Origin of the sequence: Streptomyces sp. NPDC052396, from assembly GCF_044593195.1 — a bacterium.
Lineage (GTDB): Bacteria > Actinomycetota > Actinomycetes > Streptomycetales > Streptomycetaceae > Streptomyces.
In genome coordinates, this window is the sequence record NZ_JBIUAW010000002.1 from 349,947 (window position 1) to 462,347 (window position 112,401).

General features: G+C 71.1%; 105 protein-coding genes (1 of these 105 cut by a window edge). 50 read left to right on the forward strand and 55 right to left on the reverse strand.

Going from position 1 to position 112,401, the window contains the following annotated elements:
* Positions 1–29: 29 nt before the first annotated feature.
* Entirely contained in the window at positions 30–602 is a 573-nt protein-coding gene (locus ACIHFE_RS06660) for a cob(I)yrinic acid a,c-diamide adenosyltransferase (RefSeq protein ID WP_400104705.1), read from the reverse strand.
* Positions 603–810: 208 nt separating this feature from the next.
* On the opposite strand from ACIHFE_RS06660, the gene ACIHFE_RS06665 reads away from it, so the two are divergent.
* From ACIHFE_RS06665 to ACIHFE_RS06675, 3 genes are all read left to right on the forward strand, one after another.
* A complete protein-coding gene (locus ACIHFE_RS06665; RefSeq protein ID WP_400104706.1) occupies positions 811–1,659 on the forward strand; it encodes a 3-hydroxyacyl-CoA dehydrogenase family protein in 849 nt (282 codons plus the stop codon).
* 144 nt (positions 1,660–1,803) lie between these two features.
* Positions 1,804–2,148: an STAS domain-containing protein gene (locus tag ACIHFE_RS06670; protein WP_400104707.1), complete on the forward strand. Its 345-nt coding sequence runs from the start codon at positions 1,804–1,806 to the stop codon at positions 2,146–2,148.
* A gap of 208 nt (positions 2,149–2,356) precedes the next feature.
* Positions 2,357–4,714 carry an ATP-binding protein gene (locus ACIHFE_RS06675; protein WP_400104708.1) on the forward strand — a complete coding sequence of 786 codons (2,358 nt, stop codon included), beginning with the start codon at positions 2,357–2,359 and terminating at the stop codon, positions 4,712–4,714.
* 70 nt (positions 4,715–4,784) lie between these two features.
* Here ACIHFE_RS06675 and nucS read toward each other — a convergent pair whose 3' ends face one another.
* On the reverse strand, positions 4,785–5,447 hold the full coding sequence (gene nucS / locus ACIHFE_RS06680; protein ID WP_400104709.1) for an endonuclease NucS: 663 nt from the start codon (positions 5,445–5,447) through the stop codon (positions 4,785–4,787).
* A 209-nt stretch (positions 5,448–5,656) separates the two neighbouring features.
* Here nucS and ACIHFE_RS06685 point away from each other — a divergent pair, with 209 nt between their 5' ends.
* Positions 5,657–6,049, forward strand: coding sequence for an SCO5389 family protein (locus ACIHFE_RS06685; RefSeq protein WP_400104710.1), 393 nt, complete (start codon positions 5,657–5,659; stop codon positions 6,047–6,049).
* A gap of 92 nt (positions 6,050–6,141) precedes the next feature.
* On the opposite strand, the gene ACIHFE_RS06690 is transcribed toward ACIHFE_RS06685, so the two are convergent.
* The gene (locus ACIHFE_RS06690) at positions 6,142–7,176 is read right to left on the reverse strand and encodes an LLM class flavin-dependent oxidoreductase (RefSeq protein ID WP_400104711.1); all 1,035 of its coding nucleotides are present in this window, start codon (positions 7,174–7,176) and stop codon (positions 6,142–6,144) included.
* A gap of 197 nt (positions 7,177–7,373) precedes the next feature.
* Here ACIHFE_RS06690 and ACIHFE_RS06695 point away from each other — a divergent pair, with 197 nt between their 5' ends.
* Entirely contained in the window at positions 7,374–7,709 is a 336-nt protein-coding gene (locus tag ACIHFE_RS06695; RefSeq protein ID WP_400104712.1) for an ATP/GTP-binding protein, read from the forward strand.
* A 22-nt stretch (positions 7,710–7,731) separates the two neighbouring features.
* Here the strand turns inward: ACIHFE_RS06695 and ACIHFE_RS06700 are convergent, their stop codons facing one another.
* From ACIHFE_RS06700 to mce, 8 genes are all read right to left on the reverse strand, one after another.
* A complete protein-coding gene (locus ACIHFE_RS06700; protein ID WP_400104713.1) occupies positions 7,732–8,589 on the reverse strand; it encodes an ABC transporter permease in 858 nt (285 codons plus the stop codon).
* On the reverse strand, positions 8,586–9,932 hold the full coding sequence (locus tag ACIHFE_RS06705) for an ATP-binding cassette domain-containing protein (RefSeq protein WP_400104714.1): 1,347 nt from the start codon (positions 9,930–9,932) through the stop codon (positions 8,586–8,588). Before ACIHFE_RS06705 ends, ACIHFE_RS06700 begins: the two co-directional genes overlap by 4 nt.
* Positions 9,933–10,025: 93 nt before the next feature.
* Positions 10,026–10,913 carry a hypothetical protein gene (locus tag ACIHFE_RS06710; protein WP_400104715.1) on the reverse strand — a complete coding sequence of 296 codons (888 nt, stop codon included), beginning with the start codon at positions 10,911–10,913 and terminating at the stop codon, positions 10,026–10,028.
* Positions 10,914–10,916: 3 nt separating this feature from the next.
* A complete protein-coding gene (locus ACIHFE_RS06715; protein WP_400104716.1) occupies positions 10,917–11,687 on the reverse strand; it encodes an ABC transporter permease in 771 nt (256 codons plus the stop codon).
* Between the two features lie 3 nt (positions 11,688–11,690).
* Positions 11,691–12,668 (reverse strand): ABC transporter ATP-binding protein, encoded by a 978-nt coding sequence (locus ACIHFE_RS06720; protein WP_400104717.1) that lies wholly within the window; start codon positions 12,666–12,668, stop codon positions 11,691–11,693.
* A 185-nt stretch (positions 12,669–12,853) separates the two neighbouring features.
* Positions 12,854–13,792, reverse strand: coding sequence for a cellulose-binding protein (locus tag ACIHFE_RS06725; RefSeq protein ID WP_400104718.1), 939 nt, complete (start codon positions 13,790–13,792; stop codon positions 12,854–12,856).
* Between the two features lie 124 nt (positions 13,793–13,916).
* Positions 13,917–18,455, reverse strand: a complete 4,539-nt coding sequence (gene scy, locus ACIHFE_RS06730; RefSeq protein ID WP_400104719.1) for a polarized growth protein Scy — start codon at positions 18,453–18,455, stop codon at positions 13,917–13,919.
* 160 nt (positions 18,456–18,615) lie between these two features.
* The gene (mce, locus tag ACIHFE_RS06735) at positions 18,616–19,056 is read right to left on the reverse strand and encodes a methylmalonyl-CoA epimerase (RefSeq protein ID WP_400104720.1); all 441 of its coding nucleotides are present in this window, start codon (positions 19,054–19,056) and stop codon (positions 18,616–18,618) included.
* 138 nt (positions 19,057–19,194) lie between these two features.
* Here mce and ACIHFE_RS06740 point away from each other — a divergent pair, with 138 nt between their 5' ends.
* On the forward strand, positions 19,195–20,406 hold the full coding sequence (locus ACIHFE_RS06740) for an acetyl-CoA C-acetyltransferase (protein WP_400104721.1): 1,212 nt from the start codon (positions 19,195–19,197) through the stop codon (positions 20,404–20,406).
* A 43-nt stretch (positions 20,407–20,449) separates the two neighbouring features.
* Positions 20,450–21,409 (forward strand): methylmalonyl Co-A mutase-associated GTPase MeaB, encoded by a 960-nt coding sequence (gene meaB, locus ACIHFE_RS06745; RefSeq protein WP_400104722.1) that lies wholly within the window; start codon positions 20,450–20,452, stop codon positions 21,407–21,409.
* A 109-nt stretch (positions 21,410–21,518) separates the two neighbouring features.
* Here meaB and ACIHFE_RS06750 read toward each other — a convergent pair whose 3' ends face one another.
* From ACIHFE_RS06750 to ACIHFE_RS06765, 4 genes are all read right to left on the reverse strand, one after another.
* Positions 21,519–21,995 carry a MarR family winged helix-turn-helix transcriptional regulator gene (locus tag ACIHFE_RS06750; RefSeq protein WP_400104723.1) on the reverse strand — a complete coding sequence of 159 codons (477 nt, stop codon included), beginning with the start codon at positions 21,993–21,995 and terminating at the stop codon, positions 21,519–21,521.
* Between the two features lie 104 nt (positions 21,996–22,099).
* Entirely contained in the window at positions 22,100–22,864 is a 765-nt protein-coding gene (locus ACIHFE_RS06755; RefSeq protein ID WP_400104724.1) for an AIM24 family protein, read from the reverse strand.
* Positions 22,861–23,511 carry an AIM24 family protein gene (locus ACIHFE_RS06760; protein ID WP_400104725.1) on the reverse strand — a complete coding sequence of 217 codons (651 nt, stop codon included), beginning with the start codon at positions 23,509–23,511 and terminating at the stop codon, positions 22,861–22,863. The genes ACIHFE_RS06755 and ACIHFE_RS06760 overlap by 4 nt, the downstream gene beginning before the upstream one ends.
* Complete coding sequence (locus ACIHFE_RS06765) at positions 23,511–24,149, reverse strand: AIM24 family protein (RefSeq protein WP_400104726.1); 639 nt, start codon at positions 24,147–24,149, stop codon at positions 23,511–23,513. The genes ACIHFE_RS06760 and ACIHFE_RS06765 overlap by 1 nt, the downstream gene beginning before the upstream one ends.
* 200 nt (positions 24,150–24,349) lie before the next feature.
* Between ACIHFE_RS06765 and ACIHFE_RS06770 the strand changes: the two genes are divergently transcribed.
* Both ACIHFE_RS06770 and ACIHFE_RS06775 read left to right on the forward strand, forming a co-directional pair.
* Positions 24,350–24,694 (forward strand): DUF3817 domain-containing protein, encoded by a 345-nt coding sequence (locus tag ACIHFE_RS06770; RefSeq protein ID WP_400104727.1) that lies wholly within the window; start codon positions 24,350–24,352, stop codon positions 24,692–24,694.
* Positions 24,691–24,987, forward strand: a complete 297-nt coding sequence (locus ACIHFE_RS06775; protein WP_400104728.1) for an MTH1187 family thiamine-binding protein — start codon at positions 24,691–24,693, stop codon at positions 24,985–24,987. Before ACIHFE_RS06770 ends, ACIHFE_RS06775 begins: the two co-directional genes overlap by 4 nt.
* A gap of 70 nt (positions 24,988–25,057) precedes the next feature.
* On the opposite strand, the gene ACIHFE_RS06780 is transcribed toward ACIHFE_RS06775, so the two are convergent.
* On the reverse strand, positions 25,058–25,243 hold the full coding sequence (locus tag ACIHFE_RS06780; protein WP_400104729.1) for a type II toxin-antitoxin system prevent-host-death family antitoxin: 186 nt from the start codon (positions 25,241–25,243) through the stop codon (positions 25,058–25,060).
* Positions 25,244–25,338: 95 nt separating this feature from the next.
* Between ACIHFE_RS06780 and ACIHFE_RS06785 the strand changes: the two genes are divergently transcribed.
* The 4 genes from ACIHFE_RS06785 to ACIHFE_RS06800 all read left to right on the forward strand — a co-directional run bounded on the left by ACIHFE_RS06785 (position 25,339) and on the right by ACIHFE_RS06800 (position 28,520).
* Positions 25,339–25,689, forward strand: coding sequence for a hypothetical protein (locus tag ACIHFE_RS06785; protein ID WP_400104730.1), 351 nt, complete (start codon positions 25,339–25,341; stop codon positions 25,687–25,689).
* 81 nt (positions 25,690–25,770) lie between these two features.
* Positions 25,771–26,283: a MarR family winged helix-turn-helix transcriptional regulator gene (locus ACIHFE_RS06790; RefSeq protein WP_400104731.1), complete on the forward strand. Its 513-nt coding sequence runs from the start codon at positions 25,771–25,773 to the stop codon at positions 26,281–26,283.
* Between the two features lie 78 nt (positions 26,284–26,361).
* On the forward strand, positions 26,362–26,700 hold the full coding sequence (locus ACIHFE_RS06795) for a DUF3817 domain-containing protein (RefSeq protein WP_400104732.1): 339 nt from the start codon (positions 26,362–26,364) through the stop codon (positions 26,698–26,700).
* Between the two features lie 119 nt (positions 26,701–26,819).
* Positions 26,820–28,520 (forward strand): methylmalonyl-CoA mutase, encoded by a 1,701-nt coding sequence (locus ACIHFE_RS06800; RefSeq protein WP_400104733.1) that lies wholly within the window; start codon positions 26,820–26,822, stop codon positions 28,518–28,520.
* A gap of 12 nt (positions 28,521–28,532) precedes the next feature.
* On the opposite strand, the gene ACIHFE_RS06805 is transcribed toward ACIHFE_RS06800, so the two are convergent.
* Positions 28,533–28,811 carry a type II toxin-antitoxin system RelE/ParE family toxin gene (locus ACIHFE_RS06805; RefSeq protein WP_400104734.1) on the reverse strand — a complete coding sequence of 93 codons (279 nt, stop codon included), beginning with the start codon at positions 28,809–28,811 and terminating at the stop codon, positions 28,533–28,535.
* Between the two features lie 3 nt (positions 28,812–28,814).
* Entirely contained in the window at positions 28,815–29,096 is a 282-nt protein-coding gene (locus ACIHFE_RS06810) for a type II toxin-antitoxin system Phd/YefM family antitoxin (protein ID WP_400104735.1), read from the reverse strand.
* A 155-nt stretch (positions 29,097–29,251) separates the two neighbouring features.
* Here ACIHFE_RS06810 and ACIHFE_RS06815 point away from each other — a divergent pair, with 155 nt between their 5' ends.
* From ACIHFE_RS06815 to ACIHFE_RS06830, 4 genes are all read left to right on the forward strand, one after another.
* Positions 29,252–30,874 carry a hypothetical protein gene (locus ACIHFE_RS06815; protein WP_400104736.1) on the forward strand — a complete coding sequence of 541 codons (1,623 nt, stop codon included), beginning with the start codon at positions 29,252–29,254 and terminating at the stop codon, positions 30,872–30,874.
* Positions 30,875–30,945: 71 nt separating this feature from the next.
* Positions 30,946–31,857: an ADP-ribosylglycohydrolase family protein gene (locus ACIHFE_RS06820; RefSeq protein WP_400104737.1), complete on the forward strand. Its 912-nt coding sequence runs from the start codon at positions 30,946–30,948 to the stop codon at positions 31,855–31,857.
* A 102-nt stretch (positions 31,858–31,959) separates the two neighbouring features.
* Positions 31,960–32,772 carry a helix-turn-helix domain-containing protein gene (locus ACIHFE_RS06825; RefSeq protein ID WP_400104738.1) on the forward strand — a complete coding sequence of 271 codons (813 nt, stop codon included), beginning with the start codon at positions 31,960–31,962 and terminating at the stop codon, positions 32,770–32,772.
* Positions 32,769–32,957: a DUF397 domain-containing protein gene (locus ACIHFE_RS06830; protein WP_400104739.1), complete on the forward strand. Its 189-nt coding sequence runs from the start codon at positions 32,769–32,771 to the stop codon at positions 32,955–32,957. The genes ACIHFE_RS06825 and ACIHFE_RS06830 overlap by 4 nt, the downstream gene beginning before the upstream one ends.
* A gap of 12 nt (positions 32,958–32,969) precedes the next feature.
* On the opposite strand, the gene ACIHFE_RS06835 is transcribed toward ACIHFE_RS06830, so the two are convergent.
* Positions 32,970–33,596, reverse strand: coding sequence for a TetR/AcrR family transcriptional regulator (locus tag ACIHFE_RS06835; RefSeq protein ID WP_400104740.1), 627 nt, complete (start codon positions 33,594–33,596; stop codon positions 32,970–32,972).
* A gap of 255 nt (positions 33,597–33,851) precedes the next feature.
* Between ACIHFE_RS06835 and ACIHFE_RS06840 the strand changes: the two genes are divergently transcribed.
* From ACIHFE_RS06840 to ACIHFE_RS06855, 4 genes are all read left to right on the forward strand, one after another.
* Positions 33,852–34,820: a tetratricopeptide repeat protein gene (locus ACIHFE_RS06840; RefSeq protein ID WP_400104741.1), complete on the forward strand. Its 969-nt coding sequence runs from the start codon at positions 33,852–33,854 to the stop codon at positions 34,818–34,820.
* 544 nt (positions 34,821–35,364) lie between these two features.
* Positions 35,365–36,027: a DUF6230 family protein gene (locus tag ACIHFE_RS06845; RefSeq protein WP_400104742.1), complete on the forward strand. Its 663-nt coding sequence runs from the start codon at positions 35,365–35,367 to the stop codon at positions 36,025–36,027.
* 121 nt (positions 36,028–36,148) lie between these two features.
* Positions 36,149–36,652, forward strand: a complete 504-nt coding sequence (locus tag ACIHFE_RS06850) for a DUF6114 domain-containing protein (protein ID WP_400104743.1) — start codon at positions 36,149–36,151, stop codon at positions 36,650–36,652.
* On the forward strand, positions 36,642–37,859 hold the full coding sequence (locus tag ACIHFE_RS06855; RefSeq protein ID WP_400104744.1) for a hydrogenase expression protein HypF: 1,218 nt from the start codon (positions 36,642–36,644) through the stop codon (positions 37,857–37,859). Before ACIHFE_RS06850 ends, ACIHFE_RS06855 begins: the two co-directional genes overlap by 11 nt.
* Positions 37,860–37,946: 87 nt before the next feature.
* Here the strand turns inward: ACIHFE_RS06855 and pyk are convergent, their stop codons facing one another.
* The 3 genes from pyk to pta form a co-directional block, all read right to left on the reverse strand.
* Positions 37,947–39,371 carry a pyruvate kinase gene (gene pyk, locus ACIHFE_RS06860; protein WP_400104745.1) on the reverse strand — a complete coding sequence of 475 codons (1,425 nt, stop codon included), beginning with the start codon at positions 39,369–39,371 and terminating at the stop codon, positions 37,947–37,949.
* Positions 39,372–39,455: 84 nt separating this feature from the next.
* Positions 39,456–40,667, reverse strand: coding sequence for an acetate kinase (locus ACIHFE_RS06865; protein ID WP_400104746.1), 1,212 nt, complete (start codon positions 40,665–40,667; stop codon positions 39,456–39,458).
* Positions 40,668–40,748: 81 nt separating this feature from the next.
* The gene (pta, locus tag ACIHFE_RS06870) at positions 40,749–42,845 is read right to left on the reverse strand and encodes a phosphate acetyltransferase (protein ID WP_400104747.1); all 2,097 of its coding nucleotides are present in this window, start codon (positions 42,843–42,845) and stop codon (positions 40,749–40,751) included.
* A 240-nt stretch (positions 42,846–43,085) separates the two neighbouring features.
* Here pta and ACIHFE_RS06875 point away from each other — a divergent pair, with 240 nt between their 5' ends.
* Entirely contained in the window at positions 43,086–44,111 is a 1,026-nt protein-coding gene (locus tag ACIHFE_RS06875) for an ATP-dependent 6-phosphofructokinase (RefSeq protein ID WP_400104748.1), read from the forward strand.
* A 34-nt stretch (positions 44,112–44,145) separates the two neighbouring features.
* Here ACIHFE_RS06875 and ACIHFE_RS06880 read toward each other — a convergent pair whose 3' ends face one another.
* Positions 44,146–45,039: a LysR family transcriptional regulator gene (locus ACIHFE_RS06880; protein WP_400104749.1), complete on the reverse strand. Its 894-nt coding sequence runs from the start codon at positions 45,037–45,039 to the stop codon at positions 44,146–44,148.
* Between the two features lie 96 nt (positions 45,040–45,135).
* On the opposite strand from ACIHFE_RS06880, the gene ACIHFE_RS06885 reads away from it, so the two are divergent.
* From ACIHFE_RS06885 to ACIHFE_RS06895, 3 genes are all read left to right on the forward strand, one after another.
* Positions 45,136–46,065, forward strand: coding sequence for a reductase (locus tag ACIHFE_RS06885; RefSeq protein WP_400104750.1), 930 nt, complete (start codon positions 45,136–45,138; stop codon positions 46,063–46,065).
* 1 nt (position 46,066) lies between these two features.
* Entirely contained in the window at positions 46,067–46,936 is an 870-nt protein-coding gene (locus ACIHFE_RS06890) for an aldo/keto reductase (protein ID WP_400104751.1), read from the forward strand.
* Between the two features lie 115 nt (positions 46,937–47,051).
* Positions 47,052–47,579: an RICIN domain-containing protein gene (locus tag ACIHFE_RS06895; protein WP_400104752.1), complete on the forward strand. Its 528-nt coding sequence runs from the start codon at positions 47,052–47,054 to the stop codon at positions 47,577–47,579.
* A gap of 12 nt (positions 47,580–47,591) precedes the next feature.
* Here the strand turns inward: ACIHFE_RS06895 and ACIHFE_RS06900 are convergent, their stop codons facing one another.
* The 3 genes from ACIHFE_RS06900 to ACIHFE_RS06910 form a co-directional block, all read right to left on the reverse strand.
* Positions 47,592–48,461, reverse strand: coding sequence for an NAD(P)-dependent oxidoreductase (locus ACIHFE_RS06900; RefSeq protein ID WP_400104753.1), 870 nt, complete (start codon positions 48,459–48,461; stop codon positions 47,592–47,594).
* Positions 48,462–48,602: 141 nt separating this feature from the next.
* Complete coding sequence (locus tag ACIHFE_RS06905; RefSeq protein ID WP_400104754.1) at positions 48,603–48,899, reverse strand: DUF6255 family natural product biosynthesis protein; 297 nt, start codon at positions 48,897–48,899, stop codon at positions 48,603–48,605.
* On the reverse strand, positions 48,896–49,072 hold the full coding sequence (locus ACIHFE_RS06910) for a hypothetical protein (RefSeq protein WP_400104755.1): 177 nt from the start codon (positions 49,070–49,072) through the stop codon (positions 48,896–48,898). The genes ACIHFE_RS06905 and ACIHFE_RS06910 overlap by 4 nt, the downstream gene beginning before the upstream one ends.
* 267 nt (positions 49,073–49,339) lie before the next feature.
* On the opposite strand from ACIHFE_RS06910, the gene ACIHFE_RS06915 reads away from it, so the two are divergent.
* Positions 49,340–49,648, forward strand: a complete 309-nt coding sequence (locus ACIHFE_RS06915) for a putative quinol monooxygenase (protein ID WP_400104756.1) — start codon at positions 49,340–49,342, stop codon at positions 49,646–49,648.
* On the forward strand, positions 49,645–50,895 hold the full coding sequence (locus tag ACIHFE_RS06920) for a helix-turn-helix domain-containing protein (protein WP_400104757.1): 1,251 nt from the start codon (positions 49,645–49,647) through the stop codon (positions 50,893–50,895). The genes ACIHFE_RS06915 and ACIHFE_RS06920 overlap by 4 nt, the downstream gene beginning before the upstream one ends.
* Before the next feature lie 113 nt (positions 50,896–51,008).
* Here the strand turns inward: ACIHFE_RS06920 and ACIHFE_RS06925 are convergent, their stop codons facing one another.
* From ACIHFE_RS06925 to ACIHFE_RS06940, 4 genes are all read right to left on the reverse strand, one after another.
* Entirely contained in the window at positions 51,009–53,537 is a 2,529-nt protein-coding gene (locus tag ACIHFE_RS06925) for an ABC transporter permease (RefSeq protein WP_400104758.1), read from the reverse strand.
* 129 nt (positions 53,538–53,666) lie between these two features.
* Positions 53,667–54,467 (reverse strand): ABC transporter ATP-binding protein, encoded by an 801-nt coding sequence (locus ACIHFE_RS06930; RefSeq protein WP_400104759.1) that lies wholly within the window; start codon positions 54,465–54,467, stop codon positions 53,667–53,669.
* Positions 54,468–54,594: 127 nt separating this feature from the next.
* Positions 54,595–55,431: a carbohydrate ABC transporter permease gene (locus ACIHFE_RS06935; protein ID WP_400104760.1), complete on the reverse strand. Its 837-nt coding sequence runs from the start codon at positions 55,429–55,431 to the stop codon at positions 54,595–54,597.
* A 230-nt stretch (positions 55,432–55,661) separates the two neighbouring features.
* The gene (locus ACIHFE_RS06940) at positions 55,662–56,246 is read right to left on the reverse strand and encodes a TetR/AcrR family transcriptional regulator (protein ID WP_400104761.1); all 585 of its coding nucleotides are present in this window, start codon (positions 56,244–56,246) and stop codon (positions 55,662–55,664) included.
* Positions 56,247–56,346: 100 nt separating this feature from the next.
* On the opposite strand from ACIHFE_RS06940, the gene ACIHFE_RS06945 reads away from it, so the two are divergent.
* Positions 56,347–57,096 (forward strand): SDR family NAD(P)-dependent oxidoreductase, encoded by a 750-nt coding sequence (locus ACIHFE_RS06945; protein ID WP_400104762.1) that lies wholly within the window; start codon positions 56,347–56,349, stop codon positions 57,094–57,096.
* Positions 57,097–57,114: 18 nt separating this feature from the next.
* Here ACIHFE_RS06945 and ACIHFE_RS06950 read toward each other — a convergent pair whose 3' ends face one another.
* Positions 57,115–57,531 carry a CBS domain-containing protein gene (locus ACIHFE_RS06950; protein ID WP_400104763.1) on the reverse strand — a complete coding sequence of 139 codons (417 nt, stop codon included), beginning with the start codon at positions 57,529–57,531 and terminating at the stop codon, positions 57,115–57,117.
* 174 nt (positions 57,532–57,705) lie between these two features.
* Between ACIHFE_RS06950 and ACIHFE_RS06955 the strand changes: the two genes are divergently transcribed.
* Positions 57,706–58,482, forward strand: coding sequence for a VOC family protein (locus tag ACIHFE_RS06955; RefSeq protein ID WP_400104764.1), 777 nt, complete (start codon positions 57,706–57,708; stop codon positions 58,480–58,482).
* An 866-nt stretch (positions 58,483–59,348) separates the two neighbouring features.
* Positions 59,349–60,182 (forward strand): helix-turn-helix domain-containing protein, encoded by an 834-nt coding sequence (locus tag ACIHFE_RS06960; protein ID WP_400104765.1) that lies wholly within the window; start codon positions 59,349–59,351, stop codon positions 60,180–60,182.
* Between the two features lie 31 nt (positions 60,183–60,213).
* Here the strand turns inward: ACIHFE_RS06960 and ACIHFE_RS06965 are convergent, their stop codons facing one another.
* The 4 genes from ACIHFE_RS06965 to ACIHFE_RS06980 all read right to left on the reverse strand — a co-directional run bounded on the left by ACIHFE_RS06965 (position 60,214) and on the right by ACIHFE_RS06980 (position 64,766).
* A complete protein-coding gene (locus ACIHFE_RS06965; RefSeq protein WP_400105027.1) occupies positions 60,214–61,020 on the reverse strand; it encodes a carbohydrate ABC transporter permease in 807 nt (268 codons plus the stop codon).
* Positions 61,021–61,070: 50 nt separating this feature from the next.
* Positions 61,071–62,411 carry an extracellular solute-binding protein gene (locus ACIHFE_RS06970; protein WP_400104766.1) on the reverse strand — a complete coding sequence of 447 codons (1,341 nt, stop codon included), beginning with the start codon at positions 62,409–62,411 and terminating at the stop codon, positions 61,071–61,073.
* Between the two features lie 67 nt (positions 62,412–62,478).
* Positions 62,479–63,174: a response regulator gene (locus ACIHFE_RS06975; RefSeq protein ID WP_400104767.1), complete on the reverse strand. Its 696-nt coding sequence runs from the start codon at positions 63,172–63,174 to the stop codon at positions 62,479–62,481.
* The gene (locus ACIHFE_RS06980; RefSeq protein ID WP_400104768.1) at positions 63,171–64,766 is read right to left on the reverse strand and encodes an ATP-binding protein; all 1,596 of its coding nucleotides are present in this window, start codon (positions 64,764–64,766) and stop codon (positions 63,171–63,173) included. Before ACIHFE_RS06980 ends, ACIHFE_RS06975 begins: the two co-directional genes overlap by 4 nt.
* A 112-nt stretch (positions 64,767–64,878) precedes the next feature.
* Here ACIHFE_RS06980 and ACIHFE_RS06985 point away from each other — a divergent pair, with 112 nt between their 5' ends.
* A complete protein-coding gene (locus tag ACIHFE_RS06985) occupies positions 64,879–66,207 on the forward strand; it encodes a cation:dicarboxylate symporter family transporter (RefSeq protein WP_400104769.1) in 1,329 nt (442 codons plus the stop codon).
* 99 nt (positions 66,208–66,306) lie between these two features.
* Here the strand turns inward: ACIHFE_RS06985 and ACIHFE_RS06990 are convergent, their stop codons facing one another.
* Positions 66,307–66,828 carry a hypothetical protein gene (locus ACIHFE_RS06990; RefSeq protein ID WP_400104770.1) on the reverse strand — a complete coding sequence of 174 codons (522 nt, stop codon included), beginning with the start codon at positions 66,826–66,828 and terminating at the stop codon, positions 66,307–66,309.
* Positions 66,829–66,855: 27 nt separating this feature from the next.
* Complete coding sequence (locus ACIHFE_RS06995; RefSeq protein ID WP_400104771.1) at positions 66,856–67,491, reverse strand: TetR/AcrR family transcriptional regulator; 636 nt, start codon at positions 67,489–67,491, stop codon at positions 66,856–66,858.
* A 112-nt stretch (positions 67,492–67,603) separates the two neighbouring features.
* On the opposite strand from ACIHFE_RS06995, the gene ACIHFE_RS07000 reads away from it, so the two are divergent.
* The gene (locus tag ACIHFE_RS07000; protein ID WP_400104772.1) at positions 67,604–69,265 is read left to right on the forward strand and encodes an MFS transporter; all 1,662 of its coding nucleotides are present in this window, start codon (positions 67,604–67,606) and stop codon (positions 69,263–69,265) included.
* Positions 69,266–69,274: 9 nt separating this feature from the next.
* On the opposite strand, the gene ACIHFE_RS07005 is transcribed toward ACIHFE_RS07000, so the two are convergent.
* A complete protein-coding gene (locus ACIHFE_RS07005; protein WP_400104773.1) occupies positions 69,275–70,798 on the reverse strand; it encodes a hypothetical protein in 1,524 nt (507 codons plus the stop codon).
* A gap of 507 nt (positions 70,799–71,305) precedes the next feature.
* Here ACIHFE_RS07005 and ACIHFE_RS07010 point away from each other — a divergent pair.
* The 3 genes from ACIHFE_RS07010 to ACIHFE_RS07020 are packed head-to-tail and all read left to right on the forward strand — an operon-like array spanning position 71,306 to position 72,781.
* The gene (locus ACIHFE_RS07010) at positions 71,306–71,464 is read left to right on the forward strand and encodes a hypothetical protein (protein WP_400104774.1); all 159 of its coding nucleotides are present in this window, start codon (positions 71,306–71,308) and stop codon (positions 71,462–71,464) included.
* Positions 71,457–72,071: an RNA polymerase sigma factor gene (locus ACIHFE_RS07015; RefSeq protein WP_400104775.1), complete on the forward strand. Its 615-nt coding sequence runs from the start codon at positions 71,457–71,459 to the stop codon at positions 72,069–72,071. Before ACIHFE_RS07010 ends, ACIHFE_RS07015 begins: the two co-directional genes overlap by 8 nt.
* Entirely contained in the window at positions 72,068–72,781 is a 714-nt protein-coding gene (locus tag ACIHFE_RS07020) for a hypothetical protein (RefSeq protein ID WP_400104776.1), read from the forward strand. The genes ACIHFE_RS07015 and ACIHFE_RS07020 overlap by 4 nt, the downstream gene beginning before the upstream one ends.
* Here the strand turns inward: ACIHFE_RS07020 and glgB are convergent.
* The 5 genes from glgB to ACIHFE_RS07045 all read right to left on the reverse strand — a co-directional run bounded on the left by glgB (position 72,778) and on the right by ACIHFE_RS07045 (position 81,887).
* Entirely contained in the window at positions 72,778–74,979 is a 2,202-nt protein-coding gene (glgB, locus tag ACIHFE_RS07025) for a 1,4-alpha-glucan branching enzyme (protein WP_400105028.1), read from the reverse strand. The two genes, ACIHFE_RS07020 and glgB, sit on opposite strands and share 4 nt — an antisense overlap.
* A gap of 188 nt (positions 74,980–75,167) precedes the next feature.
* Positions 75,168–76,574, reverse strand: a complete 1,407-nt coding sequence (locus ACIHFE_RS07030; protein ID WP_400104777.1) for a phosphotransferase — start codon at positions 76,572–76,574, stop codon at positions 75,168–75,170.
* A 236-nt stretch (positions 76,575–76,810) separates the two neighbouring features.
* On the reverse strand, positions 76,811–78,508 hold the full coding sequence (gene treS / locus ACIHFE_RS07035) for a maltose alpha-D-glucosyltransferase (protein ID WP_400104778.1): 1,698 nt from the start codon (positions 78,506–78,508) through the stop codon (positions 76,811–76,813).
* Complete coding sequence (locus ACIHFE_RS07040; protein WP_400104779.1) at positions 78,505–80,502, reverse strand: alpha-1,4-glucan--maltose-1-phosphate maltosyltransferase; 1,998 nt, start codon at positions 80,500–80,502, stop codon at positions 78,505–78,507. The genes treS and ACIHFE_RS07040 overlap by 4 nt, the downstream gene beginning before the upstream one ends.
* 482 nt (positions 80,503–80,984) lie before the next feature.
* Positions 80,985–81,887, reverse strand: coding sequence for a helix-turn-helix domain-containing protein (locus tag ACIHFE_RS07045; RefSeq protein ID WP_400104780.1), 903 nt, complete (start codon positions 81,885–81,887; stop codon positions 80,985–80,987).
* Positions 81,888–82,029: 142 nt separating this feature from the next.
* Between ACIHFE_RS07045 and glgP the strand changes: the two genes are divergently transcribed.
* The 7 genes from glgP (at position 82,030) to ACIHFE_RS07080 (ending at position 88,658) form a co-directional block, all read left to right on the forward strand.
* On the forward strand, positions 82,030–84,657 hold the full coding sequence (gene glgP / locus ACIHFE_RS07050; RefSeq protein WP_400104781.1) for an alpha-glucan family phosphorylase: 2,628 nt from the start codon (positions 82,030–82,032) through the stop codon (positions 84,655–84,657).
* 157 nt (positions 84,658–84,814) lie between these two features.
* Complete coding sequence (locus ACIHFE_RS07055) at positions 84,815–85,204, forward strand: SAV_915 family protein (RefSeq protein WP_400104782.1); 390 nt, start codon at positions 84,815–84,817, stop codon at positions 85,202–85,204.
* On the forward strand, positions 85,204–85,512 hold the full coding sequence (locus ACIHFE_RS07060; RefSeq protein ID WP_400104783.1) for a DUF6317 family protein: 309 nt from the start codon (positions 85,204–85,206) through the stop codon (positions 85,510–85,512). The genes ACIHFE_RS07055 and ACIHFE_RS07060 overlap by 1 nt, the downstream gene beginning before the upstream one ends.
* A 44-nt stretch (positions 85,513–85,556) precedes the next feature.
* Positions 85,557–86,834, forward strand: a complete 1,278-nt coding sequence (locus tag ACIHFE_RS07065; RefSeq protein WP_400104784.1) for a hypothetical protein — start codon at positions 85,557–85,559, stop codon at positions 86,832–86,834.
* Positions 86,812–87,321 (forward strand): hypothetical protein, encoded by a 510-nt coding sequence (locus ACIHFE_RS07070; protein WP_400104785.1) that lies wholly within the window; start codon positions 86,812–86,814, stop codon positions 87,319–87,321. The genes ACIHFE_RS07065 and ACIHFE_RS07070 overlap by 23 nt, the downstream gene beginning before the upstream one ends.
* 35 nt (positions 87,322–87,356) lie before the next feature.
* Positions 87,357–87,887 carry a hypothetical protein gene (locus ACIHFE_RS07075; protein ID WP_400104786.1) on the forward strand — a complete coding sequence of 177 codons (531 nt, stop codon included), beginning with the start codon at positions 87,357–87,359 and terminating at the stop codon, positions 87,885–87,887.
* Positions 87,888–87,890: 3 nt separating this feature from the next.
* Entirely contained in the window at positions 87,891–88,658 is a 768-nt protein-coding gene (locus tag ACIHFE_RS07080) for a hypothetical protein (protein WP_400104787.1), read from the forward strand.
* A gap of 15 nt (positions 88,659–88,673) precedes the next feature.
* On the opposite strand, the gene ACIHFE_RS07085 is transcribed toward ACIHFE_RS07080, so the two are convergent.
* The 5 genes from ACIHFE_RS07085 to ACIHFE_RS07105 form a co-directional block, all read right to left on the reverse strand.
* Positions 88,674–89,513 carry a helix-turn-helix domain-containing protein gene (locus tag ACIHFE_RS07085; protein ID WP_400104788.1) on the reverse strand — a complete coding sequence of 280 codons (840 nt, stop codon included), beginning with the start codon at positions 89,511–89,513 and terminating at the stop codon, positions 88,674–88,676.
* The gene (locus ACIHFE_RS07090; RefSeq protein WP_400104789.1) at positions 89,510–90,046 is read right to left on the reverse strand and encodes a DUF6879 family protein; all 537 of its coding nucleotides are present in this window, start codon (positions 90,044–90,046) and stop codon (positions 89,510–89,512) included. The genes ACIHFE_RS07085 and ACIHFE_RS07090 overlap by 4 nt, the downstream gene beginning before the upstream one ends.
* 3 nt (positions 90,047–90,049) lie before the next feature.
* Entirely contained in the window at positions 90,050–90,250 is a 201-nt protein-coding gene (locus ACIHFE_RS07095) for a hypothetical protein (protein WP_400104790.1), read from the reverse strand.
* Positions 90,251–90,657: 407 nt separating this feature from the next.
* Positions 90,658–92,265 carry a M4 family metallopeptidase gene (locus ACIHFE_RS07100; RefSeq protein ID WP_400104791.1) on the reverse strand — a complete coding sequence of 536 codons (1,608 nt, stop codon included), beginning with the start codon at positions 92,263–92,265 and terminating at the stop codon, positions 90,658–90,660.
* A 256-nt stretch (positions 92,266–92,521) separates the two neighbouring features.
* Positions 92,522–94,822 carry a M4 family metallopeptidase gene (locus ACIHFE_RS07105; protein ID WP_400104792.1) on the reverse strand — a complete coding sequence of 767 codons (2,301 nt, stop codon included), beginning with the start codon at positions 94,820–94,822 and terminating at the stop codon, positions 92,522–92,524.
* 260 nt (positions 94,823–95,082) lie between these two features.
* On the opposite strand from ACIHFE_RS07105, the gene ACIHFE_RS07110 reads away from it, so the two are divergent.
* Positions 95,083–95,589 (forward strand): DinB family protein, encoded by a 507-nt coding sequence (locus tag ACIHFE_RS07110; protein ID WP_400104793.1) that lies wholly within the window; start codon positions 95,083–95,085, stop codon positions 95,587–95,589.
* Between the two features lie 173 nt (positions 95,590–95,762).
* On the opposite strand, the gene ACIHFE_RS07115 is transcribed toward ACIHFE_RS07110, so the two are convergent.
* The 6 genes from ACIHFE_RS07115 to glgX form a co-directional block, all read right to left on the reverse strand.
* Positions 95,763–96,788 (reverse strand): alcohol dehydrogenase catalytic domain-containing protein, encoded by a 1,026-nt coding sequence (locus ACIHFE_RS07115; RefSeq protein ID WP_400104794.1) that lies wholly within the window; start codon positions 96,786–96,788, stop codon positions 95,763–95,765.
* A gap of 91 nt (positions 96,789–96,879) precedes the next feature.
* Positions 96,880–97,830 (reverse strand): SMP-30/gluconolactonase/LRE family protein, encoded by a 951-nt coding sequence (locus tag ACIHFE_RS07120; RefSeq protein ID WP_400104795.1) that lies wholly within the window; start codon positions 97,828–97,830, stop codon positions 96,880–96,882.
* Positions 97,831–98,307: 477 nt separating this feature from the next.
* The gene (rox, locus tag ACIHFE_RS07125; RefSeq protein WP_400104796.1) at positions 98,308–99,735 is read right to left on the reverse strand and encodes a rifampin monooxygenase; all 1,428 of its coding nucleotides are present in this window, start codon (positions 99,733–99,735) and stop codon (positions 98,308–98,310) included.
* Between the two features lie 168 nt (positions 99,736–99,903).
* On the reverse strand, positions 99,904–101,766 hold the full coding sequence (locus tag ACIHFE_RS07130) for an ABC transporter ATP-binding protein (RefSeq protein ID WP_400104797.1): 1,863 nt from the start codon (positions 101,764–101,766) through the stop codon (positions 99,904–99,906).
* A 2-nt stretch (positions 101,767–101,768) separates the two neighbouring features.
* On the reverse strand, positions 101,769–103,583 hold the full coding sequence (locus ACIHFE_RS07135) for an ABC transporter ATP-binding protein (protein ID WP_400104798.1): 1,815 nt from the start codon (positions 103,581–103,583) through the stop codon (positions 101,769–101,771).
* A gap of 34 nt (positions 103,584–103,617) precedes the next feature.
* A complete protein-coding gene (glgX, locus tag ACIHFE_RS07140) occupies positions 103,618–105,897 on the reverse strand; it encodes a glycogen debranching protein GlgX (RefSeq protein ID WP_400105029.1) in 2,280 nt (759 codons plus the stop codon).
* Positions 105,898–106,083: 186 nt separating this feature from the next.
* Here glgX and ACIHFE_RS07145 point away from each other — a divergent pair, with 186 nt between their 5' ends.
* The 5 genes from ACIHFE_RS07145 (at position 106,084) to ACIHFE_RS07165 (ending at position 111,289) form a co-directional block, all read left to right on the forward strand.
* Complete coding sequence (locus tag ACIHFE_RS07145) at positions 106,084–107,298, forward strand: Ig-like domain-containing protein (protein WP_400104799.1); 1,215 nt, start codon at positions 106,084–106,086, stop codon at positions 107,296–107,298.
* A 209-nt stretch (positions 107,299–107,507) separates the two neighbouring features.
* Entirely contained in the window at positions 107,508–108,713 is a 1,206-nt protein-coding gene (locus ACIHFE_RS07150) for an Ig-like domain-containing protein (RefSeq protein WP_400104800.1), read from the forward strand.
* 80 nt (positions 108,714–108,793) lie between these two features.
* On the forward strand, positions 108,794–109,561 hold the full coding sequence (locus ACIHFE_RS07155; RefSeq protein ID WP_400104801.1) for an enoyl-CoA hydratase/isomerase family protein: 768 nt from the start codon (positions 108,794–108,796) through the stop codon (positions 109,559–109,561).
* 267 nt (positions 109,562–109,828) lie between these two features.
* Positions 109,829–110,344, forward strand: coding sequence for an ATP-binding protein (locus ACIHFE_RS07160; protein WP_400104802.1), 516 nt, complete (start codon positions 109,829–109,831; stop codon positions 110,342–110,344).
* 423 nt (positions 110,345–110,767) lie between these two features.
* Positions 110,768–111,289 (forward strand): N-acetylmuramoyl-L-alanine amidase, encoded by a 522-nt coding sequence (locus ACIHFE_RS07165; RefSeq protein ID WP_400104803.1) that lies wholly within the window; start codon positions 110,768–110,770, stop codon positions 111,287–111,289.
* A 10-nt stretch (positions 111,290–111,299) separates the two neighbouring features.
* On the opposite strand, the gene ACIHFE_RS07170 is transcribed toward ACIHFE_RS07165, so the two are convergent.
* Positions 111,300–111,611: a hypothetical protein gene (locus ACIHFE_RS07170; RefSeq protein WP_400104804.1), complete on the reverse strand. Its 312-nt coding sequence runs from the start codon at positions 111,609–111,611 to the stop codon at positions 111,300–111,302.
* A 62-nt stretch (positions 111,612–111,673) separates the two neighbouring features.
* Here ACIHFE_RS07170 and cutA point away from each other — a divergent pair, with 62 nt between their 5' ends.
* On the forward strand, positions 111,674–112,003 hold the full coding sequence (gene cutA, locus ACIHFE_RS07175; RefSeq protein ID WP_400104805.1) for a divalent-cation tolerance protein CutA: 330 nt from the start codon (positions 111,674–111,676) through the stop codon (positions 112,001–112,003).
* 271 nt (positions 112,004–112,274) lie between these two features.
* On the forward strand, positions 112,275–112,401 hold the 5' portion of the coding sequence (locus tag ACIHFE_RS07180) for an iron ABC transporter substrate-binding protein (protein WP_400104806.1). Its footprint extends 944 nt past the window's final position; 127 of the gene's 1,071 nt are visible here — the first part of the coding sequence; its start codon is at positions 112,275–112,277; its stop codon lies off the right edge, out of view.

A 112,401-nucleotide genomic window follows, 5' to 3' on the forward strand; every position in this document is an offset into this window, starting at 1 on the left:
GCCCCAGCCGGGCCGGGGCGCGCCGTAGGTCAGCGGTTCTCGCCGGGCACCCAGAGGACGTCCCCGAGCTCCTTGTTCGCCGTCCGCGCAAGGATGAACAGCAGGTCCGAGAGCCGGTTCAGATAGGTCGCCGTCAGGGCGTTCATGGCGTCCCCGTGTTCGGCCAGCGCCGCCCAGGTGGAGCGCTCCGCGCGCCGTACCACCGTGCATGCCTGGTGCAGCAGCGCGGCGCCGGGGGTGCCGCCGGGCAGGATGAAGCTGCGCAGCTTCTCCAGGTCCGCCAGGAAGCGGTCGCAGTCCGCCTCCAGCTTGTCCACATAGGACTGCTCCACCCGCAGCGGGGGGTACTCGGGGTTCTCCACCACCGGGGTGGCCAGGTCGGCGCCCACGTCGAAGAGGTCGTTCTGGATGCGGACCAGCACCCGGACGATGTCCTCCGGCAGTTGCCCCAGCGCGATGGCCACCCCGATCGCCGCGTTGGCCTCGTTGGCGTCGGCGTAGGCGGCGATACGGGTGTCGGTCTTGGCGGTGCGGCTCATGTCGCCCAGGGCGGTGGTGCCGTCGTCTCCGGTGCGGGTGTAGATGCGCGTCAGGTGGACCATGCCCGAAAGCCTAGTGCGCAAGCGCGTGACAAGCGGGACGCAAGGGGCCCAACTGCTGTATGTGGCGGGCTCGGTGGGGCGCGGAGTGTGACGTCCGTCAAACAGGACGTGACGCGCATCTCTAACTTCCCAACAGCGCCCCGCCGGACGCTAAGGTCCGCCCGAGAGAGCCAAGAACAGGGAAGTACCAGGAAGTAAGGGGACAGCTGTGGCCAGGAAGCTCGCCGTCATCGGTGCCGGACTGATGGGTTCGGGGATCGCGCAGGTCTCCGCGCAGGCCGGTTGGGACGTCGTGCTGCGGGATGTCACCGACGAGGCCCTCAAGCGCGGTACGGACGGAATCGCGGCCTCGTACGAGAAGTTCGTCTCCAAGGGCAAGCTGGAGGCCGCCGCGGCCGAGCAGGCGCTGGGCCGGATCACCACCACCACCGACCTGGACGCGGTCGCCGACGTGGACATCGTGGTGGAGGCGGTCTTCGAGGACATCGACACCAAGCGGGAGATCTTCCGCACCCTGGACGGCCTGGTGCGCGAGGAGACGGTGCTGGCCTCCAACACCTCCGCCATCCCGATCACCAAGATCGCGGCGGCTACCCGGCACCCGGAGCGGGTGGTGGGCACCCACTTCTTCTCTCCGGTGCCCATGATGCAGCTGTGCGAGCTGGTGCGCGGCTACAAGACCAGCGATGAAACCCTGGCCAAGGCCCGGGAGTTCGCCGAGGGTGTGGGCAAGACCTGCATTGTGGTCAACCGCGATGTGGCCGGCTTTGTGACCACGCGTCTGATCTCGGCCCTGGTGGTCGAGGCGGCCAAGCTCTACGAGTCCGGGGTGGCCAGCGCCGAGGACATCGACATCGCCTGCAAGCTGGGCTTCGGCCATGCCATGGGCCCGCTGGCGACCACCGACCTCACCGGGGTGGACATCCTGCTGCACGCCACCGGCAACATCTACACCGAGTGCCAGGACGAGAAGTTCGCGCCGCCGGAGATCATGCGCCGAATGGTGGACGCGGGCGACCTGGGCCGCAAGAGCGGTCAAGGCTTTTACCAGTACTGACCGGGAAGCGCCAAAAACCGTTCACCCCACCGTGTGAACTCGGTATTGATTCGCTTACAGGCGGCAACTTTGTCGTGTGAGAGGCAGTCAGTTCTTTAGATCCCTTTCCACCTCATCCACCTCGCAGCACTCCGGGGAGCGCATATGCATATCAGGGGCGATCACGCCGAGCTGGTCGTCGGGGGGCGCCTCGACGTCCGCAACGCGGCGGACGCCCGTACGGTCCTGCACTCCGCCCTGGACGCCGGCCGCGGTGACCTGGTCCTTGACCTGACCGAGCTGGACTCCTGGGACGCCACCGGACTCGGCGTCATCATGGGCGCCCACCGCAGGGCCGGGCGCACCGGCCGCCGGCTGGTGCTGCGCGGGGTGCCGGACCGGATGCAACGGGTGCTGGTGGCCGCCCGGCTGCACCGCATCCTCGCCATCGAGGACGGCTCTCCCCAGAGCTCCCAGGTCACCCGGCCCGCGTGCAAGCGGGCCGGATGAGCCGGTTGTGAGACCGGTGCCCCGATTGCTGACCGGATCGTGACGTCCGGGGCGGCACGACACCCGTCGCGTCGGCGATACTGTCCCACGGTCTGTTCGGTTTCCCGTCGCAACGTAAGCCCACGACGGGCGCCGGACCGGAGGTCGTAAAGAGCGCGGACAGGCCGTGAGGGCATGACGGCACGCCACGCGACTGGGGGCTTTGACCATGGACCCGACCCATCACGACCGGGTACCCGGGCAATCCGGCGACATCCACGAGGACGCGGCAGTTGACGGGCCGGCCCCGGCCCGCGGACCGGCACAGGCCCGGGTGGTACAGCTGGTCGCCGGGAACTATCTGCTCACCGTCAACCCGGTGGACGGCAGCGAGATAGAGCCCTGCCCGCCGGGTGAGCTGCCCGCCCGTCCGGAGCGTCACGACCCCGCCGAACGCGCCGAGTTGCTGCGGGCGTCCGTACCGCCGCCGCCCGCCCGCCCGGCCGGACCCCAACTGCCGCTGGTGGGGCGGTCGGAGGAGCGGGAGCGGCTGGGCAGGCTGCTCTCCCGGGGCCGTTCGGTGCGGCTGACCGGCCCGGCCGGCTCCGGTCGCACCGCGCTGCTGGACGCCCTCGCCGAGGACTGCGCCACCCTGGCCCCGGACGGCGTGGTGCGTCTGTGCGGCCATCAGCGCTCCTCCTCGGACCTGCTCCATGAACTGTTCGCGGCCGTCCATCACGCCCCGCTGCACCGCCCGGACCGGGCCGAACTCCTCGGCCGGGTAAGGGAGATCGGCGCGGTGGTGGTGCTGGACGACCTGGAGTTCGGCGGCGTCCAGCTGGACGAGCTGCTGGACGCCACCCCCGAGTGCGCCTGGCTGCTGGCGGCCACCCCCGAGGTCGCCGCTCCCTCGGCCGACTCCCACCTGGAGGAGGTCTTCCTCTCCGGGCTGGACCGCACCGACTGCCTGGAACTGCTGGAGGCGGCGGTCGGCCGGGCGCTCACCGACCAGGAGGCGGACTGGGCGGCGGATGTCTGGTTCGACTCCGAGGGGCTGCCGCTGCGCGTGGTCCAGGCCGGTGCGCTGCTGCGGCTGGGGGCCACGGTGGACCAGGAGCAGCGGCCGCCGGTGCGGGAGCTGGCGGTGGAACTGGCCGGCCGGCTGTCCGAGCAGGCCCGGGACGCGCTGCGGTTCGCCCTGGCGCTGGGCGGCGAGCTGCCGCACCAGGCGCAGCTGCCCGCGCTGGCGGGCGACACCCATGCGGACGCCGCGGCGGGCGAGCTGGTGGCCGCCGGGCTGGTCACCGCGGCGGGCGCCCGCCACCGGCTGGCGGCCGGCGTCGCCGACCAGCTCACCGGCGACGCCCAGGCGGGCTATGGCACGGACCTGGCGGAGCGGGCGCTGAGCGCCGCCCAGCACTACTCCTGGTGGGCCGGGCACCCCTCGGTCACCCCCGAGCGCATCGCCGCCGAGGCGGACGCCCTGCTGGCCGTGCTGGCGGCGCTGGTGGCCGGCGGGCGGCCGGGGCAGCCGGCGGCCGCGGTGCTGCTGGCCCGTACCGCGGCACCGGCGTTCGCCGCCGCCCTGCACTGGGGCGCCTGGGAGCGCAGCCTGCGCCATGGCCAGCAGGCCGCGCGGCTGGCCGGCGAGGTGGGCGAAGAAGCCTATTTCCACCATGAGTTGGGTGTGCTGGCGCTCTGCACCGGCCAGGTGGAACGGGCCCGCGCCGAGCTGGAGACCTCGGTGGGGATGCGCGGCGCGATGGCGGACAAGCGGGGCGCGGTGGCCGGGCGCCGGGCGCTGGCCCTGGTCGCGGACCGCTCCCGGCAGGCGTCGCCGCGGCCGGCGGCGCCGGCCGTGCCGCCGCAGGTGCCGCCGGCGGTGTCCGCGGTGTCCGCCGTGCCCGCGGCGCCTGGGCCGCGTCCGGTGGTGCCCCGGCAGGTGCCGCCGGCCCAGCGTCCGGATGACGCCACCACCGCGATCATCAGCCGGGTGCCGGCGGCCCCGGCCCGTCCGGTGGCGGCCGCGGCGGTGCCGCCGCAGTCCTGGGCCAAGAAGCTGATGGCCGGCGGCAACCGGCGCAACCTGGCGGCGGCCGGGGCCGGAGTGCTGTTCGCGGCGGTGCTGGGCACCGTGGTGACCATCGGGGCGACCTCCGGCAAGCACGGGGACGGGGGCCCGGCGGAGAAGGTCGGCCCGCGCCAGTCGGCGTCCCAGCAGGACGACACCGGCGGGCTGAGCGCCGACCAGCCCGCGGCGGGCCAGAACGGCCCGGCGCCGGCTCCCGGGGTAACCGGCCGCCCCGGCCGCAGCCATGGGCCCAGCGGGCAGCCGTCCGCCTCGCACGGGGCGACGAGCAGTGTCTCGCCGTCCACGCCGGGGGAGAGTGAGTCGCCGGTCACGCAGTCGCCTCGGCCGACGGACACGGGTGAGCCGTCGCACTCGCAGTCGCCTTCGCCGTCCGAGAAGCCCTCGCCGACGAAGACCGTCGACCCGGGGCCGACAAGTAAGCCGACGACACCCGGGCCGAGCCCGGTCACCCAGTCGGCGAGTGTGTCGGCGCCGTCCAGGCCGTCGAAGGGCTGACGGGGTCGCGTTTCGGGTGCGGGGCGGCGGGGGCTGGTCGCGCAATTCCCCGCGCCCCTTACGGGGCGCCCTAGAACAGCCGGAGCTTGTCGTCCTCGATTCCGCGCATGGCGTTGTAGTCGAGGACGACACAGCCGATGCCGCGGTCGGTGGCCAGCACCCGGGCCTGGGGCTTGATCTCCTGGGCGGCGAAGATGCCGCGCACCGGGGCCAGATGGGGGTCGCGGTTGAGCAACTCCAGGTAGCGGGTGAGCTGTTCGACACCGTCGATCTCACCGCGCCGCTTGAGCTCCACGGCCACCGTCTGGCCGTCGGCGTCCCGGCACAGGATGTCCACCGGCCCGATGGCGGTGGGGTACTCGCGGCGGATGAGGGTGTAGCCCTCGCCGAGGGTCTCGATGCGGTCCGCGAGCAGTTCCTGAAGGTGTGCTTCCACGCCGTCCTTGATGAGGCCCGGGTCGACGCCCAGCTCATGCGAGGAGTCGTGCAGCACTTCCTCCATGGTGATGATGAGCTTCTCGCCCGCTTTGTTGATCACCGTCCACACCCCACCGTCGCCTTCCTTGAGCGTGCACGGCGGCGACATCCAGTTGAGGGGCTTGTAGGCCCGGTCGTCCGCGTGGATGCTGACGCTTCCGTCGGCCTTGACGAGGATCAGGCGAGGGGCGGAGGGCAGGTGGGCGGTGAGCCGGCCCGCGTAGTCCACGGAGCAGCGGGCAATGACGAGACGCATGGTGAGCCACGCTACTCGACGACCCCTCCTCCACGCGATTCGCCCTGGATGGACCCCTTCGCCGTTGGCCAGTTGTATGTGCGTTCTCCTGGTGGGGCCGCAGTGGCCGGATTACCGTTGAAGCGGGCGGTCGCCGTACGGGCACGGGGCGTCGTCGTCCGCTCGCCCATCCCTGAGACCCCGTGCGCGGGGTCGCGAGAGGAGAACCCATGTCGCTCGACGTCTCACCGGCCCTCTTGGCACAGGCCGAGCGAGGCGAGGTCGATGAAGCGGAATTCGTCGACTGCGTCCGGAACTCCCTGCCTTATGCGTGGGAGATGATCAGCTCCCTGGTGGCCCAGCTCAAGGTTGACGGTGGCCCGTTCGCCGACAACCGGACGCCGCCGCCGGACGAGCAGGCGCGCGGCCAGCTGCTGCGGGCCATGGCGAGTGACGCGATCCGCGGCGCGCTGCAACGACACTTCGGGGTCCGGCTGGCGTTCCAGAACTGCCACCGGGTCGCGGTATTCCCGCTGGACGCTTCCGCGGACGAGCGGCTGGCCCGATTCACCTCGATCCGGGGCCAGTTGCTCAACCAGTCACCAGAGCTTCGCGACTGCTGACGCGGCGCTGCTGCCGCTCCGCACTCGGGAGGTGCGATCGGTACGGGAGCGGCAGCTCCCCGGATTCCGTGGCCGGGGAAGCCGGGACGGGCTCAGGGCAGGAAGGGCAGCAGGGGCAGCACCTCGGCCCCCAGACAGCGCAGGTTCTCCTCGGTTCCCGCGAGGTCGCCGCAGCCCTCGGCGAGCAGCGCGAAGCGCCTGATCCCGGTGCGCTCGGCGGTGGCCGCCAGTCGGTCGGCGCACAGCCGCGGCGGGCCGACCGGATGCAGGGCGCACAGCAGCTCGGTGTAGGCGTGCGGGTCGCGCATCCGCCGTGCCCGGCCGTCCACCGTCACATGGGCGCCCAGGCCCTGCTGCAGCCAGCCGGGCATCGCCTTCAACAGGGTCTCCGCCGCCTCCGCGCGACGGTCCGCGATCTGCACCACACCGGCCGAGACATGGCCGGCCGCGGCGACCTGCTCGGGTGAACTCCCCGCCTCCAGCGCGCACTTGCGCCACAGCGCCACCATCTCCGCCTTCTCCTGGTCCCCGCTGTGCATACCCAGCAGCATGGGCAGCCCGTGCCGGGCGGCCAGCCGCACACTGGCGGGCGAGGTACAGGCAACGATCACCGGTGGGCCGGGGCGGTCCAGCAGCTCGTCGGGCCGGGGCACCACCGCCACCTCGCGGAAGGAGAACCGTTCCCCCGCGGCACTCACCCGGGGCTGGCGCAGCCAGCGCATCAGCAGGTCCAGGGACTCCGGGAAGGACTCCTCGTACGCCGCCAGGCCGGAGTTGAACACCTCCAGATCCACCCAGGGCCCACCGCGGCCCACGCCCAGGGTGAAGCGGCCGCCCGAGGTGAGGTGCAGCAGCGCGGTCTGCTCGCCCAGGGCCACCGGGTGGGTGGTCGGCAGCACACTGACCGCGGTGCCCACCCCGATCCGCCGGGTGCGGCCCAGCAGCAGGGCGGCCAGGGTGATCGCGGACGGGCAGACGCCATAGGGGACGAAGTGGTGCTCGGCCACCCAGACCGCGTCGAGGCCGGCCTCCTCGGCCACCTCCGCCGACCGTACGGCCCGGTAGAGAGCCTCCCCATGGCCCTGGCCCGGGAACTGGGCGGCCAGGACGAATGCTCCAACGCGCATCGCTTGTGTGCCTCCTAGCGACGGACTGGCGATCGAATCGCCGTCCCGGAGGCATTAACGGCCGACGCGGGTCCGAAGGTACGGCCCACCGAAAGGTTTTCATGATGATCGTCAGAGCGCGGCCGCCGTCCCGGGGCGGTGACGGGGACGCGTAGGCTGGTCACAGGCCGTAGCTCCCCAGAACTCCGAGGTGCCCCGTGTCCCCGCGCCGAAACCGCCCGCGAGGCGGCGCCGAAAGGCGAGCCGAGATCCCGCCCGAGCGAGAGGGGGGTGACCGCTACGGCCTGGAGCGCACCGAGAGCTGGCAGGGTGAGGAGTGGTCGGTGCGGATGATCGGCGGCGGGGCGGCCGCCAAGCACTACCGGTGCCCCGGCTGTGACCAGGAAATCCCGCCCGGAGTCCCGCACTTGGTTGCCTGGCCGCAGTACGGCGCGGGGGTGGAGGACCGGCGGCACTGGCACAAGGCGTGCTGGAACGCACGGGACCGCCGGGGCGCCAGGCTCCAGCGGTCTCGTAACGCGCCGCGTTATTAGGGGAGTTCGATCTTCAGGGGGTTCAGGCGTCCCGCCGGGTCATCAGCAGATGCGCGCCCGCCAGCGAGGCGGCGGTGAGGACCGCCACGATCAGCAGGGACAGCCACGCGCCCGGCCCGCCAGGACCGTTGGCGCCCGGGTAGAAGCTGCTCAGCTGGGCCGGGACCGAGTACTCCAGCAGCTTGCTCGCCAGGCCCCCGAAGGCGCTCAGGAACATCGCCAGGATCAGCGGCAGCAGCACCACGCCCAGCACGGTGGTGATCGCGCCGGCGGAGTGCCGCAGCATGCCGCCGACGCCGAGGGACAGCAGGCCGAGCAGGGAGAGGTAGAGGCTGACGCCGGCGGTCGCCCCCAGCCAGTCCCCGGCGCTGTTCCGGTAGTGGGTGTACTCGCTCAGCGCGCCCTGGTCGATCACGGCCACCAGGAGGGTGGCGGCCAGGGTGGTCACAAAGGTGAGCGCGAAGTAGACGATCGCCTTGGCGGCCAGCACCCGGGTACGGCTGGGGCAGGCGGTGAGCGTGGTGCGGATCAGCCCGGTGCCGTACTCCGAGGAGAGCGTCAGCACGCCCAGGGTGAGCACCGGGATCATGCCCAGCAGCACCCCGATGAAGCCGAGGTCCAGCGCACTGCCGTTCTTGATGGACCCGCTGTCCGAGCGGGAGGCCAGCACCAGGGCCACCAGGGTGCCGATGCCGATGACCACCGCCAGCATCGCGCCCAGCGTCCACATGGTGGAGCGCAGCGAACGGATCTTGGTCCACTCGGCCTTGACCGCGTCACCGAGGGTGGCCTGCCGGACCGGGATCGGGGACACATAGCCGCCGCCCGGGGTCGCGGTGCCGGGCCAGTACGGCTGCTGCGGGGTGATCGGGGCGGTCATCGGGCGTCGTCCTCGCTGTGGCGGTGGGCGGGGGTGTTGTCGGGCGCGGGTTCGCTCCGCTGGGCGGGCGTGTTCCCGGGTACGGCTTGCGGAGCGACGGGTGCGGACGGGGCCGGGGCGGGCGCGGTGGACGCCGAGGGGGCGTGGGTGACCGGCGCGGGAGGTGCGGCAGGTGGTGTGGGTGCGTTGTGCGGCGCGGGCGGGGCGACGGGGGCGGGCGCGCTGTGGGGCGCGGGTGCGCTCGGCGCGTTCGCGGACGCCGGGGCCGCCTGGCCCGGTGCGTAAGGGTTCGCCGCGGGCGGCGCCGGCTGCTGGGCGTAAGGATTGGGCAGCTCGCCCGGCAGCACCGGGTAGACCCGCTCCGCCGGCACCGGCGGTGCGCCCCAGCCGGGCGCGGCCGGCTGCTGGTACCCGGCGCGCCGGTCCGCCGTGGAGCGGTAGTCCACCATGTTCTGGGTCATCCGCATATAGGCCTCTTCCAGCGAGGCCTGGTGCGGGGAGAGCTCCCACAGCCGGATGTCGGCGCCATGGGCGAGGTCGCTGATGCGCGGCAGCGTCAGCCCGGTGATCCGCAGCGCCCCGTCCGGCTCCGGCAGCACCTGGCCGCCCGCCTCGGCCACCGTGGCGATGAGCTTCTCCCGGGCCGAGGCCTCCCCGTCGGGGGTGCGGACCCGGGCGAATCCGGCGGAGTTGGCCGCGATGAAGTCCTGGACGCTCATATCGGCCAGCAGCTGACCGCGGCCGATCACTATCAGGTGCTCGGCGGTCAGTGCCATCTCGCTCATCAGGTGCGAGGAGACAAAGACCGTACGGCCCTCCGCCGCCAGCCGCTTCATCAGGTTGCGGACCCAGAGGATGCCCTCCGGGTCCAGGCCGTTGACCGGCTCGTCGAAGAGCAGCACCTGGGGGTCGCCCAGCAGCGCGGCGGCGATACCCAGCCGCTGGCCCATGCCCAGCGAGAAGCCCTTGGACCGCTTGCGGGCCACCTCCCGCAGGCCCACCACATCCAGCACCTCGTCCACCCGGCGGGCCGGGATGCCGGAGTGCTGGGCCAGGGACAGCAGATGGTGGTAGGCGCTGCGGCCGCCGTGCACGGCCTTGGCGTCCAGCAGGGCGCCGACCTGCCGGGGAGCGTTGGGCAGCTGCCGGTAGGGCAGCCCGCCGATGGTGACCCGGCCGGCGGTGGGCACATCCAGGCCGAGGATCATGCGCATGGTGGTGGACTTGCCGGAGCCGTTGGGCCCCAGGAAGCCGGTGACCGCACCCGGTCTGACCTGGAAGTTCAAGTTGTGCACGGCCGTTTTGGCGCCATAGCGCTTGGTCAGGCCGACTGCCTCGATCATTCTCCGCCCCTCGCCGGTGGTCGGGGCAGCAGTGCTTTCCGGGATGCCCCTTTCGGGTAAAGAGGATATCGAGCGGCTGACGGGTTCCCGATGTCAGCGAAGTGCTGCCGAGGGCTCGCAGCGCGGACCCTCCGCGGTCCGGGGGCAGCGCACACAGCCGGCCGCCGGGTTGGGGTCGTCGCCCCAGAAACCGGGCCCGGGGCAGCACACCCAGCCCTCCCGCAGATAGATCCGCGCCCCCTCGGCCCGGGCTGCGGCGTCCGCCCGGGCCCGGGCGATCCAGGCCTCCGGGCCGGGACCCAGCAGGGCCGCCAGCCGGGGCGAGGCCAGCAGCGCGGTCAGCAGGGCCCGCTGGTTGCCGCCCCCGGGCCGCGGCCGGCCGGTCGCCGGGTCGGCGAGCGTCCCGTACCGGGAGACATACAGCCCGGCGGCGGGCAGCGGCGCACCGGACGGCAGGGCCATCGTGAACCGCGGCCCGGTGACCGGCACCCGGCGGTAGGCCGGCTCGGTGGCGTCCACCGCCGCCAGCTGGGCGGCATCGAACCAGGCGGCCACCAGGGTGTGCTCGGCCGCCGGATCCGCGTACGGCGCCGCGGGCGCGTACCCGTTGCGCCCCACATGCGCCGAGCAGCCCACCCCGATGCCCCGCACCCGCACCGGCACCATCGGCACCACCACCGGCAGCCCGCGGCCGGCCAGCTTGTGGGCCAGCTGGGCGGGCGAGGCATTGGAGCCCACGGCCAGCACCGGATGCCGCCGGCCGGCCGGGTCCGCGCCGAGCGCGGCCAGGGCCGCGTCCAGTGACCAGGCGTTCCGGTCGGCGGCCGGCCAGTCGCCCAGCGGGCCGGGCCGGGCCCGTAACGGCACCAGCAGGTCGTCCACCAGCAGCGCCGGCCGGGTCACCGGACGGCCGGGATAGCTCAGCGGGCTCAGCGCGGGCACCACATCCAGGCCCAGCTCCGCCAGGCTGCGCGGCCCCATGGGCTAGGCGTCGCGCTTCTTGAGTACCGCATAGCCGCCGAGCAGCGCGGCCGCCACCCACAGCACCATGATCCCCAGGCCGCCCCAGGGGCCGTACGGTGTGCTCTCGGCGCTCGGCACCACCTGCATCACCTTCTGGCCGGCCTTGTCCGGCAGATACTCGGCGACCTTCCGGGTGGCCGAGACGCCCTGCAGGATGTTGGAGATCAGGAAGAAGAACGGCATCAGGATGCCCAGCGACAGCATCGGGCTGCGCAGCATCGCCGCCACCCCCATCGAGAACACGGTGATCAGCGTCATATAGAGGCCGCCGCCGATGACCGCCCGCAGCACCCCGGGATCACCGAGATGCGCCCGGTGATCTCCCAGCATGGCCTGCCCCAGGAAAAAGGTGAGAAAACTGGTGGCCATGCCAATGACCAGGGCGAGCAGCGCGGCAATAGTGATCTTGCTGAACAGAAAGACGCCGCGCTGGGGAACGGCGGCCAGTGAAGTGCGGATCATTCCGGTGCTGTATTCATTCGCCACCACCAGCACCCCGAAAACGATCAATGCCAGTTGTCCCAGGCCCATACCGGCAAAGCTGATGAAGGTGGGATCGAAGGTGAACTTGTCGCGCAGGGAGAGTTTGGCGTAATCATCCCCGGCCAGCTTGCTGATCAGCGCGCCCAGCCCGACCGTCACCAGCACCGCGATGCCCAGCGTCCACACCGTGGAGCGCACGGATCTGATCTTCGTCCACTCCGAGCGCAGGACCTGCGTCGCCACCGCCATGGCTTATGACCCCTTCTTCTGCCAGTCCGTTCCCCAGCTCCCGGCCGGCGGGGGCTGCTGGGGCGGGGCCTGGTGGTTGGGATGCGCGTGGTACTCCACCGCCCCGGCGGTCAGCCGCATAAACGCCTCCTCCAGCGAGGCGCGCTGCGGGCTCAGTTCATGGAGGGTGAGTCGGTGCCGGGCGGCCAGCTCGCCCAGGTGCGCCGCGTCCTCCCCATGCACCTCCAGCGCCCCGTCCGTGGCCGGCGCCGCGCTGATCCCGGCTCCGGAGAGCACATCGCGCAGCCGCTCCTGCTCGGGCGAGCGCATCCGCACATACGACTTGGAGTTCTGCGCGATGAACTCGGACATCGAGGTGTCCGCCAGCAGCCGGCCCTGGCCGATCACGATCAAGTGCTCGGCGGTGAGCGCCATTTCACTCATCAGATGCGAGGAGACAAAGACCGTACGGCCCTGGGCGGCCAGCGACTTCATCAGATTGCGGATCCAGTGGATGCCTTCCGGGTCAAGGCCGTTGACCGGCTCGTCGAACATCAGGATCCGTGGATCGCCCAACAGGGCGGCGGCGATGCCCAGTCGCTGGCCCATGCCCAGCGAGAAGCCCTTGGAGCGCTTGCCCGCCACCGCGGCCAGACCCACCACATCCAGTACCTCACGCACCCGTTGGGGCGCGATGCCATTGCTCTGCGCCAGACACAGCAGGTGGTTGTAGGCGCTGCGACCACCGTGGATCGCCTTGGCGTCCAGCAGGGCGCCCACCGTACGCAGGGGGTTGTGCAGCTGCCGGTAGTGCTTGCCGTCGATGCGCACCGTGCCGCTGGTCGGGTTGTCCAGATCCAGCATCATTCGCATGGTGGTCGACTTGCCCGCCCCATTGGGGCCCAGGAAACCGGTGACCATGCCGGGCCGGACAGTGCAGGTCAGATCGGAGACGGCGAGCTTGTCGCCGTAGCGCTTGGTCAGGCCCTCAAGCTCGATCATTCAGCCACGGTAAGGGCGCCCGGGGCGGCCCGCCACCGGAGCGGCGGAGTCCGGACGTACCGCGGCGCTCCGGCGTGGCAAGCCGCCCCCCGTGTGGGCAAGGTCTGCCCTGTGCGGCCTACCGTGAAAACCGTGGAACTCGTCGAACCCGTCGAACCTGTGGAACCCGTGGAAGAGAAAGGCGCCTAGCGGCTCTGCTGAGCCGGCACCCCGCGCGAGATCGGCTCGTCGTCGGCCGGCACACCGGCCGCGGCCACCGCCGCGCCGGTCAGCGTGGCCAGCATCTCGCGGACATTGGTCAGCTGGGCGTTGATGCTGTCGCGGCGGTTGGTGAGCGCCGCCAGCTCCCGCTCGGATTCGCTGCGGATGCGGTCCGCCTTGGCATTGGCGTCGGCCACGATGTCCTCGGCCTGCCGCTGCGCGGTCTCCACCGTCTGCCGGGCCCGGCGCTCCGCGTCGGTGCGCAGCTTCTCCGCCTCCAGGCGCAACTGCTCGGCGCGGTGCTCGATTTCGGCCAGCCGCTTCTCCGCCTTGGCCTGCCGGGAGGCCAGATCACGCTCGGACTGCTCGCGCCGCTTGGCCAGGTTGGTCTCGAAGTCGGCCGCCGCCTGGGCCGCCTTGGCGCGGGTCTCCTCGAAGAGGGCGTCCGCCTCCTCGCGCTTGGACTGCGCGTCCTTCTGCGCCTCGGCCCGCAGGGTGGCCGCGTCGCCCTTGGCCTTCTCCACGATCCGGGCGCCCTCGTCCTCCGCCTTGGCCTTGCGGTCGGCGGCGAAGGACTCGGCGTCGTTGCGCACCTGCTGGGCCGCCGACTCGGCGAGCTCACGGTGCTGCTCCGCCGCCCGGCGGGCCTCCTCACGCAGGTCCTTGGCCTCTTCCTCGGCCAGCCGCAGGATCTTCTCGACCCGTGCCCCGAGCCCCGCGTACGACGGCTCGGAGTCGTTGATCTGCGCCTGAGCGTTCTGCGTCTCGAGGTGCAGTTCCTCGATGCGCTTTTCCAGAGAGGTGATCCGGGCCAGTGCGCTGTCACGGTCGGCGACGAGCTTGGTAATGCGGTCGTCCACCTGGCCGCGGTCGTATCCACGCCGCACGAGCTCGAAGCCGAAGGGGGAGGAAGTGTCGCTCATGGGGTTCCTGTCGAAAGAGACCGGTGAGGTGATAGAGGGAATCCTAGGGGCGAGTGCGGCGTGTCAAGGGGCAGATGGTTGTACTCGTGCGGGAGATCTGGAAAATGTCCCCCCGATTGAGTGGCTACTTTCCAGACTGCTTACCACCCGATCGAGTAGAGCCGACACCAACCGTCGCCTTCACCCCGCCCTCCTTGGAGCCGCCTGCCCCGGGGGACTCAAATGATTCCAACGCCTCCAACACGTCCTGGACACGGGAAATCTCGGCGTTGATGTCCTCCTGCCGACGCTCCAGCGCCTCCAACTGCCGCTTCCCGCCCTCGACAAGGGCCGTCGCCTCGGCGGTGGCCTCGGTGCGCAGGCGCTCCGCCTCACGTACCGCGGCCGCCTTCTTCTGCTCGGCCTCCTTCAGCAGGCCCTCGGCCTTCTTCACCGCGGCGATGCGCACCTTGCTCGCCTCACCACTGGCATCCGACAGCAGCTGCTTGGCCTTGGCCTCCGCCTCGGCCAGCTGCTCGGTGGCCGCGGCCACCAGCTTGTCGCAGCGCTCGCCGGCCGACTGCATCGCCTCGGCCACCTCCCGGCGGGCCCGGTCGTGCAGCTCCTCGACCTCACCCTCGATCCGGGCCCGCAGCTCCTCGGCCCGGTCCCTTATGGCGGTGGCGTCCCCGCGCGCCTCGGACAGCAGCGAGTCGGCGTCCGTACGCGCCTGCTCCACCAGGGCGTTGCCCTCCGCGGTGGCCCCGGCCACGATCCGCTCGGCCTCCTTGCGGGCCGCGCCCACCATGGCATCGGCCTGCTCCTCGGCGGCGGCGGCCGACTTGACCGCCTCCTCCTGGGCCTTGGCCACCAGGGCGTCGGCCTGTTCGGCCGCCTCGGTACGGCGCCTGGCCGACGCCTCGCGCGCCTCGTCGACCGTACGCTCGGCCTCCTCCAGTGCCTCGGTGCGGATCCGCTCGGCCTCCAGCACCGCGTCCGCCTTCAGCTTGGCCGAATCGGCACGGGTGCTGTTGGCGTTCTCCTGCGCGGCGGCCAGCGCCGTCCGCGCCTCGGACGCCATCCGCTCGGCCTCCGCGGTGGCCTCGGTGATCAGCTCGTCCGCCTGCGAAGCGGCCTCCGCCCGGCGGGAGTTGGCCGCCTCACGCGCCTCGTCCGCGATCCGCTCCGCCTCCTGACGGGCGCTCTCCAGCGCCTCGGCCGCGTCCCGGCGCACCCGCTCCGCCTCCGCGGCCGCGTCCGCCAGCATCCGCTCGGCCTCGTCACCGGCCTCGGCCAGCCGGGCATGCGCGGCTTCCTGGGCCTCGGCCAGGGTGGTCCCGGCCTCGGCACGCAGCTTCTCGCCCTCGGTGGCGGCCTCCGCGATCAGCTCGTCCGCCTGACGGGCCGCCTCCGACCGGTGGGCATTGGCCTTCTGCCGCGCCTCGTCCACGATCCGGTCGGCGTCGTCCTGCGCCGAAGACGTGAGCTCCGCCGCCTCGTTGACGATCCGCTCGGCCTCGGCGTGGCCGTCCGCGCGCATCTTGTTGGCGTCCTCGCGGGCCTCCGCCCGGGTGCGCGCCGCGTCCTGCTCCGCGGTGGCCAGCGCGTCCGAGGCATCGGTACGCATCTGCTGCGCCCGTGCCGAGGCGTCCGACACCAGCCGGTCCGCCTCCGCGGTCGCCTTGGCGAGCAGTTCGTCCGCCTGCTGCGCCGCTTCCACCCGATGGGCGTCGGCCGCGTCCCGCGCCTCCTCCACCGTACGGGTGGCCTCCGCCACCAGGCGCTCCGCCTCGGCCCGCGCCTCCGCGCGCTCCGCCTCGGCCGCCTCGATCGCCTCCTGCAGCGTGCCCGCCGCCTCGGCGCGCAGCCGGTCCGCCTCCGCGGCGCCCTCGGCGCGCTCCGCCTCAGCCGCCTGCCGGGCCTCGGCCAGCACCCGCTCGGCCTCGGCACACAGCTTCTCGCCCTCGGCGGTGGCCTCGGCGATCAGCTCATCCGCCTGACGGGCCGCCTCGGTGCGCTTGGCGTGCGCGGCCTGCCGCGCGTCCTCCAGGACCCGCGCGGCCTCCTCCTCCACGCTGCGGCCCTCGGCGATGGCGTCCGCGACGGTGCGCTCGGCCAGCTCCTGGGCCGCCTCGGCGGCCGCCTGTGCCTCGGCGCGCACCCGCGCCGCGTCCTCGGCCGCCCGCTCACGCTCGGCGTGCGCCTCGGTACGGACCCGGTCCGCCTCCTGCTGGGCCTCGGTGAGGGTGCGCTCGGCGTTGTGCTCGGCCGCCGAACGCAGCCCGGCGATCTCCTCCTCGGCCTGCTCATGCAGCCCGGCGACCGCGTCCCGCACCTGCTGGGCGGTGGCCTCGGCCGCCGACACCAGCCCGTCGGCCCGCTGCTCCGCCTCCTCGACCAGGCGCTCGGCCTCCGCCTGCGCCTCGGCCACCCGCTTGCGGGCGGCGGCCAGCAACTCCTCGCTCTGCTCATGCGCCGCCTGGCGCTCGGCCTGCGCCTCACCACGCGCGTCGCCCAGCAGCTCCTCGGCCTCCCGGCGGCGGCGCGCGGCCTCCTCCTGGGCGGCGGCCAGCGCCTCGGCCGCCTCGGCGGCGGTCCGCTCGGCGGCCGCGTTGGCCTCGGACCGCACCCGGTCGGCCGTCTCCTGGGCCTCGGTACGCAGCCGCTCCGCCTCCGCGGTGGCCTCGGCCAGCAGCCGGGCCCCGGCCGACTCGCCCTCGGACCGGGTGGCCGACGCCTCCTCGGCCGCCTCGGTACGCAGCCGCTCGGCCTCCTCCTCGGCCTGCGCGGTCAGGGTGCGCACCCGCTCGGCCGCCTCGGTGCGCTGCCGCTCGCTCTCCTCGGCCGTCTCCCGGCGCAGCCGCTCGGCCTCGGCCCGCGCCTCGCGCAGCGCCGACTCGGCGGACTCCAGGCGCTGTTCGGCCTCGGCGCGCAGCCGGGCCAGCTCCTCGGACGCCTCCTCCAGCCGGGCCGCCGCGGCCCGCTCGGCCTCCTCGCGCACCCTGGCGGCCGCCTCGGCGGCCTCGGCGCGGGTGCGCTCGGCGTGGTCCTCGGCCTCCTCGGCCATCTCCTCGGCCTCGGCGCGCGACCGCTCCAGCAGCTCCTCGGCCTGCTTGCGCAGCCCGGCCGCCCGCTCGGCCGCCTCGGTGCGCACCCGCTCGCTCTCCGCGGTGGCGCCGGCCCTGCTCTCCTCGGCGTTCGCCTTGGCCTTGACCAGCAGTTCCTCGGCGGTACCGGCCGCCTCCTCGATCTGCTGGAGGGCCTCCTTGCGCGCCTCGGCCCGGATCCGCTCGGCCTCCTCGGCCGCCTCGGCGCGCTGCTGCTCGGCCTCGGCGCGCAGCCGCCGGGCCTCCTCCTGCAGCTCGACCGTCTTGGCCCGGTACTCCTTGGTGTCGTCCTTGGCCGCGCCCTTGAGCTGTTCGGCGGTGTCCTCCGCCTGCGCCCGCAGCCGCTCGGCCTCGGCCTCCGCCTCCCGGCGGATCCGCTCGGCCTCGGCGGCCGCCGCCTTGGTGGTGGCCCGGGCGTCCTCGGACGCCTTGGACAGCACCTCCTCAGCGGTCCGGGCCGCCTGCGCCAGCCGCGCCGCGGAGGCCTCGGCGGCCTCACTGCGGGCCTTCTCCGCGGCCTCGGCCACCAGCCGCTCCGCCTCGGCGGCGGCATCGGCGCGCAGCTGACCGGCCTCCGCGCGCAGCGCCTCGGCCTCCTTGGTGGCCTCGCCCACCAGCCGGGTGACCTCCGCCCGGGCGGCGCGGGTGCGCTGCTCGTTGTCCGACTCGGCCTCGGCCAGCCGGGCCGAAGCCGCCTCCTTGGCCTGGGCCAGCACCTTGTCCGCCTCGGCCCGCGCCTCGCGCAGCGCCGACTCGGCCTCCTGCATCCGCGCCTCGGCGGCCCGGGTGAGCTCGGCGGCCGTGCTACGGGCCTGGTCGGACTCGGCGCTGGTGGCCGTGCGCAGCTGCTCGGCGTGGTCGGTGGCCTCCTGGGCCTGCGCGGAGGCGGCGGTCAGCAGCCGCTCGGCGTCGGTGCGCGCCCGGCGCAGGATCGCTTCGGCTTCGGCCCGTGCCTCCTCGGCGGCCACGCCCAGCCGGGTCCGTGCCTCCTCGGTCAGCCGCTGCGCCTCGGCGCGCGCTGCCGACAGCGCCTGCTCGGACTCGGCGCGGGACTCCTCCAGCAGCCGGCGGGCCTGCGACTCGGTACGGGCCCGCAGCTGTTCGGCCCAGGCGACGTTCTCGTTGACATGCGATTCGACGGTCTGACGGCGCTCATTGAGCTCCTCGTCCAGCCGCTGACGGCGTGCCACGGCCTCGGCGTGCAGCTCGGCATCCAGCCGGGCCTGCCGCTCGGCGGCCTCCTGGAGCAGCCGCTGGGTCTGGGCACGGGCCTCGCGCAACTCCCGCTCGGCGTCGGTGCGCAGCTGGTCGGCCTGGATCTGGGCGTTGCGCAGCAACTGCTCGGCCTGGTAGTCGAGACCGGCCGCGTCATAGGCGGGGCGGTGGGCCAGGGCACGGCGCGCCTCATGGAGTTTGGCGCGCAACACCTCGACCTGGTAGCCGAGGTCGTCGGCGTGCTGGACCGCCTTCTCCCGTTCGGTCTTCAGCCGCTCCATCTCGGCCTCGAACTGCGAGAGGTGGTCGGCCTCCTCCCGTTGACTCTCCTGGCGCTCGTAGCCCCGCACAGCGCGGTCCATCCGTCCCCTGGTCGCGTCGGCGGCCGGCCCCGTACTGCGTGTGGTGGAACCCGGAGCCCGCCCTTCCGAAGAAATGGTGTCAGATCATCGGCACAGCCTGGGCCGGGCCCCACCCGCGCCCCGGCCGAACCTGCACTCTACCGGCCGGGGAAGGTGTGGGTCAGTGGTCCTCGGCGCGGCGGGGCGCCGAGGTGACGAGTTCGGTCAGCACCCCATGGCAGTCCTTGGGGTGCAGGAAGGTGATGCGCGAGCCCATGGAGCCGGTACGCGGCTCGTCGTAGAGGACCCGCACGCCCTTGTCCCGGGCGGCCTGCGCGTCGCCGTCCACGTCGGCGGTGCCGAAGGCGATGTGGTGCACCCCTTCGCCGTTCTTGGCAAGCCACTTGGCGACCGTGGAGTCCTCCCGGACGGGCTCCAGGAGCTGGAGGTAGGAGGCGCCGCCGTCCGAGGTCTCGTTGATCTTCAACATGGCCTCGCGTACGCCCTGTTCCTCATTGACCTCGGTGTGGAACACCTCGAAGCCATAAGTGGCACGGTAGAACTCGACGGTCTTGTCGAGGTCGAAGCAGGCGATCCCGATGTGGTCGATGCGCGTCAGCATGGAACCAGTGCACCGCCGTGCGCTTGGTTACGCAACGTGCGCGCGATCACACCGCGGGGCCGGTGACCGGGGCCGTACTGCTCAGTACATTGACGAAACCACCTCACCGCTCGACATCCGCCCGAAGGAGCCGTGTTCATGTCTGGTACGAACGGTTCGACCGGTACCACTTCCGTGATCGTCGCGGGCGCACGGACGCCCATGGGCCGGCTGCTCGGCTCGCTGCGTTCGTTCTCCGCGGCCGACCTGGGCGGGGCGGCCATCAAGGCCGCGCTCGACCGGGCGGGCATAGGAGGCGACCAGGTCCAGTACGTGATCATGGGTCAGGTGCTGCAGGCCGGCGCCGGCCAGATCCCGGCCCGCCAGGCGGCGGTCAAGGCCGGCATCCCGATGAACGTTCCCGCGCTGACCGTCAACAAGGTCTGCCTGTCCGGCCTGGACGCCATCGCGCTGGCCGACCAGCTCATCCGTGCCGGGGAGTTCGACATCGTGGTGGCCGGCGGCCAGGAGTCGATGACCAACGCCCCGCACCTGCTGCCCAAGTCGCGCGAGGGCTACAAGTACGGCGCCGTGCAGATGCTGGACGCCATGGCCTACGACGGGCTGACCGACCCCTTCGAGGGCATCGCCATGGGGGAGTCCACCGAGAAGCACAACACCCGGCTGGGCATCCGCCGGGCCGAGCAGGACGAGGTGGGCGCGGTCTCCCACCAGCGGGCCGCCGCCGCCCAGAAGAACGGCCTCTTCGAGGCGGAGATCACCCCCGTGGAGATTCCGCAGCGCAAGGGCGAGCCGGTCATCTTCAGCCGGGACGAGGGCATTCGGGCCGAGACCACCGCGGAGTCCCTCGGCAAGCTGCGCCCCGCCTTCGCCAAGGACGGCACCATCACGGCCGGCACCGCCTCGCAGATCTCCGACGGTGCCGCCGCGGTGGTGGTGATGAGCAAGGCCAAGGCCGAGGAGCTGGGCCTGGAATGGATCGCCGAGATCGGTGCGCACGGCAATGTGGCCGGGCCCGACAACTCCCTTCAGTCGCAGCCCTCCAACGCCATCAGGCACGCACTGGCCAAGGAGGGCCTGGGTGTTGACGATCTCGACCTGATCGAGATCAATGAGGCGTTTGCGGCCGTAGTGGTCCAGTCAATGAAGGATCTGGGCGTTTCCCTGGAAAAGGTGAACGTCAACGGTGGGGCCATCGCGTTGGGTCACCCCATCGGCATGTCGGGTGCCCGGCTGGTGCTGCACCTGGCGCTGGAGCTCAAGCGGCGCGGCGGCGGCGTGGGTGCGGCGGCGCTGTGCGGTGGCGGCGGCCAGGGCGACGCGCTGATCCTCCGGGTCCCCGGCAAGTAAGCCTGGCCCCGCGATACGGAACGGGATACGGAACGGAGCGGATATGACGGACGTCCCCGCACTGGTCGAGCAGGCCAGGGCCGGCCGGCCACGGGCCGTGGCCCGGCTGATCTCGCTGGTGGAGGGGGCGTCCCCGCAGTTGCGCGAGGTGATGGCGGCCCTGGCGCCGCTGTCCGGCAACGCCTATGTGGTGGGCCTGACCGGTTCGCCCGGAGTGGGCAAGTCCACTTCCACCTCGGCGCTGGTGACCGCCTACCGGCGGATGGGCAAGCGGGTGGGGGTGCTGGCCGTGGACCCCTCCTCGCCCTTCTCGGGCGGTGCGCTGCTCGGTGACCGGGTGCGGATGTCCGAGCACGCCTCCGACCCCGGCGTCTATATCCGCTCCATGGCCACCCGCGGCCATCTCGGCGGGCTGGCCTGGGCCGCCCCGCAGGCGATCCGGGTGCTGGACGCGGCCGGCTGCGAGGTGGTCCTGGTGGAGACGGTGGGCGTCGGCCAGTCCGAGGTGGAGATCGCCTCCGAGGCCGACACCTCGGTGGTGCTGCTGGCCCCGGGGATGGGCGACGGCATCCAGGCGGCCAAGGCCGGAATCCTGGAGATCGGCGATGTCTATGTGGTCAACAAGGCGGACCGGGACGGGGCGGACGCCACCGCCCGGGAGCTGAACCACATGCTGGGCCTGGGCGAGGCCCGTAAGCCGGGCGACTGGCGGCCGCCCATCGTCAAGACGGTGGCCGCCCGCGCCGAGGGCATCGACGAGGTGGTCGAGGCGCTGGAGAAGCACCGGGCGTGGATGGAGGAGCACGGGGTGCTCGCGCAGCGCCGCCGGACCCGGGCCGCCCGCGAGGTGGAGACCATCGCGGTGACCGCGCTCCGGGCCCGCATCGGCGACCTGCACGGCGACCGCCGGCTGGGCGCGCTGGCGGAGCGGGTGGCCGCCGGCGAACTGGACCCCTACGCCGCCGCCGACGAACTCATCGAGGGCCTGACCAACGGGGGTTGAGGGCACCCCCAGGGGCGCGGGACGGTCGCATCATGCGGCTCCGCCGCGTGGGCGCGAGCAGCCCCCACGGCCCGCAGCCGAAACCGAACCCCCAAAAGGCAGAGCCCAGTTACCCCTTACCCCTGGCGGAGCGCAAGTGCTTCGCGACCGGAGCCAGCGACTCATAAAGCGCCTTGAGCTCCTCCTCCGACAGCAGGTCGATGAAGTGCTCCCGCACCGAGGCGACATGGTGCGGGGCGACCTTCCGCATGGTCTCCCACCCCTGGTCCGTCAGCACCGCGAACAGCCCCCGCCGGTCCGACTCGCAGTTCTCCCGGCGGACCAGGCCGGCGTTCTCCATGCGGGTGATCTGGTGGGAGAGCCGGCTCTTGGACTGCAGGGTGGCGGTGGCCAGATCGCTCATCCGCAGCCGGTGGTCCTGGGATTCGGAGAGATTGACCAGGATCTCGTAGTCGTTGTTGGTCAGGCCGAACGGCTGGAGATCCCGTTCGAGCCGGTGCATCAGCAGCCGGCTGACGTCCAGATGGGTCCGCCAGGTCCGCTGTTCCTCGTCGCTGAGCCAGCGAGTGCCGTTCTCGGTGTCCATGAATGGAATCTACCTAAATAAGTTGAAATTTTAACTGGTCGTCGGTGCCGTAGGGGCCGAAGTGAGAGGTCAGGCGTTCGACATCACACTCCGGAGGGTACCGCTCACAGCCCGAAACGGCGCTGGAGATCCCCAAGCTGCCCGGGCAGCCGGGGAGCGGATGAATGATTTGCCGGACTTGCTCCCGGTACGCCCTCCTCGTCCGGCGGCGCCCCCACCGACCGTTCCTCCATCAGCTGCTCACTGGACTGCACCAGAACCGTCCCCGTCCCGGTGAACTCAAACTGGTGCTCCTCGCCCGAGGTGCCGCCCAGCCCGGTGAACATCCGCACCCCGCCCAGCACTCCCCGCAGATAGCGGTGGTCGTAGTGATGGCAGGGCGAAGGGCAGTCGGCCCATCCCACCAGCGCCTGGGGATCCACCCGGATCGGTGGTTCCACAAACACCACCGGACCGTTGGAGGCGGCCACGAACTTCCCCGTCCCGATCAGCGTGAGGAAGCCCGGCACGATCGACTGCTTGAGTGCCAGCGAGGGCTCGAAGGCCAGCAGATTGCCCGAGCGCACGGTCAGGTTGCCGTCCTCCAGGTCATAGGAGTTGACGTCGAACGCCCGGTCCGCCAGCAGCATCCGGCCCCGCCCCTCGGCCACCACCCAGTCCGAGGCATGCAGCGGGCTGTGGAAACTGCTCTCCACCAGCCGGTCCAGCGGGCCGTGCCCGATGCCATGGAAGGAGATCTGCCCGAAGTAGGCGATCATCTTCCCCTTCTGCAGAAACCACCGGCCGTCCAGATCCACGCTGAACGCATAGGGGTTGACGTTGTCATTGACCGGCAGGGTGTGCGCGTCATAGACCACCGGACCGTTCACAGCTTCTCCTCCGACGCCTGCACATACACCGTGCCGTTGCCCGACAGCTCCAGCCGGAACGCCTCGCCCGACCCCCGCCCGACCAGCTCCCGCCAACCCAGCGCCGCCGACAGCCGGTTGCGCACCTCGCCCCGGTGCGCCACATATGCCTGTGGATCGACATGCACCGGCCGCTGCGGAGTGATCGGCAGCTCGACAAAGCCGCCGTGCGCCAACACCGCCGCCGCGCCATGGCCGTTGAGGGTCGTGGTGAACAGGCCCTGCCCGGTCGCCTGGCCGCGCACCACCCCCATCACACCCCCCTGGGACCCCATGAACATGGTGCCCTGCCGCAGTGAGCCATCGAAGGCCAGCAGCCGGTCCGACTCCACATAGAGCGTCTCGCCGGACAGCTCGATCACCTGCACATGGTGGCCGCCGTGCCCGAACATCACCGTGCCATGGCCCTCCACCGCCATCAGCGGAGTGGCCTCATTGGCTATCCGGCGCCCGATCATCCCCAGCACCCCGCCCTGGCCCCCGGTGATGCTCGGGGTGAAGGACACCTCGCCCTGGTAGGCCAGCATCGCCCCCCGCTGGCTGAACAGCCGCTGCCCCGGCAGCACTTCGGCCTGGACGATCCGCGAGTTCACCGCCCGGAACGCCATCAGATGTCACCCCCGAAGGTCTCCCGCTCGCTGGGCTGCACATACACCAGGCCGTCGCCCTCGAAGCGGATCTGGAACGCCTCGCCCGAGCCCTCGCCGATGAACGTCCGGAAGTTCACCCCCGACTGGAAGTGCTGCTTCAGCCGCCCGGTATGGGCTATGTAGGCCCCCGGATCCACCTGGAGCGGCGTCTGGGGCGTCACCCGCAGCACGATGGCCGTGCCGTCCGAGAGGATGGCCGCCTGCCCGGTGCCCTCCACGGTGGTGGTGAACAGCCCATTGCCCTGCGCGGCGCCGCGCAGCCCGGTGAAGGTGGTGCCGGTGCGCAGCGAGGCGTCCGTGCACAGCAGATTGCTCGCCTCCACATAGAGCGTCTCGCCCTGCAGCGAGACCAGGTTGATCTCGTGCGCCCGGTCGGCGAAGTAGCAGGTGCCCGTCCCCTTCACCTCCATCACCGCCATCTGCTCGCCGGTCAGCCGGCGGGTGACCATGCCGCGCAGGCCGTCGCCGCCGCCCGTCATCTTCTTGAACGTCATCTCCCCCTCGAACGCGACCATGGAGCCGTTCTTGGCCTTGACCGCGTCGCCCGCCATATCGACGGCGAGGACCTTGCTTCCCTGGAGCCGAAACTGTGCCACGCCCTGACGCTAGCCGCCCGCCGGGCCGTTCCGACAGGCCCTCCGCCCCGGACCGGCCCCTGGTCCGGACCCTGGCAAGGCCCTGAGAACCGACCCCGGTCCGGCGCCGGACGCCCTGGCTGTCACAATGGCGGGGAACTTGTGAATGCGGTCACAAGCAGTGACCGCCCGGCCACCGCCCCCAACCCGAAGGTGCTTCCGTGGACCTCAAGACCGCCACCGCCCTGCGCCGGCTCCGACTGGTCTCCTCCCCGGAGGCCGTCTCCTGGCTCCTGCTGATCGTGTGCATCGTGCTGAAGAACACGACCTCGTTCAACGCGGTGCCGGTCATGGGCTGGGTGCACGGCATCTCGTTCATCCTCTATGTGGTCTTCCTCGCCGACGCCTGGAACCGCACCAAGTGGCCGCTGAAGACCGCCGCCCTCTACCTCTTCCTCTCCGTCCTGCCCACCGGCGGCTTCTTCGCCGACCGGATGCTGCGCCGGGAGGCCGAGGCCAGCGTGATCGCCGCCCGCGCCCGCAAGGAAGGCGTGGTCAGCGCATGATCGCCGCGTTCTCCGTCACCCCCATCGGCGTCGGCGAGGACGTCGGCGAATATGTCGCCGAAGCGGTCCGGGTGGTCCGCGCCTCCGGCCTGCCCAACCGCACCGACGCGATGTTCACCTCCATCGAAGGCGACTGGGACGAGGTCATGGACGTCATCAAGCGCGCCGTGGCCGCCGTGGAGGCGCGCTGCGGCCGGGTCTCCCTGGTGCTGAAGGCGGACATCCGGCGGGGGGTCACCGATGGCCTGACGTCCAAGGTGGAGACGGTGGAGCGGCACCTCGCGGAGGGCTGAGGCCGTCCCACAGCGTGTGTGCTCCGTACACCTGGTGCGGGGTACACGTTTCACGGTGGCCGTGGCGGGCTCACGCACGCTCCAGGCCGAGCCGAGCGCGAACCTCGTCGTGCGGGATCAGAGTCAGCGTGCCGGCGGCCTTTTCCGCTCGGTACCGCGCCAGGGCCAGAGCGTCCTCGAGGTCTGCCGGTTCCTCCGGGCTGTTCAGTGCAGCGGCAGGCCGGCCGCGATCGGTGGTGGGAAGCGTTTCACCCATGGACAGAACCGTACAGAGGACGCGGGCCCGGGAGGGAGGAACCGAGAACCCCGGTACGCTCGGCCCCTTGTGATCCGATCCGAGGGGGACTCCATATGTTCGAGCTGTTCGGCGGCGCGGCGAAGAAGGCCGAGAAGGCGCCCGAGGTGATCGTCCTGCGTGACTCCCAGGCCATCGCCGATGCCGTGCAGCAGGCGCTGGCCGAGGCGAGCGCGGAGGACCGTCCCGGCCTGGAGCGTGCCGCCGGCCTGATCGCCGCGCTGGCCGCCCGGCCGGAGCGCGAGGTACGGGCCAAGTGGGCGCGCGGCATCCTGGCCGCCGCCGGGATCGACCCGCACACCCAGGAGGTGCCCGCCGTCCGCGCGGTGCGCCAGGCCGAGCCCGGTCTGAGCCTGAAGGCGGCCGTGCGGCTGGTCCGCGAGGCCAAGGGCGAGACCGTCCCCTAGCCCGCTCCTGGCCCGTCTCCGTCCGTCTCTTAGTACGAGACGACCGGCCCCGGCAGGTGGCCGCCCGGTACGCTCGTCCCCGTGCCGAAGCCCCTCAGCCTCCCCTTCGATCCCATCGCCCGTGCCGATGAGCTGTGGAAGCAGCGCTGGGGGGCGGTGCCCTCCATGGGCGCGATCACCTCGATCATGCGGGCCCAGCAGATCCTGCTCGGCCAGGTCGACGCGGTGGTCAAGCCGTACGGGCTGACCTTCGCCCGGTATGAGGCGCTGGTGCTGCTCACCTTCTCCAAGGCCGGCGAACTGCCGATGTCCAAGATCGGCGAGCGGCTGATGGTCCACCCCACCTCGGTCACCAACACGGTGGACCGCCTGGTCAAGGCGGGCCTGGTGGACAAGCGCCCCAACCCCAAGGACGGGCGCGGCACCCTGGCCTCCATCACGGACAAGGGCCGGGAGGTGGTGGACGCGGCCACCCGTGACCTGATGGCGATGGACTTCGGGCTGGGGTCGTATGACGCCGCCCAGTGCGCGGAGATCTTCGAGGTGCTGCGGCCGCTGCGGGTGGCGGCGGGGGATTTCGAGGACGCGGACTGAGGGGCGCGGTCAGGCCGCGCCCAGGCGTGCCCCCGCCCTCACGGGGCTGATCCATTTCGGGCCGTTACGCTCGTATCCATGAAAAAGAGCGTGCTGACCCGCTATCGCGTGCTGGCCTATGTCACCGGCGTCCTGCTGATCCTTCTCACCCTCGGCGTCATCGCCAAGTATGTGCTGAACATGGACGGCGTCGCGGGTCCCGTCCAGATCATCGCCATCGCCCACGGTTGGCTGTACGTCGCCTATCTGGTTGCCGCCTTCGACATGGGCTCCAAGGCCAAGTGGAGCTTCGGCAAGCTCGCCTGGATCCTGCTCGCCGGCACGATCCCCACGGCCGCGTTTGTGGTCGAGCGCAATGTCACCCGCGAGCTGGAGCCCAAGCTCCTGGACGCCGAGCCCGCCGCCGCCAAGGCGTAGCGAGCCGCACCGCGCCCCGACGCCCCTTGTGCTCGGGGCGCTGTTGCGCGACCATTTACTAGGACGTCCTAGTAAATGGCATGGAGCGCGACGGAGCGCGGAGAGGTGGTCGGCACCACATGGACGCAGCAGCCATCGAGTCGGGGCGCAGCCGCTGGCAGGCCCGCTACGACGCGGCCCGCAAGCGCGACGCCGACTTCACCACCCTCTCCGGCGACCCGGTCGAGCCGGTCTACGGCCCCCGCCCCGGCGACACCTACGAGGGCTTCGAGCGCATCGGCTGGCCCGGCGAGTACCCCTTCACCCGGGGCCTGCACGCCACCGGCTACCGGGGCCGCACCTGGACCATCCGCCAGTTCGCCGGCTTCGGCAACGCCGCGCAGACCAATGAGCGCTACAAGATGATCCTGGGCAACGGCGGCGGCGGGCTGAGCGTCGCCTTCGACATGCCGACCCTGATGGGCCGCGACTCGGACGACCCGCGCTCGCTGGGCGAGGTCGGTCACTGCGGTGTGGCCATCGACTCCGCCGCCGACATGGAGGTCCTCTTCAAGGACATCCCGCTCGGCGAGGTCACCACCTCCATGACCATCAGCGGCCCCGCCGTCCCCGTCTTCTGTATGTACCTGGTCGCCGCCGAGCGTCAGGGCGTCGACCCGGGCGTCCTCAATGGGACGCTCCAGACGGACATCTTCAAGGAGTACATCGCCCAGAAGGAGTGGCTGTTCCAGCCCGAACCCCATCTGCGCCTGATCGGCGACCTGATGGCGCACTGTGCGTCCAACATCCCGGCCTACAAGCCGCTTTCGGTCTCCGGCTACCACATCCGCGAGGCGGGCGCGACCGCCGCCCAGGAGCTGGCCTACACCCTCGCCGACGGCTTCGGCTATGTCGAACTCGGCCTCTCCCGGGGCCTGGACGTGGATGTCTTCGCCCCCGGCCTGTCCTTCTTCTTCGACGCCCATGTGGACTTCTTCGAGGAGATCGCCAAGTTCCGTGCCGCGCGCCGGATCTGGGCCCGCTGGATGAAGGAGGTCTATGGCGCGAAGACGGACAAGGCGCAGTGGCTGCGCTTCCACACCCAGACCGCCGGTGTCTCGCTCACCGCCCAGCAGCCGTACAACAATGTGGTCCGCACGGCCGTGGAGGCCCTGGCCGCCGTCCTCGGCGGCACCAACTCCCTGCACACCAACGCTCTGGACGAGACCCTCGCCCTGCCCAGTGCGCAGGCCGCCGAGATCGCCCTGCGCACCCAGCAGGTCCTGATGGAGGAGACCGGCGTCGCCAATGTCGCCGATCCGCTGGGCGGTTCCTGGTACGTGGAGCAGCTCACCGACCGCATCGAGGCCGACGCCGAGAAGATCTTCGACCAGATCAAGGAACGCGGCCTGCGCGCCCACCCCGATGGCCAGCACCCCATCGGCCCCATCACCTCCGGCATCCTGCGCGGCATCGAGGACGGCTGGTTCACCGGCGAGATCGCCGAGAGCGCCTTCCGCTACCAGCAGGCCCTGGAGAAGGGCGACAAGCGGGTGGTCGGCGTCAACTGCCATGAGGGTTCGGTGACCGGCGACCTGGAGATCCTGCGCGTCAGCCATGAGGTGGAGCGCGAGCAGGTGCGCGTGCTGGCCGCTCGTAAGACGGCTCGCGACGATTCCGCCGTCTCCGCCGCCCTGGACGCCATGCTCTCCGCCGCCCGGGACGGCTCCAACATGATCGAGCCGATGCTGGACGCGGTGCGCGCGGAGGCCACCCTCGGCGAGATCTGCGGGGTGCTGCGGGAGGAGTGGGGGACGTATACGGAGCCGGCGGGGTTCTGAGCGGACGGTGCCTCACAGGTGGCGGTAGACCTCGCGCCGGTTGGCTACCGTCAGCACCCACACGATCAGTTGACCGTCCTCGATCGTGTAGACAGCGCGGTAATCACCGACGCGGAGTCGCCACCGGCTCTCGTGTCCTTGCAGGGCCTTGATGTCGAATGCCGAGGTGTCGCCCTCGCTCAGGGCCGTCTGGAACTCGGTGAAGCGATAGAGGATGCGCAATGCGTCGGGGCGGGGAATCTTCTGCATGTCGCGCTGTGCGCGAGGGGTGAACTGCGTGATGTAGCCCACGCGTCAGCTGCCCTGGGTGCGGAGCAGAGCGGCCATCCCTTCGAGGGAAACCGAGCCTGCGGTGCCCTCGGCGAGTGCTTCGTCGGCCAGCCGGTTGAGCCAGGCGTCCTCGTTCGCCTCGGCGATCCGCCGAAGGTGCCGATACTCGTCGATGTCGATGAGGACGGCTTCTTCCTTGCCGCGCCGAGTGATGACGGTCGGGGTGGCGTTCCGTCGGGCGCGATCGATGACATCCGCGAGATGGCTGCGGACTTCGGCCATGGATTCAACTACCGGCTCGCTCATGCAACCAATGTACCTGATGTACATCCAGTCCGTCGCGCGGGGTAACTGTCGAGTCAGGGGCGGGTAAAGCCTCAGTCATGTTCGTGTCGTAGCCTCCGGTGTAGATCATTCCGGCCGCCGTAGGCGGCCTCAGCACCACTGGGGGCTTCGACACCGTGCGTGTCCGTCGTTTCAACTCCACACTCGCCGCAGCCGGCGTCGCCCTGCTGCTGGCAATCTCCACCCCGGCCGCCCATGCGGACGGCAGGAGCAAGCTGCCGATCACCGGTGACCTCCCGCAGGGGGAGATGGTGGTGGACGGGGTCCACCACCAGGTCTTCATCAGCGACCCCAAGACCAGTTCGGTGGTCGTCACCGACTACAACGGCCGGCTGCTGAAGCGGATCACCAGTGAGACCAGCGCCAACGGCCTGGCGCTCAGCCCGGATTCGGGCACGCTCTATGTCGCGTTGACGGAGGTCGACTCGATCTCCCTGATCGACACGGCCACCCTTCAGGAGAAGGACCGCCACGACACCGGGGTGTCCCCGAAGTACCTGGCCTTCACCGGCGGCAAGCTCTGGTTCAGCTATGAGGCGCATGTCCAGGGCAACCTCGGCTCCATGGCACCCACCGGCCCCTGGCCCAAGGTCTCCCTCGACCAGGCGGACGGGGTGGCCTGGGACCACGCCCCGAGGCTGACCACCGCGCCCGCCGCCGACCGGGGCCTGCTGGTCGCCCAGGGCGATGACTACGAGCGGCGCGAGCGGGCGGTCTACGACGTGTCCTCCGGCGCGGCCAGGCAGCGCGCCCACCGCAAGGAGACCACCGGCGGCCGGCTGTTCAACGCCCTGTCCCCGGACGGCAAGGAGATCGCCGCCACGGACGGCGACGACGGTCTGACCGCCCTACGGGCCTCGGACCTCACCCCCTCCGGGACGACCCGGAAGCTGGCCGGCAAGGAGGAACTGCGCTCCGTGGCCTTCGCGCCCGACGGCGCCCTGGCCGTGGGAAGCGCGCACGGCGCCCAGGTCTTCCGCCCGGGCGACCGCGAGCCGGTCCGCAAGTACAGCGTGGGTGACGGCGACTGGGTGCAGCCGCGCGGGCTGGCCTGGGCGCCGGACGGCAGCAAGCTGTTCGTCCTGACCACCGGCTCCTTCGACAACGACCTTGTGCTGCGCACCATCGACGGCCCCGCCCGGCAGAACACCCAGCTGCGGCTGGGCGTTTCCGGCAAGGCGTCGCTCGACAGGAAGCTCGCGCTGCGCGGCTCGATCGGCACCTCCTTCAACGGCTGGTCCGAGGAGGTACGGGTGGAGCTGATCCGTACCGACGCGGCCTCGCCCAAGGGCAAGTCGCTGGGCGTACGCACGGTGCGGCCGGGGCTGCTCGACCGCGGCTTCGACCTGGCGGACGTCCCGCGCGTCGGCGGCAAGGTCACCTACACCCTGCGGTTCGCGGGCGACAGGACGCACGCCCCGGCGAGCGACTCGGTCACGGTCGATGTGCCGCGCAACAAGACCACGCTCGCCCTGACCGCGGGCGCCAAGGCGGTCCCTGCCGGGAAGAACGTCACTCTGACGGCCAAGCTGGGCAAGACGGCCCAGGAGCGTACGGTCTCGGTCTACGCCCAACCGGCCGGCGGCGCCAAGAAGTTGGTGCGCGCGGCCAAGGTGGACCGCGACGGCAAGCTGGTCGTCAGCTACAAGGTCACCAAGAACACCACCTTCACGGCGGTCTTCGCGGGTGACTCGCGTACCGAGCCGGTCCGGGCCACCGCGGTGGTCAAGCGCGGCTGAATCCACTCGCGCGTACGGGCGGGTCACGACGAGAATGCCGTGACCGCCCGTACGTCTGGAGGAGTTTTGCGATGACCGGCCCACAGCACGCCCACGCCAGCCTGGACGGCCTTGTGCTGGGCGATACCTTCGGTGACGGCTGGTTCATCCGCTCCGACGAGGACCACGAAGCGCTGTGGGCCGCACGGGAGTTGCGTCCGGCGCCGTGGCTGTGGACGGATGACTCCGCCATGGCCTGCGTCCTATTCGCCCACCTGGCGACCCACGGTGAGGTCCGACCGGGCGCTCTGGCCAAGGAGTTCGCCGCCGAGTACGCCCGGGACCCGGGGCGCAAGTACGGGCCCTCGATGCACGGTGTGCTGCGCGCCATCGGCGAGGGCGGTGATTGGCGGGCCGTGACCACGGCCCAGTTCGGCGGACAGGGTTCCTACGGCAATGGCGCGGCGATGCGGGTCGCCCCGCTGGGGGCGTGGTTCCGGGACGATCTGTCGGCCGCCGTGGCGCAGGCCCGGCTATCCGCGCTGACCACGCACGCCCACCCCGAGGCGGTGGCCGGCGCGGTGGCGGTCGCGGTCGCCGCGGCGCTCGCCGCCACGGGCGAGGACGCCTTGCCGCGCGCCGAGTTCCTGCGGGAGGTCGCCGGCCATGTGCCGCACAGTGATGTGCGCTCGGGTCTCCTGACGGCCGCGCGGTTCCCCGAGCACACCTCGGTCCGCCATGCGGCGTCCGTGCTCGGCTCGGGCTCCCTGATCTCGGCCCCGGACACGGTTCCATTCGCCCTGTGGTCCGCCGCCGGGCATCTGGACGACCTGCCCGAGGCGTTGTGGCAGACCGTTGCGGGGTGGGGTGACCGCGACACCACCTGCGCGATCGCGGGAGGCGTCGCCGCCGCCCGCACCGGCACGGGCGATGTGCCCTCGGCCTGGTTCGCGGCGCGCGAGGGTATCCCCGCCTGGAGCCGCTGGCAGACCGGGCGGTCGTGAATCACCCTCCGGTGGGAACCTCTTTCGAACTCGGCTCGCACACCGCTTGCCCGCCGTAGCCTCCGGCGGTACGGACGGAGTGTATGGAGAGGGTGGGGTGCGATGACTGCTGAGGCGTCTCAGCCGCCGATGGCCTGGCGTTTGTGCGGAAACCAGGTGAAGCTTTGGCGCACGGATGCAGGCGTCAGCCGGGAGCAATTGGCCAACGAAGCCGGGTACGACTACGAGTACATCAAGTCGATGGAGACCGGTCGGCGGCGCCCGACTCAGCGGTTCCTGGAAGTCGCCGACGAAATGTGCGGTGCGCGGGGGAAGCTGATCGCGGCGCGGGAGTATCTGCAGCCCGAGCGGTTTGCCCATCGTGTACAGGATTTCGTCGTGGCCGAGGCCGACGCGATCGCCGTTCACGCGTACCAGGCGCTGCTCATCCCGGGTTTGCTCCAGACCGAGGACTACGCTCGCGTGCTGATGGACAACCACCTTCCTCCGGCGGATGACGAGGCGCTCGCCGAGCGGCTGGCGGGTCGGCTGGCGCGGCAGGAGCTGCTGAAGAAGGCATCCGTCATGTTCACCTTCGTGATCTATGAGGCGGCTTTTCACGCCATGGTCGGCGGCCCGGCGGTCATGAAGGAGCAGCTCCGTCATCTGCTCGTGGTGGGACACCAACGCAATGTCGATGTGCAGGTGCTGCCTGCCGAACGTGGAGCGACTCCGGGGCTCAACGGCCCGTTCGTCTTGCTCGAGACCGCTGAATTCGACCACTGCGCTTGGGAGGAAGGCCAGAATGCTGGCCTGCTCTACACAGAGCCTGAGAAGATCAATCTTCTGACCAAACGACTCGGTGTGATCCGTGCAGCGGCCCTCAATGCTGACGAATCGGCCGAGTTCATCGCCGAGTTGGCGGAGAGACTATGAACAGCGACATAGGTGGTTGGTTCAAGTCCAGCTACTCCCAGGGCGACGGTAGCGACTGCGTTGAGGTCGCCACCACGGCGTGCGTCGTCCATATCCGGGACTCGAAGCACAACGGGGGCCCCCGCCTCGCCATACCGCCCGCCGCCTGGGCGGAGTTCATCGCCGGGGTGGCCGAACAACCGTGATCGCGAGGGTCCTCACCCCGCCGAACCCCCCACCGCGCCCAACCCTCCCACCAGCAACGCCGTAAACTCCCGCGCCCACTCCGCGTCCACCGGCTCCGCGCTGACCAGCGTCCGGTGGACGACCGCGCCCGCGATCACATCGAAGATGAGGTCCGCCGTGCGGGCGGCCAGGGCAGGGTCGGGCTCGTGGGGCAACTCGCCCCGCCGCTGGGCGCGTTCGCGGCCCAGCAGGACCAGGTCCTTCTGGCGGTCCACGATCGCGGAGCGGATGCGTTCCCGCAGGGCCTCGTCCCGGGTGGACTCGGCGACCACGGCCATCAGCGCGGTCTTGGTCTCCGGCCGGTCCAGCAGGGCGGCGAACTGGCGGACCACGCCCTCGATGTCGGCCTGCAGGCTGCCCCGGTCCGGGAGCTCCAGGTGCTCGTCGAAGAGATCGGCGACCGCGTCCACCACGAGTTCGTTCTTGCCGGCCCAGCGGCGGTAGAGGGTGGTCTTGGCGACGCCGGCGCGGGCGGCGACCTCGCCCAGGGTGAGCTTGCCCCAGCCCAGTTCGACCAGGACCGTGCGCGTGGCGTCGAGGATCGCCCGGTCGGCCTCGGCGCTGCGCGGGCGGCCGGTGCGGCCTTGGGGACGGTTCATGGGCAGCGACCTTACTCCCGAGTAGGGGGAAGGCGGGGGAGTGAGGGAGATCACTCGCGGGGGAGGGGTGGGAAGGGCAGGGGGCCTTGCCGGGGGAGTGGGGGATGCAGTTACGCTACGGGTCGTAGCGTAAGAAGCGAGCGACAACCACGGTGCCGGGTGGGGACCCGGCGCGATACACAAGCGAGCACCGCTACGAGCGAACGGCGACGGCGTACTTTCCGATTCACCGGGCGGAGGGGGGAGGATGGACTCATGCAGCCACGGAACATGTCCATGAGTGGAGTCGTCGACCTCGCCGCGGTGAAGGCGGCCGGGGAGGCCAAGCAGAAGGCGGAGCAGACGCGGGCCGAAGCGGCACGCCGGGGCGGCACACCGGCCGCCGGGGCGGGCCGGGTGGTGCTCGATGTGGACGAGGCCGGCTTTGAGCAGGACGTCCTCCAGCGCTCCGCCGAGGTGCCCGTCGTCATCGACTTCTGGGCCGACTGGTGCGAACCCTGTAAGCAGCTCGGTCCCCTGCTGGAGAAGCTGGCCAAGGAATACGCCGGCCGGTTCGTCCTGGCCAAGGTGGACGTGGAGGCCAACCAGCTGCTGTTCCAGCAGTTCGGTGTGCAGTCCATTCCCGCGGTCTTCGCGGTGGTGGCCGGCCAGGCCCTGCCGCTGTTCCAGGGTGCCGCGCCCGAGGCGCAGGTCCGTCAGGTGCTGGACCAGCTGATCGAGGTCGCCGAGCAGCGCTTCGGCATTGTGGGCGCGCCGGTGGAGCCGGGTATGGAGGACGAGGCCGAGCCGGCGCCGCGTCCGGCCGGCCCGCACGACCTGGCGCTGAGCGCGGCCCATGAGGCGCTGGACCGGGGCGACCTGGGCGGTGCCGTCCAGGCGTACAAGAACGTGCTCTCCGACGACCCAGCCAATGTGGAGGCCAAGATCGGCCTCGCCCAGGCCGAACTGCTGCGCCGCGTCCAGGGGTTGGACCCGCAGCAGGTGCGCAAGGCGGCGGCCGACGCCCCCGGCGATGTCAAGGCGCAGATCGACGCGGCCGACCTGGATCTGGCCGGCGGGCATGTGGAGGACGCCTTCGGGCGGCTGCTGGACGCCGTGCGGCGCACGGCCGGTGAGGACCGGGACGCGGCGCGGGTGCGGCTGCTGGAGCTGTTCGATGTGGTCGGCCCCGAAGACCCCCGGGTGATGGCGGCGCGTACGGCGCTGTCCCGCGCGCTGTTCTAGGGGCGCCGCCCGGACGGTGAACGCCCCCTGAGTCACTCAGGGCGCGGCATGCGTCGGTTATCAAATCTTAATAAGGCGGCGGCCGTGACGGCCGGTGACAAAAACCCGGGCTTATGCCCGGGTTTTTCGCTTTGCCGGGCGAAAGTTCCGGTCACCGAGGGTGGCTGTCCATTGCGTCCCGGACTTCCCGCGGATATCCCCGCGTTACCCGCTAGTAATGAACCTCTTGTGCGGCGCCCTGGAATGGACCACGATCGGCGCATCTCGGTCCATCACCGTGGCACGGCAACCAGTCGGCGCATGGGAGTTGGGTCCCCACCGAGTGGGCCGGCGGCCTGTGCCGGTTCTTGGGGCAGGGGGGTCATCGCCGTCAATGGCGGTGCCTGTTCCGGCGGTTGCGCGAATTGGCGTGGCCAAGTGGTTGTCGCTCGGGGGTGATCGCCGCACGGCGGCGCTCTTCCTCCCGAGGACGTAGCACGTCTCCCACCCGAGGCGGGGTTCATCGGCCCGTACCTGGGGTGCACGTCCGAGAAGGAGGCAAGTCATGAAGTCCCAGGCACGCGGTGGGACCAGATGGAAGCGGTTCGCGGTCGTCATGGTGCCGAGTGTTGCGGCGTCGGGTGCGGTCGTGGTCGCCATAGCGCAGGGCGCGCTCGCCGCGTCGTTCAGCGTTTCCGGCCAGCAGTTCAAGGTGTCGGCCGGCGAGATGAAGGGCTACGACTTCGTCCAGTACGGAGCCCTCGACACCAACTCCAAGGGCGCGCACCCGGTGGCCGTGGTCGGTCTCAAGCGCGCGGAGATCAGCCACCTGTGCCAGTCGGTGGTCGTCCCCACCCCGCTCGGCGACATCTCGATGAAGCTCAGGGCGGGCGACGGCGAAAAGGTCAAGGCACAGAACCTCTACATCGACGCCGATGTGCTGAGGGCCGACGCGGAGTTCAACAAGGTCGACATCGGTGTCTCGGTCGACAGCACCGACAAGGCCAAGGGCGGCAAGGGCCCCGGCCCGGCGCCGGGCGACAAGTACGTACCCGGCTCCTTCGCCCAGCAGGCCGAGTCGGTGACCTTCACCAACGCCAAGCAGCGGGCGTGGGCCACCTCGGCCGGAACGTTCAACCTCAAGGGCCTGAAGATGGGCATCAACTTCGGCAAGAACGAGTGCTTCGCGGACTCGGAGCTGCCGAAGATGCCGTCCCTGGACGACTGACCGGACGGGCGCGGGGCGACGGGTAGGTCCGTATCCCTGCGCCCGGATCGAATCCCCGGGGATTCACCGCCAGTTGAGCAATACGCACCACCGATACGCCAGTCCTGAGGAGCCCTGCGACATGAGCGCCGATACGCAACCCCGGCAGTCAGGCTCATCCGGCCGCGCACGCCGTTCGTTCAAGGAGTGGCGCGGACAGCGCCCGTTCTGGGGCGGTCTGTGGACCCTGCTGGCCGGCGCGCCGATCATGTACATCCCGTACCAGACCGTGGCGCTCGGCGATCTGCAGATCCGCCTGGCGACCACGGCGGGGGCGGGCTCGCTGATCATAGGTGTCCTGCTGATCGTTCTGGGCCTGACGATGTGGTTCCAGCCGCACTCACGGATCTTCGCCGGGGTGGCGGCGATCCTGCTCGGCGTGGTCTCACTGGTCGTCTCCAACTTCGGCGCGTTTGTGATCGGTTTCCTGCTGGCCCTGGTCGGCGGTGCGCTGGGTGTCTCCTGGGCTCCGGGCAAGCCGGTCGAGGAGGCGGAGAGCGGTGCGGACGAGGCGCCCGAGGAGCCGCCGGCCACCTCCGGTCCCTCCCTGGTCAAGGAGACGAACGGGAGCCACGTTGCCGAGTGAAGACGAGCACCGGGACGGCCGTTCCGGTACCGGACCGCGCCATGCCGCGCCCAGAAAACCGCTGCTGGCCAAGCTGCACATGCCCGCCGGGAAGGCGGTGGCGCTGGCGGCGGTGCCGGGCGCGGTGCTGATGGGCCTGGGGCTCACCCCCACACTGGCCCAGGCCAAGCCCACCGATCCGCCCAACCCCTTCGGTGACGCGCTGTGCGCCACCGCGCCGGACAAGACGCCGGAGGCGACGCCCAGCGCCAGCGCCAGTGCCAGTGCCAGCGCGAGTGCCAGCGCGACTCCTGACAAGTCGCCTACGGCGGAGCCCAGTTCGAGCCCGACGGTGAACGAGGGCGACGAGGGCAAGGACCACAAGCCCACCCCGACGCCCAGCGCGAGCCGGTCCGGCGACGCCGAGCGGGTGCCCGCGCCCGGGCACAGCCCGTCCGCCACTCCCTCGCCGACGCCGTCGGCGACGGCCACACCCACGCCGACGCCCAGCGCGTCCCCGTCCAAGCCGGCGACGCACTCGCCCGGCGACCCGAGCCCCACGGCCGGTCCGTCCGCCACGCCCAGGCACTCGGCCAAGCCGGAGGCGAGCAGGACCGCCGCGACCGCGGAGCCCTCCGCCTCGGCCAGTGCGTCCCCGTCGGCTTCCGAGTCGCCCTCGGCCTCGGCGACGCCCTCGTCCACCCCCTCGCCCACCCCGGACGCCTCCAAGACGCCCACGCCGTGCCCCAGTTCCAAGGCCAAGGCGGCCAATGGCGAGTTCGCCTTCGCCAACAACCCCTGGTTCCTGGAGTCCAGCAGGCTCACCCTGTACGGCCTGACGTATCAGGGCGTCAAGCAGATCACCACGGTGGGCGGGCAGCAGAAGTCGGTGCTGAAGTTCACCGCCTCGGGGCTGGACATCAAGAACCTGCACGCGCTGGTCAACGACCGGGGCAAGGTCTATCACCAGTCGGGCATCGGCGGCGGCACCCCGACCATCAAGGGCGGCACCGTCACCATGTACACCGAGGAGTTCAAGGGCAAGCTCCTCGGCCTGATCCCGTCGGACTACACGCCGTCCAGCCCGCCCCCGCTGATCCCCGGTCTGACGCTGCCGATCCCGGTCTTCTACGACGACGTCAAGATCCGCCAGGCCGGGCAGAGCGGCGGAAACCTCAACATCCCCAATATGCAGGTCTATATCACCGACGGCACCTATCACTTCTGAGCCGCCTGAGCCGGGAGCCGCCGGAAACGGCCGTGGCCGCCGCCCCCTCAATGGGAGCGGCGGCCACGGCCGTTGGCGCGCGGAACGTCAGTTGTTCTCGCCCAGGTGGTGCACCCGCACCATGTTGGTGGTGCCGGGCACACCGGGCGGCGAGCCAGCGGTGATGATCATGGTGTCGCCCTCGTTGTAGCGCATGAGCTTGAGCAGCTCGGCGTCCACCAGGTCGACCATGGCGTCGGTGTTGTTCACATGGGGGACCACAAAGGTCTCCACGCCCCAGCTCAGGGTGAGCTGGTTGCAGGTGGCCGGGTCCGTGGTGAAGGCCAGGATCGGCTGCGCGGAGCGGTAGCGGGACAGACGGCGGGCGGTGTCACCGGACTTGGTGAAGGCCACCAGCGCCTTGCCGCCGAGGAAGTCGGCGATCTCGCAGGCGGCACGGGCCACCGAACCGCCCTGGGTGCGCGGCTTCTTGCCGGGGACCAGGGGCTGCAGGCCCTTGGAGAGCAGTTCCTGCTCGGCCGCCTCGACGATGCGGGACATGGTCTTGACGGTCTCGATGGGGTACGCGCCCACCGAGGACTCCGCGGAGAGCATCACCGCGTCGGCGCCGTCCAGGATGGCGTTGGCGACATCGGACGCCTCGGCGCGCGTGGGGCGGGAGTTGGTGATCATCGACTCCATCATCTGGGTCGCCACGATCACCGGCTTGGCGTTGCGGCGGCACATCTCGATGAGCCGCTTCTGCACCATCGGGACCTTCTCCAGCGGATACTCCACCGCCAGGTCGCCACGGGCCACCATCACACCGTCGAAGGCCATGACGACCTCCGCCATGTTCTCCACGGCCTGCGGCTTCTCGACCTTGGCGATGACCGGGACGCGGCGGCCCACCTCGTCCATGACGCGGTGCACATCCAGGACGTCCTTGGCGTCGCGGACGAAGGAGAGCGCCACCATGTCGCAGCCCATGGCCAGGGCGAACTTCAGGTCCTCGATGTCCTTCTCGGACAGCGCCGGGACATTGACCGCGGCACCGGGCAGGTTGATGCCCTTGTGGTCGGAGATGACACCGCCCTCGATGACGATCGTCTTGACCCGCGGGCCGTCGACCTCGGTGACGCGCAGCTCGACATTGCCGTCGTTGATCAGGATCTGGTCGCCCTTGGCGACATCGCCGGGCAGGCCCTTGTAGGTGGTGCCGCAGATCGTCTTGTCGCCGGGCACATCCTCGACGGTGATGGTGAACTCGTCACCGCGCACCAGCTCCACCGGACCGTCCGCAAAGGTCTCCAGGCGGATCTTGGGGCCCTGGAGGTCGGCCAGCACGCCGACCGCGCGGCCGGTCGCCTCGGCCGCCTGGCGCAGCCGGTCGTAGCGGCCCTGGTGCTCCGAGTGAGTCCCGTGGCTCATGTTGAAACGGGCCACATTCATGCCGGCCTCGATCAGCGTCTTCAGCTTCTCGAAGGAGTCGACGGCGGGGCCCAGGGTGCAGACGATTTTGGAACGGCGCATGGGGCGATCCTATCGGTTTGTTTCAGAGCGGAATATTCGAGCTGTGGGAACGTACGGCGGAACGTACGGCGAACAGTGCGGGGATCAGGCCTTGACCAGGGCGTACACCTGGGTGGCGATCTCCAGCTCCTCGTCGGTGGGCACCACGGCCACGGCGACCCGGGCGTGCGCGGGCGAGATCAGCCGGGCCGAGTCGCCGCGCTCGGCGTTGAGGCCGGCGTCCACCGCCAGGCCCAGCTCCTCCAGACCGGCGATCGCGGCCTCGCGCACCGGCGCCGCGTTCTCGCCCACGCCGGCGGTGAAGGCCACCGCATCCACCCGGCCGAGCACCGCGTAGTAGGCGCCGATGTACTTCTTCAGCCGGTGCACATAGATGTCGAAGGCGAGCTTGGCCTGCTGGTCGCCCTCGTCGATACGCCGGCGGATCTCGCGCATGTCGTTGTCGCCGCACAGTCCGATCAGACCGCTCTTCTTGTTGAGGAGCGAGTCGATCTCGTCCACCGACATCGCGGCGTTACGGGCCAGGTGGAAGATCACCGCCGGGTCGATATCACCGGAGCGGGTGCCCATCACCAGGCCCTCCAGCGGGGTCAGGCCCATGGAGGTGTCCACACAGCGGCCGCCGGCCACCGCCGTGGCGGAGGCGCCGTTGCCCAGGTGCAGCACGATCACATTGGCCTCGGCGGGGTCCTTGCCCAGCAGCTCGGCCGTCTTGCGGGAGACATAGGCGTGCGAGGTGCCATGGAAGCCATAGCGGCGGATCCGGTGCGCGTCGGCCGTCGCCACATCGATGGCGTAGCGGGCGGCCGGCTCCGGCATGGTGGTGTGGAAGGCGGTGTCGAACACGGCCACCTGCGGCAGGTCGGGGCGCAGCGCCCGGGCGGTGCGGATGCCGGTGACATTGGCCGGGTTGTGCAGCGGTGCGATGGGGATCAGCCGCTCGATGTGCTCGAGCACCTCATCGGTGACCAGGGTGGGCTCGGTGAACTCGCTGCCGCCGTGCACCACCCGGTGGCCGATGGCGGCCAGCTCGGGGGAGTCCAGGCCGAGCCCGTCCGCGGCCAGCTCGTCGGCGACGGCCCGCAGGGCGGCGTCATGGTCGGCGATGGGCCCCTCCTGCTCGCGCTTGGCGCCGCCGCCGGCCAGCGGGGTGTGCACCAGCCGCGAGGTCTCCTCGCCGATCCGCTCCACCAGGCCAACGGCCAGCCGGGCGCCGTCCGCCATGTCGAGCAGCTGGTACTTCACCGACGAGGAGCCGGAGTTGAGGACGAGGACTCGGGTGCCGTTGGCAGTCATAAGGGGCTTTCCGTGTAAGGCGGTTACGGGGAGGGAGGACGGTCCGGGCCCACGGCGCCGCTGCCGTGGGCCCGTTGGGCATCAGGGCTCGACGCGCTCGCCGCGCTGCTCGCCCTGGGCCTGGATGGCCGTGATGGCCACGGTGTTGACGATGTCCTGCACCAGCGCACCGCGCGAGAGGTCGTTGACCGGCTTGCGCAGACCCTGCAGGACGGGGCCGACCGCGACCGCTCCGGCGGAGCGCTGGACGGCCTTATAGGTGTTGTTGCCGGTGTTGAGGTCGGGGAAGACCAGCACGGTGGCCTGGCCGGCGACCTCGGAGCCGGGCAGCTTGGTGGCGGCGACCGCCGCGTCCACCGCGGCGTCGTACTGGATGGGGCCCTCCACCAGCAGATCCGGGCGGCGCTCGCGGACCAGCTCGGTGGCCCGGCGGACCTTGTCGACATCGGCGCCGGAGCCCGAGGTGCCGGTGGAGTAGGACAGCATGGCGATCCGCGGCTGCACCCCGAACTGGGTGGCGGTGGCGGCGGACTGGATGGCGATGTCCGCCAGCTGCTCGGCGTTGGGGTCGGGGTTGACCGCGCAGTCGCCGTACACCAGCACCCGGTCGGCCAGGCACATAAAGAACACCGAGGACACGATCTGGGCGCCCGGCGCGGTCTTGATGATCTCGAAGGCGGGGCGGATGGTGGCGGCGGTGGAGTGCACCGCACCGGAGACCATGCCGTCGGCCAGGCCCTCCTGGACCATCAGGGTGCCGAAGTAGGAGACATCGGCGACCACATCATGGGCCAGCTCCACCGTCATGCCCTTGTGCGCACGGGCCTTGGCGTAGATCTCGGCGAAGCGCTCGCGCAGCGGGGAGGTCTGCGGGTCGATCAGCTGCGCCTCGCCCAGGTCGATGCCCAGGTCGGCGGCGCGCTTGCGGATGATGTCCGCCTCGCCCAGCAGGGTCAGGTCACAGACGTCACGGCGCAGCAGCACATCCGCGGCGCGCAGCACCCGGTCCTCGGTGCCCTCGGGCAGCACCACCCGGCGGCGGGCGGAGCGGGAGCGCTCGATCAGCTCGTGCTCGAACATCATGGGGGTGACCCGGACGGAGCGGGCCACCGAGATCCGGTCGGTCAGCTCGGCGGTGTCCACATGCCGTTCGAACAGGCCCAGGGCGGTCTCGGCCTTGCGCGGCGAGCTGCCGTCCAGCTTGCCCTCGATGGCGAACAGCTCGGCGGCGGTGGGGAAGGAACCCTCCGGCACCAGCGCCACCGGAGTGCCGGGGGCCAGCCGGCCGGCCAGCGCCAGGATCTCCGGGCCGGGCTTCTGGTCCAGGGTCAGCAGCACACCGGCGATGGGCGGGGCGCCGGCGCTGTGCGCGGCCAGCGCGCCGATGACCAGGTCGACCCGGTCGCCGGGGGTGACCACCAGGCAGCCATCGGTCAGGGCGGGCAGGAAGACGGGCAGCATGGCGCCGCCGAAGACAAAGTCCTTGGCGTCCCGGGCCAGCCCGGCGTCGTCACCGAGCAGCACCTCGGCGCCCAGCTTGCGGACGATCTGGGCCACGGTGGGCGCGGAGAGCGTGGTGTCCTCGGGCAGTGCGTAGCAGGGCACCGGCAGGCTCGCGGCCAGCGGCTCGGCTATCGCCTCGCGGTCGGCGGGGGCGACCCGGTTGACCACCAGGGCCACCACATCGCAGTCCAGCGCCCGGTAGGCGCGGTAGGCGTTGCGTGCCTCGGCCCGCACCGACTCGGCGGTCTGGTCCTGGCCGCCCACCACGGTGATCACCGAGGCGCCGAACTCATTGGCCAGCCGGGCGTTGAGGGCCAGCTCGTCGGGGAGGTTGGAGCCCACATAGTCGGTGCCCAGCACCAGTACGTACTCATACTCCCGGGCCACCGCCAGATAGCGCTCGACCAGGCAGGAGACCAACTCGTCGGTGCCGCGCTCGGCCTGCAGGGCGGATGCCTCGGCATAGCTGAGGCCATAGACGCTTTCGGGGGACTGGGCCAGGCGGTAGCGGGACCGCAGCAGGTCGAACAGACGGTCGGGACCGTCACCGTGGACCAGCGGCCTGAAGACCCCCACCCGGTCGACGTGGCGGGTCAGAAGCTCCATGACTCCCAGCTCGATGACCTGGCGGCCGTCTCCCCGGTCGGTCCCGGTCACGTACACGCTGCGCGTCACGCGTGCTCTCCTCGTTCCATGGCTGTCGTGATGCCTGAGCCTGATGCCTGAGCTTGGCTGCCCGAGCCGGCTCGGCCCGTGAAATTACCCGATAGGGTGGCCTTGCCCTCTTGACAATACCTGCGACCGTGGATAAGGCGCGCGTCAGGCGGGTGACCGTGGATGCGGCAGCACCGGCGGGCCCATGGAACAATCGGGTCCGGCTCACAGGTACCAGTAGCGAGCAGGAGACACAGCACGATGCGCATCGGAGTCCTCACCGCGGGCGGCGACTGCCCTGGCCTGAACGCTGTTATCCGCTCGGTGGTGCACCGGGCGCTGGTGGAGCACGGCGACGAGGTCATCGGCTTCGAGGACGGCTTCAAGGGCCTGCTCGAAGGACGCTTCCGCAAGCTCGACCTGGACGCGGTCAGCGGCATCCTGGCCCGTGGCGGCACCATCCTGGGCTCGGCCCGGCTGGAGCGCGACCGGCTGCGCGAGGCCTGCGAGACCGCCAAGGACTTCTCCCGCGAGTACGGGATCGACGCTCTGATCCCGATCGGCGGCGAGGGCACCCTGACCGCGGCCCGGATGCTCTCCGAGGCGGGCCTGCCCGTGGTGGGCGTGCCCAAGACCATTGACAACGACATCTCCTCCACCGACCGCACCTTCGGCTTCGACACGGCCGTCGGCGTCGCCACCGAGGCCATCGACCGGCTGAAGACCACCGCCGAGTCCCACCAGCGGGTGATGGTCGTCGAGGTCATGGGCCGCCACGCCGGCTGGATCGCCCTGGAGTCCGGCATGGCCGGCGGTGCCCATGGCATCTGTCTGCCGGAGCGGCCCTTCAACCCGGCCGACCTGGTGTCGATGGTCGAGGAACGCTTCGCCCGGGGCAAGAAGTTCGCCGTGATCTGTGTGGCCGAGGGCGCGCACCCGGCCGAGGGCACCATGGACTACGCCAAGGGCGCCATAGACCAGTTCGGCCATGAGCGGTTCGCCGGCATCGGCACCAAGCTGGCCGGTGAGCTGGAGCGCCGCCTGGGCAAGGAGGCCCGCCCGGTCATCCTGGGGCATGTCCAGCGCGGTGGCACCCCCACCGCCTATGACCGCGTCCTGGCCACCCGCTTCGGCTGGCACGCCGTGGAGGCCGCGCACCGCGGCGAGTTCGGCAAGATGACCGCCCTGCGCGGCACCCACATCACCATGGTGCCGCTGGCGGACGCGATCACCGAGCTCAAGCGGGTACCGGAGGACCGCATGGACGAGGCGGAGTCCGTCTTCTAGCCCCGAAGCTCAACTCCCTTACGCCCCGGCCGGGTTACCGGTCGGGGCGGATGTCTGCCCGCAGGGCCGCCAGCAACGCCCGGGCATGGGGCCGCACCCGGTGGCCGGCGGGGGTGGCCACCCCGATCCAGCGGGCGGGACACGGCTGGGCGAGCGGGACGACGGCCAGCTCCTCGGCGGACGGGTCCAGGGCGACGCTGGGAATCAGCGAGACGCCCACCCCGGCCGAGACCAGGGTCTGGGCGAAGAAGTAGTCGGTGGTCGCGGCGGCGATCCGCAGTTCACGGCCGGCCAGGGCGGCGTACCGGGCCAGGAACGCCTGGGTCTTCATACACCCCAACACCCAGCGTTCCTCGAAGAGTTCGGCCATCTCCAGCATGTCCCGGCCGGCCAGGCGGTGCCCGCGCGGCAGGACGGCCGACAGCGGATCCGCCGTCAGCGGCGTCCACTCCAGCCCGGCCCGCACCGGTAGCGGGCCGTCGAAGTGATAGGCCAGCGCCAGATCGGCCCGGCCCTCGCGGACCAGCGGCAGGCTGTCCTCCGGTTCCCGCTGGAGCACGGTCAGTTCCACCCCGGGGTGCTCGGTGACAAACCGGGTCAGCGCCGGGGGCAGCAGCCGCCGGCCGCCGCTGGCGAAGGTGGCCACGGTCAGCCCGGTGCTGCCCGCGGCCAGCCGGTCGATCCGCCGCCGGGCCTGGTTCAGCTCGGCGTCCACCGTCTCCGCCGTCTCCACCAGCAGCCGCCCGGGATCGGTGAGGGTCACGCCCCGGGTGCTGCGGTGCACCACCGGGGTGCCCAAGCTCCGTTCCAGGGCGGCTATTTGCTGGGACACGGCGGAGGGGGTCAGCAACAGGGCGGCGGCCGCCCGGTTGAAACTGCCGTGCCGGGCCACCTCGCGGAGGGTGCGCAGCCGCTGGACATCGATCATCAGTTTTCCTAACGACGGATTAAGCAAGTCCCCACTTCTGCTGGTGATCGTATTCCGGCAGGCTCAAGGCATCCAAAGGGACTGAAGGGGAATGTGATGCGTGAGGTGGCCGTCATCGGGGGCAGCCGGTATTTCGGCAGGGAAGTGGTGCGGCGGCTGCGGGACGCGGGCGCCAAGGTCACCGTGATCAACCGTGGTTCGGCCCCGGCCCCGCCGGGCACGGCCCAACTGGTCGCCGACCGTGACGACGCCCGGGGCCTGGCCGCCGCACTGGGTGACCGCACCTTTGACGTGGTCATCGACCAGGTCTGCTACACGCCGAAGCAGGCGGCCGTGGCGCGCGAGGTCTTCGGCGGGCGTACGGCGCGCTATGTGATGACCTCGACCATCGAGGTCTACGACCCGGCGGACCGCCCGGCGGCGGTCCGCGGCGGCGAGGTCCCGCTCACCGAGGACGCGGTGGACCCGTCCCGCCAGGAGGTGCGTACCGAACTCCCCTGGGAGGACCCGGAGTTCCGTGGCCGCCACTACGCTGAGGGCAAGCGGCAGGCCGAGGCGGTGCTGTCGCGTGACCCCGTCTTTGCGTTCGCCGCCGTCCGGTCCGCGCATGTCCTGGGCGGCGGGGGCGCCGACTTCACGGGGCGGCTGCGGCACTATCTGGAACGGGTGGGCGCGGGGCGGCCGGTGGACGTCCATCCGGTGAACCACCCCTCGTCCTTCACCAACGCCCATGAGATCGCGGACTTCCTGGTGTGGGCGGCGGGCGCGGACTTCACCGGTGCGGTCAATGCCTGCTCCCATGGCGCGCTCTCGGTGACCGGCCTGTGCGAGCTCATTGGCGCCCGGGCCGGCCGCCCGCCGGTCTACCGCGAGGTGGCGGCGGATGCCGCCCAGGCGTCGCCCTTCGCCTTCGACCGCTACTACGCCATGGACAACTCCCGTGCGGAGCGGCTCGGTTACCGCTTCTCCCACACCGAGGACTGGCTGCCGGGCCTGATCGCCCAAGAACTCCCGGAAGGTATCTGATATGCGTCAGCGCGGAATCGGTGAGGTCACGGTAGGCGCGATCGGACTGGGCGCCATGCCGCTGTCCATCGAGGGGCGCCCGGACGAGGCACGCGCCATCGCCACCGTCCATGCCGCCCTGGACGCCGGGGTCACCCTGATCGACACGGCCGACTCCTACCACCTGCTGCCCGGGGAGACCGGACACAATGAGTCGCTGGTCGCCCGGGCGCTGGCGAGCTACCCGGGCGACAAGGACGGGGTGCTGATCGCCACCAAGGGCGGCCGGGGACGGCCCGGCGACGGATCCTGGACGGTCACCGGCACCCCGGAACACCTCAAGCGGGCCTGCGAGGGCTCGCTCCGGCGGCTCGGCGTCGAGGCCATCGGCCTCTACCAGCTGCACAAGCCGGACCCCTCGGTGCCGTGGGCGGAGTCGGTAGGCGCCCTCGCGGAGCTGGCGGCGGAGGGCAAGATCCGGGCGGCCGGGATCTCCAATGTCAACACCGCCCAGATCGAGGAGGCTTCCCGGATCCTCGGCGACCGGCTGGTGTCCGTCCAGAACCGGTTCTCCCCGGCGGTGCGGGACGCCGAGGCCGAACTGCGATTGTGCGAACGCCTGGGGCTGGCCTTCCTGCCGTGGAGCCCGCTGGGCGGGATTTCGCGCAGTGCGCTGGACGGGCCGGGAGAGGCGGGGCTCGCCCTCCCGGAGTTCCACCGGGTGGCCCGGGAACATGGCGTCAGCCCGCAACAGGTCTGCCTGGCCTGGCTGTTGGCACTGTCCCCGGTGGTAGTGCCGATTCCGGGTGCGTCGCGCCCGGAATCGATCCGGGATTCGGCGGGGGCGGGGGACCTGGAGCTGTCGGCGGAGGAGGTCGCGAGGCTGTTGTGAGCGCCCGCGCCCCATACTCTCCCGCGCCGGCCGTGCGCCATCCTCAAATCCGGGGATGCCGCGGCCCGTTCCCCATCCCCTAGCTTCGAGGGAAAGCGGGGAAAGGGGAGCGGGTATGAATACAACTGCCGGACAGCGCCTCCTGGTGTCCATGGGGGCGGTGACACTGGGGATCGTGATGGCGCAGTCCGCGCCGGCCGCCGGAGCCGAGCGGCCGGCGGCAGGTCCCCCGTATGAGCAGCTCATCAATGCCAACAGCCGTAAATGCGCCGACGTTCCGGGCTTCAGCACCCAGGACAAGACACGCGTGGAGCAGTACACCTGCAATGGCGGCGCCAACCAGCGGTGGACATTCCGTTATCTCGGCGATCTCCTCTATACGGTCTCCAATGTCAACAGCGGCAAATGCCTGGATGTTCCGGGCTTCAGCAGCCAGGACAAGACGGCCATCGAGCAGTACCCGTGCAATGGCGGCACCAACCAGCAGTGGCGGCTCCGCCCCCTCGGCAACGGTTACTGGGAAATGGTGAATGTGAGCAGCGGCAAGTGCCTTGATGTGCCGGGCTTCAGTACCCAGGACAAGACGGTCCTGGAGCAGTACACCTGCAACGCCGGCACCAATCAGCAGTGGACTCTGATCTGATCCCGTCCCCGGTCAACCGCGCAGCAGCTCCACCAGGCCCGAAATATCTTCCGCGCCATGCCCGTCGGCGACCCGCCGCTTCATCAGGTCGCGAAGGGCCGTGAAGAGGACGGGCCGGATGCCCTGGTCCTCCGCCGTGTGCAGCAGGTTGTCGAAGGCCGCCGCCTGCATGCCGATGCCGGAGACCACGCCCTGCGTATAGTCGCCGGACTCGATCTGCCGCGCATGGTGCGGGATGCTGCCCGCCATGGCCCCGATCCACTCACCGAGCATGGGGGCGAACCCGGTGACGGACGCCCCCTCCTGGGAGTTCACCAGCGCCAAGGCGTGCAGCACCCCGCTGAACAGCCCGTACATCCCGCTGAGCAGCGCGATGTCGTACAGCGCGGCCAGGCCGGGGTCCTCCCCGGCGAAGTGGGCGGCGCCCAGCCGCTCCAGGGCCGGGCGGTGGGCCTCGAAGACGCCCCCGGGGCCGCTGTAGAGAACGAATGCCTGGTCCGTGCCGATACCCGGCGGGATGGCCATGATCCCGCCGTCCAGATAGGAAATGCCGTGCGCGGCGGCCCAGCCGGCCATCTCGCGCGCCTGGCGCGGAGTGCCATTGGTGAGGTTGACCAGGGTCCGGCCCTTGAGGGCGTCGGTGGCGGGCGCCAGCGCCTGGTACACCGAGTCATAGTCCAGCAGACAGACGACCACCAGCTCACCGGCCGCCGCCGCCCCGGCCACGTCGTCCGCGCGCATGGCGCCCAACGCGACCAGCGGGGCGGCCTTCTCCGGGGTGCGGTTCCATACCGTCGTCGGATGGCCGTTGGTGACAAAGGCGGTGGCCAGCGCCTTGCCCATGGCGCCCAGGCCGAGGACGGTGACAGGGGAGTTGCTCATGGTGTAAGTGCTCCAGAAGTACGGGGAGTTCGCTCGCACCAGGCTCGGCCACCCGCCACCGCCGCTCAAGTACGCACTTAATAGTGCGCACTTACCTCAAGGTGAGGGTCCGGCTCGCTCATTGGGCGCTTCCGCACCCGATCACGGCCTTCCTCGAGCGCTTTGGAGGTTCGCTTCGCGTACCTTCCTGCTCAGTTCGCTGCGCCGGTTGTCCGTCCCGTTGCTGAGTCTCATGACGCCGAAGGACACGGAAGTCGGACCGTGAGGGTGGGTTCGTTCTGGAATTTCCAGGGCGAGGGCCACGGCTTGGCAGCCGACTGCTCGGCGCATGCCGCATCCGGTGCATGGCGTCATGCCGTCCGCTGCGGTGCATGCCATATCGGTGTGGCGGCAATTGGAGTCATCTGCCAAGCGGTTGGCGGATGAGATGACCGTCATCCGTGGGCCGCCCGCAGATGCCGCCCCATCGCCACGGTCATGGTTTCGGCCACCCGGACATCGTTCCTCCGGTCGGCCTCGCGCCACATTTCCTTGATCTTCGTGCACTGGGTGCAGCGTACTGCCGTGGAGTGACTTGATGTGTCTGCCGGACCGTTGGCCTGGTCGCGCATCGAACCTTCTGCTCACATCAGGGGTGAGATGTCGTCGCCTCGGCGAGGGCTTGTCCGGTAGCAGCACCGGTGAACCACGCGCCGGGGCCGTTCTGATCCCGCGCATGGGCATGACGCGAGAGCCTGCCCTGAGGCCGCTCGAACCACGGCTCACCGGCAGGGTGACCGCGAAGTTACTCGCAGTGTTTCTGTGAGTCAAGAAACTCTGCGACTGGCCCTGTTGCTCGCGTTCTGAGAGCCTTGGTGCGACTTGAGAGGAGAAGGAACATGGCCGGAGGCTTCGGTCTTGTCGTGCGCTTCAAGCTGCTTGACTCACAAGCTGCCGCCGCCTTCGACGAGTTGGTGTCCCGGATGCTGGGCGGGATCCGGCGGTACGAGCCGGGGACCGTGGTGTATACGGTCCACCGAGTACCGGACGAGCCGGATGTGCGTGTCTTCTACGAGCTGTACGAGGACCGCGAAGCGTTCGACGCACACGAACGGCAGGCACACACCAGGCAATTCCTCGAAGAGCGCGAGAGGTTCGTGTCCAGCACCGAGGTGACCTTCCTGGAGCGCCTCGACGGAAAGGCGTGAGCGCGACGGTGACTGCGGAAGGGCGCCGTGCGTTCGGCGCACGGGTGGCCGAGTTGCGCGCACGGCGTGGGCTGACCCAACGGGAACTGGCCGGCGAGATCGGGCGGACAACGAGCTGGCTCTCTCAGGTGGAGCGTGGTGTTCAACCGGTCAACCGGCTGGATGTTCTGCGTCTGCTGGCTGACGGGCTTGGCGTCCCCCTGCATGTGTTGCGCCCCGACGCTCCTCAGCCGGTGCCGGCGGATGGCGAATTCGACCCGCAGCCGAACGACCTCGACCAGGCGCGGCTCCTGCTCTCCGGCCACCTGGCGCTGGACGCCCTGCTCGCACCCAAGGCCGCACGCCCCGGATCTTCTTTCGCCGGTCTGCGCAGGGCGGTTGAAGATGCCTGGGTCCTGGCTCATGAAGACCGGTTCGCGGAGCTGAGCGCATCGCTGACTTCGCTCCTGCCTGAACTGGAGCACGCGGTCCGGTCGGTCGGCGAACGCGACCGTCCACGCGTCTATCGCCTCCTCGCTCGGACGTACCAGGCGCTATCCGCTGCCTTCGCACGGCAGAACGAAGCGGACGCCGCCTGGGTGGCGGCGGATCGTGCCATCGCCGCCGCCGAGATGTCCGGACAGGTCCTGGAGGTCTTCGCCGGGACCTTCCGGCTCGCGCATGCCTGCATCCGGCTCAAGCGGTATGACCAGGCGGAACACGTGGCTCGCTCCGCGGTGAGTGCCCTCGATCGGCACATCGACTCCGCCGAGCCGACCCCCGAGGTCCTGTCCCTCCTGGGCTCCTTGCACTTGGCGCTGGCAGTGGCGCACGCCCGGACCGATGACCGTGCCGGTGCCCGGCGCGAGATGGAGCAAGCCCGTCGGGTGGCCCGTCAACTGGGGGAGAACCGCAATGATTTCAACCTTGAGTTCGGACCTCTCAACGTAGAGATCCAGGCGGTCTCCGTGGCGGTCGACCTCGGCGACGCCGGCGAGGCCCTTGAGGTCGGCGGTCGGCTGGACCCCTCGGCTCTGTCCGTCGAGCGCCAGGCCAGACTCGCCCTCGACATGGGGCGGGCACATGCGCAGCTTCGCCGACTGGACGATGCCGTCGAGTCCTTCGGCGAGGCTGAACGACTGGCCCCTGAAATGGTCCGTTCGCACGTCGAGGCTCGCTCGGCCATCCGGGACCTGGTGCTGGTGGCGGGCCGGTCTGCCTCATCCGAGCTACGGGGGCTTGCGCAGCGGACGGATGCCATGTCGTAAAGAAGCGCGTTCACGGGCAAGTTGCCCGTAGGCCAAGGGCCCCCGCCCCTCAGGTACGCACCGAACATCAGGTGCCTGCCCGGAGGCGAGGGCCCGGCCCGTGACGCGTACCGTCACTGCGCCCCGATGGACTCCAGAACATCCAGCCGCGCCGCCCGCCGGGCCGGCCACACCGCGGCCAGTACGCCCACCGCCAGGGCGATCAGCAGGAAGACGCCGATCCGTCCCCAGGGCACCACCATTTGGTACTCGGGGAAGGAGGACCGCAGCAGATGCCCGCCGGACCAGGCCAGGAAGATGCCGGCGCCGATCCCCAGCACCGCGCCGAACAGGGCGATGGCCACCGACTCCAGCCGCACCATCCGCTTCACCCCGGAGCGGTCCAGGCCGACCGCCCGCAGCAGCCCTATCTCCCGGGTGCGCTCGAAGACCGACATGGCAAGGGTGTTGACCACGCCGATGACCGCGATCACCACGGCCATGCCCAGCAGCCCGTACATCAGGTAGAGGATGGAGTCGATGTCGCCGGCCGCCGAGCGGCGCAGGTCCTCGCGGTTCTCCACCTTGATGACCGGGTTGCCGCCCAGGGACTTGCGGAGCTCGGCGGGGAGGCCGTCCGCCCGGCCGGGTGCGGCCTTGATCAGGACCTGGTCGTCGCGCACCTTGTCCAGGTGCGGGTCGACGAAGGACGGGGCGGCGGTGACCGAGCCCAGTACGTCATTGGCGGCGTAGACGGCGGCCACCTTCGCGGTGGCCCGTTTGCCGTCGTAGAACTCCATGGGCAGGGCGGAGCCGACCTGGAGGCCGTGCTGCCGGGCGTAGTCCTGGGACACCGCCACCGAGGCGCCGCGCACGCCGGACAGGGAGCCGGCGGTCACCTTGAGGCGGACCACCTTGGTGATGGCGGAAGGATCGGTGGCGTCCAGGCTCGCCGGTACGCCCCGGGACTGGAAGCCGGTGCTGCGCACGGGCACCGCCGCCTCGACGCCCGGCTGCCCGGCCAGGGTGCGGGCGATATCGGGGGACAGCCCGCGGAACGCGGAGGAGCTGACCTTGAGGTCGGCGGTCAGGTCCTGGCTGCCCATCCGGTCCATGCCCCGGTCGGCGGAGACCGCGCCCACGGTCAGACCGGTGATCAGGGTCAGCCCGATCATCAGCGCCGAGGCGGTGGCGGCGGTACGGCGCGGGTTGCGCAGCGCGTTCTGGGTGGCCAGCTTGCCGGGGACGCCGGACAGCCGGACGGCGGCCCGGCCGAAGAGGGTGACAAAGGGGCGGGACAGCAGCGGGGCCAGCACGATGACACCGGCCAGGGTCAGCGCCGAACCGGCCATGGCGGGAACCAGGCCGCCGCTGTCGCGCAGGGTGCTGACATGGATCATCACCGCCACGCCCAGCGAAGTGAGCACGGCGCCCAGGGAGTTGCGCAGCACCAGGGAGCGGGGCGCGGCGGGCTGGTCCACGGCGGCCAGCGCCTCCACGGGCGCGATCTTCGCCGCCCGGCGGGAGGGCAGCCAGGCGGCCAGCACGGTCACCAGGACGCCCACCGCCAGCGCGGACAGCGCGGCCGAGGGGGTGATCACCAGAGGGCCGTCCGGCAGGCTCGCACCGGTGGCCTGGAGCACCGGGCGCAGGCCGAGCGCGATCCCCAGCCCCAGGACAAAGCCCAGCACGGAGGAGACCAGCCCCAGCAGGCCCGCCTCGGTCAGCACCGAGCGCACCACCTGGCGGCGGGACGCCCCCACCGCCCGCAGCAGGGCGATCTCCCGGCCGCGCTGGGCAATAAGCATGGTGAAGGTGTTGGCGATGATGAACACACCGACGAACAAGGAGATTCCGGCGAACACCAGGAAGGTCTTGCGGATCGAGCTGGTCTGCTGGTCGATCATCTTGGACTGCTCGGCCGCCAGTTCGGCGCCGCTGCGGGCCTCCAGGCCGGCCGGCAGGGCGGCACGGACCCGGGCCGTCAGCGCCGTCCGGTCGGCGCCCGGCGCGGCGGAGACCACCAGCTCGCTGAACTCGCCCGGCTTGCCCAGGAGTTGCTGGGCGGTGGCGGTGTCGAACAGGGCCAGGCTGGCGCCGGACTCCACCCTGGGGTCGGCGGACCGCACGATGCCGACCAGCTTCTTGGTGAGCACCGGGCCGTCCACGGCCAGCCGCACGGTGCCGCCGAGCCTGGCGCCGGTCCGGCCGGCGGTGCGCTCGTCCAGGGCGATCTCGCCGGCGGAGGCGGGGCCGCGCCCCTTCAGCAGCGGGTAGCGGTCGTCCCGGCCGTCCTTGCCGGGTGCGTAGTTGATGCCGTCGCCGCCCCACTCCCGGCCCGCCGGTTTGCCGTCCCGGTCGGCCACCGTGACGGTGCCGGTGACGGAGGTGCGTACGGCGCCGACGCCCGGCAGGGCGCGGACCCGGTCCGCCAGCCGGGAGTCCAGGACGGCGGGCGAGGAGCCGGTGCGCGGGCCGCCGGGCGTCACCGAGACGGCCACGCCGTCCAGGCTGCGGGCCGTCTTGTTGCGGTAGGCGGAGCCGACGGTGTCGCTGAAGACCAGGGTGCCGGAGACAAAGGCGGTGCCCAGCAGCACCGCCAGGGCGGTCATCAGCAGCCGGGTCTTGTGCGCGAGCAGATTGCGCAGGGCGGTTCGGAACAAGGGGAAGTCCTGGGTCGGGGGGGTTCGGTCGGGAGGGGGCGCCCCGTCAGGGGCGCGGGGCGGTAGTTTTATGCGGCTCCGCCGCGTGGGCGCGATCAGCCACCAACAGCCCGCAGTTGAAAAATGACGTCAGGCGGGACGCCCCTTCGCATCGAACGCCTTCATCCGGTCCAGCACCGCCCGGGCCGTCGGTGACCACAGTTCGTCCACGATCCGGCCGTCGGCCAGGAAGAGCACCCGGTCCGCGTAGGAGGCGGCCACCGGGTCATGGGTGACCATCACCACGGTCTGCTCCAGGGCCCGTACCGACTCACAGAGGAATCCCAGGAGTTCGGCGCCGGAGCGGGAGTCCAGATTGCCGGTCGGCTCATCGGCGAAGATGATCTCGGGGCGGGCGGTGAGCGCCCGGGCCACCGCCACCCGCTGCTGCTGGCCGCCGGAGAGCTGGGCGGGCCGGTGGGCCAGCCGCTCGGTCAGGCCCAGGGTGGTGACGATCTGCCGCAGCCACTCGGGATCCGGCCGGCGGCCGGCGATGTCCAGCGGCAGGGTGATGTTCTCCAGCGCGGAGAGGGTGGGCAGCAGATTGAAGGCCTGGAAGACAAAGCCCACCTTGTCCCGGCGCAGCCGGGTCAGCTCGCGGTCGCCCAGTGAGGACAGCTCCGTCTCACCGATCCGGGCCGAACCGGAGGTGGGGGTGTCCAGCCCGGCCATGCAGTGCATCAGGGTGGACTTGCCGGAGCCGGACGGGCCCATGATCGCGGTGAACTCGGCCCGGCGGAACTCCACCCCGACCGCGTCCAGTGCCGTCACCCGGGTCTCACCCTGGCCATAGACCTTGGTCAGTCCGGTGGCTCGGGCGACAACGGTGCCGGTACAGGGGGTGGTCAGCACGGGTTCCTCCGGGGATGGCGCGGATTCGGCGCATTCCATTCTTGGCGGCGCGGAGGGCCCTTCCGTCAGTCCAAGGACCGGAATATGGCATCGCACTTTTGGGCGGCGGAACGCCCGGGGCGTAGTCCCTGAGACGGACCAACGTCATCCCGCGGGCCCATCGGGGCTATCCCTTCACCGCCCCGCCCAGCGCGAAGCCGCCCGTCAGCCGGCGGGAGATCAGTGCGTAGAGCAGCACCACGGGGGTGGAGTAGAGGATGGAGAAGGCGGCCAGCTGGCCGTAGGCGATCTGGCCATAGCTGCCGAAGAAGGTGAACACCGTGACCGAGGCGGGGAGTTGGTCGGGGGAGAGCAGCAGCAGAAAGGGGACGAAGAAGTTCCCCCACATCAGGGCGAAGCAGTAGATGGCCACCACCGTCACCCCGGGTCCCATCAGGGGCAGCACCACCCGGGTCAGGGTCTGCAGCCAGCCCGCGCCGTCCGTCCAGGCCGCCTCCTCCAGCGAGGTGGGCACCGAGTCCATAAAGTTCTTCATCAGCCAGATGGCGAAGGGGAGTTGGGCGGCGGCCATGAACAGCGCGGTGCCGTACACGGTGTCGATCAGGTTGATCCGGACGAACAGCCCATACACCGGCACCATGATCGCCGTGATCGGCAGACAGGTGGAGAACAGGATGGCCAGCAGATAGGGCCGGTTGAAGCGGGAGGGGAAGCGGGACAGCGGATAGGCGGCCAGCGCGGCGCAGCCCACGGTGAGGGCGGTGGCGCCGCCGCACAGCAGCAGGCTGTTGAGCATCGGCCGGAAGGTGGTGTCCTCGGTCAGCACCGCGGAGAAGTTCCCGGTGCCGGGGGAGTCGGGCCAGCGGACGCTCAGCCGTGCCCCGGGATCCAGTGAGGCCAGCAGCAGCCACAGCAGGGGGAGCGCGAAGGCGGCCGCCACCAGCAGCAGCGCGGCGTCGGCGGCCAGCCGCTGGCGGGTGCGGCGGTGGAGGAACGGGGGCACGGCACCTCCGTACGCTGACGCGAGCTACCGCCCGGAGCGTAGCGCCGGGGCGGCGGGGCCGGAAGGGCGCGTGGGCGGGGCCACGGCGTCAGCCGGGTCCCGGCGTGGGCCGGGCGAGGCCGTCGGCTGGGCGCCGGTGGCAACCGGGGCACCGGCGTCAGCCCGGCCCCGACGCCGGCCGAGCGCCGGCTGTCGGCCCGGCCGAGCACAAGCCGTCAGCCCGGCCGCCGTCAGCCCGGCCAGGCCGCCAGGGCCAGGTCCACCGCCCGGCCCAGCTCCCCCGCGTCCGCGCCGCCGGCCGCCTGGACCGCGACGCCGTAGGAGATCAGACAGATATAGCGGGCCAGATCGGCCGCATCGGTGCCGGAGGGCAAGTCACCCTCCTCGCAGGCCCGTTGGAAGCGTTCGGCGAGCGCCGCCTCCCCGGCCCGCCGTCGGGCGATCACTTCCTCGCGGACCGGGCCGGCCTGGGCGCTGGTGGCCAGTGCGCCCTGGATCATCAGACAGCCCGGGCCCTCCTCGCGGGTGGTCACCCGGATTACTCCGCGCAGTAGATACTCGGCGGCGGCCCGCGCGGTGGGCTGGGTCAGCGCCTCGTGGACATGGCTTGCCGGGCCCTCGCCATAGCGGTCCAGGCACTTGCGGAACAGGGCCTCCTTGTTGCCGTAGGCGGCATAGAGGCTGGGCCGGTTGATGCCCATCGCCGCCGTGAGGTCGGACAGCGCGGTGCCCTCGTAGCCATGTCGCCAGAACACGCGCAGCGCGCGGTCCAGGCCCTCCTCCAGGTCGAACTCGCGTGGGCGTCCGGTCGCCATGGCCTCGCCTTCCGTCCGTGCCGTCCTTGACTTCTGTACTGATCGATATGTTAGCGTCCCAGTTATATACCGAGCGGTACAGATCTTGGGGAGGGCTCTGATGGACAAGGCGCTGGCGGGCAAGGTGGCACTGGTGACCGGTGGTTCCCGGGGCATAGGGGCGGCCACCGCCCGGGCGCTGGCCGAGGCCGGCGCGGATGTGGCGATCAGCTATGCCGCCTCCGAGGACAAGGCGCGGGCGGTGGTGGGGGAGCTGGCGGAGGCGGGGGTGCGCGCCGGTGCGTACCGGGCCGACCAGGCCCGGGCCGCCGAAGTGGCCCAGTTGGTGGCCGCCGTGGCCGAGGACTTCGGACGGCTGGACATCCTGGTGAACAACGCCGGGGTGATCGCGACGGGCGCGGTGGATGACGCCGGGACCGATGCCGCCGCGCTGGAGCGGCAGCTGGCGGTGAATCTCGGCGGGGTGACGGCGGCCATCCGGGCCGCGGCCCCGCTGCTGGCCGAGGGCGGGCGCATCATCACCATCGGCTCCAACCTGGCCCCGCGGCCCGGCCGCCCGGGAGTGGCGGACTACGCGGCCACCAAGGCGGCCGTGGTGGCCTACAGCAAGGGGGCCGCACGGGACCTCGGTCCCCGGGGCATCACCGTCAATGCGGTGCAGTCCGGCTCGGTGGACACCGATATGAACCCGGCGGACGGGCCGGGGGCGGACGCCCAGCGCGCCGGCAACGCGCTGGGCCGCTACGGCCGTCCCGAGGAGATCGCCGCGGGCGTGGTCTTCCTGGCCGGGCCGGGCGCCTCCTTCATCACCGGGGCCACCCTCGACATCGACGGCGGATACCTGGCCTGAGCCGGGGCGGGCGCCGGGTCAGTCGGCGTAGACCCGGCCGGCGAACGCGGCGACCTGGTCCGCCGGCAGATTGCGGGCGACATCCGCCTCGCTGATCATGCCGACCAGCCGCTTGTTCTCGATCACCGGCAGCCGCCGGATGTGGTGGCTGCCCATCTCCTCGACGACCTGCTGCACATCGGCGTTGGCGTCGATCCAGCGCGGGGTGCCCCGGGCCAGGTCCGCCGCGGTGGTGCTGGATGGGTCGCGGCCCTCGGCCACGCACTTGAGCACGATGTCCCGGTCGGTGATGATGCCGCACAGCCGCTCGTCGGCGTCGCTGACCGGGAGCGCTCCCACACCCAGGTCGCGCATCCGCTGGGCGGCGTGCTCCAGGGTCTCGGTGGCCGGGATCCAGTGCGCGCCCGGGTGCATGATGTCCTTCGCGGTGGTCATGGCGTCCCTCCTGAAGGGGTTGCGTGCCTCCTTGCCCATCCTCGCGCCGGTGGCGCGGGAGCGCATGTCGGGGGCGCGGGGGCGGGCGCCGGGCGGCTGTCGGTGGCCGGTGCCAGACTGGGGAGGACGGGACAACGCACCACGGGAAGACATATCTCGAAGGAGCACCCCATCATGCTCAGCACCAACTTCCTCACCGGCTCCCCCTGCTGGATCGACCTGGGCAGCCCGGATGTCGACGCGGCCGCCGTGTTCTACGGCGCCGTCTTCGGCTGGGACTTCGAGTCCACCGGCCCCGAGTCGGGGGGCTTTGGCTTCTGCAAGCAGGACGGCAGGACGGTCGCCGCCATCGGACCGCTCACCGAGAAGGGCGCCTCCTCGGCCTGGACGGTCTACTTCCGGACCCCGGACGCCGATGCCACCGCCAAGGCCGTGGAGCAGGGCGGCGGTTCGGTGCGGATGGCGCCCTCCGATGTGCCGGAGGCCGGGCGGATGGCCGCCTTCACCGACCCGGGCGGCGCCGAGTTCGCCGTATGGCAGGCCGCCGCGGTCAAGGGGTTCGAGCTGGCCTCGGTGGACAACGCCCTGTGCTGGACGGAGCTCCATGTCACCGATGCCACCGCCGCCTATGCCTTCTACCGGGGGCTGTTCGGCTGGCGGGGCGAGGACATGGAGGTGCCGGGGATGGTCTACAAGATCCTCGCCACCGCCGAGGGCGAGCCGGAGACCGCCGCCTTCGGCGGCATCGCACCGCTGCAGGAGGGCGACGCACCGCGCTGGATCCCCTACTTCGCGGTGGCCAGTGCGGACGAGACGGTGGCCAAGGCTCAGCAGCACGGCGGTGCGGTGGTGATGCCCGCCTCGGATGTGCCCGATGTGGGCCGGATCTCCTGGCTGGCCGATCCGGCCGGGGCGGTGTTCGCGGTACTCAAGCCGGCACCTCCGGCATAGGCCGCATTAGCCGTGAACCGGGCGAGGGTTGGGGGTGGCTCAGGCGATTTTGCCTATGCTTTGCTGGATGCCCGGTCTGTGCCGAACGCCCCGTCTCATCCCATCCGTATGGCCGTCGGCCGTGGCCGGCAGCGGCTGTGTGAGCGGAGGCGGGCGTGGGAGGAGGTCCGGCAGAAGACCTGGGCGCCGTACGGGTTGACCCATGAGGTCACCGGGGACGGCGCCGAGGGGGCCGGCTTCGATGGCGCCGAGGGTGGCCGGTCCACCGTCCGGCCGGCGCGGCCCTGGCGAAAGGCCGTCACACTCAAGGGAATTGCCGCACCGGCGGTGAGTGTGCACGGTGTGCCGAAGGGGGTGGCGCCATCTGCCGGAACATCTGCCGAGGCAGGGTGAACGAGGAGAAGAGAGCTCAGGGAAAGCCCGGCTATGTCTCCTGTGCCGCACCGTCCCCGACTCTGGAAGTTGGCTGACGTTACGTCAAAAACCAAAAATCCTCGTCGGATAACGGGCGAGGGTTTCCTGCCGTTGATGGCGGCCGTGGGGTGCCGCCGGTTGCCCGGATAACGCGGAGCGTGGCAACTGCCGCCTGATTATCGCCAGTTGGCGCCGCCTGTCCGCGACGGTCATAGGGCGCATCCTGCCTCCTTTGCGCCGCTGTTCTCGCTCTCGGCGACGGACCGCCCGCGGATTCGCTCTCCCCCGTGGAGTAAACCCGCAGGCCGTCGCCGGTCCCGGCCAGCGAACGGCCGGTAGCCAGATGATGCAGGAGGGATGCGATCATTACTGTGGGGAACTTTTCCCTGGAAAAATTCCCCACGTTATTCCACTTCCCCCATGGGGGGGCGCCATGATAGGGGGAAACCGGAATGGATAAGCAGGCGTTGCAGGCCCTGCTGCGGGAGAGCAGAGCGCTCATCGACCCGGGTGCCTATGGCTTGTTCAGGTCATTACGGCAGGGTCGGCGGGCGCCGGGGCTGACCCAGTCGCAGATGGACCAGTTGTTGCATCGTGCACAGGGTACCTACAACCGCCTCGAAACCGGCAACTACCCCAATCCCTCCGAGGACTTATTGCGGGATGTCGCCCGGCTGCTGGCGTTCACCGAACATGAGTGGACCCTGCTGTGGCGCTATACCCTGCGCCGTGATCCGCCAACCCCGCTCGACCCCGGCTCCGGTCAGGAGGTCGTCGAGGCCTGGCGCGAAGTCGTGCACGGTATATCCCATATGGCCTATGTGGCCGACCAGTCCTGGCGGGTGCTCGACTACAACCAGGCCTTCGCCGATATGTTCCCGGACCGCAAGGTGCCCGAGAACAGCATGCTCTGGATGGCCAACCACACCGACGCCCGGCGGATCCTGGACCGCTGGGAGGAGTGCTGGCTGCCGCTGATCCTGCCCCAGCTCCGCTCGGCGCAGGCCGCCATGCCGGACGACCCGACCTTGGCGGAGATCAAGGAGGTGGTGCTGGCCGACCCGGTCACCGGACCGATGTTCCGGGCCGGCGGTGTCTCGCCCGGCGCTCAGGCCTACCGCTATGAACGCCCGATGCTGCACCCGCTCAAGGGGCCCGGCTGGGTGCATATGTGCCCGGCCCAGCCGCTGGACACCCCGGGCATCCGGTTGATGATCATCGTCTTCCACCAGGGTGCGGAGCGCCCCGGCGACTCCCGGCTCAGAGCGCGCCCCACCGGGGGCTGACCCCATCCGGGGGCCGCCCCCGGCGGGAGCCTCACAACTCCTCGCGCAGCAGCCGTAGATACACCACCGAGAACAGGGCGCCCACCAGCAGCAGAAGCAGCGCCACCGCGGTGCCGTAGCCAATCAGGGACTTCAGGAACGCCTGGTCGTACATGAAGACCGGGAGCGTCTGGCTGCGCCGGCCCGGCCCGCCCCGGGTCATGGCCCAGATCAGCCCGAACACCGAGAGCGTCTGCAGGGTGTTGAGCATCAGATTGGTGCCGATGGAACGGCGCAGCATGGGCAGGGTGATGTGCCAGAACCGGCGCAGTCCCCCGGCGCCGTCCACCTCGGCGGCCTCGGTGATGTCCTGGGGGATGTCGGCCAGGGCCGCGGAGTAGACCAGCATGGAGAAGGCGGTGCCGCGCCAGACATTGGCGAAGGAGACGGCCAGGATGGGCAGGGTGAACAGCCAGTTCTGGGTGGGCAGATGAAGCTGTGCCAGCAGCGCGTCCAGGGTGCCTCGGCGGTTGAAGAAGGTGTAGAGCAGAAAGCCCGCCACGATCTCCGGCAGCACCCAGGCGGCGATCACCACCGAGCCGGTGACCGCGCGCACCGGCCGGGAGGCCCGGCGCATCAGCGCGGCCAGCGCGAAGCCCAGGCCGTTCTGGCCGATCAGTGAGGACAGCACGGTGAACACCAGGGTGAGCAGCACCGCGTTGCGGAAGCCGTCGTCCGCGAAGGCCCGGCGGAAGTTGGCCAGTCCAATGAAGGAGGCGGACTCCTGGCCGGTCAACTGGGTGTCGGTGAAGGCCAGATAGACGCAGTAGGCGATGGGCCCGGCCAGGAAGAGCAGCATCAGAACGGTGGCCGGGACCAGGGGCAGCCGGCGGGTGAGGCGGCGCACGGTCACTGTCCCCGGGCGATCGAGCGGACCTGGTCGTCATAGCGCCGGGCGGCCCGGGTCACGGTGGCGTCGCCGGTGGTCACCGACTCCATGGCCTCCCCGATGGCGCTGGAGATCTGCGGGTAGAGCGGCAGCGCGGGGCGGTAGTGGGTGTCCTTGACCAGGCCGGTGAAGAAGCTCACGGCCGGCATGGAGTCCAGGTACCGGCGGTCGGCGGCGATGTCGTCGCGGACCGCGATCTGGGCGTCATTGACGCACCACCGCAGGGCGTTGGCACGGTTCTGCAGGGTCGCGATGGCCTGCCAGGCCAGCTCGGCCTTGCCGGACTTGGCGGCGATCGCCCAGGTCCAGCCGCCGGAGAGGCTGACCCGGCCCGGGGCGGCGCCGTGCTGGGTGGGGAAGGCGGCCTGACCCAGCACGGCGGACCAGCGCGGCCAGGGGCGGCTGCCGGTGGGCAGCCAGCTCTGGCCCAGCCAGGAGCCGTCCAGATCGATGGCCAGCTTGCCGGAGGGCAGCCACTCGTTCACCACCCGGGTGCTGACATTGGGGTCCAGGGCGTCGGAGGGGTCGGGGCCGAGCTTCTCGCGGTAGACGGTGTGCACGAAGTCCAGCGCGTCCTTGAAGCCCTGGCCGCCGGTCACCCATTCCCTGGCGCGGGGCCGGTAGAGCGGGTCGGCGCCGGTGCCGTAGAGCAGCATCTCGAAGCCCTGCATCACCGCGCCCTCGCCCGGGCCCTTGCCGGTGTAGACATTCAGCGGAATCACCCCCGGCACCCGGGCCTTGACGGTGCGGGCCGCGTCCAGCACCTCCTGCCAGTCACGGGGACGCCAGTCGGCGGGCAGCCCGGCCCTGGCGAAGATCTCCTTGTTGAACCACAGGCCCCGGGTGTCGGTGCCGTCCGGCACCCCATAGGTCTTCCCGTCCTCGGCCCGGGCCGACGCCTTGGCGGTGGGGAGGTAGTGGCTCCACTCGGACCAGGAGGCCAGCTTGTCGTCCAGCGGTCTCAGATAGCCGCTCCGGATATCGGAGTTGATCAGGAAGGTGTCCTCGCGGACCACATCCGGTGCGGTCCTGGGGGAGCGCATCATCTGCTGGAGCTTGGTGTAGTAGTCGTTCTCGGCCGCCTGGACGGGAACCAGCTTGAGTTTCTTGCCGGGGTGGTCCCGCTCGAACTCCTTTTTCACCACGGCCAGATAGTCATCCAGGATGCGGACCTTGTTGTCCGTGCTGCGCTGGTAGGCGATGCGCACGGTGTCGGGGCCGCCGCCGGATCCGCTGCCGCAGGCGCTGAGCGAGGCGAGGACCAGGGTGGTGGCGAGCAGGGCGGGGGTGGTGGGGCGCACTTGAGGGCCTCCTGTTGTCGGCACCTTGCTGCCCTGGTACGTTCCCGGGCCGGCCCGCCCGCACGCGTCAGCGGCTCCCGGCCAGCCAGCGGTAGCGCAGCTCGGGGCGGCCCACCTGCCCGTACTGCGGGGCCCGGGCGGCGCGGCCGGTGTCCACCAGGTGCTCCAGGTAACGCCGGGCGGTGATCCGGGAGATGCCCACCGCGCTCCCGGCGGCGCCCGAGGCGACACCCTGGTCACCGGCCGCGCGCAGCACCTCGGTGATGGCGCGCAGGGTGGCCGGGCTCAGCCCCTTGGGCAGGCCGGCCGTCCGGGGCGAGCGCAGCACCGCCAGCGCGCGGTCCACCTCGTCCTGGTCACTGGCCTCCCCGGCGGTGGCCCGGAACTCGGCGTAGCGCAGCAGCCGGTCGCGCAGGGTGGTGAAGGTGAAGGGCTTGAGGACGTACTGGACGACGCCCAGTGAGACGCCCTCCCGGACCACCGCCAGGTCACGGGCCGAGGTCACCGCGATCACATGGGCGCCATGGCCCGCGGAGCGCAGCGAGCGCAGAAAGCGCAGGCCGTGCCCGTCGGGCAGATAGAAGTCCAGCAACAGCAGGTCGACCGGGGCGCGTTTGAGGAACTGGGCGGCGTCCGCCACCGAGCGCACCACCCCGGTCACCGTGAAGCCGGGCACCCGGCTGACATAGAGGGCGTGGGCGTCGGCGGCCACCGGGTCGTCCTCGACCACCAGCACCCGGATCGGCGGGCCCTGGCCGGTCATGCCCGGCTCCCGGCGGGCAGCCGCAGCGGCAGCCGCACCGTGAACTCGGCGCCACCACCGGGGGCTTGGCCCAGTTCCACGGTGCCGCCGTTGCGCCGGGCGGCCTGGCGCACCAGGGCCAGGCCCAGGCCGCGGCCGGGCGCCTTGCTGGAGACGCCCCGGTGGAAGAGCTCCTCGGCCCGCTCCGGCGGCACGCCCGGGCCGCAGTCGCCGACCCGCAGCAGCAGTTCGCCGCCGTCCGCCCGCATGGTGACGGTGATCTTCGGCCGGGGGGTGGCCGCCACCGCGTCCATGGCGTTGTCGATCAGGTTGCCCAGCACGGTGACCAGGTCGCGGGTGGGCAGATGGTCCGGCAGCAGGCCGTCGTCCAGCCGGGAGTCCTCGGTCAGCAGCAGTTCCACGCCGCGCTCGCCGGCCTGGGCGGCCTTGCCCAGCAGCAGGGCGGCCAGCACCGGTTCCGCGACGGCGTCCACCACCCGGTCGGTGAGTGCCTGGGCCAGCTGGAGTTCGGCGGTGGCGAAGCCCACCGCCTCCTCGGCGCGGCCCAGTTCGATCAGCGACACCACGGTGTGCAGCCGGTTGGCCGCCTCGTGCGCCTGTGAGCGCAGCGCCTCGGCGAAGCCGCGCACCGAGTCCAACTCGCCGGTGAGCGCCTGGAGTTCGGTGTGGTCGCGGAGGGTGGCCACGGTGCCGTGGTGCTCGCCGGAGGAGACCGGGGAGGTGTTGAGGACCACGATCCGCTCATCGGTCAGATGCACCTCGTCCACCCTGGACTCGCCGGCCAGCAGGGCCTGGGTGAGACCGGGCGGCAGGCGCAGGTCGCGGACGCGGCGGCCGATCACCGCCCGGCCGCGCAGCCCCAGCAGCTCCCGCCCGCCGTCATTGACCAGGGCCACCCGCCCCTGCCCGTCCAGGATCAGCAGCCCCTCGCGCACCGCGTGCAGGGTGGCCTGGTGGTAGTCGTGCATCCGGGCCAGCTCCTCCGCGTTCATCCCATGGGTGTGGCGGCGCAGCCGGGCGTTGAGCAGGTAGGTCCCGGCGCCGCCCAGGCCCAGCGCGGCCACCGCCACCGCCAGCAGCGCCGCCACCTGGCCGCTCAGCCGCGCGCTGATCTGCTTCACCGTGATGCCCGCGCTCACCAGGGCGGTGACCCGGCCCCGGTCGTCGTGCACCGGGGCGACCGCACGCACCGAGGGGCCCAGGGTGCCGGTGTAGGTCTCGGCGAAGGTGCGGCCGTGCAGCGCCGGGCCGGTGTGGCCCAGGAAGCGTTCGCCGATCCTGGCCGGATCGGGGTGGGTCCAGCGGACGCCCGCCGGGCTCATGATGGTCACAAAGTCGACTCCGGTGTCCTTGCGGACCTGCTCGGCGTAGGGCTGGAGGGCATGGGCCGGGTCCGCCGCGGCGGCCGCCTGGCGCACCGCCGGGGAGGCGGCCACCGCGGCGGCGGTGGCGGTCACCGTACGGCGGGCGGAGTCCTCGGCCGCGGACCGGTCGGAGAACCAGGCGAACGCGGCGCAGCCGGTCACCACGGCGGCGACCAGCACGATCTGCACGGTGAACAGCCGGCCGGCCAGGCTGCGGGGTCTGCGCATGGCGGACAGTGTGCCCTGCGGTTCATTCGTGAACGTAATGCACTTAAGGGTGACCGCCGTCACAGCCGGCGTGCATAGTCCTCGGGACGAGCCGCGAGAACGAGGAGGCAGCGTGGCATCCCTCAGCGAGGACGGGCGGCGGGACCGTACCCACTATCTCTATCCCGCGGTGATCGCGGCGGTGCTCGCCGGGATCGTCCTGGGCCTGGCCGCGCCGGGCTTCGCCGTGGAACTCAAGCCGCTGGGCACCGGGTTCGTCAATCTGATCAAGATGATGATCTCGCCCGTGATCTTCTGCACCCTGGTGCTGGGCATCGGTTCGGTGCGCAAGGCCGCCAAGGTGGGTGTGGTGGGCGGGCTGGCGCTGGGCTACTTCCTGGTGATGTCCACCGTGGCGCTGGCCATCGGCCTGGTGGTGGGCAATGTGCTGGAGCCCGGCAGCGGGCTGCATCTCACCGAGAGCCTGCGGCACGCGGGGGCGGCACAGGCCAAGGGGGCCCATGAGTCCACCGCCGGCTTCCTGCTGGGGATGATCCCCACCACCCTGGTCTCCGCCTTCACCGGCGGACAGGTGCTCCAGACACTGTTGGTGGCGCTGCTGAGCGGGTTTGCGCTGCAGGCCATGGGGCCGGCCGGGGAGCCGGTGCTGCGGGGGATCGGCCACCTCCAGAAGCTGGTCTTCCGGATCCTTGCCATGATCATGTGGGCTGCTCCGGCAGGGGCGTTCGGGGCCATCGCGGCACTGGTCGGGGCGACCGGCACCGATGCCCTGAAGTCGCTGGCCGTCATCATGATCGGCTTCTATCTGACCTGTGTGCTGTTTGTGGTGGTGGTGCTGGGGGCGCTGCTGCGGCTGGTGGCGGGGGTGAGCATCTTCGCGCTGCTGCGGTATCTGGGGCGGGAGTTCCTGCTGATCCTCTCCACCTCCTCCTCGGAGTCCGCGCTGCCCCGGCTGATCGCCAAGATGGAACACCTGGGAGTGAGCCGGCCGGTGGTGGGTGTCACGGTGCCCGCCGGCTACTCCTTCAACCTGGACGGCACCGCCATCTACCTCACCATGTCCGCCCTGTTCATCGCGGAGGCGATGGGCCGCCCGCTGGCCCTGGGACAGCAGATCTCGCTGCTGCTCTTCATGGTCGTCGCCTCCAAGGGCGCGGCCGGGGTGACCGGCGCCGGACTGGCCACGCTGGCCGGCGGGTTGCAGTCGCACCGTCCGGAACTGGTGGACGGCGTGGGGCTGATCGTGGGCATCGACCGCTTTATGAGCGAGGCCCGGGCGATGACCAACTTCGCCGGCAACGCGGTGGCCACGGTGCTGATCGGCACCTGGATGAAGGAGACCGACCGGGCCCGGATGGCCGAAGTCCTGGCCGGGCGGCTGCCGTTCGAGGAACCGAGGCAGCCGGACCGGGCGCCGGACGGCGAGGCGGTGGCCGTCTAGCGGCCCGTCCCCAGACCACCCCCACGGCGGAGCCGGGCCCCACCCCGGCTCAGGTCCATCACCCGGCACCGCGGGGCCGACGCCGTGGGGGTTCCCCGCTCAGCGGGCCCGGTCCGGCCGGCGCTGCCGGCCGCGTCCGGCGCGAGGGTCCCCGCCCTGTGGTTCCAGGGCGGCGCCCACCGCGCGTACCAGCCAGGCATTGACCGACTGGCCCTCCCGCCCGGCGGCCTCCTCGGCCCGGGCCTTGAGGCCGCCGGGCAGCCGGAGGCTGATCCGGGCGGTGGCGCCGTCCTCGCCCTCGGCCGTGGCGGCCGGCCGGGTGCCGCCGGGGGAGGGCGGGACGGCGTCCCGCATGACGCCGGAGGCGATGTCATGGCGCGGCGGGGGTGCCAGGGCGAACTCGGGGTCCAGCCCGCGCAGCCGCACCTCCACCGATCCCGGGGCAAGCTCCCGGGTGATCTCGTCGGCGGCCGCGGACAGGGCGTTGAGCAGGGTCAGCCGGGCCGCCGATGACAGCGGTGCGGCCAGCCGCCCGGCGAGCGCCCGGGCCTCGGGGCCACCGGCCTCGGCCGCGACCGCGAGTTCCCGGCGAAGGGCGTCGACATACGGCGCGAGGTCCATGGCGTGATCATGGTGCCGTCCATTGCGTCATCGCAAGGGCGAGTGGCCGGGGTCCATGGCCCGGCGCAGCCGGGTGACCAGCCGGTCGGCCTCCGCGGCCGGCACACCCGCCGCCGCCAGCACCGTGACGGCCGCCGAGCGGCCGGCCTCCCCGGGTTCCAGCAGTCCGTCGTTGACGGCCTGCATCAGACCGAAGAGCACCTGCTCATGAACGTAGGCCAGGGCCGCGGCGGGCAGCGGGGAGGTGAACCGCCCGGAGTCCAGGCCGCGTTGGAGCAGTGCCTCGCCCTCCCGGCGCACCGGCTCCAGCCGGCGCAGGATGCCCTCCACGGTGACGCTGCGCTGGGCCAGGGAGATCAGCAGCCGGTAGCCGTCGGCGATCTCCCACATGGCGAGCACGGCCCGAGCCAGTGCCTCGGCGGCGTCCTCGGGGTCGTCCGGTGACTCCAGCGCGGCCGCGCGGGCCGCGCCGACCGCCACCGCGGCATCGTCCACCAGGGCGGCGATCAGGGCGTCCCGGCTGGGGAAGTGCCCATAGACGGTGCGCCGGACCACGCCGGCGGCGCGGGCGATCTGCTCCATGCTGGCGTCCGGGTCGCGCAGCAGCTCCGCCAGGGCGACGCCCAGGATGCGGCGGCGATTGACATCCGCTCGGCCGGCCATCGCACCTCTTCTCACTCGGTGCCCTCATTTTGCCCAGTCGCCGGGCGGCGGCGTAAATTGCACACCGCTGTGTAAGTGCACAGTGGTGTGCAAAGTGAGGGGAGACAGTGCGATGCCGCTCGGCATGCGGACACCGGCCCAGGAGATGGAAGGGCCCTACCGGCGGCGATGGTGGGCGCTGGGGGTGCTGTGCATCAGCCTGCTGATCATCGTCATGGCCAACACCTCGTTGACCGTGGCGGCGCCCGACATGGTCAAGGACCTCGGTCTGGGCAGCGCCGACCTGCAGTGGGTGATCGACGGCTACACCGTGCCCTATGCGGCGCTGATGCTGATCCTGGGCGCGGTCGGTGACAAGTACAGCCGCCGTGGCGCCCTGGTGCTGGGCCTGCTGGTGTTCGCCGGCGCCTCGGTCGCCGGTTCGCTGGTGCACAGCGCCGCCGGAGTGATCACCGCCCGGGCGGTGATGGGTGTGGGCGCCGCCATGATCATGCCGGCCACCCTCTCCCTGCTGGCCGCGACCTTCCCGCGCGCCGAGCGCGCCAAGGCCATCACCATCTGGACGGCCACCGCAGGCCTGGCCATCGCGGTCGGCCCGCTGGTGGCCGGCGCGCTGCTGGAGCACCACGGCTGGGCCTCCACCTTCCTGATCAATGTGCCGGTGGCGCTGCTGGGTGTCATCGGCGCCCTGCTGCTGGTCCCGCCGTCCAAGGCCGAGGGCGTGGAGAGCATCGACTATGTCGGCGGCCTGCTGTCCGTGATCTGGGTGGGCTCGCTGATCTACATGATCATCGAGGGGCCGCACTTCGGCTGGGGTGCCAAGGCCATCGGCGCCGCGGTGGCCGCCGGCGTGGGCCTGGTCTGCTTTGTGCTGTGGGAGCTGCGCCACCCGCGCCCGGTGCTGGACGTACGCCGCTTCACCCGCCGGGCCTTCGCCGGCTCCACGCTGGCCGTCGCCCTGTTCTTCCTGGCCGTCTTCGGCGCGTTCTACTACCTCACCCAGCACCTGCAGTTCGTCCTCGGCTACTCCGCCCTGGACACCGGTGTGCGGATGCTGCCGCTGGCCGGCGCGGTGTTCGTGGGCGGCGCGCTGACCGCCTTCCTCACCCCGAAGTTCGGCATGAAGGTCACCGTGGCGCTGGGCATGACCGTCGGTACGGTCGCCATCGCCCTGCTGACCAGGGTGGACGCCTCCTCCACCTATGACGACTTCGTGCTCCCGCTGGCCGTCCTGGGCCTGGCCATCGGCCTGTCGCTGTCCCCGTGCACCAACGCCATCATGGGCTCCTTCCCGGAGACCCAGCTCGGCGTGGGCGGCGCGGTCAACAGCACCTCCATCGAGATGGGCGGCTCGCTGGGCATCGCCATCCTGGGCACGGTGCTGGCCAAGACCTACTCGTCCAACCTGGCCGACGCCGCCCACCGGGCCGCCGCGGCCGGCGGCCCCAAGCTCCCGGCCAAGGCGCTCTCCGCCGCCCAGGACTCGGTGGGCGCGGGCCTGTATGTGGCCAAGGAGGCCGGCAAGCAGGTGGCCGCCCAGGCCGCCCCCAAGCTGGGCCCGGAGAAGGCGGCCGCCCTCGGCGCCCAGCAGGCGCAGCAGGTGGTGGACGCCGTCCATAAGTCCTTCGCGGACGCGGTGGCCCACACCAGCGTGATCGGCGCGGTGGTGCTGGGCATCGGCACGGTGGTGGTCGCCCTGCTGCTCCCGGGCCGTGGCGCGGCCCCGGCCCGGCCCGAGCCGGCCCCCGCGGCGCGGGAGTCCGAGCGGGTCTGACCCGAACGGTCATCCGCCGGGCGGCGGCGCGCCGCCCGGCTCCGGCGGGACGGGCAGGGCGGCCGGCTGAGGAGCGCCGGTCCCCGGCATGACAAAGCGGCTGTGCGTCAGCAGCCGGCGCGTCCCGCCCGTCGGCTGCTGCGGGAGCCGGATGCCGTCCGGGGCGCCCCCGCCGGAGGCGGCGGCCTCGGCGGCCTCCCGTCTCCGCAGCAGCGCAGCCGCGTTCTCCTGCTGTCCGCCGGCGCGCAACTGCTCGGCCAGGGCGCGGACATCGGCCGGTCCCCGGTCCTGGGCGGCGGTGATCAGGAGCCACTCGGCATCCTCGGACCGGCCGACGCGGTGCAGGGCCGCCGTCAGGGACGGGACGAGTGCCACCGCGCGCTGTCGCGCGGCGGCCAGCAGCACACCATAGGCATCGGGGAACCGCTCTTCGGCCCGCAGCGCGGACACCACCTCCAGCAGCCGCTCGGCGGACGCCGAACGCCCCAGCGCGGACTTGATCCACATCGCGTCCGGCTCCCGCCACGCGCCCAGATGGGCCAGCAGCGGGGGGACCCGGGTGGCCGGACGGTCCATGGCCGCGGCCGCCAGCACCCGTTCCGCGTCCTCCGCCAGGCCGAGGGCGCGCAGAAAGGCCAGCAGCCGCCGGATGTGCTCGGGGGCGCCCGTGAAACCGGCGGCGGCCGCCATGCGCAGCGCCGCGTTCGCATCACCCGCCGCCCGGGCGTCCCGCACCGAATGGGCCGCCTGCCGGGCGGAGTTGTGCGGCCGGGGCCGGCGCCCGGCGGCGGGCAGGCCCGGGTTGTCCGGCCGGACGGCCGTGATCAGACCGGTGCTTGTCCGGTTGTCCGGGGACGGGCGCGGCGACCGGCCGCCGAATGCCGGTCCGGCCGCCCGCTCCGGCCGGACAACCGGCATCACGCCCGTGGACCGGCCGCCGGAGCGCTGACGGCGCATCCGCTCCAACTCCCGGGTGAGGGAGGCTATTTCCGCCACGGCGCGGGTGGCCCGCCCCTCCGCCCGGTCCCGGGCGTCCAGGGCCAGGCGCAACCTCAGCTCCGCCTCGGCCCGCTGGGCACCGGCGTCCGCCGCCTCGCGCTGGAACCGGCCCACCAGTTGCAGCGACATCGCGGCCAGCTGTAAGGCGTTGCGATGCTCCCGGTCCAGTTCCGCGATCCGGCCGGCCGCCCGCCGGTCGGTGCGCTGCCGGCCGGCCAGTTGCAGCCGATCCCAGTGCGGACGGGCGTCCGACAGCCGCCGGTCCCGCTGCCCGGCGTCCCGCGAACACACATCGGCCACCGCCTCGATGAAGTCCCACTGCGGATTCACCCCGGCCAGCCGGTCCGACACCGTGGTGCGGGCCGGCACCCGGAGATCGCGGAAGTGCTCGGGCCGCAGCCGCCCGGTCAGATCCCGCAGGCGCAGCCCCGCCTCGTCCAGCCAGTCGCGTAACAGCGTCGCCAGGGCGTTGGCGTGCTCGGAAGCACCTCGTACAGGTCCCCACGGCCGGGTGCGCCGCCCGCCAATGCCCAACGCCCTTCTCCTTACCTTCACTTAAGACCTTCGCAAGAGCAATGTGCTTGTCCGTGCTTGTCCGCCCGGCGGGGCGGACTAGTGGACCGGGCGATTCCGGCGGGCGAACCTCGGTGGGGTCGAGGTGCCCGCGGCGTCACCCGGGCGACCTCGCACCGGGCGGCACGCTCGCGCCCGCTCCTGACACGGCCGACCCGGGGAGCCCGGATGGATGTACCCAAGAATGCATGGAGCTGCGGCGCACCGTCCGGTGAAAGTCCCAACTCGCTGCGGAAACCGGCTCTTTATCCGATTGCTGTTCTACCTCTGGGCGTGACGCCCGCGCCTGGACGGCACCTGCCCGGCGAATTGCCCGCCCCGGCCCCTGCACATTCCGGCACGCCACGGCGCTGTTACGGATGGAGGCGGCAACCCTCCGGCGCCGCACGGGGGCTGCCCGGCGTCCCCTGTACCACCTCTCATGTATCTCGGAGGCGACACGTGCATTGTGACAACGCGGCGCAGTGGATGGAAACCGCCCTGGCCGTGCGGGTGTTCGGCCCGGATGCGTCCCGGCTGCTGCGCCGGCTGCTCACCGCCGGGGTGCGCATCGGCATCACCGGTCTCGGCGCCGTCTCCCGGGGAGACACCGGCTCCCGGTGTCAGCACGGGAGCCACCATGACTGACGGCGTGGAGCCGGGCGGCACCGTCGATGTGCCCGGGGAGAGCGGCGAGCCGGGGCCCATGGAGCGGTGGCCGGATGCCGACCGGCTGGCGTACTGGGCCTTTCACGCCGGCCGGAGAAGGGGCTATATGCGCTTCGCATATGTGCAGTTGGGATCGGACGCGGACGCGGAGGAGGCCGTGGACGCGGCCTTCGACGCCATCATGGGCAACTGGCCCCGGATGCTGCGCATGGAGCGCCTGGAGCGCTACGCCTGGACGGTCCTCAAACACCGCATCGCCGACCAGCGGCGCCGGCGCAGGCGCCGGGCCGAGCCCATGGACATCGCGGCATTCGAGGCCGGCCTGCCCGACGGCTCCGCCGACCCCTATGAAGTGCTCGCCGATTCCATACAGTTGTACGGAGCCATCCGTCACCTGAGTGAGCGGCAACGGGACGCGGTTGTGCTGCGCTACACCATTGGCTACACCACCTCGGAAGCGGCCGAGCTGATGGGCGTCGAGGAAGCGACCGTCCGTTCCCACCTCAGCCAGGCATACCGGAGGCTGGCCGGCCTCCTGGTGGCCGACGACGTCGTCGCCACCACCTCGCGGGAGGAGAGCCCATGACCGACGACCGTGTTCCGCGGATTTCCCCGCCGGCGACCAGGCTGGAGGAACTGCTCTCCCGGGCCAGGGTCAGGGACCGCTACGCCGACTACGACCTGGCGGCCGCCGAACTGCGCCTGCGGCGGCGGCTGTCCGCGCGTGGCGCATGCGCCTGCCGCGACACCCACGGCACACAGGGCACCACCACCGCTCCGCCGCCGGCCTGGACCGAACCCGCGCCCGGAGCGCACGATGCCGGCCGGGCCCTGCGGGACCTCACCGTGGTCAGCCTCGCCGTGCTGCACGCCCCGGACGCCGCCCGCGACCTGGAGCGGTTCATCCGCGCCCGGAGCGCCGACCAGGGCAGCGCCCGGGTGTTCGCCTGTCTGCTGCACTTCGCGGACCACCGCGACGGCGCCCGCTTCTGGTGGCAGTTCGCCGCCGGTGCGGGCGACGGCACGGCGGAGTACTGCCTCTTCCTCGACCACTCCTGCCATGGGGAGTACCAGGACGCCGACTTCTGGAGCAGCCGGCTGCGGCACCACGACTTCGCCCCGGCCCGGGTGTGGGGCGACCGCGCCGCGGCCCCGGCAGCGGTACGGAGGCCGCCGCGCCGGGCGGCGGCCGGCTGTATCACCGAGCGGCACCATCCGGACCTCGGTGCCATTCCCCTGCCCGAGGCGCCGCTGGTCGAGGAACTCCGTGAACTGACGGCCGTCCAGCCCGCCTAGGGCACCGGCCGCAGCCACACCGTCGCCAGCGGCGGCAGCGTCAGCTGGACGCTGGCCGGGCGGCCGTGCCGGCGTACCGGTTCCGCCTTCAACGGGTCCGGGTGGCCGACGCCCCCGCCGCCGTAGCGCGTGCCATCGGTGTTCAGGCACTCCTCCCAGAGCGGGAAGCCGGCCGGCACCCCCAGCCGGTAGCCCTGCCGCACCACCGGGGAGAAGTGGCTGACCACCAGCAACGGCGTGCCGTCGGCGGCGAACCGCAGAAAGGCGAGGACATTGTCCTCGGCGGCGTCGCCGTCCACCCAGGAGAAGCCGGCCGGGTCGGTGTCCCGTTCCCACAGCGCGGGCAACTCGCGGTAGCGGGCGTTGAGGTCGCGTACCAGGTCCCGGACGCCCCGGTGGTCGGCCTCCGCCGCGTACGAGGGGTCCAGCAGCCACCAGTCGGGGCCATGGCCCTCCGACCACTCCGCGCCCTGGGCGAACTCCTGCCCCATGAACAGCAGTTGTTTGCCGGGGTGGGACCACATAAAGCCCAGGAACGCCCGGTGGGTGGCGCGCCGCTGCCACCAGTCGCCGGGCATCTTGGAGACCAGCGACCGCTTGCCGTGCACCACCTCGTCGTGCGAGATGGGCAGGACGTAGTTCTCGCTGTACGCGTAGACCATGGCGAAGGTCATCTCGCCGTGGTGGTACTTGCGGTGGACGGGCTCCTTGGCCACGTACTCCAGGGAGTCGTGCATCCAGCCCATGTTCCACTTCAGCCCGAAACCCAGCCCGCCGAAGCCGCCCGGCCCCGTCAGATGGGTGGGCCGGGTGACGCCGTCCCAGGCGGTGGACTCCTCGGCGATGGTGACCACGCCCGGGCAGCGGCGGTAGACGGTGGCGTTCATCTCCTGGAGGAACGCCACCGCGTCCAGGTTCTCCCGGCCGCCACGGTCGTTGGGCGTCCACTGGCCGGGCTGACGGGAGTAGTCGAGGTAGAGCATGGAGGCCACCGCGTCCACCCGGAGGCCGTCGATATGGAACTCCTCGCACCAGTAGACCGCGTTGGCCACCAGGAAGTTGCGCACCTCGGTGCGGCCGAAGTCGAACTCCAGCGTCCCCCAGTCCGGATGGGCCGCCCGCAGGGGATCCTGCGGCTCGTACAGCGGACGGCCGTCGAACTCCGCCAACGCCCAGTCGTCACGGGGGAAATGGGCGGGCACCCAGTCCATGATGACCCCGATGCCCGCCCGGTGCAGGGCGTCCACCAGGTACTTGAAGTCATCGGGCGTGCCCAGCCGGGCGGTCGGGGCGTAGAAGCCGGTGATCTGGTAGCCCCAGGAGCCGCCGAAGGGATGCTCGGCGACCGGCATGAACTCGACATGGGTGAAGCCCAGGTCGGACACATAGGCGGGCAGCTGCTCGGCAAGCTGGCGGTAGCCCAGCCCGGGCCGCCAGGACGGCAGGTGCACCTCATAGACCGAGAACGGGGCCTGGTGGACGGGCGGTTCGCCCCGCCGGGCCAGCCACTCCCCGTCCCGCCACTCATGGTGCGAGGCGTGCACCACGGAGGCGGTGGCGGGCGGGGCCTCGGTGCGGCGGGCCATCGGGTCGGCACGCATGGTGTGCGAGCCGTCGGGCCGGGTGAGCTGGAACTTGTAGAGCTGCCCCTCGCCGACACCGGGGACAAACAGTTCCCACACCCCGGTGGCGCCCAGCGAGCGCATCGGGTGCCCGGTGCCGTCCCAGTGGTTGAAGTCGCCCACCACACGCACCCCTTGGGCATGGGGCGCCCAGACGCTGAACCGGGTGCCGTACACCCCCTGGTGCTCCATCGGCAGGGCACCCAGCGCCCGCCACAGCTCCTCGTGCCGGCCCTCGCCGATCAGATGCAGATCCAGATCGCCCAGCGCGGGCAGGAAACGGTAGGGGTCATCGGCCTCGGTCTCCGCCTCGGTGTCCGGGTAGGCCACCAGCAGCCGGTAGGCGGGGATCTCCGCCAGCGGCAGCACCGCCGCGAACAGCCCGTCCCCCTCGTCGATCAGCTCCGCGCGCAGCCCCCTGGCGGTGACCGTCACCGACCGGGCGAACGGCCGCAGCACCCGGAAGGCCACCCCGCCGGGGGCGTGGTGCGCCCCCAGCAGGGCGTGCGGATCGTGGTGGGCGCCGCGCAGCAGCCGCTCGCGCTCGGCGGCCTCCAGCGGGCGCGCGGGCCGCACCCCATGCCGGCCGGGGGCGGGCGCGGTGCGCGGTGCCGGGGTGCGCGCGGGCCGGGCGGGGCCGGGCAGGAAGGTGGCCGGGATATGCCCGGGATCGGGGTCCCGGCGGGGCGGCGGGCCGGACGGCGGTCGTGCGGTCACGGGGTGGTCCTCCCAGGGGGGTGGTCGGGGTGCGGGGTGTCGGAGCATCAGGGGGCGGTGGCGGCGCCCCGCGGCCGGCGCGCGCCGTCGGCCCGCGCGGCCAGCCGGCGGACCGCGGACATCGGGACCGGAAGCCAGTCCGGCCGGTTGCGGGCTTCATAGAGGACCTCGTAGACGGCCTTGTCCGTCTCATGCGCCCGCAGCAGGCGCGGGTCCTCGCGGGGATCGGTGTGCACCCGGGCATAGCCCTCGCAGAACGCCTCCCGGGAGCGCCGGGCCCAGCCGGAGCCCTCGGCCCGGCCCACCGCCGCCGCGTAGTCGAAGGAGCGCAGCATGCCGGCGATGTCCCGGGCCACCGGCTGCGGCTGGCGGCGCTCGGCCAGCGGACGGGCCGGCTCGCCCTCGAAGTCGATCAGGGACCAGCGGCCGTCGGCCGGGGTGCGCAGCGCCTGCCCCAGGTGCAGGTCGCCATGGATGCGCTGGGCGCGCCAGGCGGACCGGCCGGGGCCGGGCAGGGTCAGTTCGTCATAGGCGGCGCACAGCGCCGAGCGGTAGGGGCGCAGCTCGGGGACGGCGTCGGCGGTGGCATCCAGCCGCTGGGACATGGCGGCGGCCAGCCGGCGCAGCTGGGCGGGGCCCATCACCGTGGTGGGCAGGGCGGTGGCCAGCGCCCGGTGCACCTCGGCGGTGGCCTGGCCCAGGGCGCGGGCACAGGCGGCGAAGTCGGCGGCCACCGCCAGTGCGCCCAGGGCCAGTTGCCAGCCGTCGGCGGAGCCGCGAAGGTAGGGCTGGAGCACCCCGAGGGTGGCCAACTCCTTGGGTTCCTCCGGGAGTTCGGCCTCGAACCAGGCGGCCGGCGGGGGTACCCGGAGGCAGCCCGTACGGGCCAGGGCGCGGGGCAGTTCCAGGTCCGGATTGATGCCCGGGGCGATCCGCCGGTAGAGCTTGAGGATAAAGGCGTCCCCGTAGACCACCGAGGAGTTGGACTGCTCCGCGCCCAGCGGGCGGGGGGCGAGCCCGGCGGGGATCTCGCTCCGGTCCTCCCGGCTGAAGCGCAGTGGCCCCAGACGGCCCGGCAGTCGCAGCCGTTCCAGCAGCAGGGTTGCCAGGCGCGGGTCGGCGAGGGCGTCATGGATGGCGCGGCCGCGCAGCGGCCCGGTGGCGGGGCGGCCGATGAGCGCGGGGCCCAGGCGGGCGGGCGGGGAGTCCTGGGCGCCGAGCAGCAGTTGATAGCAGTCTCCGGGCTGCGCCCCGTCCTGCCGCACCCGCAGCAGCAGATGCAGCAGGCTGCCGTCCGGCAGCAGTTCGGTGACGGCCACCGGGGACAGCCCGGTGATCGGGCGGCCCTTGCCGGCGAACCAGCGCTGCCGGGGCAGCCATGGGGTGAGCAGGGGTACGAGCGAGGCGAGCGGTTCCGCCGTGGTGTCCGCATGGGGCGGTGCAGCGTCCGACATGCGTCGCGTCCTTTCCCCGGGGCACACGACAGATTCCGGCAAAGTGTCCCGGATTGCGGCTTTGAGCGGTGCGCGGTGCGGGACGTGTCGGGCGAGGATCGTCCGTACGGAAGGGAACCGCGACGGAACCGATCGGCTGGGCCCGGCTCGTGTGTAGTAGGGAGGGTTTCCCGGGGACGGCCCGCGAAACGTGGCCCCTGCGCGGGGGCACCGGGCCCCCGCGCGGACGGCCGCGCCTAGTGGTCCCGGCGCAGCCGGAACCAGTAGAACCCGTGCCCGGCCAGGGTCAGCAGATAGGGCAGTTCACCGATGGCGGGGAAGCGCACCCCGCCGATCAGCTCCACCGGATGCCGGGTGGCGAACGCCCGCAGGTCCAGCTCGGTGGGCTGGGCGAAGCGGGAGAAGTTGTTGACACACAGGACGAGGTCGTCTTTGTACTCACGCAGGAACGCCAGCACCGCCGGGTTGCTGGACGTCAGTTCGGTGTAGGTACCCAGCCCGAAGGCCGGGTTCTGCTTGCGGATCTCGATCATCCGCCGGGTCCAGTGCAGCAGCGAGGACGGACTGCTCATCGCCGCCTCGACATTGGTGACCTGGTACCCGTAGACCGGGTCCATGATGGTCGGCAGATACAGCCGCCCCGGATCGCAGGAGGAGAAGCCGGCGTTGCGGTCCGGCGTCCACTGCATGGGGGTGCGCACCCCGTCCCGGTCACCCAGCCAGATGTTGTCGCCCATGCCGATCTCGTCGCCGTAGTACAGGATCGGCGAGCCGGGCAGCGACAGCAGCAGCGCGGTGAACAGCTCGATCTGGTTGCGGTCGTTGTCCAGCAGCGGTGCCAGCCTTCGCCGGATGCCGATATTGGCCCGCATCCGCGGATCCTTGGCGTACTCGGCGTACATATAGTCGCGCTCTTCGTCGGTGACCATCTCCAGCGTCAGCTCGTCGTGGTTGCGCAGGAAGATGCCCCACTGGCAACGGGACGGAATCTCCGGGGTCTTGGCCAGCACCTCGGAGACCGGATAGCGCGACTCCCGGCGCACCGCCATAAAGATCCGTGGCATCACCGGGAAGTGGAAGGCCATATGGCACTCGTCGCCGCCCCGGGCGAAGTCACCGAAGTAGTCGACCACATCCTCCGGCCACTGGTTGGCCTCGGCCAGCAGCACGGTGTCCGGGTAGTGCGCGTCGATCTCCGCCCGCACCCGCTTGAGGAAGGCATGAGTGGCGGGCAGGTTCTCGCAGTTGGTGCCCTCCTCGGCGAACAGATAGGGCACCGCGTCCAGCCGGAAGCCGTCGATGCCCAGGTCCAGCCAGAACCGCAGCGCGGCCAGGATCTCCTCCTGCACCGCCGGGTTCTCGTAGTTGAGATCCGGCTGGTGGGAGAAGAAGCGGTGCCAGTAGTACTGCTTGCGCACGGGGTCGAAGGTCCAGTTCGAGGTCTCCGTGTCCACGAAGATGATCCGTGCGTCCTGGTACAGCTTGTCGTCGTCGGCCCAGACGTAGTAATCGCCGTACGGGCCCTCGGGATCGGTGCGCGACTGCTGGAACCAGTCGTGCTGATCGCTCGTATGGTTCATGACAAAGTCGATGATGACGCGCATGCCGCGCTGGTGCGCCGCGTCCACGAACTCCACGAAGTCGGCCAGGTCACCGAACTCCGGCAGCACCGAGGTGTAGTCGGAGACGTCATAGCCGCCGTCCCGCAGCGGGGACTGGAAGAACGGCGGCAGCCACAGGCAGTCCACGCCCAGCCACTGCAGATAGTCCAGCTTGGCGGTCAGCCCCTTGAGGTCGCCGATGCCGTCGCCGTCACTGTCCTGGAAGGAACGTACGAGGACCTCGTAGAACACCGCGCGTTTGAACCAGTCGGGATCGCGGTCCTTGGCGGGAGTGTCCTCGAATGTGTCCGGTACGGGCTCGTTGACGCTCATGGTGTGGGTGACCCTCCGATCGGTGAGGACGGTCGCAGCGAGAACACATGCGCGGGCGCCGGGGAACGGCCCGGCTCCAGGCGCACATAGTTGTCCCTGCCCCAGTGGTAGGTCTCGCCGGTGAGCTCGTCGCGCACCGGGACGGAGTCATGCCAGTCCAGGCCGAGCTCCGGCATGTCCAACGAGACCGTCGCCTCCTGGGTGTGGTGGGGGTCGAGGTTGACGACCACCAGCACACAGGAGGAGCCGGAGCGCTTGGAGAAGGCGATCACCGCGTCGTTGTCGGCGTGGTGGAAGCGCAGGTTGCGCAGCCGGCGCAGCGCCGGCTGGCGCCGCCGCAGCCGGTTGAGCGCGGTGATCAGCGGGGCCAGGCTGCGCCCCTCGCGCTCCGCCGACTCCCAGTCCCGGGGCCGCAGTTGGTACTTCTCCGAGTTCAGGTACTCCTCGCTGCCGGGGTGTGCCGGCACGTTCTCGCACAGCTCGTACCCGGCGTAGACGCCCCAGGACGGGGAGAGCGTGGCCGCCAGCACCGCCCGTACCTCGAAGGCGGGCCGGCCGCCGTCCTGGAGATAGGCGTGCAGGATGTCCGGGGTGTTGACGAACAGATTGGGGCGCATCACCGCCGCCGTGTCCCGGCTGAGCTCGGTGAGGTAATCGGTCAGCTCCTGCTTGGTGTTGCGCCAGGTGAAATAGGTGTAGGACTGCTGGAAGCCGATGGCGGCCAGGGTGCGCATCATGGCGGGGCGGGTGAAGGCCTCGGCCAGGAAGATCACATCGGGGTCGGTGCGGCCGATCTCGGCGATCACCTTCTCCCAGAAGGACACCGGCTTGGTGTGCGGGTTGTCCACCCGGAAGATCCGCACCCCATGGTCCATCCACAGCCGCAGCAGCCGCAGCGTCTCACGGACCAGTCCGTCGAAGTCCGCGTCAAAGGCCAGCGGATAGATGTCCTGGTACTTCTTGGGCGGGTTCTCCGCATGGGCGATGGAGCCGTCCGCGCGGTGCTGGAACCACTCCGGGTGCTTGTCCACCCAGGGGTGGTCCGGCGAGCACTGCAGCGCGAAGTCCAGCGCCACCTCCATCCGCAGCTCACGGGCCCGGGTCACAAAGCGGTCAAAGTCCTCGAAGGTGCCCAGCTCCGGGTGGATGGCGTCATGACCGCCCTCGGCGGAGCCGATCGCCCAGGGGCTGCCCACGTCATAACGGCCCGCGGTCAGCGCATTGTTGGGGCCCTTGCGATAAGAGGTGCCAATGGGGTGGACGGGCGGGAGATAGACCACATCGAAGCCCATCGCCGCGACGGCATCCAGCCGCTTGGCCGCGGTGTTGAAGTCCCCGCCGCGCACCGGCCCGCCCTCCCTGGTCACCACCGCCCCCTCCGAGCGCGGGAACAGCTCGTACCAGGAGCCGAACAGCGCCCGCTCCCGCTCCACCAGCAAGGGCAGCGGGCGGGTGGCGGTGACCAGTTCACGCAGCGGGTGGCCGGTCAGCGCCCGGACGGCCGCCGGGACCAGGGCGGCCGCCAGCCGGTCGGCCGGCCGCAGCCGCTCGTCGCGCAGCGTGTCGACGGCCCGCAGCACCGCCTCCCGGCCGTCGTTCTTGGGCACCCCGGCGGCGGCCCGCTCATAGAGCCGGGCGCCCTCCTCCAGCACCAGTTCGGTGTCGATCCCGGCGGGCACCTTGATCCTGGCGGTGTGCCACCAACTGCTCACCGGGTCGCTCCACGCCTCCACCGCATAGGTCCAGCGGCCCTCGGAGTCGGGGGTCACCTCGGCGCCCCAGCGGTCGGTGCCGGGCGCCAACTCCCGCATGGGAGCCCAGGGTCCGCTGCGGCCCGCCGCATCCCGGAGCACCACATTGGCCCCCACGGCATCATGGCCCTCGCGGAACACCGTGGCGGTGACCTCGAAGCTCTCACCGACCACGGCCTTCGCCGGTCTGCGGCCGCAGTCGACGAGCGGGGCGAGGTCCAGGACGGGAATACGGCCGATCATGGAATCACCTGGGGGTTCGACGGAGGGCGGAGGAAGTGGGCCCGGAAACGGCGGGTTCTGCTCTTTCTATCCGCTCGGCCGGCAGCCGGCTGGCTTCGGGCATGGCTGCTCCTGTCCGCTTTCACTCGGGTGGGCGGCGGAAGATGGACCAGAAAGAAGCGGAATCCGGACCATGGTCGGCAAGGACGGAAGCGCGTTTCTGTATACCGGGTGAGCTTTCCCAGCAGGCCCGGGCAAGCATGCCCGTACCGTGCGAACTACCGGTGCGTAGTTCCCCTGGCGCCGCCTGGGACGGCCCCCCGGCTCCGTCACTCGTACGGAGTCTGCTACCCGGGTCGACCGGCTGCAATGCGAGAAAACGGGGCGGCCGAGGGCCGGCTGGCGCAGCGCCGCCCAGGCCCGAACTTCGAAGGTCGCAGCGACTTCTGGCCTTGGAATACCCCAGGCGGACACCGGGCGTATTTCTGGGTCGTACCAGCGCATCAACCGGTGGCCGTCTCCTGGCGGTCGTCAACTACGCGTTCCTCGGCGGAGGTTCGCAGCAGCGAGCCCAGCAGCCGCAGCGCCGCCTCGGAGGGCGAGCCGGGCTCCGCGCTGTAGGCCAGCAGCCCCTGTCCGCCCGAGCCCGGCAGCCGCAGCATCTGGAACGACAGCAGCATCGGCCCCACCAGGGGATGGTGGAACTCCTTGACGCCCTCGGTGCAGTCCCGCACCGGATGCCTGGCCCACAGCGCCGCGAACTCCTCGCTGCGTACGGCCAGTTCACCGACCAGCTGGGCCAGCAGCCGGTCCTCGGGATGCTGCCCCGCCACCAGCCGCAGCGCGGCCACCGCCCGCCGGGCATCCTGCTCCCAGCGGGGGTACAGCTCCCTGCGGTGCGGGTCCAGGAACAACAGCCGCATGGCGTTGGGCCGCTCGGCCGGACGGTCCACCGCGTCCGCCGCCACGCCCTGGGCGATCAGCGCATGCCCCAGCGGATTCCAGGCCAGCACCTCATAGCGGTGATCCAGCACCAGGGCCGGCACCCCGTCCATCGCCGCCACCAACTGCCGCGTCACCGGGCTCGCCATGGACGGCCGGGGCGCGCCGCGCCGCGCGGGCCGGGCCGGACGCGCCAGGTTGAGCAGATGGGCACGTTCGTCGGCGCTCAGCCGCAGCGCCCCCGCGATGGCCTCCAGCACCGCGTCCGAGGCGTTCGCCGACTGCCCCTGCTCCAGCCGCGTGTAGTACGCCACGCTCACCCCGGCCAGCTGGGCCAGCTCCTCCCGGCGCAGCCCCGGCACCCGGCGCCGGCCGCCATACGGAACCAGGCCGACGTCCTCGGGGCGCAGTGCCGCACGTCGGGTACGCAGGAATCGGCCCAGTTCCTGGGCGGGAGTGTCCATGGGGACCAGTCAACCCCGGCCGGGTGCGGTGTGCCTGCCCCTGTCAGGGTCAGGCATGGCACGGGGGACCGGCGTCAGGCATAAGGAGGCACTTGCCCGCTTGAGCCCAACCGGCGGGTGCCGCGCCGCTACCGTCGTGCGGGTGAAGGCCATTCGTCGATTCAGCGTGCGCCCCGTCCTTCCGGAGCCCCTACGACCGCTCAGTGAGCTGGCGCGCAATCTGCGCTGGTCCTGGCATCCCGAAACCCGCGAACTGTTCCAGACCCTGGATCCCGAGGGCTGGCGGGCCGCCGGCGGCGACCCGCTGCGGCTGCTCGGCTCGGTCTCCGCCGAGCGGCTGGCCGCCCTCTCCGAGGACCGGCGGTTCCGGCGCCGGCTGGCGGCCGCGGCCGATGACCTGCAGGACTACCTGACCGGCCGCCGTTGGTACCAGGAGCGTCCCCCGGGGCTGCCCGCGGCCATCGCCTACTTCTCGCCGGAGTTCGGCATCACCGCGGCCCTCCCGCAGTACAGCGGCGGCCTGGGCATCCTCGCCGGTGATCATCTGAAGTCGGCCAGCGACCTGGGGGTGCCGCTGATCGGCGTCGGACTGCTCTACCGGCACGGCTACTTCCGGCAGTCCCTCTCCCGTGAGGGCTGGCAGCAGGAGCACTATCCGCTGCTGGACCCCAATGAACTCCCGCTGTCCATGCTCCGCGAGGCCGATGGCAGCCCCAGCCGGGTCGCCCTCGCCCTGCCCGGCGGCCGCCGTCTGCTGGCCCATGTCTGGCGGGCCCAGGTGGGCCGGGTGCCCCTGCTGCTGCTGGACTCCGATGTGGAGGAGAACGACCACGGCGAACGCGATATCACCGACCGGCTCTATGGCGGCGGCAGCGAACACCGCCTGTTGCAGGAGATGTTGCTGGGCATCGGCGGGGTACGCGCGGTGCGCACCTACTGCCGGCTCACCGGGCACCCCGCCCCCGAGGTCTTCCACACCAACGAGGGCCATGCCGGCTTTCTGGGGCTGGAGCGGATCCGTGAACTGGCCGGGCAGGGCGTGGAGTTCGATGCCGCGCTGGAGAGCGTACGAGCCGGGGCCGTCTTCACCACCCACACCCCCGTCCCGGCCGGCATCGACCGCTTCGACCGCGAACTGGTCGCCCGCCACTTCGGGGAGGACGCCGAACTCCCCGGCCTGGACACCGGACGCGTCCTCGACCTGGGCACCGAGAGCTATCCCGGCGGCGACCCGGCGCTGTTCAACATGGCCGTGATGGGGCTGCGGCTGGCCCAGCGCGCCAATGGCGTCTCCACCCTGCACGGGCAGGTCAGCCGGGAGATGTTCCGCGGGCTGTGGCCCGGCTTCGACGCCGAGGACGTGCCCATCACCTCCATCACCAACGGGGTGCACGCCCCCACCTGGGTCGCCCCCGAGGTCTTCCGCCTGGGGTCCCGGCAGATCGGGGTGAGCCGGGCCGAGGACGCCCTGACCCTGGGCGGCTCCGAGCGCTGGGACTCGGTCGCCGAGATCCCGGACGCCGATATCTGGGAACTCCGCCGCACCCTGCGCGAACAGCTGGTGGAGGAGGTACGCGAGCGGCTGCGCGCCGCCTGGCGCGAGCGCGGCGCGGGCACCGCCGAACTCGGCTGGATCGACGGGGTGCTGGACCCGGACGTCCTCACCATCGGCTTCGCCCGGCGCGTCCCCTCCTACAAGCGCCTGACCCTGATGCTCCGGGACCGCGAGCGCCTCACCCAGCTGCTGCTCGACCCCGAGCGGCCCATCCAGATCGTGGTGGCCGGCAAGGCCCACCCGGCCGATGACAGCGGCAAGCGCCTGGTCCAGGAGCTGGTCCGGTTCGCCGACGACCCCCGGGTGCGGCACCGGATCGTCTTTCTGCCCGACTACGGCATGGGCATGGCGCAGAAGCTCTACCCGGGCTGTGATGTCTGGCTCAACAACCCGCTCCGTCCGCTGGAGGCCTGTGGTACCTCCGGAATGAAGGCCGCCCTCAATGGCTGCCTCAACCTCTCGGTGCTGGACGGCTGGTGGGACGAGTGGTACGAGCCCGACTTCGGCTGGGCCATCCCCACCGCCGACGGATCCGGCACGGACGAGGAGCGCCGCGACGATCTGGAGGCCGCCGCCCTCTATGAGCTGCTCACCCGTCAGGTGGCGCCGCGCTTCTACGACCGGGGACCGGACCAGTTGCCCGGCCGCTGGATCGAGATGGTCCGCCGGACCCTGGCCACCCTGGGGCCCAAGGTGCTGGCGGGCCGGATGGTGCGCGAGTATGTGGAACGGCTCTATGGCCCAGCGGCCGCGGCACAGCGGGCGCTCACCCCGGACGCGGCGCGGGAGCTCGCCGAGTGGAAGGCGCGGGTGACGGCCGCCTGGCCGGCCGTCGCGGTGGACCATGTGGAGGCCGCCTCGGACGGTCCGCTCAACGGCACCGCCGAGCTGGGCTCCACCCTCTCGCTGAGAGTCAGCGTCCGCCTGGGCGAGCTGGACCCCTCCGATGTGGAGGTACAGGCCGTCACCGGCCGGGTGGACACGGCGGACCGTCTCACCGCCACCACCGCCTTCCCGCTGAAGCCCGCCGCCGCCCCCGCCCTGGACGGCCGCCGCCTCTACGAGGGCCCCCTCACCCTCGACCGCACCGGCCCCTTCGGCTACACCGTCCGCATCCTGCCCACCCACCGGCTGCTGGCCCATGGGGCGGAGCTGGGGCTGGTGGCGACACCGGCGGAGGTTTCGGGGGAGGCGGCGGGGGTGCTGATGCGCTGAGCGGTCCCGTATGGGGTCAACGATTGGCCACAAAGTGGTCAAGGTGCCATATGGATTCCATATGCGCCTGTCGCCATGCGGGGGGAATTGCGTGACTGCGGTGCTTTGTCCTGTGCCTACGATGTGCGCCGAACTCTGTTGGGGAAGGAAGAGGTGCATGGGGGAGCGACCGCAGTCGCGCATCCTCGACTACTACGACGAGGCGGGCGCGGAGAAAAAGCAGGACGACGGGCTGTCCTATTCCACCCCGGTATTCGTCCCGGCCCATCCCCGCTATCCGGCGGCGGACGGCGAAGAGCCGTTGATCGCCTTCGAGTTGCTGGAGCATCCCGCCGGCCCCGCGGTACCGGTCGCCTTCACCACGCTGGAGAAACTGGTGGCGGCCCTGGGCCCGGCCCAGCCGTGGATCGCCTCGTCCATCGGCCCGTTCACCGAGGCCATGCGGGACGCCGGTCTCCCGATGGTGCACCTGGATCCCGCGATCGAGCCCGGGCACCGGAACTGGACGCTTGACGACCTTGAGGAATACGCCCGGAAGGTGAGCTGATGGCCGACCACGCAGCCAAGTACGAGGCTCTGGAGACGATGTACAACACCTTTCACCGAGAGGGCGGGAATTTCCGGGGACTGGCTCCGAAGATCAGCCCGGCGGTGGCGGGATCCGGGGACGCGGCACTCGACCACTCGATCAATGCCGTCTCAACCCTGATCAAGGAATTGCATGATGCCCTCGCCACCCGGATCGAGGATCACGGCAAGAAGGTCCAGTACGCCACCAACTCCTTCCGCAACAACGACGCCAATGAGGCAGAGGTCTACGAGGACCTGACCGACGACAAACACAAAGCCTGGTAAGCAAGCACAACGGCACGGAACGGAACGGGTACGGGGGAACAGCGATGGCAGACAGCTGGGTTGGCGGCGATATCGCGGGACTGGCGGCCATGGGCCTCGCCTACACCGACGCGGAGAAGGACCTCAACGGTCCGCTCAAACCCCTTGGCGCGTCGGTGGATTCCTTGGTGAAGACCATGGGCTGGCAGGGCGAATCCGCCACCGCCTTCCTGGCCAAGTGGAGCACCGACGCCATGACGGCGGGCGCCTTCAGCGCCTTTGTCAGCTCGGTGGGCAAGGTCCTCACCGACCTTTCCCATGACCTCAAGACCGCGGAGAGCTCGCTGCACAACGCGGAGGACGTGGCGGTGCGGGCGGGGGTGACCATGCGCGGCCAGGGCCAGTCCATGGATCCGCCGGCCGGTGCCGACGACAAGGTTGTCCAGGCCAGGAAGGACTATGAGACGGCGCGCGCCGAGTGCCTGCATGTGGCCCAGAAGGCCAGGGTCGACGCGGCGCAGAAGCTCAACGCGCTCTATGGCCAGGTCACGGCCTCCTCGCCGGATCTCCAGACCGGCGACAAGATCACGCTCGCGGACTATCTGCGCGGTCTCTACGCGATCGACGCGGAGGCCCACCGGGCGCGGGGCGACAAGGCGGCGGCCCAACTGGACTCTGCCAAGAAGGAGATGGAGGCGTCCAAGGCGGCCATGCAGGCCGAGGTCGATGCCCTGACCAAGGAAGGCAAGGAGCTCCCCGCCGAGTTCCCGGCCAAGTCCGCCTACGCGGACGCGGTCAAGCAGGTCATGCAGCTGGACTCGACCATCAAGGCCGCGGATTCGGGGCGGCTGCCGGCCGACGGACCGCTGAACGTCAAGGTCGCCGATGCCGCCGAGGCGCTCAAGCTGGGCCGCGGCCTGGAGGCGCTGCCCAAGTTCCTGCGCGAGATCCCGGTGGTGGATGTGGCGGCGGCCGGCGCCTGCGGCGTTCTGGGTGCCCAGGCCGACCACGACAAGGGAATGTCCTGGAAACGCGCCGTGGTGATCAACGGCGCCTCCAACTTCGGCGGGCTGGCCGCCGGCACCGCGGTGACCGCGCTCGCCCTGGCCGACGCACCGGTGGCGGTGGCGGCCGGAGTCGGCGGTGTGGTGGTGATCGGGGGCACCATGCTCATCGACAACGCGCTGCATGAGCACTGGAAAGAGGACATCCACGACCATGGGGTGATCGGCGGCCTCGCCTTCGGCAGCAAGCATGTGGCCTCGGAGACCGTGCATGACGGCTGGAACCTGGTCAAGGGCGCGGGAAAGGGCGTATGGCATGGCCTCAAGAGCATCTTCTGACCCTTCCGCCCCCGCCGAACTCCCCGGCCTGGGCACCAGCTGGCACCGCCGCGGACTCGGCTACTGGGTGCGCCGGGTGGCCGGCCCCGCCGGGAAGCTGCTGGTCTACCTGGCCGTCGGCGGCTTCGCCTTCGGCGTCTACCGGCTCGCGGTGGCCTCCCTGCCCTCCTGGGCGCGGACGGCCTGCCTGGTGCTGCTGTCCGCCGCCTGCCTGACCGGCCTGGCACTGGGCTGGCGCTCGGCCCGTAAGGTGCTCAGGGAGCGGCTGCTGGATCCCCCCACCCCTGAACAGACCTGGGAGGAACACCGGTCCGGCCGCCGCCGCGGCGTCTCCGCCGCTCTGTCGGGCCGGTTCGCCGCCCTGCTCGCTCTGCCCCTGCTGCCCGCGCTGGCGGCGTACGGGGTGGGAATGGTGTGCGCCAACGCCTTTGTCCGCGAACTGCCGGCCGAGGCCGGGGCCCGGCGGGCGCTCGGGCAGCGGTCGTGACGGTCAGACCGCGGACGGTCATCCCCGAAGGAACGGTGCGACCACCGGGCGTCAGGCCCCGCTGGGGAACTCGCCTCGCCGGCCTGCTGGTTGTGCTGATCTCGCTCTTCGGTGGCGCCTACGGCGTGCGTTCCCTGCCCTATGCGCTGGGCTGGGCCGGTACCCATGGCACCCTCACCGTCGAGTGGAAATCGTGCAGCCGCGGCAGCCGCGGCGGATGCAACTGGACCTCCGAAGGCATCTTCCAGTCCGATGACGGAAAGGTGCTCGACAACAGGGCGCAGCTCGACTCGGGCTATGAGATCGGGCAGAAGGTCCCGGTCTCCTGGGACAGGCACACCTACTACACCGCCAACTGGTCCGCGGTCCTCGGCTGGTTCACCGGTCTGTGCCTCGCCCTCTTCGGCCTGAGCCTGGGCGCTCCGGCCCTGGTGTACGGAATGCGGCTGAACATCTATGACCACCCACGGCTCCGCCGCTGGGTGACGCTGTGGATGAGGACCTCGCTGTGGTCCGCGCTCGCCTTCGGCGTGGGTGCGCTGATCCTCGACAAGTCCCTTGCCTAGGCGATGACGGATCATCTGGCGTTCCGGGTCGGCGATGTGCTGTCCCTCGCCTGTCAGTTCACCGGCACGCGAGTGGTGGACCTGAAGTGGGATTCGCTGTTGCTGCGTTGGCCGTGGTGGCGGCCCGACCCCGACAGCGAGTTCTTCCACTGGAACGGCATCGTGGGGCTGGGGATCGATGCGCGCACTCATGCCTGGGACGAGGAAGAACTGTTCCGCACCGAGCCGCCGCCGGAGCACCTGTCGCCCGGCGGTCCATGCCGCGTCGGCATACCGCCGACGGTGGTCCATGTGACCGCCGTCGGCCACTTCGACCCTCCACCGGAAACGGGCTGGCTGCCCCGCCCGCACCTGGCCGTCGCGGTGCTTCCCCGGGGCCGCTCCTACCGCGAGGTCCCGGCGGACAGCCATGTCAATGGCACCGGCTATGAGATACACCCCGGAGACGGCACACCGTTCACCTTCGACCTGCTGTTCAGGCCCTACGCCTTCCTGCACCCGGGAGACGAGGTCGCGGACGCCGCGGGGCGGGCCTGGCGGTTCGACGGCCCATGGGACTGGTACGCGTTCGACGGCACCCGGACCTCCGAGGGCCCCGCATGGCCGCTGGCACTGCTGACCCGTGGCGGAACACCGCGTACCCCGGAGCACGCCCGGGCTGTCGCCGGCGCCACGGTGACCGGCTCCCACCAGGAGACCCTGCGGCGCTGGAGCCGCCTCACGGAGGCCGCTCCCACACCGCTGGGCACGATTGTCCCGCGGCTTCAGTAGGCCGCCTTTTGCCGTTCAGGCGTCCACCGCGGCCCGGGCCCGGGCAATGATCCGGTGAGCCGCCGGGCCGTGGACCGCGAGTTGCTCATAGTGCTCCCAAAGACGTAGATAGAGGTCCACATCCAGCGGGTCTTTGAGCTCCATCTCGGCGTTGACCGTCTCCACGGTGACGCGCCGGTCGTCATGAATCCAGAACCCGTGCTTGGGCGTCAGATCCAGCACGGCCGAGAAGGGCACGATGCCGAAGGAAACGGTGTCCAGGCCCACCACACCGGCCAGCCGGTCGAGCTGACCGCGCATGACGGCGGCACCGCCGACGCCGGCGTGGAGCACGGCCTCCCAGACGATGACCTGGTACTTCCGGCCTCGCTGGTACAGGACTTCCTGACGGCGCATGCGTGCTCGCACCGCGTCCTCCACATCCCGGGGAGACCGGTGGAGGCGCGCGCCATGAGTGAAGAGGTGGCGAGCGTAGTCCGGGGTCTGGAGGATGCCGGGCACCACGGACGTCTCATAGACGCGGATGCTCTTGGTGCGCTGTTCCTGAGCGAGGAGCGCCTCCTGAATGCCCTTGTGACCGCTGGCGAGTTGCCGCCGCCAGGAGCGGTACTGGGTCTCAAGGCGTCGCAGACCGGCCTTCAACTCCACTGCGGCCTCGGGGAATCCCGCTGCCTGACACCAGACGGTGAGGTCGGTGGCTGTCGCCGTCTGCCGGCCCGTCTCCAGCTTCGAGATCTTGGAGTGCGCCCAGCCAACGGCCTGAGCCAACTGCCGTTGAGTGAGTCCGGCCTCGGTACGCAGCTCGCGCAGCCGCGCACCGAGGGCCTCTCTGGCGCGCTGGAAGTCGGTGCTCACACACCGGACGGTACAAGCTCGCCGATCCGTGCGTAGGGGACGGCGTAGTGCCAGGCCGCATCACGGATCTGGCAGTACGCGAGGACCCGGACGGGGTCTTCGACGACCTCCAGCCCGATGGCGCGGTCGCCCTCGTAGTGGAAGCGGGCGGCGTACCGGCTGTCGAAGAGCCAGAAGTCCTCCAGGGGAAGCCCGAGTTGACCGGCGCGAGAACGAGGCAGGTAGCGGACGTCCTCGCCGGCCTCCAGGGCGGCGGGTACGCCCGTCAGGCCGTAACGCTGGTAGGCCGTCGGCGGATCGTCGATGAGGCGGACGCGCTCGACGCGCTTGCCCAGGGAGGTCTGCTTGCGCATATTGGCCAGCCAGGGGCGATCGGGATCCCGGGCGGGGTCCTCACCACGGAGGAACCGCTGGTAGGGCTCGCTCTCGTAGTCGACCTGGTAGGCCCGGCGGGGCTCCAGACGCCAGGCGGTGTGCTCGAATCCCACGCGGAAGAACCGGTCGATCTCGCCACTGTTGAGCAGCTCGGGCAAGGTCTACTCCTTGGGCGAGAAGCGAGTCAGCAGGGCGCGGGGGACGACGACGAAGGTCTCGCCGGGAAGAACGTGGCGCAGCTGGGCGAGAGCCTCCTGATCGGTGAGTGCATGGCCTTGGACGACGATGTCGCCGGTCTCCGTCTCATACAGCGTTGGGCACTGACCGTCGTCGGATGTGCTGCCGATGAACGTGAGCTTCATACCGGCCCCCTCCGGTTGGTGTCACCGATCCTGCTCGGAGCGTAGTGGGGTGACCGGCGGAGCAGCAGAACTCCAGCGAAGCGGCGGGAGAAGCGGTCCGAAGCGGCACCAGCTGATCAAGAAGCAGGAAGAAGCGCGGAGTGGAAGCCGCCTCTGCCGGCCGTACCGTCCTGAGTCATCCAAAGCCCGCTGCGACAAGGAGGTCTCCATGCCAGCCGCTGAACCCACTACGCCGGAAGTCGGTGCCTTGGCCATGGACACCAGGACCGATCGTGTCGGCATCGTCATGGCCAAGGAAGGCGGCCTGTTCCAACTGCGGCCCCTACGGGGCGGGCTGGAGTGGGACGTGCCGCCGGGCCTCCTCAGGCCGGTGGTGGCGGAGGGGCCAAGCCCCTCCGCTCGCCCGGCTACTTGACGTTCACCGCGTCCCAGGCGTGCTGAACGGCCTTGTACTGCGTGCTCTTGGTGCCGTACAGATCCCGCGCCGCCTTGAGGGTCGCGCTGCGGGCGCCGTGGTAGTCGGTGGTGGAGGTCATGTGCTCGGTGAGCGCCTTGTACCAGATCTTCACCGCGGCGTCCCGGCCGATGCCGGCGACCGGCTTGTGGTCATAGGTGGGGCTGTCGTAGTGGACGCCGTTGATGGTCTTCTTTCCGCTGCCCTCGGACAGCAGATAGAAGAAGTGGTTGCCGATGCCGGAGGTGAAGTGCATGTCCTCACTGCCGATGCCGGGCTTCCAGTAGTCGGCCGACGGGGGCCAGCCCTCGGCGCGGTTGGCCTCGGCGTCCCGGCTGGGGCGGTCCATATAGCGCAGCGGCTGGCCATTGCCCAGCAGGTTGACCTGCTCGCCGATCAGGTAGTTGCCCGGGTTCTTGGGGTTCTTGGCGTAGAACTCCACGGCGGTGCCCAGGATGTCGGAGGTCGCCTCGTTGAGGCCGCCGCTCTCCGACTGGGTGTAGCGCAGCTTGGCGGTGGCGGAGGTGACGCCATGCGTCATCTCATGGGCGGCGATGTCCAGCGAGGTGACGGGGGTCTTGTTGTCCAGCCCGTCGCCGTAGTGCATACAGAAGCAGCTGTCCAGCCAGAAGGCGTTGGCCTGGTTGGTGTCGTAGTGCACATACAGCTTGGGCGCCTTGCCGTCGCCCTTGATGCCATTGCGGTGCAGGACCTTCTTGTAGAAGTCCCAGGCCACGGCGGCGCCGTACTCGGCATCCACGGCGGCGGTCTGCGCCATGGTGGACTTGCCGTTGCCCCAGACGTCCTTGGCGTTCCGGAAGGCGGGGGCGCCGTCCTCGGCGAGGCCGCCGCGCATGTTGAAGACCTGCATATTGCCGCGGGCCTGGTCGCGCAGCACCCACTGGCCGCCGATCTTGACCGAGCCCACCTTGACCCGGCCGTTGTACATGCTGTTGCCCTCGCCGGTCTCCACGGCCTGCCAGTCGGCGAGCTTCTTGCCGGTGGTGGCGTCGGTGACCACATGCAGTTCGCTGGGGGCGCCGCCGGGCTGGGTGCCGCCGATGACGGTCTCATAGGCGAGGACCGGCTTGCCGTCCGCGGCCCAGATCACCTTGCGCGGGGCGCGGTCCTGCACGACCGGGCTGCCGCCGCCCTGTGCGGCGGGGGCCAGCGACTCGGCGGAGCGGCGCGCGGCCGGCGGCGTCACCTTCGCCTTGGTGGTGGGCACCTTGATGGTGGCCTCGGTGGCCTTGTCGACGTCCTCGACCTTGCCGTCCTTGGTCTGCTGGACGACCAGATCGCCGCCGATGACCGGCAGTCCGTCATAGGTGCGCTCATAGCGGGCGTGCACGGTGCCGTCGGGCGCCGTGATGGTGCCCTGCGGAATCAGCTTCTCCTTGGGGCCCAGGTGCAGGGCCTTGGCCGGGTCGTCGGTTCCGGTGTCTGCCTGCGCGGGGACGGCGCTGAAGCCGCCGGCGAGCAGGGCCGCCGCGATGGCGGCCGCGCCGGTGGCGACGGCCGGCCGGCGGGCACCGGAGCGGGCTATTCGGGACGTGCGCACACGAACTCCTGATCTGCTGACTCATCGGTCGAAGACCGCGACCGACCGGGTCAGTTTGATCGAACTCGCGTGCGTCTGAGTGTGAAAAGTGGGGCTGGCGATGCACAAGTTACATAAATATTACGTCAAGTGGTGCTGTGGGTTTGGTAATAGCGGATGAATGGTGCATTTCGCCGGTTGGGGGATATGGTGCGGCGCCGCCCGGGGGAGTGGAACTCACCCCGGACGGCGCCTGGTTCACAGGGCTCAGCCGGTATCAGAAGGTGAGCCGCCACTTGGTGAGGTAGCCGGAGTCACCGGCGTACACATCCTGCACCTTGAGCTTCCAGGTGCCCTTGGCGCTCACCGCGGAGGCGTCCACGGTGTAGGTGGCGTTGACGTCCGCGGCCGAGTCCCAGGAGTCGGAGTTCTTCAGCCGCCAGGTCTTGCCGTTCGGCGCCACCAGGTCGATCACCAGGTCACCGCGGTAGGTGTGCTTGATGGCCACATCCACCTTGAGGGCCTTGGCGCCGTTGCCGGACCGGGTCACCGTGATCGGTGAGGTGACGGCCGCACCGGCGTCCGGGATGTCCAGCCGGCTGCCGTTCTCGAAGACGCTGCCGCCGCCGTCGGTGTTGACGGTCCACTTGAAGGAGGCCGAACTGCTCTTCCCGGTCGCGTCCTTGGCCGTCACCGTGACATCGCTGGTGCCGGTGGTGGTCGGAGTTCCGGAGATCAGGCCGGTCGAGGAGCCGATGGACAGGCCCGCGGGCAGTCCGGTGGCCGAGTAGCTGACCGCACCGGTGGCCCCGGTGGCGTTGAGCTGGACGGAGACGGCCGTGTTGACCACGCTGGTCTGGTCGCCGGGGCTGGCGAGGGCGATCCCGGTGGTGGCCCGGCTGCCGACGTTGATGGCGGCCCAGGCGTTGGCCGCGTTGTTGTAGGTGTCGCTGCCGACGCCGAACAGCTCACCGGCCGCCCACAGGGTGGCGTCCCGCGCGCCCGCGTAGTCGGTGTTGGACCGCATCCGCTCGGTCAGCGCCTTGAACCAGATCTTGGCCGCGTTGTCCCGGCCGATGCCGGTGACCGGCTGGCCGTCGTAGGTGGGGCTGTCGTAGTGGACGCCGTTGATGTCCTTGGGGCCACTGCCCTCGGAGGCCAGGTAGAACCAGTGGTTGGCCGGCCCGGAGGAGTAGTGCACATCGATGCCGCCCAGGCCCGAGTCCCAACTGTCCTTGGACGCGCCGTCCTTGCTGGGCTTGTCCATATAACGCAGCGGGGTGCCGTCGCCATTGATGTCGATCTTGGCGCCGATGCGGTAGTCGCCGGGGTCCTGGGGGTTGTGCGCCCAGAACTTGACCGCGGTGGACATGATGTCGGAGGTCGCCTCGTTGAGACCGCCGGACTCACCGCTGTAGTTGAGGTTGGCGGTGGCCGCGGTGACGCCATGGGTCATCTCATGCGCCGCCACATCGATGGAGGTCAGCGGCTTGGCGTCGCCCTGGCCATCGCCATAGGTCATGCAGAAGCAGGTGTCGTCCCAGAAGGCGTTGACATAGCCGGTGCCGTAGTGGGTCCTGCTGTACGCGCCCACGCCGTCGCCGCGGATGCCGCTGCGGCCGTGCACGGTCTTGTAGTAGTCCCAGGTCAGCTGGGCGCCATAGGCCGCGTCCGCGCCGGCCGTGGACGGGTCGTTGACGGTGCCGTCGCCCCAGACGTCGGTGGAGTTGGTGAACAGCGAGCCGGTGCCGTTCGTGCCATGCGCCAGGTTGTAGGTCTTGTGGCCGCCGCGGGTGCCGTCGGTGAGTGTGAACTGGCCGCCGGACTGCGTGGATTCCAGGTTGACCTGGCCGCTGTACTGGGTGTTGCCGGTGGCGGTCTCGATGCCCTGGTACTCGAAGAGCTTCTTCCCGGTCCTGGCGTCGGTGATGACATGCAGCTGGTTGGGCGTTCCATCGTCCTGCAGCCCGCCGACCACGGTCTCGTACGCCAGCACCGGAGTGCCCTTGGCCGCCCAGATCACCTTGCGCGGGGCCTTGTCGGCCTTCCGGGCCTTGGCGCCGTGCGACCGGGCGGAGGCGACCGCATCCCGCTCGGCCCTGGCGGCGGAGAAGGACGGGGTGGTGGAGGCGACGGCCAGCCGCGCCTTGGTGGCCTTGGCCACGCTCTTGACGGTGCCGTTCCTGGCGGCGTCCACGACCAGGTCGCCGCCGAGCACCGGCAGACCGTCGTAGGTGCGCTCATAACGGGTGTGCACCGTACCGTTGTTGTCCTTGACGGTGTCCTTGACCACCAGCTGTTCCCTGGAGCTCAGCCCCAGGTCCCTGGCGGTCTTCGCCTTGGTCGCGTTGGCCTGGCGGATCAGCTCCGCGCGCTGTGAGGGGGACAGCTTGGCGGGCTGGGCGCCGGGGTCCGCCTTGGCTATGCGCTGCTGGGGGGCGGACCGTTTCGCCTGCTCCGTACCGGAGTTGGCGGCCGCACTCTGCACGCCCACGGCGAGCAGGGCGGTGACCGCCACCAAGGCACTGCCGGCTACGGCGCGTTGACGGCTGGGGGAGCGCCGGGAGGTGGGTCTCACACTGACTCCTTCTGCGGTGGCCGCGCAGGGGGATGCGGGCCAAGGCCGATGTGAGGGGGTGGGGGTGTGGGGGGATGGGGGGTGTGGGGGGTCCGACGTCGGTTGTGGTGCAGAGTGTCCACCGGTCTCATGGACATGTCAGGAGCGAATCCGCAACTTGGCCGGAAAATGTCCGTTGGCCAAAGACCTGTGTCCGCATAGCGGGCGCGGATAGCATCGCGCCGTCCCGCACCACCGGCGTCGAGAAAGGCTTTGAGGCAGTGGCCGTTGAACGTATAGCCCCGCCGTTGACCGGCGGAGAACGCGAAACCCTGCGCGGCTTCCTGGACTTCCACCGCGCCACGCTCGCCATGAAGTGCGAGGGGCTCTCCGACGAGCAGCTGCGCCGCAAGGCCGGCCCGCCCTCCGGGCTGTCACTGCTGGGGCTGGTGCGTCATATGGCCGAAGTGGAACGGGCCTGGTTCCGCCGGGTGATCAACAAGGAGGAGGTGCCCTGGGTCTGGTCGGAGACGGGCGACTTCCAGGAGGCCTTCGACGCCACCACCTCCACCAGGGCCGAGGTGTTCGCCGCCTGGGAGCACGAGATCGCGCACGCCCGGCGGATCGAGGAGGCGGCCGAGTCCCTGGAGGTGACCGGTTATCAGCCGCGCTGGGACAAGGAGGTGTCTCTGCGGCTGGTGATGCTGCACCTGATCCATGAGTACGCCCGGCACAACGGGCATGCGGATCTGCTGCGCGAGGCCATTGACGGTGCGGTGGGGGCCTGAGGGCGGGCCGGGCTCGGGTGCCGCGCCCTCGCCGGGTGCGGCTGCTGCTTGTGAGGCAGCCGGCACCTCCCATGCCCCGTGGGGTTTCAGGTGCGGGCTGTGCGTGGCTGGTCGCGCCCACGCGGCGGAGCCGCAGGACACCGCAGCCCCGTGCCCCTTATGGGGCGCCCCGGTCAGCTCATGGTGAGCACCATCCGGAAGCGGGCGGAGCCGGACAGCATCCGCTGGTACGCGGCGTCGGCCTCGTCCAGCGGCACTGTCTCGATCATCGGACGGATGCCCCGCAGGGCGCTGAAGGCCATGGTGTCCTCGACGTCCTGGGCGGCGCCGGAGGGATGGCCACGGATCACCGTGCCGCCCATCAGCAGCTGGTTGGGGCTGATGCCCAGCGGTTCGACATCCGCCCCGATGACCACCAGCTCGCCCCGGGGGCGCAGCCCGTCCACGGTGGAGGCGATGGCGGACGAGCTGGCGGCGGTGGCCAGCACCACCTGGGCGCCGCCCAGCGCCTGCAGGGCCTCGGCGACCGGAGTGCCCGAGGTGCTGTCGAGGTAGTGATGGGCGCCCAACTCCTGGGCGAACGCGGACTTTTCCGCGCCACGGGCGATGGCCACCGTCTCAAAGCCCATCGCGGCCGCGTACCGCACGCCCAGGTGGCCCAGGCCGCCCAGGCCCAGCACCGCCACCAGGTCGCCCGGCCGGGCCGAGCTGCGCCGCAGCCCGTTGTAGGTGGTCACCCCGGCGCAGGCCATGGGCGCGGCATCGGCGGCCGGCAGGGCGTCGGGGATCCGGGCCAGCGCATCGGCGGGCACGATCACCGACTCGGCGAAACCGCCGTCATAGGCCCAGCCCGGGACCTTGAGGTTCTCGCAGACGATGAAGTCGCCCCGCCGGCAGGAGGGACAGTGGCCACAGCTGCCGCCGAACCAGCCCACCGCCACCCGGTCGCCCACCCGCCAGTCGCCCGGGGTGTTCTCCCCCAGCTCCGCCACCCGCCCGGCGATCTCATGGCCGGGCACCAGCGGGAAGCGCACCCCGGGCAGCAGGGCATTGACGAAGAGGGCGTCGCTGTGACAGATCCCGCAGGCCTCCACGGTCACCCGTACCCGGCCGGGCCCGGGCCCGGCCAGGTCCCGCTCGACGATCTCCAGGGGCGCCCCCACGGCGCCCACCTGCGCGACTCGGTAGCTGCTGCTCATCTGGATCACTCCGGGATGCGAGACCACGCCCCCCGTCCTCCAGCACAGCAGGTCCGCGCCGATCGCGCGCGTCGAGGCCGGGACGGGCGCCTCAGCGGCCGGGCACCACCCGCACGATCCGGCCGGATGCCTCGGTGACGAACAGGGCGTGCTGCCGGTCGTGCTCCCCGAAGCCATGGGCCACCCGGACGCTGGTGGGCATATGCAGCCCGGACACCAGCACACAGGAGCGGCCGGTGGCCGGTTCCACCCGGATCAGCTCGCCGGCCCGGAAGGAGACGACGACCAGGGCGCCGTCGTCCACGGCCGTCAGATCGTCCAGCAGCTTGAGGTCCAGCGGGTTGGGGCTGAGCTCGGCCACGGTGGTGTGGTGCGCCGGGTCGTCCAGGGGGACCCGCACCACCGGGGAGGAAGTGCTGGTGATGACGCTGGCGTACAGCTGGTCGCCCACGATCTCCAGGCCGTTGGTGCCGAAGACGTCGGCTGCCCGGGTCCAGCGCTCGTCCCGGGTGCCGTCCGGGCGCACCTTGAGGATGCCGGTGGCCAGTTCCCGGCTGAGGTAGAAGTTGCCCTGGGCGTCGATGGCCAGGCCGTTGATACCGGGGGTGTGGTGGAAGACCCGCTGCGGACGGGGGACGGCGGCCGTCGGGTCGAAGCGCAGCACACCGCCGTCCGAAGCCAGCGGATACACCCCGAAGTTGACGTACATCATCCCGTCCGGGCCGCGCCGGATGGCGCCCGGCCCGTCCACCGGAAAGCTGGTGCGCAGGGATCCGTCGGGGGCGTAGCCCTCCACCCGGTGCTTGCCGCTGTGCGAGACCCAGAGCGTGCCCCGGCCGTCGAACTCCAGGTTCTCCCGCCAGTCCAGCAGCGGTATGCCGCCCCGGTGGAACACAGTGGTCCGGGCCTGCCGCGGGCAGGAGGCGATGGACGCCCGGGGTGCGGCGGCCGCCGGGGCGGCCGTACCGCCGGCCAGCAGCGCGGCCGCCAGGCCCACGGCCAGGGCCGCTCCGGGCAGACGGCGTCTTGTCCGATGGTTCACTGGTTCCCCTTCCGGTTGCCGGATGGTAACTGCGCCTGTGGGTGGGCGAGTTGGCGGTGCCGGTAGGAAAGCTAGACCACCGCCTCCGGTGGCGAAGGCGGGAAATGGGCTGGTGCGGCGGATGCGCGAGCCGCGTGCGGCGGGCATCCCCGCCCGGGCCGGGCCGCCACGGCCGGCCGCTGCCGCCGGCTGTGGAGTCGTGGAACCCGGCACGGGACCAGGACCGTTGGCTGCGGTCCCGTCCCGGCGGCGGCTCCGGCCCACCGGCATACCGCGCCCGGGGAAGCGGTGCGCCGGTGCGGATCGACCGGCGGCATCCGCACCGGCTTTAGGCCCGAAATCGCCGTGGCGTCCGGGGGCCGGGTGGGTCGCCCCGTCAGGGGCGCGGGTCGCCCATGTCCTGCGGCTCCGCCGCGTGGGCGCGACCAGCCGCGGACGGCCCGCACATGCAACGCACCCCGCACATGCAAAGTCCGCTCAGTCGGCAGCGACGCCAAACCACTTGGGCAAGTGGCCGAGCAGATCCTCCTGGTCCTCGCCGGCCCACACCACATGCCCGTCCGGCCGCAACAGCACCGCCGGCACGTCCAGTTCCTCGCTGACGTCCACGATGTGGTCGACCCGGTCCGCCCAGCCCGCCACCGAGAGCCGGCCGGTCTGGTCGAGCAGCAGCCCCCGGCCGCCGCGCATCAGCTCATAGAGGCGGCCCCGCTTCAGCTTTACGTCCCGCAGCCGGCTGCCGAGCAGCTCATGGCCCTTGCCGAAGTCATAGCGGATCGCAATCGCGAGGATCTTCTCGGTCAGGTACCGGTTGACCTCCTCGAAGTCCGCCAGCTCCGACACCAGCCGGCGCACCGCCCGGGCACCCGGCTCGGTGGACATCAGCTCCATCTGGGCGCGGGTGTTGTCCAGCACCTCGGCGGCCACCGGGTGCCGTTCGGCGTGGTAGCTGTCCAGCAGCCCGTCCGGGGCCCAGCCGTTGATCTCGGCGGCCAGTTTCCAGCCGAGGTTGAACGCGTCCTGCAGGCCGAGGTTGAGGCCCTGGCCGCCGGTCGGCGGGTGGATATGGGCCGCGTCGCCGGCCAGCAGCACCCGGCCCACCCGGTAGCGCTCGGCCTGCCGGGTGGCGTCGCCGAAGCGGGAGAGCCGGCGCGGTGAGTGCACGCCGAAGTCGGTGCCCGCGACCGCCCGCAGCTGCTGCTTGAACTCCTCCAGCGTCGGCGGGACCGTGCGGTCCTCGGCCAGCCCCTCGGCGGGTACCACGACGCGGTATCCGCCGTCCCCGAGGGGCCCGATGCCGAACCGCAACTGCGTCTTGCGGACCTCGGCCATCGCGGTGGCTATGGTCTCCGGCGGTGCGGTCACCTCCATCTCGCCCAGCAGCGTCTCGGTCCTGGTGGGCTCGCCGGGGAAGCCGACGCCGAGCAGCTTGCGCACCGTGCTGCGGCCCCCGTCACAGCCGACGAGGTAGCGCGAGCGCAGCCGCGTGCCGTCCGACAGCTCTGCGGTCACCCCTTGATCGTCCTGGCTCAGCCCGACCAGGGCGCAGCCGCGCCGGACCTCGGTGCCGAGCTCGGCGGCCCGCTCGGCGAGCAGGCGGTCGGTGACGGGCTGCGGGATGCCCAGGACATACCCGTGCGCGGTGTCCAGCCCGGCGGGCGACGGCTTGCTGATGGCGGCGAAGAAGCCACCGACCGGGTACTTCTTGCCCTGCGCGAGGAACCGCTCCAGCAGGCCGCGCTGGTCCAGCAGCTCGATGCTGCGCGCATGCAGGCCGAGCGCCCGGACAAAGGTGACCGGCTCCGCCTCCTTCTCCAGCACCACCACCCGCACACCATGCAGCCGCAACTCGGCGGCCAGCATCAGACCGGTCGGTCCGCCGCCGGCCACGATTACGTCGATCATCAAGTCCCCCATGTGGTAAACCCGCAGGTCCTGGCCTCGGCCGACGATTCTGCGCTACCACCGGGGCCTTGCCGCAAGGCCCCCCATGCGCTATATGTTGAGAGTGGCAAGGAGTGGGTGAACTCCTTGCCTTTCCTTTTGCTCCTTCACTTCTGGGCCGGGTGCCCGCTAGACCAGGCTCTCCCGCCAGGCCCGGTGCAGCTCGGAGAACCGCCCGGTGCCCGCGATCAGTTCGGCCGGGGTGCCGTCCTCGACGATCCGGCCCCGGGACATCACCAGCACCCGGTCGGCGATCTCCACCGTGGACAGCCGGTGCGCGATGATCACGGCGGTACGGCCGCGCAGCACTGTGTGCATGGCGCGCTGGACGGCCCGTTCACCGGGGATGTCCAGCGAGGAGGTGGCCTCGTCCAGGATCAGCACGGCCGGGTCGGCCAGCAACGCCCGGGCGAAGGAGACCAGTTGGCGCTGGCCCGCCGAGATGCGGCCGCCGCGCTTGCGGACGTCGGTGTCATAGCCGTCCGGCATGGCGGTGATGAAGTCATGGGCGCCGATCGCCTTGGCCGCCTGCTCGATATCCGCCCGGGTGGCGTCGGGACGGCCGATGGCGATGTTGTCGGCGATGGTGCCGGAGAACAGGAACGCCTCCTGGGTGACCATCACCACCCCGCGGCGCAGTTCCGGACCGGACAGCTCGCGCAGCGGCACCCCGTCCAGCAGGACCTCGCCCTCGCTGGGGTCGTAGAACCGGGCCAGCAGCTTGGCCAGGGTGGACTTGCCCGCCCCGGTGGAACCCACCACGGCCACCGTCTGCCCGGCGGGCAGGGTGAGGTCGAAGCGGGGCAGCACCTCGCCGCCGGTGCGATAGGCGAAACTCACGCCCTGGAAGGCCACTTCACGCCCCGGCTGCTCGGCGGGGCGCCGCGGCAGCGGCCGGGGCGCGGCGGGCTCCGGAACCGAGGGGCGCTGGGCCAGCAGGCCGGCGATCTTCTCCAGGGAAGCGGCCGCGGACTGGTAGGAGTTGAGGAACATCCCCAGCTGGTCCACCGGGTCGTAGAGGCGGCGCAGATACAGCACCGCGGCGGCCAGCACGCCCAGGCCCAGTTCCCCGTCCGCCACCCGGTAGGCGCCCCACACCACAATCCCGGCCAGCGAGATATTGCAGACCAGCCGGGAGGCCATCACATACTGGCCCATGGCCACCATGGCCGCCCGGTTGGTCTGCTGGTGACGGGCGTTGAGCCGGTCGAAGTCCGCGTCGTTGACCCGTTCCCGCCGGAACGCCTGTACCGGGCGGATGCCGTTCATGGTCTCGGTGAACTTCACGATCACCGCGGCGATGGCGGTGGACTTGTCGCGGTGGACCACCAGAGAGCGGCGCCCGTACCAGCGGACCAGCAGCCACAGCGGGGTGAAGGACAGCAGCGCCACCACTCCCATCTCCCAGTCCAGCCACAGCAGGGTGACCGAGACCAGGGCCAACGAGGCGATGATGCCCATGAGTTCCTGCAGACCGTCGTTGAGCAGCTCGCGCAGGGACTCGATGTCGGTGGTGGCCCGGGAGATCAGCCGGCCCGAGGTGTAGCGCTCATGGAAGTCCACGCTCAGCGTCTGGGCGTGCCGGAAGATCCGGCCGCGCAGGTCCAGCAGGGCGTTCTGGCCCACCCGGGCGGAGATCTGGATGTAGGCGTGCATCAGCAGGCCGGAGGCCAGGGCGCAGAGCAGATAGGCGGTGCCCACGGCGATCAGCGGGCCGTGGTCATGGCGGCGGACGGCCGGCACACACCGGTCGATGGCATAGGCGACCAGCAACGGGCCGGCCTGTACGGCCGCTTGCTGGAGCAGCAGGACCACCACGGTCAGCCAGACCCGGCCCCGGGCGGGGGCCAGCAGCGACCGCAGCAGGGCGAGCGAGGCGCCCTTGGGGACGTCCAGGACGTCCTGGCCGACGGGGTCGTCGGGGGTGGCCGCCGGGGCCGGCCGGGTGTGATCGTCAGTGGCGGAGGGCTGGTCGGAGACGGAAGTGGTCATGGTCAGACGTCTCCTTCGGCTTCTGGCAGGTGCTCCTGTCCGGACATGAGCTGGGCGTACTCCCGGTTACTGTGCAGCAATTCCTGGTGTGTGCCCACCGCGGTGATGCGCCCTTCGGAGAGCAGGGCGACCCGGTCGGCGAGCAGCACGGTGGACGGACGGTGTGCGACCACCAGGGCGGTGGTGGTGGCCAGCACCTCGCGCAGGGCCTGTTCCACCAGCGCCTCGGTGTGCACATCGAGGGCGGACAGCGGGTCGTCCAGGATCAGGAAACGGGGCCTGCCCACCACCGCCCGGGCCAGCGCCAGGCGTTGGCGCTGGCCGCCGGACAGGCTCAGCCCCTGCTCGCCGACCTGGGTGCGGTGCCCCTCGGGCAGGTCATGGACAAACCCGGCCTGGGCGACCGCCAACGCCCGTATCAGGTCTTCCTCCTGGGCCGACTCGGCCGAATCGGTGCCCATCAGGACGTTCTCGCCGGCGGTGGCGGAGAACAGGGTGGGCTCCTCGAAGGCCACCGACACCAGGCGGCGCAGCCGCTCCCGGGGGAGGGCGGCGATGTCCTGGCCGTCCAGGGTGATCCGGCCGGCGGTGGCCTCGTGCAGCCGGGGGATCAGCGCGGTCAGGGTGGTCTTCCCGCTGCCGGTGGCGCCGACCAGGGCCATGGTCTCGCCGGGCCGGATATGCAGATCGATGCCGCACAGCACCGGCTTGGCGTCCGGTGGGGCGTCGGCGTAGCGGAACTCCACGCCCTCCAGGCGCAGTCCGTCCCGGGCCGGCGGCTCGCCGCCGGCGGTGGACGGGGCCGGATCGGCCGGCGGCAGGGGGGCGTCCATCACCTGGGTCCAGCGGTCGGTGGCGGCCGCCGCGTCATTGGAGATGGCCAGCAGGAAGCCGATGGACTCGATCGGCCAGCGCAGCGCCAGCGCGGTGGACAGAAAGGCCACCAGTGCCCCGGCGGTCAGCCGGTCGTCGGCGACCTGCTCCACGCCCAGCACCAGGGCCGCCCCGATGGCCACCTCCGGCAGCGCCATGATCAGGCCCCAGAGGAAGCCCAGCAGCCGGGCCTTGTGCAGCTCGGTGCCGCGCAGCCGGCCGGAGAGCGCGGCGAACGCCCGCTCCTGGCCGCGGTGCTGGCCGAATCCCTTGATGACCCGGATGCCCAGCACGCTCTCCTCGACCACCGTGGTCAGATCGCCGACCTGGTCCTGGGCGGTGCGCGCGGCCAGCGAGTAACGGACCTCGAAGTAGCGGCAGAGGAACACCAGCGGCACCACAGGGGCCAGCAGCACCAGGCCCAGCAGCCACTGCTGGAGCAGCAGGATGACAAAACCCAGCACAATGGTCAGCCCGTTGACCACCAGGAAGGTCACCCCGAAGGCCAGGAAGATGCGCAGCAGCATCAGATCGGTGGTGCCCCGGGAGAGCAGCTGGCCGGAGGGCCACTGATCGTGGAAGGAGACCGGCAGCCGTTGCAGCCGGCGGTAGAGGGCGGCACGCATCCGGGCCTCCACCCCGGTCAGCGGGCCGGCCACCATCATCCGGCGGACGCCGAACAGCCCCGCCTCCAGCACGCCCAGCAGCAGCAGGGCCAGCCCGCCGAGCCACACCCCGGAGGGATCGTGGTCCGCGATCGGCCCGTCCACGATCCACTTCAGGGTCAGCGGGATGACCAGACCCAGGGCGGAGGCCGTGGTCGCCACCGCCATGGCGCCGAGGAACCTGCCGCGCACCGGCCGCACATAGGGCCACAGGCGCAGCAACGAGCGCACGGTGGAACGGCGTTCAGCGGATGGCGTCTCTTCCTCGGTTCCGGTCATCAGTGGCGAGACTACGGTTCGCCACTGACAACGCTCACGTGGTTTTCCCGCCGGAGGCTTCCGGCGGCGGGGCCTGAAGAGCCGACAGCAGCAGCACCGACCTGGGCGGGACCATGGTCCGGGTGCCCGCGCGGCGGCGTACGCCGGGGGGCGTGCGCTGGTCCTCCCGCGAGGTGTCCACCAGCAGTTCATAGCCCTCGGCCCAGGGCGGGCCGGGCAGGGTGAACTCGACCGGCGCGGAACCGGCGTGAAAGACCGCCAGAAAGCTGTCGTCGGTGATCCGGGTGCCGTCCGGGGCCCGCCGGGTGATCTGCCGGCCGGAAAGGTACATGCCCAGGGTGGCCCCGGGTGCGTACCAGTCGGCCTCGGTCATCTCGGTGCCCTCGGTGGTGAACCAGGCCAGGTCGCAGGGACCGTCCTGGTCGGCGGGCCGCCCGGTGAAGAAGGAGTGGCTGCGCAGCACGGGGTGGGCGCGGCGCAGGGCCAGCAGCCGGCTGGTGAGCTCGGCCAGCGGGCGCCAGGCGGGGGTCTCCAGCAGGGACCAGTCCACCCAGCCGGTCTCGTTGTCCTGGCAGTAGGCATTGTTGTTGCCGCCCTGGGTACGGCCCATCTCATCGCCGGCCAGCAGCATGGGCACCCCGGCGGACAGCAGCAGGGTGGCCGTCAGGTTGCGCATCTGGCGCCGGCGCAGGGCGCCCACCCGGGGGTCGTCGGTCTCGCCCTCCACCCCGCAGTTCTGCGAGCGGTTGGCGTCGGTGCCGTCCCGGTTGCCCTCCCCATTGGCCTCGTTGTGCTTGCGCTCGTAGGACACCAGGTCGCGCAGGGTGAAACCGTCGTGCGCGGTGATGAAGTTGACGGAGGCGTAGGGCCGGCGGCCGCCCCAGCCATAGAGGTCGCTGGAGCCGGAGAGCCGGTAGCCCAGGTCGCGTACGTCGGGCAGCGCCCCGCGCCAGAAGTCGCGCACCGCGTCCCGGTAGCGGTCGTTCCACTCCGACCAGGGCGGCGGGAAGCCGCCCAGCCGGTAGCCGCCGGGGCCCAGGTCCCAGGGTTCGGCGATCAGTTTCACGGTGCGCAGCACCGGGTCCTGGGCCAGGGCGGACAGGAAGGGGGAGAGGCCGTCCACGCCATGGGCGGTACGGGCCAGGGCGGAGGCCAGGTCGAAGCGGAAGCCGTCCACTCCCATCTCGGTCACCCAGTAGCGCAGCGAGTCGGTGACCAGCCGCAGCACCTGGGGCTGCGGGACGTCGAGGGTGTTGCCGCAGCCGGTGAAGTCGGCGTAGCGGCGGGCGTCGTCCTGCAGCCGGTAGCAGCGCCGGTTGTCGATGCCGCGCAGCGAGAGGGTGGGCCCCAGTTCGCCGCCCTCGGCGGTGTGGTTGTAGACCACGTCCAGGATGACCTCGATGCCGGCGGTGTGCAGGGTGCGCACCATCCTTTTGAACTCGCCCACTTGCTGGCCCCGGCTGCCGGACGCGGAGTAGGCGGCGTGCGGGGCGAACCAGCCGATGGAGTTGTAGCCCCAGTAGTTGCGCAGCCCGCGCCGCAGCAGGTGGTCCTCGTGGGCGAAGTGGTGGACGGGCAGCAGTTCCACGGCGGTTATGCCTAAACGGTCCAGGTGCTCCACGGTGGCCGGATGGGCGAGGCCGGCATAGGTGCCGCGCAGGGCTTCGGGCAGCTGGGGGTTGAGCCGGGTGAAGCCGCGGACATGCAGCTCGTAGATGACGGTGTCGGCCCAGTCGGTGGCCGGCCGGGTCTCGCAGGCCCGTTCGCCGTCGGCGACCACCACGCCCTTGGGGACGAAGGGGGCGGAGTCGCGTTCGTCGCGGACGGTGTCGGCGATGTGCTGGTGCGGCCAGTCGCGGACGTGGCCATAGACCTGCGGGGGCATGGTGAAGTCGCCGTCCACCGCCCGGGCGTAGGGGTCCAGCAGCAGCTTGGCGGGGTTCCAGCGGGCGCCGGTCCAGGGGTCCCAGCGGCCGTGCACCCGGTAGCCGTAGCGCTGCCCGGGCAGTACCCCGGGCAGGAAGCCGTGCCACACCTCATGGGTCAACTCCCGCAGTTCATGGCGGGTTTCCCGCAGGGCGCCGGACTCGTCCTCGGTGAACAGGCAGAGTTCGACGGCCTCCGCGCCGCCCGCCCAGAGGGCGAAGTTGGTGCCGGCCACCTGGCCGGGCCCCACCGTGAAGCGGGCGCCCAGCGGTTCGGGCGAGCCCGGCCAGGCGGTGGTGTCCGGGGGCCGGACCCGTCCATTGACCTCGGCCGGGCTGCCGGGATGGGGTTGCGCCGTTCCGGTGGTGAAGATGACGCTCTGCTCCATGTGTTGCTCGGATGCGCTGGGCACGTGTCGCCTCCGGGCGGCTTTCGGGTGGCACGCCGCGATGTCGCCTGTCCCCCCTTTCTTCCCACTCCAGCGCGAGAGTGCGCATGCGCTCACACGTGTGACCGGTTGCAGCAAGGGAGTGCAGCGACGTTTCCCGGGAGGAAACGTGTCGTTGGGACGGTTGTGACACCTTTTGCGCTTCCGCGCGCCCTGCGCGGGCTGTTTGTGCTGGCCGTACTGGCCCTGCTCGGGGGGTGCGCCCCGGGCGCCCCGGGGCGGACGCTCACGGATGACGAACGGCCCGCCGCCGAACTGATCCGGGTCACCCCGGGTGACGGCGCCAAGAACGTCCGGGCCAACGACCCGTTCGAGGTGCGGGTGTCGGAGGGGACGCTGGAGCAGGTGCGGGTCACCGAGATCTGGGACAGCGGGCGGCGCCCGGTGGACGGGCGGATCCTGGACGGCGGGCGCGGCTGGCGGCCGTCGGGCGGGCCGCTGGGGCTGGCCGCCCGCTACACGGTGGACGCCGTGGCCCGGGACGCCAGGGGCCACCGGGCCGCCCGGCACACGGAGTTCCGGACCTATGTGCCGGAGCACCGGTTCATCGGCTATCTGACGCCCGCGCCGCGCTCCACGGTGGGCACCGGCATGATCGTCTCCTTTGGCTTCAGCCGGCCGATCAGCGACCGGGCCGCGGTGGAGCGCGCCATCCAGGTCCGGTCCCGGCCGGCGACCCAGATCGCCGGGCACTGGTTCGGCTCCTCCCGGCTGGACTTCAGGCCGCGCCAGTACTGGAAGCCGGGCACCGTGATCACCGTGGACCTGCGGCTGCGCGATGTGCGGGGGGCGCCCGGGGTGTACGGGGCGCAGCGCAAGACGGTCACCTTCACCGTGGGGCGCGGCCAGGTGAGCACGGTGGACGCGGCGGCGCACACCATGACCGTGGTGCGTGACGGCGCACCGCCGAGGACGCTGCCGGTGACCGCGGGCGGGCGGGCCAACCCCACCTATCTCGGCAAGATGGTGATCAGCGAGAAGTTCGAGGTGACCCGGATGAACGGGGACACGGTGGGCTTCGGCGGCGAGTACGACATCGGCGATGTGCCGCACGCCCTGCGGCTGACCGGCTCCGGCACCTTCCTGCACGGCAACTACTGGGCCAAGCCGGGGGTGTTCGGCACCCAGAACACCAGCCATGGCTGTATCGGGCTGCGCGATGCGCAGGGCGGCGGCCGGGACACCCCGGCGGCCTGGTTCTACGACAGCTCATTGGTCGGCGATGTGGTGGAGGTGGTCAACTCGGGCGGCCGGCCGGTGACCGCGGACAACGGACTGGGCGGCTGGAACCTGTCCTGGCCGGCCTGGCGGGCGGGTTCGGCGCTGCGCGAGCTGGACTGAGGCGGTACGCCGGAGTGCTCCGTGTGCCCCGGCCCTTTGGGCGGTTGGGACGGAACAGTGACATTCGCGGGGGCGAATGATGTCCGATGCGTATGGTTATCTAGCGCCATGCGCGCATGGCGCGCTGGCGGCCTCGCCGACTCCCTGGCGCGGGAGGCCGTTTGGGGGGCACCGTGTGGGGGCGGGCCGTGCGAGGGGAGACGACCGTCGTGAACGTGCAGCCGACATCCGACAGCCGTGGGCGCCGCCGTGCGCCGGCCGCACTGCTGCTGGGGACGGCGCTGGCCCTGACCGCCGCGTGCAGCGGGGGCTCGTCCGACACTGGTGGGAAGGCCGGCGGGGACGAGTCCAAGGCGGTGGTGTCGATCATGCCCAAGGACGGTGCCAACGACGTGGGCACCAGCGGGGCGCTGCGGGTCACCGCGCGGCAGGGCAGCCTGACCTCGGTGAAGGTCACCGACGGCAAGGGGCACCCGGTGGAGGGCCGGATATCCGGTGACGGCTCGTCCTGGGAGCCCTCCGGCCATCTGGCCGCCGCCACCAGGTACACGGTGGACGCCATGGCCAAGGACAAGGACGGGCGGCAGTCCGCCAAGCACGCCGCCTTCACCACCCTGACGCCCAAGAACACCTTTGTCGCCTACTTCACCCCGGAGGACGGCAGCGAGGTGGGGGTGGGGATGCCGGTGTCGCTGGACTTCAGCCGGGGCATCACCGACCCCAGGGCGGTGGAGAAGGCGGTCAGGGTCACCGCGGACCCGCCGGTGGAGATCAAGAGCCACTGGTTCGGCAACGACCGGCTGGACTTCCGGCCGGAGAAGTACTGGGCGCCCGGCACCAAGGTGACGCTCAGCATGAATCTGAACGGCGTCCAGGGCCGTGAGAGTGTCTACGGCACCCAGGACAAGACGGTGAAGTTCACCATCGGCCGCAGTCAGATCAGCACGGTGGACACCCGCAGCCATGAGATGACCGTACAGCGGGACGGCAAGGTCATCAGGACCATCCCGATATCGGCCGGAGCCCCCGGACACACCACCTACAACGGCCAGATGGTGATCAGCGAGAAGTACGAGGTGACCCGGATGAACGGGGACACCGTGGGCTTCGGCGGGGAGTACGACATCAAGGACGTGCCGCACGCCATGCGGCTGTCCGCCTCCGGCACCTTCATCCATGGCAACTACTGGTCGGGCGAAGGCACTTTCGGCTCGGAGAACGCCAGCCACGGCTGTGTGGGCCTGTTCGACGAGCGCGGGGGCGGCGACCCGTCCACCCCGGCCGCCTGGTTCTACAAGAACTCGCTGATCGGCGATGTGGTGGTGGTGAAGAACTCTCCCGACCGGACCGTCCAGCCGGACAACGGGCTCAACGGCTGGAACATGCCGTGGTCCCAGTGGACGGCGGGCAACTGAGGGACGAACGGGACCGGTGGTGCCGGTGCGCGTCAAATGCACCGGTTCCGCTGGCTGTTAACGGCAGCTAACCTGCTGCCATGACTGTGCATCTTGAGGTCGCCGAGGGTGTGGGCACCGTCCGGCTGGACCGCCCGCCGATGAACGCGCTGGACATCGCCACCCAGGACCGGCTGCGCGCGGTGGCCGAGGAGCTCTCCCAGCGGGCGGACGTACGGGCCGTGGTGCTGTGGGGCGGGGAGAAGGTGTTCGCGGCCGGCGCGGACATCAAGGAGATGCGGGAGATGGACCACGCGGCCATGGTGGCCCGCTCCCGGGGTCTGCAGGACGCCTTCACCGCGGTGGCCCGCATCCCCAAGCCGGTGGTGGCCGCGGTCACCGGCTATGCGCTGGGCGGCGGTTGTGAGCTGGCGCTGTGCGCGGACTTCCGGATCGCCGCGGAGAACGCCAAGCTGGGCCAGCCGGAGATCCTGCTCGGCCTGATCCCGGGCGCCGGCGGCACCCAGCGGCTGTCCCGGCTGGTCGGCCCGTCCAAGGCCAAGGACCTGATCTTCACCGGCCGTCAGGTCAAGGCGGCGGAGGCGCTGGCCATCGGGCTGGTGGACCGGGTGGTCCCGGCGGAGGAGGTCTACGCCCAGGCGCATGACTGGGCCGCCCGTCTGGCGGCCGGTCCCGCCATCGCGCTGCGTGCCGCCAAGGAGGCGGTGGACGCCGGCCTGGAGACCGATATCGACACCGGGCTGGCCATCGAACGGAACTGGTTCGCCGGGCTGTTCGCCACCGAGGACCGTGAGATCGGTATGCGCAGCTTTGTCGAGGATGGTCCGGGCAAGGCCAAGTTCAGCTGATCCGGCCGGCGTTGACCCCAGGTGGGATACCCCCGGCACCGGCTGGGGGTATACACGTGTGAGGGAATTCCAGGGGACTTCGCACGCCTCTGTGTTGACCTTCTCCCGTCCGCCCCAAGGGCCTTGGCGTCCCATGGTCCGTGCAGGTCACCCCGGAGATTTCCATGATGACGACGCCTCTGGCATATGTCGCGACGGTGCCCTGGAACGGGGTCTTCCGCTCCACTGAATCCCGCCGTTCCCCTTCGCGGCGGCTCTCCGGCGGCCATGATGGAGGGCATGGCGGGCCTGGAGGGAACGGATCGGCCACGGCAGAGGGTGGGTACCGCCCCTGCGCGGTGGACCCCTGTCGTTGAGGATGGACTGGCGCTGAGGGCGCTTGAGCGGTACGGCAATCCGCACCTCGGCGAGGCGCGGCTGCCCTCCTGTCCGGAGTCCACGGTGGCCGCGCGCCGGCTGACCCAGGCGGTGGCGCTGCGCCAGTGGGGACTCTCGCCGCAGCTGACCGAGTACGCCGTGCTGCTGGTGTCCGAGTTGGTGGGCAATGCCATCCGGCACACCGGCGCCCGCTGGTTCGGGCTGCGGATGCTGCGCCGCCGGGGGTGGGTGCGGATGGAGGTGCGGGATCCCTCGCGAGGGCTGCCCTGTCTGCTTCCGGTGCGCGAGACGGATATCAGCGGGCGCGGCCTGTTCCTGGTGGACCGGCTCTCGGACCGCTGGGGGGTCGATCTGCTCACCCGTGGCAAGACCACCTGGTTCGAGATGCGCGTGGTGGACCGCTGAGGCCCCGCCGGTGACGCCCGGTCGCTGATGCCTTGTCGCTGACGCACCGTCGCTGATGCCTTGTCGCTGATGCGCGAAGGGCCCCCATGCGTCCATGTCGGACGGAACGGGGGCCCCTTCGGGACGCCGCGAAGAATTGGGGTGTGTTTCGCGGCGTATGGACGACCTTGCCCGGGTCAATGGGGGTCGCGGCCTCCGACTATGGCAGACGGGACGCGAGGAGCCAAAGCGGCTTTACCGTCACCAGTGGACAAATCCGGCAATGACTCTCGGTAATCAAAGGTGAGATGGAACACTCGCCTTGCTTTCCATGAATAAACCGCACCATGGTTCTTATTTTTATGCATCACCGGCTGAGGTGCTTGCAGGGTGGCGCCGGCCCCGGTGTCATGTCCTCGTCCTACACAGCCTTCGGAGGTCCCCGTGGACGAGACCGAGCACACCTTCCCCGCGACGCCGGAGTCCTATCCGCCCACCCACTGGATACCGGCCAGCAGCGCCAACTTCACGGTCTCCGGCCGGCCCGGCGCCTACCCGGTCGACTTTGTGGTGATCCATGTGACCCAGGAGACCTTTCCGGATGCCATGCGGATCTTCGAGAACCCGCATGCCAGGGTCTCGGCGCACTACATGGTGGCCTCCGCCGACGGCTATATCGGGCAGTTCGTAAGAGAGCGGGACATCGCCTGGCATGCGGGCAACTGGGACTACAACACCCGCAGCATCGGCATCGAGCACGAGGGCTGGATCGACCGGCCCGAGTACTTCACCGAGGAGATGTACCACTCCTCGGCGGCGCTGACGGCCGCCGTCTGTGACCGGTACGGCATCCCCAGAACCCGGGAGCGCATCATCGGCCATGTCGAGGTGCCGGGTTCCACGCATCATGACCCCGGCCCCTACTGGGACTGGGACCGCTATCTGCGCCTGGTGAACGCCGCCTGAGCGGGGCCGGTCAGCGCCCGCCGCGCCGCTGGGCGTTCGCCCGGCGGCGGGCGTCGTTGCACAGCAGGCACCGGCCCCAGCCGGGCGGCAGCGGGTCCTCCTTGTCCCCGTAGAGGGGGTCGACCGCGCCCCTGGGGTGCCGGGCGCAGCCGGTGGCGCCGTGCCCCGCGCCCAGTGCGTGGGCCGCCGCCAGCGCCCGCTGCAGGGCGTCCACCAGTTGCTCGCTCTCCTGGGGCGAGGGGGCGGTGGCATCGAGGGCGAAGGCGATGTCCGAGGCGGTGTGCAGCGCACCGCGGAGTTCGCGCAGGTCTGCGTGGCTCATGTCAAGGAGCCTACGCGTCACCACTGACAACGCCTCCGGCCCGCTGCGGTACGGTCGGCGCCATGCCCGAGGCCATCCAGTACATCGCGGTGACGACCACCACCGACAGCGAGGAGTCGGCCCGCCACCTCGCCGCCACCGCCATCGAACGCCGGCTCGCCGCGTGTGCCCAGATCGACGGGCCGATCACCAGCGTCTACCAGTGGCAGCGCAAGATCCGTACCGACACCGAGTGGCGCCTGCACTACAAGACCACCGAGGCGCGGTACGCGGAGCTGGAGGCGCATCTCAAGGCCGAGCACCCCTATGACGTGCCGGAGATCATCGCCACCCCGATCACGGCCGGCAGCGCGGACTATCTGGCCTGGGTGCGCCGGGAGACCCGCTCCTAGGCGGCTGCGGGGGAGTGGCCGGAGCCGGGCCGTCACGCTTGGGTAAACCTTTGGGTCCTCCGGCGGTGTCGACTCCGCCACGAGCCGGCCATGGGAGGGTCAAATATCGGCCACCGATGCCGGGCAAATTCCGACTTGTCGGGCGGAAAACGGCCGAAAACCAGTCGTGTTGATGCTTGACGGGCAGGTTTGCAGGCGAGCCTCACCTAAGTAAGGTGCGCCTTGCTTCATTGGCTCGGGCAGGTGTCCCGGCACGGCTCGGAGGTCCCCCATGTCTGTCATTTCCCGGCGCTCCGCACGGCGGTGTGCCGCGCTGTCGGTGATGGTCTCGCTGTCGGCCCTGGCGCTGGCCGGATGCGGCGGCTCGCAGGACTCCGGCGACTCCTCGGCCGCGTCCG

Coding starts and splice junctions, on each gene's coding strand:
- nucS (WP_400104709.1), bottom strand. CDS start 5,447: ATGCGTCTCGTCATTGCCCGCTGCTCCGTGGACTACGCGGGCCGGCTC.
- ACIHFE_RS06960 (WP_400104765.1), top strand. CDS start 59,349: ATGGATAAGCAGGCGTTGCAGGCCCTGCTGCGGGAGAGCAGAGCGCTC.
- ACIHFE_RS06825 (WP_400104738.1), top strand. CDS start 31,960: ATGACTGCTGAGGCGTCTCAGCCGCCGATGGCCTGGCGTTTGTGCGGA.
- ACIHFE_RS06830 (WP_400104739.1), top strand. CDS start 32,769: ATGAACAGCGACATAGGTGGTTGGTTCAAGTCCAGCTACTCCCAGGGC.
- ACIHFE_RS06995 (WP_400104771.1), bottom strand. CDS start 67,491: ATGGCCGGCCGAGCGGATGTCAATCGCCGCCGCATCCTGGGCGTCGCC.
- cutA (WP_400104805.1), top strand. CDS start 111,674: ATGCCCGAGGCCATCCAGTACATCGCGGTGACGACCACCACCGACAGC.
- pyk (WP_400104745.1), bottom strand. CDS start 39,371: ATGCGCCGTTCCAAAATCGTCTGCACCCTGGGCCCCGCCGTCGACTCC.
- ACIHFE_RS06775 (WP_400104728.1), top strand. CDS start 24,691: ATGATCGCCGCGTTCTCCGTCACCCCCATCGGCGTCGGCGAGGACGTC.
- ACIHFE_RS06785 (WP_400104730.1), top strand. CDS start 25,339: ATGTTCGAGCTGTTCGGCGGCGCGGCGAAGAAGGCCGAGAAGGCGCCC.
- ACIHFE_RS07095 (WP_400104790.1), bottom strand. CDS start 90,250: ATGAAGCTCACGTTCATCGGCAGCACATCCGACGACGGTCAGTGCCCA.
- ACIHFE_RS07135 (WP_400104798.1), bottom strand. CDS start 103,583: ATGACCGGAACCGAGGAAGAGACGCCATCCGCTGAACGCCGTTCCACC.
- ACIHFE_RS06930 (WP_400104759.1), bottom strand. CDS start 54,467: ATGGAATGCGCCGAATCCGCGCCATCCCCGGAGGAACCCGTGCTGACC.
- ACIHFE_RS06945 (WP_400104762.1), top strand. CDS start 56,347: ATGGACAAGGCGCTGGCGGGCAAGGTGGCACTGGTGACCGGTGGTTCC.
- ACIHFE_RS06750 (WP_400104723.1), bottom strand. CDS start 21,995: ATGGACACCGAGAACGGCACTCGCTGGCTCAGCGACGAGGAACAGCGG.
- ACIHFE_RS06800 (WP_400104733.1), top strand. CDS start 26,820: ATGGACGCAGCAGCCATCGAGTCGGGGCGCAGCCGCTGGCAGGCCCGC.
- ACIHFE_RS06760 (WP_400104725.1), bottom strand. CDS start 23,511: ATGGCGTTCCGGGCGGTGAACTCGCGGATCGTCCAGGCCGAAGTGCTG.
- ACIHFE_RS06955 (WP_400104764.1), top strand. CDS start 57,706: ATGCTCAGCACCAACTTCCTCACCGGCTCCCCCTGCTGGATCGACCTG.
- meaB (WP_400104722.1), top strand. CDS start 20,450: ATGACGGACGTCCCCGCACTGGTCGAGCAGGCCAGGGCCGGCCGGCCA.
- ACIHFE_RS07045 (WP_400104780.1), bottom strand. CDS start 81,887: ATGGACACTCCCGCCCAGGAACTGGGCCGATTCCTGCGTACCCGACGT.
- glgX (WP_400105029.1), bottom strand. CDS start 105,897: ATGGAGCAGAGCGTCATCTTCACCACCGGAACGGCGCAACCCCATCCC.
- rox (WP_400104796.1), bottom strand. CDS start 99,735: ATGATCGACGTAATCGTGGCCGGCGGCGGACCGACCGGTCTGATGCTG.
- ACIHFE_RS06740 (WP_400104721.1), top strand. CDS start 19,195: ATGTCTGGTACGAACGGTTCGACCGGTACCACTTCCGTGATCGTCGCG.
- ACIHFE_RS06720 (WP_400104717.1), bottom strand. CDS start 12,668: ATGATCGAGCTTGAGGGCCTGACCAAGCGCTACGGCGACAAGCTCGCC.
- ACIHFE_RS07155 (WP_400104801.1), top strand. CDS start 108,794: ATGACTGTGCATCTTGAGGTCGCCGAGGGTGTGGGCACCGTCCGGCTG.
- ACIHFE_RS07060 (WP_400104783.1), top strand. CDS start 85,204: ATGGCCGACCACGCAGCCAAGTACGAGGCTCTGGAGACGATGTACAAC.
- ACIHFE_RS07065 (WP_400104784.1), top strand. CDS start 85,557: ATGGCAGACAGCTGGGTTGGCGGCGATATCGCGGGACTGGCGGCCATG.
- ACIHFE_RS06840 (WP_400104741.1), top strand. CDS start 33,852: ATGCAGCCACGGAACATGTCCATGAGTGGAGTCGTCGACCTCGCCGCG.
- ACIHFE_RS06980 (WP_400104768.1), bottom strand. CDS start 64,766: ATGCGCAGACCCCGCAGCCTGGCCGGCCGGCTGTTCACCGTGCAGATC.
- ACIHFE_RS07000 (WP_400104772.1), top strand. CDS start 67,604: ATGCCGCTCGGCATGCGGACACCGGCCCAGGAGATGGAAGGGCCCTAC.
- ACIHFE_RS07015 (WP_400104775.1), top strand. CDS start 71,457: ATGACTGACGGCGTGGAGCCGGGCGGCACCGTCGATGTGCCCGGGGAG.
- ACIHFE_RS06880 (WP_400104749.1), bottom strand. CDS start 45,039: ATGATCGATGTCCAGCGGCTGCGCACCCTCCGCGAGGTGGCCCGGCAC.
- ACIHFE_RS06675 (WP_400104708.1), top strand. CDS start 2,357: ATGGACCCGACCCATCACGACCGGGTACCCGGGCAATCCGGCGACATC.
- ACIHFE_RS07020 (WP_400104776.1), top strand. CDS start 72,068: ATGACCGACGACCGTGTTCCGCGGATTTCCCCGCCGGCGACCAGGCTG.
- ACIHFE_RS06975 (WP_400104767.1), bottom strand. CDS start 63,174: ATGACCGGCCAGGGCCCGCCGATCCGGGTGCTGGTGGTCGAGGACGAC.
- ACIHFE_RS06845 (WP_400104742.1), top strand. CDS start 35,365: ATGAAGTCCCAGGCACGCGGTGGGACCAGATGGAAGCGGTTCGCGGTC.
- ACIHFE_RS06905 (WP_400104754.1), bottom strand. CDS start 48,899: ATGACGGTCATCTCATCCGCCAACCGCTTGGCAGATGACTCCAATTGC.
- ACIHFE_RS06810 (WP_400104735.1), bottom strand. CDS start 29,096: ATGAGCGAGCCGGTAGTTGAATCCATGGCCGAAGTCCGCAGCCATCTC.
- ACIHFE_RS07010 (WP_400104774.1), top strand. CDS start 71,306: ATGGAAACCGCCCTGGCCGTGCGGGTGTTCGGCCCGGATGCGTCCCGG.
- ACIHFE_RS06670 (WP_400104707.1), top strand. CDS start 1,804: ATGCATATCAGGGGCGATCACGCCGAGCTGGTCGTCGGGGGGCGCCTC.
- ACIHFE_RS06705 (WP_400104714.1), bottom strand. CDS start 9,932: ATGATCGAGGCAGTCGGCCTGACCAAGCGCTATGGCGCCAAAACGGCC.
- ACIHFE_RS06725 (WP_400104718.1), bottom strand. CDS start 13,792: ATGAGCGACACTTCCTCCCCCTTCGGCTTCGAGCTCGTGCGGCGTGGA.
- ACIHFE_RS06990 (WP_400104770.1), bottom strand. CDS start 66,828: ATGGACCTCGCGCCGTATGTCGACGCCCTTCGCCGGGAACTCGCGGTC.
- ACIHFE_RS06715 (WP_400104716.1), bottom strand. CDS start 11,687: ATGGCGGTGGCGACGCAGGTCCTGCGCTCGGAGTGGACGAAGATCAGA.
- ACIHFE_RS06900 (WP_400104753.1), bottom strand. CDS start 48,461: ATGAGCAACTCCCCTGTCACCGTCCTCGGCCTGGGCGCCATGGGCAAG.
- ACIHFE_RS07170 (WP_400104804.1), bottom strand. CDS start 111,611: ATGAGCCACGCAGACCTGCGCGAACTCCGCGGTGCGCTGCACACCGCC.
- ACIHFE_RS06820 (WP_400104737.1), top strand. CDS start 30,946: ATGACCGGCCCACAGCACGCCCACGCCAGCCTGGACGGCCTTGTGCTG.
- ACIHFE_RS06950 (WP_400104763.1), bottom strand. CDS start 57,531: ATGACCACCGCGAAGGACATCATGCACCCGGGCGCGCACTGGATCCCG.
- ACIHFE_RS06910 (WP_400104755.1), bottom strand. CDS start 49,072: ATGCGCGACCAGGCCAACGGTCCGGCAGACACATCAAGTCACTCCACG.
- ACIHFE_RS06885 (WP_400104750.1), top strand. CDS start 45,136: ATGCGTGAGGTGGCCGTCATCGGGGGCAGCCGGTATTTCGGCAGGGAA.
- ACIHFE_RS06690 (WP_400104711.1), bottom strand. CDS start 7,176: ATGCGCGTTGGAGCATTCGTCCTGGCCGCCCAGTTCCCGGGCCAGGGC.
- ACIHFE_RS07160 (WP_400104802.1), top strand. CDS start 109,829: ATGATGGAGGGCATGGCGGGCCTGGAGGGAACGGATCGGCCACGGCAG.
- ACIHFE_RS06835 (WP_400104740.1), bottom strand. CDS start 33,596: ATGAACCGTCCCCAAGGCCGCACCGGCCGCCCGCGCAGCGCCGAGGCC.
- ACIHFE_RS06890 (WP_400104751.1), top strand. CDS start 46,067: ATGCGTCAGCGCGGAATCGGTGAGGTCACGGTAGGCGCGATCGGACTG.
- ACIHFE_RS07040 (WP_400104779.1), bottom strand. CDS start 80,502: ATGATCGGCCGTATTCCCGTCCTGGACCTCGCCCCGCTCGTCGACTGC.
- mce (WP_400104720.1), bottom strand. CDS start 19,056: ATGCTGACGCGCATCGACCACATCGGGATCGCCTGCTTCGACCTCGAC.
- ACIHFE_RS07070 (WP_400104785.1), top strand. CDS start 86,812: ATGGCCTCAAGAGCATCTTCTGACCCTTCCGCCCCCGCCGAACTCCCC.
- ACIHFE_RS07080 (WP_400104787.1), top strand. CDS start 87,891: ATGACGGATCATCTGGCGTTCCGGGTCGGCGATGTGCTGTCCCTCGCC.
- ACIHFE_RS07115 (WP_400104794.1), bottom strand. CDS start 96,788: ATGAGCAGCAGCTACCGAGTCGCGCAGGTGGGCGCCGTGGGGGCGCCC.
- ACIHFE_RS06865 (WP_400104746.1), bottom strand. CDS start 40,667: ATGACTGCCAACGGCACCCGAGTCCTCGTCCTCAACTCCGGCTCCTCG.
- ACIHFE_RS06700 (WP_400104713.1), bottom strand. CDS start 8,589: ATGACCGCCCCGATCACCCCGCAGCAGCCGTACTGGCCCGGCACCGCG.
- ACIHFE_RS06940 (WP_400104761.1), bottom strand. CDS start 56,246: ATGGCGACCGGACGCCCACGCGAGTTCGACCTGGAGGAGGGCCTGGAC.
- ACIHFE_RS06965 (WP_400105027.1), bottom strand. CDS start 61,020: ATGCTGCTCTTCCTGGCCGGGCCCATCGCCTACTGCGTCTATCTGGCC.
- ACIHFE_RS06875 (WP_400104748.1), top strand. CDS start 43,086: ATGCGCATCGGAGTCCTCACCGCGGGCGGCGACTGCCCTGGCCTGAAC.
- ACIHFE_RS06795 (WP_400104732.1), top strand. CDS start 26,362: ATGAAAAAGAGCGTGCTGACCCGCTATCGCGTGCTGGCCTATGTCACC.
- ACIHFE_RS07055 (WP_400104782.1), top strand. CDS start 84,815: ATGGGGGAGCGACCGCAGTCGCGCATCCTCGACTACTACGACGAGGCG.
- ACIHFE_RS06710 (WP_400104715.1), bottom strand. CDS start 10,913: ATGGGGCCGCGCAGCCTGGCGGAGCTGGGCCTGGATGTGGTGCCCGCG.
- ACIHFE_RS07030 (WP_400104777.1), bottom strand. CDS start 76,574: ATGTCGGACGCTGCACCGCCCCATGCGGACACCACGGCGGAACCGCTC.
- scy (WP_400104719.1), bottom strand. CDS start 18,455: ATGGACCGCGCTGTGCGGGGCTACGAGCGCCAGGAGAGTCAACGGGAG.
- treS (WP_400104778.1), bottom strand. CDS start 78,508: ATGAGCGTCAACGAGCCCGTACCGGACACATTCGAGGACACTCCCGCC.
- ACIHFE_RS06850 (WP_400104743.1), top strand. CDS start 36,149: ATGAGCGCCGATACGCAACCCCGGCAGTCAGGCTCATCCGGCCGCGCA.
- ACIHFE_RS06660 (WP_400104705.1), bottom strand. CDS start 602: ATGGTCCACCTGACGCGCATCTACACCCGCACCGGAGACGACGGCACC.
- ACIHFE_RS07130 (WP_400104797.1), bottom strand. CDS start 101,766: ATGACCACTTCCGTCTCCGACCAGCCCTCCGCCACTGACGATCACACC.
- ACIHFE_RS06780 (WP_400104729.1), bottom strand. CDS start 25,243: ATGGGTGAAACGCTTCCCACCACCGATCGCGGCCGGCCTGCCGCTGCA.
- ACIHFE_RS06685 (WP_400104710.1), top strand. CDS start 5,657: ATGTCGCTCGACGTCTCACCGGCCCTCTTGGCACAGGCCGAGCGAGGC.
- ACIHFE_RS06895 (WP_400104752.1), top strand. CDS start 47,052: ATGAATACAACTGCCGGACAGCGCCTCCTGGTGTCCATGGGGGCGGTG.
- ACIHFE_RS06915 (WP_400104756.1), top strand. CDS start 49,340: ATGGCCGGAGGCTTCGGTCTTGTCGTGCGCTTCAAGCTGCTTGACTCA.